The sequence below is a fragment of the Sphingobium boeckii genome (assembly GCF_014199215.1).
Classification (GTDB): domain Bacteria; phylum Pseudomonadota; class Alphaproteobacteria; order Sphingomonadales; family Sphingomonadaceae; genus Sphingobium_A; species Sphingobium_A boeckii.
Genome location: NZ_JACIJC010000002.1, coordinates 337,285 through 452,627, shown reverse-complemented (window position 1 = coordinate 452,627; position 115,343 = coordinate 337,285). Strand labels below are relative to the sequence as shown.

The 115,343-nt window shown below is 62.4% G+C and carries 102 protein-coding genes and 1 tRNA gene (2 of these 103 only partly in view); 51 read left to right on the top strand and 52 right to left on the bottom strand.

Annotated elements, in window-relative coordinates; translation table 11 throughout:
* The 8 genes from FHS49_RS07280 to FHS49_RS07245 form a co-directional block, all read left to right on the top strand.
* On the top strand, positions 1-48 hold the end of the coding sequence (locus FHS49_RS07280; RefSeq protein WP_343052921.1) for a type I secretion system permease/ATPase. It extends 1,710 nt beyond the left edge of the window; the window shows 48 of its 1,758 coding nt (coding positions 1,711-1,758); its start codon lies beyond the left edge, outside the window; its stop codon occupies positions 46-48.
* The gene (locus tag FHS49_RS07275; protein ID WP_184016812.1) at positions 45-1,394 is read left to right on the top strand and encodes an HlyD family type I secretion periplasmic adaptor subunit; all 1,350 of its coding nucleotides are present in this window, start codon (positions 45-47) and stop codon (positions 1,392-1,394) included. Before FHS49_RS07280 ends, FHS49_RS07275 begins: the two co-directional genes overlap by 4 nt.
* A gap of 9 nt (positions 1,395-1,403) precedes the next feature.
* Positions 1,404-2,597 (top strand): helix-turn-helix transcriptional regulator, encoded by a 1,194-nt coding sequence (locus FHS49_RS07270; protein ID WP_184016810.1) that lies wholly within the window; start codon positions 1,404-1,406, stop codon positions 2,595-2,597.
* A 25-nt stretch (positions 2,598-2,622) separates the two neighbouring features.
* Positions 2,623-3,966: a TolC family outer membrane protein gene (locus FHS49_RS07265; RefSeq protein ID WP_184016808.1), complete on the top strand. Its 1,344-nt coding sequence runs from the start codon at positions 2,623-2,625 to the stop codon at positions 3,964-3,966.
* A 28-nt stretch (positions 3,967-3,994) separates the two neighbouring features.
* Positions 3,995-5,230 carry a glycosyltransferase family 4 protein gene (locus FHS49_RS07260; protein ID WP_343052920.1) on the top strand — a complete coding sequence of 412 codons (1,236 nt, stop codon included), beginning with the start codon at positions 3,995-3,997 and terminating at the stop codon, positions 5,228-5,230.
* A 263-nt stretch (positions 5,231-5,493) separates the two neighbouring features.
* Entirely contained in the window at positions 5,494-6,204 is a 711-nt protein-coding gene (locus FHS49_RS07255) for a response regulator (protein WP_184016806.1), read from the top strand.
* A gap of 62 nt (positions 6,205-6,266) precedes the next feature.
* Positions 6,267-7,523 carry an ATP-binding protein gene (locus tag FHS49_RS07250; protein ID WP_184017405.1) on the top strand — a complete coding sequence of 419 codons (1,257 nt, stop codon included), beginning with the start codon at positions 6,267-6,269 and terminating at the stop codon, positions 7,521-7,523.
* 99 nt (positions 7,524-7,622) lie between these two features.
* The gene (locus FHS49_RS07245) at positions 7,623-8,330 is read left to right on the top strand and encodes a carbonic anhydrase (protein WP_184016804.1); all 708 of its coding nucleotides are present in this window, start codon (positions 7,623-7,625) and stop codon (positions 8,328-8,330) included.
* Between the two features lie 169 nt (positions 8,331-8,499).
* Here FHS49_RS07245 and FHS49_RS07240 read toward each other — a convergent pair whose 3' ends face one another.
* From FHS49_RS07240 to FHS49_RS07230, 3 genes are all read right to left on the bottom strand, one after another.
* Positions 8,500-9,309 carry a TorF family putative porin gene (locus tag FHS49_RS07240; protein ID WP_184016802.1) on the bottom strand — a complete coding sequence of 270 codons (810 nt, stop codon included), beginning with the start codon at positions 9,307-9,309 and terminating at the stop codon, positions 8,500-8,502.
* A 251-nt stretch (positions 9,310-9,560) separates the two neighbouring features.
* On the bottom strand, positions 9,561-10,202 hold the full coding sequence (locus FHS49_RS07235; RefSeq protein WP_184016801.1) for a glutathione S-transferase: 642 nt from the start codon (positions 10,200-10,202) through the stop codon (positions 9,561-9,563).
* A 136-nt stretch (positions 10,203-10,338) separates the two neighbouring features.
* Positions 10,339-10,662, bottom strand: coding sequence for an HU family DNA-binding protein (locus FHS49_RS07230; RefSeq protein WP_343052939.1), 324 nt, complete (start codon positions 10,660-10,662; stop codon positions 10,339-10,341).
* Positions 10,663-10,851: 189 nt separating this feature from the next.
* Between FHS49_RS07230 and FHS49_RS07225 the strand changes: the two genes are divergently transcribed.
* Positions 10,852-11,010 carry a hypothetical protein gene (locus FHS49_RS07225; protein ID WP_184016797.1) on the top strand — a complete coding sequence of 53 codons (159 nt, stop codon included), beginning with the start codon at positions 10,852-10,854 and terminating at the stop codon, positions 11,008-11,010.
* The gene (locus FHS49_RS07220; protein ID WP_184016795.1) at positions 11,003-12,211 is read left to right on the top strand and encodes a CaiB/BaiF CoA transferase family protein; all 1,209 of its coding nucleotides are present in this window, start codon (positions 11,003-11,005) and stop codon (positions 12,209-12,211) included. Before FHS49_RS07225 ends, FHS49_RS07220 begins: the two co-directional genes overlap by 8 nt.
* Here FHS49_RS07220 and FHS49_RS07215 read toward each other — a convergent pair whose 3' ends face one another.
* On the bottom strand, positions 12,212-12,868 hold the full coding sequence (locus FHS49_RS07215; RefSeq protein WP_184016793.1) for a GntR family transcriptional regulator: 657 nt from the start codon (positions 12,866-12,868) through the stop codon (positions 12,212-12,214). It lies immediately after the preceding gene.
* 208 nt (positions 12,869-13,076) lie between these two features.
* On the opposite strand from FHS49_RS07215, the gene FHS49_RS07210 reads away from it, so the two are divergent.
* Entirely contained in the window at positions 13,077-15,599 is a 2,523-nt protein-coding gene (locus tag FHS49_RS07210) for a TonB-dependent receptor (protein WP_246350423.1), read from the top strand.
* A gap of 15 nt (positions 15,600-15,614) precedes the next feature.
* Here FHS49_RS07210 and FHS49_RS07205 read toward each other — a convergent pair whose 3' ends face one another.
* The 5 genes from FHS49_RS07205 to FHS49_RS07185 form a co-directional block, all read right to left on the bottom strand.
* Positions 15,615-18,677, bottom strand: coding sequence for a CHAT domain-containing protein (locus FHS49_RS07205; RefSeq protein ID WP_184016791.1), 3,063 nt, complete (start codon positions 18,675-18,677; stop codon positions 15,615-15,617).
* Positions 18,674-23,524, bottom strand: coding sequence for a beta strand repeat-containing protein (locus FHS49_RS07200; protein WP_184016789.1), 4,851 nt, complete (start codon positions 23,522-23,524; stop codon positions 18,674-18,676). The genes FHS49_RS07205 and FHS49_RS07200 overlap by 4 nt, the downstream gene beginning before the upstream one ends.
* Positions 23,524-25,272, bottom strand: coding sequence for a ShlB/FhaC/HecB family hemolysin secretion/activation protein (locus tag FHS49_RS07195; RefSeq protein ID WP_184016787.1), 1,749 nt, complete (start codon positions 25,270-25,272; stop codon positions 23,524-23,526). The genes FHS49_RS07200 and FHS49_RS07195 overlap by 1 nt, the downstream gene beginning before the upstream one ends.
* A 170-nt stretch (positions 25,273-25,442) precedes the next feature.
* A complete protein-coding gene (gene rnk, locus FHS49_RS07190) occupies positions 25,443-25,931 on the bottom strand; it encodes a nucleoside diphosphate kinase regulator (RefSeq protein WP_343052919.1) in 489 nt (162 codons plus the stop codon).
* Positions 25,932-26,107: 176 nt separating this feature from the next.
* Positions 26,108-26,773: a TetR/AcrR family transcriptional regulator gene (locus FHS49_RS07185; protein ID WP_184016785.1), complete on the bottom strand. Its 666-nt coding sequence runs from the start codon at positions 26,771-26,773 to the stop codon at positions 26,108-26,110.
* An 82-nt stretch (positions 26,774-26,855) separates the two neighbouring features.
* On the opposite strand from FHS49_RS07185, the gene FHS49_RS07180 reads away from it, so the two are divergent.
* The 3 genes from FHS49_RS07180 to FHS49_RS07170 are packed head-to-tail and all read left to right on the top strand — an operon-like array spanning position 26,856 to position 31,003.
* A complete protein-coding gene (locus FHS49_RS07180) occupies positions 26,856-28,316 on the top strand; it encodes an efflux transporter outer membrane subunit (RefSeq protein ID WP_184016783.1) in 1,461 nt (486 codons plus the stop codon).
* Positions 28,309-29,463, top strand: a complete 1,155-nt coding sequence (locus FHS49_RS07175; RefSeq protein WP_184016781.1) for an EmrA/EmrK family multidrug efflux transporter periplasmic adaptor subunit — start codon at positions 28,309-28,311, stop codon at positions 29,461-29,463. The genes FHS49_RS07180 and FHS49_RS07175 overlap by 8 nt, the downstream gene beginning before the upstream one ends.
* Positions 29,464-29,473: 10 nt before the next feature.
* The gene (locus tag FHS49_RS07170) at positions 29,474-31,003 is read left to right on the top strand and encodes a DHA2 family efflux MFS transporter permease subunit (RefSeq protein ID WP_184016779.1); all 1,530 of its coding nucleotides are present in this window, start codon (positions 29,474-29,476) and stop codon (positions 31,001-31,003) included.
* Positions 31,004-31,028: 25 nt separating this feature from the next.
* On the opposite strand, the gene FHS49_RS07165 is transcribed toward FHS49_RS07170, so the two are convergent.
* From FHS49_RS07165 to FHS49_RS07150, 4 genes are all read right to left on the bottom strand, one after another.
* The gene (locus FHS49_RS07165; RefSeq protein WP_246350422.1) at positions 31,029-31,802 is read right to left on the bottom strand and encodes a hypothetical protein; all 774 of its coding nucleotides are present in this window, start codon (positions 31,800-31,802) and stop codon (positions 31,029-31,031) included.
* A 94-nt stretch (positions 31,803-31,896) separates the two neighbouring features.
* Complete coding sequence (locus FHS49_RS07160; protein ID WP_184016777.1) at positions 31,897-32,907, bottom strand: L-lactate dehydrogenase; 1,011 nt, start codon at positions 32,905-32,907, stop codon at positions 31,897-31,899.
* A 5-nt stretch (positions 32,908-32,912) separates the two neighbouring features.
* Complete coding sequence (locus FHS49_RS07155; RefSeq protein WP_184016775.1) at positions 32,913-33,986, bottom strand: histidine kinase dimerization/phosphoacceptor domain -containing protein; 1,074 nt, start codon at positions 33,984-33,986, stop codon at positions 32,913-32,915.
* Positions 33,983-34,207 (bottom strand): YozE family protein, encoded by a 225-nt coding sequence (locus tag FHS49_RS07150; protein ID WP_184016773.1) that lies wholly within the window; start codon positions 34,205-34,207, stop codon positions 33,983-33,985. The genes FHS49_RS07155 and FHS49_RS07150 overlap by 4 nt, the downstream gene beginning before the upstream one ends.
* A gap of 489 nt (positions 34,208-34,696) precedes the next feature.
* On the opposite strand from FHS49_RS07150, the gene FHS49_RS07145 reads away from it, so the two are divergent.
* The 3 genes from FHS49_RS07145 to FHS49_RS07135 are packed head-to-tail and all read left to right on the top strand — an operon-like array spanning position 34,697 to position 40,359.
* Positions 34,697-37,177, top strand: a complete 2,481-nt coding sequence (locus FHS49_RS07145) for a TonB-dependent receptor (RefSeq protein WP_184017397.1) — start codon at positions 34,697-34,699, stop codon at positions 37,175-37,177.
* Between the two features lie 9 nt (positions 37,178-37,186).
* The gene (locus FHS49_RS07140) at positions 37,187-38,440 is read left to right on the top strand and encodes a YdcF family protein (protein ID WP_184016771.1); all 1,254 of its coding nucleotides are present in this window, start codon (positions 37,187-37,189) and stop codon (positions 38,438-38,440) included.
* The gene (locus tag FHS49_RS07135) at positions 38,437-40,359 is read left to right on the top strand and encodes a glycoside hydrolase domain-containing protein (RefSeq protein ID WP_184016769.1); all 1,923 of its coding nucleotides are present in this window, start codon (positions 38,437-38,439) and stop codon (positions 40,357-40,359) included. The genes FHS49_RS07140 and FHS49_RS07135 overlap by 4 nt, the downstream gene beginning before the upstream one ends.
* 116 nt (positions 40,360-40,475) lie before the next feature.
* Here FHS49_RS07135 and FHS49_RS07130 read toward each other — a convergent pair.
* Positions 40,476-40,552 (bottom strand) — tRNA-Arg (locus tag FHS49_RS07130).
* A 119-nt stretch (positions 40,553-40,671) separates the two neighbouring features.
* Between FHS49_RS07130 and FHS49_RS07125 the strand changes: the two genes are divergently transcribed.
* Complete coding sequence (locus FHS49_RS07125; RefSeq protein WP_246350481.1) at positions 40,672-41,352, top strand: queuosine precursor transporter; 681 nt, start codon at positions 40,672-40,674, stop codon at positions 41,350-41,352.
* Here the strand turns inward: FHS49_RS07125 and FHS49_RS07120 are convergent.
* The 7 genes from FHS49_RS07120 to FHS49_RS07090 form a co-directional block, all read right to left on the bottom strand.
* On the bottom strand, positions 41,336-41,785 hold the full coding sequence (locus FHS49_RS07120) for a PIN domain-containing protein (protein WP_184016765.1): 450 nt from the start codon (positions 41,783-41,785) through the stop codon (positions 41,336-41,338). The genes FHS49_RS07125 and FHS49_RS07120 overlap by 17 nt on opposite strands.
* Complete coding sequence (locus FHS49_RS07115; protein WP_184016763.1) at positions 41,782-42,021, bottom strand: type II toxin-antitoxin system Phd/YefM family antitoxin; 240 nt, start codon at positions 42,019-42,021, stop codon at positions 41,782-41,784. Before FHS49_RS07115 ends, FHS49_RS07120 begins: the two co-directional genes overlap by 4 nt.
* A gap of 55 nt (positions 42,022-42,076) precedes the next feature.
* A complete protein-coding gene (gene purQ / locus FHS49_RS07110; RefSeq protein ID WP_184016761.1) occupies positions 42,077-42,742 on the bottom strand; it encodes a phosphoribosylformylglycinamidine synthase subunit PurQ in 666 nt (221 codons plus the stop codon).
* 4 nt (positions 42,743-42,746) lie between these two features.
* Positions 42,747-42,980, bottom strand: coding sequence for a phosphoribosylformylglycinamidine synthase subunit PurS (purS, locus tag FHS49_RS07105; RefSeq protein ID WP_184016759.1), 234 nt, complete (start codon positions 42,978-42,980; stop codon positions 42,747-42,749).
* Between the two features lie 171 nt (positions 42,981-43,151).
* On the bottom strand, positions 43,152-45,974 hold the full coding sequence (locus tag FHS49_RS07100; protein ID WP_184016757.1) for a M16 family metallopeptidase: 2,823 nt from the start codon (positions 45,972-45,974) through the stop codon (positions 43,152-43,154).
* A gap of 160 nt (positions 45,975-46,134) precedes the next feature.
* Entirely contained in the window at positions 46,135-46,914 is a 780-nt protein-coding gene (gene purC / locus FHS49_RS07095) for a phosphoribosylaminoimidazolesuccinocarboxamide synthase (RefSeq protein ID WP_184017395.1), read from the bottom strand.
* Positions 46,915-47,038: 124 nt separating this feature from the next.
* Positions 47,039-47,893: a DUF4349 domain-containing protein gene (locus FHS49_RS07090; RefSeq protein WP_184016755.1), complete on the bottom strand. Its 855-nt coding sequence runs from the start codon at positions 47,891-47,893 to the stop codon at positions 47,039-47,041.
* Positions 47,894-48,043: 150 nt separating this feature from the next.
* Between FHS49_RS07090 and FHS49_RS07085 the strand changes: the two genes are divergently transcribed.
* Positions 48,044-48,979 carry a glutaminase gene (locus FHS49_RS07085; protein ID WP_184016753.1) on the top strand — a complete coding sequence of 312 codons (936 nt, stop codon included), beginning with the start codon at positions 48,044-48,046 and terminating at the stop codon, positions 48,977-48,979.
* On the opposite strand, the gene FHS49_RS07080 is transcribed toward FHS49_RS07085, so the two are convergent.
* Both FHS49_RS07080 and FHS49_RS07075 read right to left on the bottom strand, forming a co-directional pair.
* On the bottom strand, positions 48,980-49,498 hold the full coding sequence (locus tag FHS49_RS07080) for a CAP domain-containing protein (protein ID WP_184016751.1): 519 nt from the start codon (positions 49,496-49,498) through the stop codon (positions 48,980-48,982).
* 120 nt (positions 49,499-49,618) lie between these two features.
* A complete protein-coding gene (locus tag FHS49_RS07075) occupies positions 49,619-49,786 on the bottom strand; it encodes a hypothetical protein (RefSeq protein ID WP_184016749.1) in 168 nt (55 codons plus the stop codon).
* A 77-nt stretch (positions 49,787-49,863) separates the two neighbouring features.
* On the opposite strand from FHS49_RS07075, the gene FHS49_RS07070 reads away from it, so the two are divergent.
* The 6 genes from FHS49_RS07070 (at position 49,864) to xth (ending at position 56,077) form a co-directional block, all read left to right on the top strand.
* Positions 49,864-52,569 (top strand): bifunctional [glutamine synthetase] adenylyltransferase/[glutamine synthetase]-adenylyl-L-tyrosine phosphorylase, encoded by a 2,706-nt coding sequence (locus FHS49_RS07070; protein ID WP_184016747.1) that lies wholly within the window; start codon positions 49,864-49,866, stop codon positions 52,567-52,569.
* A complete protein-coding gene (locus FHS49_RS07065; protein ID WP_184017394.1) occupies positions 52,569-53,030 on the top strand; it encodes a peroxiredoxin in 462 nt (153 codons plus the stop codon). Before FHS49_RS07070 ends, FHS49_RS07065 begins: the two co-directional genes overlap by 1 nt.
* Before the next feature lie 170 nt (positions 53,031-53,200).
* Complete coding sequence (locus FHS49_RS07060) at positions 53,201-53,980, top strand: ferritin-like domain-containing protein (protein ID WP_184016745.1); 780 nt, start codon at positions 53,201-53,203, stop codon at positions 53,978-53,980.
* 126 nt (positions 53,981-54,106) lie between these two features.
* Positions 54,107-54,871, top strand: coding sequence for a M23 family metallopeptidase (locus FHS49_RS07055; RefSeq protein WP_184016743.1), 765 nt, complete (start codon positions 54,107-54,109; stop codon positions 54,869-54,871).
* Positions 54,872-54,928: 57 nt separating this feature from the next.
* Complete coding sequence (gene erpA, locus FHS49_RS07050; RefSeq protein ID WP_184016741.1) at positions 54,929-55,264, top strand: iron-sulfur cluster insertion protein ErpA; 336 nt, start codon at positions 54,929-54,931, stop codon at positions 55,262-55,264.
* Between the two features lie 39 nt (positions 55,265-55,303).
* Positions 55,304-56,077, top strand: a complete 774-nt coding sequence (xth, locus tag FHS49_RS07045) for an exodeoxyribonuclease III (RefSeq protein ID WP_184016739.1) — start codon at positions 55,304-55,306, stop codon at positions 56,075-56,077.
* Between the two features lie 296 nt (positions 56,078-56,373).
* On the opposite strand, the gene FHS49_RS07040 is transcribed toward xth, so the two are convergent.
* The 3 genes from FHS49_RS07040 to FHS49_RS07030 form a co-directional block, all read right to left on the bottom strand.
* On the bottom strand, positions 56,374-56,643 hold the full coding sequence (locus FHS49_RS07040; RefSeq protein WP_184016737.1) for a hypothetical protein: 270 nt from the start codon (positions 56,641-56,643) through the stop codon (positions 56,374-56,376).
* Positions 56,644-56,690: 47 nt separating this feature from the next.
* Positions 56,691-56,960 (bottom strand): hypothetical protein, encoded by a 270-nt coding sequence (locus FHS49_RS07035; protein WP_246350420.1) that lies wholly within the window; start codon positions 56,958-56,960, stop codon positions 56,691-56,693.
* Positions 56,961-57,192: 232 nt separating this feature from the next.
* Positions 57,193-58,389 carry a GNAT family N-acetyltransferase gene (locus tag FHS49_RS07030; protein ID WP_184016733.1) on the bottom strand — a complete coding sequence of 399 codons (1,197 nt, stop codon included), beginning with the start codon at positions 58,387-58,389 and terminating at the stop codon, positions 57,193-57,195.
* 101 nt (positions 58,390-58,490) lie between these two features.
* On the opposite strand from FHS49_RS07030, the gene FHS49_RS07025 reads away from it, so the two are divergent.
* The gene (locus FHS49_RS07025) at positions 58,491-59,618 is read left to right on the top strand and encodes a fatty acid desaturase family protein (protein ID WP_246350418.1); all 1,128 of its coding nucleotides are present in this window, start codon (positions 58,491-58,493) and stop codon (positions 59,616-59,618) included.
* Between the two features lie 86 nt (positions 59,619-59,704).
* On the opposite strand, the gene lptG is transcribed toward FHS49_RS07025, so the two are convergent.
* A complete protein-coding gene (lptG, locus tag FHS49_RS07020; RefSeq protein WP_184016731.1) occupies positions 59,705-60,799 on the bottom strand; it encodes an LPS export ABC transporter permease LptG in 1,095 nt (364 codons plus the stop codon).
* Positions 60,799-61,995 carry an LPS export ABC transporter permease LptF gene (gene lptF / locus FHS49_RS07015; RefSeq protein ID WP_184016729.1) on the bottom strand — a complete coding sequence of 399 codons (1,197 nt, stop codon included), beginning with the start codon at positions 61,993-61,995 and terminating at the stop codon, positions 60,799-60,801. The genes lptG and lptF overlap by 1 nt, the downstream gene beginning before the upstream one ends.
* 132 nt (positions 61,996-62,127) lie before the next feature.
* Between lptF and FHS49_RS07010 the strand changes: the two genes are divergently transcribed.
* The 3 genes from FHS49_RS07010 to FHS49_RS07000 are packed head-to-tail and all read left to right on the top strand — an operon-like array spanning position 62,128 to position 64,485.
* Positions 62,128-62,625, top strand: coding sequence for a DUF2141 domain-containing protein (locus tag FHS49_RS07010; RefSeq protein ID WP_184016727.1), 498 nt, complete (start codon positions 62,128-62,130; stop codon positions 62,623-62,625).
* 37 nt (positions 62,626-62,662) lie between these two features.
* Entirely contained in the window at positions 62,663-63,631 is a 969-nt protein-coding gene (locus FHS49_RS07005; protein WP_184016725.1) for a diacylglycerol kinase family protein, read from the top strand.
* Positions 63,628-64,485, top strand: a complete 858-nt coding sequence (locus FHS49_RS07000; protein ID WP_184016723.1) for a hypothetical protein — start codon at positions 63,628-63,630, stop codon at positions 64,483-64,485. Before FHS49_RS07005 ends, FHS49_RS07000 begins: the two co-directional genes overlap by 4 nt.
* Here the strand turns inward: FHS49_RS07000 and FHS49_RS06995 are convergent.
* The 3 genes from FHS49_RS06995 to FHS49_RS06985 form a co-directional block, all read right to left on the bottom strand.
* Positions 64,442-66,451, bottom strand: coding sequence for an ATP-binding protein (locus tag FHS49_RS06995; protein ID WP_184016721.1), 2,010 nt, complete (start codon positions 66,449-66,451; stop codon positions 64,442-64,444). The genes FHS49_RS07000 and FHS49_RS06995 overlap by 44 nt on opposite strands.
* Positions 66,452-66,492: 41 nt before the next feature.
* Positions 66,493-67,695: a serine palmitoyltransferase gene (gene spt, locus FHS49_RS06990; protein WP_184016719.1), complete on the bottom strand. Its 1,203-nt coding sequence runs from the start codon at positions 67,693-67,695 to the stop codon at positions 66,493-66,495.
* A gap of 120 nt (positions 67,696-67,815) precedes the next feature.
* A complete protein-coding gene (locus tag FHS49_RS06985; RefSeq protein WP_184016717.1) occupies positions 67,816-68,058 on the bottom strand; it encodes an acyl carrier protein in 243 nt (80 codons plus the stop codon).
* 105 nt (positions 68,059-68,163) lie between these two features.
* Between FHS49_RS06985 and FHS49_RS06980 the strand changes: the two genes are divergently transcribed.
* The gene (locus FHS49_RS06980) at positions 68,164-68,703 is read left to right on the top strand and encodes a Pycsar system effector family protein (RefSeq protein WP_184016715.1); all 540 of its coding nucleotides are present in this window, start codon (positions 68,164-68,166) and stop codon (positions 68,701-68,703) included.
* Positions 68,704-68,710: 7 nt separating this feature from the next.
* On the opposite strand, the gene FHS49_RS06975 is transcribed toward FHS49_RS06980, so the two are convergent.
* From FHS49_RS06975 to FHS49_RS06940, 8 genes are all read right to left on the bottom strand, one after another.
* Entirely contained in the window at positions 68,711-69,049 is a 339-nt protein-coding gene (locus FHS49_RS06975; RefSeq protein WP_184016713.1) for a hypothetical protein, read from the bottom strand.
* A gap of 60 nt (positions 69,050-69,109) precedes the next feature.
* Positions 69,110-70,021, bottom strand: a complete 912-nt coding sequence (locus FHS49_RS06970) for an NAD-dependent epimerase/dehydratase family protein (protein ID WP_343052918.1) — start codon at positions 70,019-70,021, stop codon at positions 69,110-69,112.
* The gene (gene proB / locus FHS49_RS06965; RefSeq protein WP_184016711.1) at positions 70,018-71,148 is read right to left on the bottom strand and encodes a glutamate 5-kinase; all 1,131 of its coding nucleotides are present in this window, start codon (positions 71,146-71,148) and stop codon (positions 70,018-70,020) included. The genes FHS49_RS06970 and proB overlap by 4 nt, the downstream gene beginning before the upstream one ends.
* Complete coding sequence (obgE, locus tag FHS49_RS06960; RefSeq protein ID WP_184016709.1) at positions 71,133-72,170, bottom strand: GTPase ObgE; 1,038 nt, start codon at positions 72,168-72,170, stop codon at positions 71,133-71,135. The genes proB and obgE overlap by 16 nt, the downstream gene beginning before the upstream one ends.
* Before the next feature lie 86 nt (positions 72,171-72,256).
* The gene (locus FHS49_RS06955; RefSeq protein WP_184016707.1) at positions 72,257-72,745 is read right to left on the bottom strand and encodes a hypothetical protein; all 489 of its coding nucleotides are present in this window, start codon (positions 72,743-72,745) and stop codon (positions 72,257-72,259) included.
* 89 nt (positions 72,746-72,834) lie between these two features.
* On the bottom strand, positions 72,835-73,008 hold the full coding sequence (locus FHS49_RS06950; protein WP_184016705.1) for a hypothetical protein: 174 nt from the start codon (positions 73,006-73,008) through the stop codon (positions 72,835-72,837).
* Positions 73,009-73,203: 195 nt separating this feature from the next.
* Complete coding sequence (locus tag FHS49_RS06945; protein ID WP_184016703.1) at positions 73,204-73,917, bottom strand: PEPxxWA-CTERM sorting domain-containing protein; 714 nt, start codon at positions 73,915-73,917, stop codon at positions 73,204-73,206.
* Between the two features lie 155 nt (positions 73,918-74,072).
* Positions 74,073-74,687: a TetR/AcrR family transcriptional regulator gene (locus FHS49_RS06940; RefSeq protein WP_184016701.1), complete on the bottom strand. Its 615-nt coding sequence runs from the start codon at positions 74,685-74,687 to the stop codon at positions 74,073-74,075.
* Between the two features lie 42 nt (positions 74,688-74,729).
* Between FHS49_RS06940 and FHS49_RS06935 the strand changes: the two genes are divergently transcribed.
* Entirely contained in the window at positions 74,730-75,587 is an 858-nt protein-coding gene (locus FHS49_RS06935; protein ID WP_184016699.1) for a metal-dependent hydrolase, read from the top strand.
* A gap of 59 nt (positions 75,588-75,646) precedes the next feature.
* Positions 75,647-76,189: a GNAT family N-acetyltransferase gene (locus tag FHS49_RS06930; protein WP_184016697.1), complete on the top strand. Its 543-nt coding sequence runs from the start codon at positions 75,647-75,649 to the stop codon at positions 76,187-76,189.
* A 49-nt stretch (positions 76,190-76,238) separates the two neighbouring features.
* On the opposite strand, the gene FHS49_RS06925 is transcribed toward FHS49_RS06930, so the two are convergent.
* From FHS49_RS06925 to FHS49_RS06885, 9 genes are all read right to left on the bottom strand, one after another.
* Positions 76,239-76,562, bottom strand: a complete 324-nt coding sequence (locus FHS49_RS06925) for a hypothetical protein (protein ID WP_184016695.1) — start codon at positions 76,560-76,562, stop codon at positions 76,239-76,241.
* Positions 76,563-76,660: 98 nt separating this feature from the next.
* Positions 76,661-77,209, bottom strand: a complete 549-nt coding sequence (locus FHS49_RS06920) for a GNAT family N-acetyltransferase (RefSeq protein WP_184016694.1) — start codon at positions 77,207-77,209, stop codon at positions 76,661-76,663.
* 175 nt (positions 77,210-77,384) lie between these two features.
* Positions 77,385-77,654 (bottom strand): 50S ribosomal protein L27, encoded by a 270-nt coding sequence (rpmA, locus tag FHS49_RS06915; RefSeq protein WP_184016692.1) that lies wholly within the window; start codon positions 77,652-77,654, stop codon positions 77,385-77,387.
* 31 nt (positions 77,655-77,685) lie between these two features.
* Entirely contained in the window at positions 77,686-78,093 is a 408-nt protein-coding gene (gene rplU, locus FHS49_RS06910; RefSeq protein ID WP_184016689.1) for a 50S ribosomal protein L21, read from the bottom strand.
* A 128-nt stretch (positions 78,094-78,221) separates the two neighbouring features.
* A complete protein-coding gene (locus tag FHS49_RS06905) occupies positions 78,222-78,971 on the bottom strand; it encodes a 3'(2'),5'-bisphosphate nucleotidase CysQ (protein ID WP_343052916.1) in 750 nt (249 codons plus the stop codon).
* Positions 78,968-80,887 (bottom strand): sulfate adenylyltransferase subunit CysN, encoded by a 1,920-nt coding sequence (cysN, locus tag FHS49_RS06900; RefSeq protein WP_184016688.1) that lies wholly within the window; start codon positions 80,885-80,887, stop codon positions 78,968-78,970. The genes FHS49_RS06905 and cysN overlap by 4 nt, the downstream gene beginning before the upstream one ends.
* 109 nt (positions 80,888-80,996) lie before the next feature.
* Complete coding sequence (cysD, locus tag FHS49_RS06895) at positions 80,997-81,914, bottom strand: sulfate adenylyltransferase subunit CysD (RefSeq protein WP_184016686.1); 918 nt, start codon at positions 81,912-81,914, stop codon at positions 80,997-80,999.
* 64 nt (positions 81,915-81,978) lie between these two features.
* Positions 81,979-83,985, bottom strand: coding sequence for a TonB-dependent receptor (locus FHS49_RS06890; protein ID WP_184016684.1), 2,007 nt, complete (start codon positions 83,983-83,985; stop codon positions 81,979-81,981).
* Positions 83,986-83,990: 5 nt separating this feature from the next.
* Positions 83,991-85,925 (bottom strand): S9 family peptidase, encoded by a 1,935-nt coding sequence (locus FHS49_RS06885; protein ID WP_184016682.1) that lies wholly within the window; start codon positions 85,923-85,925, stop codon positions 83,991-83,993.
* Positions 85,926-86,012: 87 nt separating this feature from the next.
* On the opposite strand from FHS49_RS06885, the gene FHS49_RS06880 reads away from it, so the two are divergent.
* The 15 genes from FHS49_RS06880 (at position 86,013) to FHS49_RS06810 (ending at position 106,699) form a co-directional block, all read left to right on the top strand.
* Positions 86,013-86,657, top strand: coding sequence for a hypothetical protein (locus FHS49_RS06880; RefSeq protein WP_184016680.1), 645 nt, complete (start codon positions 86,013-86,015; stop codon positions 86,655-86,657).
* A gap of 38 nt (positions 86,658-86,695) precedes the next feature.
* Positions 86,696-87,493: a hypothetical protein gene (locus FHS49_RS06875; protein ID WP_184016678.1), complete on the top strand. Its 798-nt coding sequence runs from the start codon at positions 86,696-86,698 to the stop codon at positions 87,491-87,493.
* 86 nt (positions 87,494-87,579) lie between these two features.
* A complete protein-coding gene (locus FHS49_RS06870; protein WP_184017386.1) occupies positions 87,580-88,161 on the top strand; it encodes an ANTAR domain-containing response regulator in 582 nt (193 codons plus the stop codon).
* The gene (locus FHS49_RS06865) at positions 88,158-89,348 is read left to right on the top strand and encodes an ABC transporter substrate-binding protein (protein ID WP_184016676.1); all 1,191 of its coding nucleotides are present in this window, start codon (positions 88,158-88,160) and stop codon (positions 89,346-89,348) included. The genes FHS49_RS06870 and FHS49_RS06865 overlap by 4 nt, the downstream gene beginning before the upstream one ends.
* A gap of 268 nt (positions 89,349-89,616) precedes the next feature.
* Positions 89,617-90,825 carry a nitrate/nitrite transporter gene (locus tag FHS49_RS06860; RefSeq protein WP_184016674.1) on the top strand — a complete coding sequence of 403 codons (1,209 nt, stop codon included), beginning with the start codon at positions 89,617-89,619 and terminating at the stop codon, positions 90,823-90,825.
* A complete protein-coding gene (locus FHS49_RS06855) occupies positions 90,822-92,000 on the top strand; it encodes a porin (RefSeq protein WP_184016672.1) in 1,179 nt (392 codons plus the stop codon). The genes FHS49_RS06860 and FHS49_RS06855 overlap by 4 nt, the downstream gene beginning before the upstream one ends.
* An 11-nt stretch (positions 92,001-92,011) precedes the next feature.
* The gene (gene nirB / locus FHS49_RS06850; RefSeq protein ID WP_184016670.1) at positions 92,012-94,483 is read left to right on the top strand and encodes a nitrite reductase large subunit NirB; all 2,472 of its coding nucleotides are present in this window, start codon (positions 92,012-92,014) and stop codon (positions 94,481-94,483) included.
* Positions 94,483-94,833: a nitrite reductase small subunit NirD gene (nirD, locus tag FHS49_RS06845; protein ID WP_184017384.1), complete on the top strand. Its 351-nt coding sequence runs from the start codon at positions 94,483-94,485 to the stop codon at positions 94,831-94,833. Before nirB ends, nirD begins: the two co-directional genes overlap by 1 nt.
* A gap of 103 nt (positions 94,834-94,936) precedes the next feature.
* Complete coding sequence (locus FHS49_RS06840; RefSeq protein WP_184016668.1) at positions 94,937-97,558, top strand: molybdopterin-dependent oxidoreductase; 2,622 nt, start codon at positions 94,937-94,939, stop codon at positions 97,556-97,558.
* The gene (gene cobA, locus FHS49_RS06835) at positions 97,551-98,360 is read left to right on the top strand and encodes a uroporphyrinogen-III C-methyltransferase (protein ID WP_184016666.1); all 810 of its coding nucleotides are present in this window, start codon (positions 97,551-97,553) and stop codon (positions 98,358-98,360) included. Before FHS49_RS06840 ends, cobA begins: the two co-directional genes overlap by 8 nt.
* 58 nt (positions 98,361-98,418) lie before the next feature.
* Complete coding sequence (locus FHS49_RS06830; RefSeq protein ID WP_184016664.1) at positions 98,419-98,676, top strand: hypothetical protein; 258 nt, start codon at positions 98,419-98,421, stop codon at positions 98,674-98,676.
* A gap of 377 nt (positions 98,677-99,053) precedes the next feature.
* Positions 99,054-101,543 carry a TonB-dependent receptor domain-containing protein gene (locus FHS49_RS06825; protein ID WP_184016662.1) on the top strand — a complete coding sequence of 830 codons (2,490 nt, stop codon included), beginning with the start codon at positions 99,054-99,056 and terminating at the stop codon, positions 101,541-101,543.
* Between the two features lie 81 nt (positions 101,544-101,624).
* Entirely contained in the window at positions 101,625-103,472 is a 1,848-nt protein-coding gene (locus FHS49_RS06820) for a methyl-accepting chemotaxis protein (RefSeq protein ID WP_184017382.1), read from the top strand.
* Between the two features lie 86 nt (positions 103,473-103,558).
* Positions 103,559-104,599, top strand: a complete 1,041-nt coding sequence (locus tag FHS49_RS06815; protein WP_184016660.1) for a DUF2332 domain-containing protein — start codon at positions 103,559-103,561, stop codon at positions 104,597-104,599.
* Positions 104,600-104,692: 93 nt separating this feature from the next.
* Positions 104,693-106,699: a S9 family peptidase gene (locus FHS49_RS06810; RefSeq protein WP_184016658.1), complete on the top strand. Its 2,007-nt coding sequence runs from the start codon at positions 104,693-104,695 to the stop codon at positions 106,697-106,699.
* On the opposite strand, the gene FHS49_RS06805 is transcribed toward FHS49_RS06810, so the two are convergent.
* From FHS49_RS06805 to FHS49_RS06790, 4 genes are read right to left on the bottom strand one after another with little or no spacing between them, the layout of a single operon-like run.
* Complete coding sequence (locus FHS49_RS06805; protein ID WP_343052914.1) at positions 106,696-107,346, bottom strand: 2-dehydro-3-deoxy-6-phosphogalactonate aldolase; 651 nt, start codon at positions 107,344-107,346, stop codon at positions 106,696-106,698. The genes FHS49_RS06810 and FHS49_RS06805 overlap by 4 nt on opposite strands.
* A complete protein-coding gene (locus FHS49_RS06800; protein ID WP_184016654.1) occupies positions 107,343-108,212 on the bottom strand; it encodes a 2-dehydro-3-deoxygalactonokinase in 870 nt (289 codons plus the stop codon). The genes FHS49_RS06805 and FHS49_RS06800 overlap by 4 nt, the downstream gene beginning before the upstream one ends.
* On the bottom strand, positions 108,209-109,066 hold the full coding sequence (locus FHS49_RS06795) for an SMP-30/gluconolactonase/LRE family protein (RefSeq protein ID WP_221240413.1): 858 nt from the start codon (positions 109,064-109,066) through the stop codon (positions 108,209-108,211). The genes FHS49_RS06800 and FHS49_RS06795 overlap by 4 nt, the downstream gene beginning before the upstream one ends.
* Positions 109,066-110,862: an IlvD/Edd family dehydratase gene (locus tag FHS49_RS06790; RefSeq protein WP_184016650.1), complete on the bottom strand. Its 1,797-nt coding sequence runs from the start codon at positions 110,860-110,862 to the stop codon at positions 109,066-109,068. Before FHS49_RS06790 ends, FHS49_RS06795 begins: the two co-directional genes overlap by 1 nt.
* Positions 110,863-110,994: 132 nt before the next feature.
* Here FHS49_RS06790 and FHS49_RS06785 point away from each other — a divergent pair, with 132 nt between their 5' ends.
* The 4 genes from FHS49_RS06785 to FHS49_RS06770 form a co-directional block, all read left to right on the top strand.
* Positions 110,995-112,314, top strand: a complete 1,320-nt coding sequence (locus FHS49_RS06785) for a sugar MFS transporter (protein WP_184016648.1) — start codon at positions 110,995-110,997, stop codon at positions 112,312-112,314.
* A 34-nt stretch (positions 112,315-112,348) separates the two neighbouring features.
* The gene (locus FHS49_RS06780) at positions 112,349-113,281 is read left to right on the top strand and encodes a Gfo/Idh/MocA family protein (protein WP_184016646.1); all 933 of its coding nucleotides are present in this window, start codon (positions 112,349-112,351) and stop codon (positions 113,279-113,281) included.
* Positions 113,282-113,447: 166 nt separating this feature from the next.
* Positions 113,448-114,065: a TetR family transcriptional regulator gene (locus tag FHS49_RS06775; protein ID WP_184016644.1), complete on the top strand. Its 618-nt coding sequence runs from the start codon at positions 113,448-113,450 to the stop codon at positions 114,063-114,065.
* Positions 114,058-115,343 carry the 5' portion of an efflux transporter outer membrane subunit gene (locus FHS49_RS06770; RefSeq protein WP_184016642.1) on the top strand. It continues 133 nt past the right edge of the window, so only the first 1,286 of its 1,419 coding nucleotides appear in the window; its start codon is at positions 114,058-114,060; its stop codon lies beyond the right edge, outside the window. Before FHS49_RS06775 ends, FHS49_RS06770 begins: the two co-directional genes overlap by 8 nt.

Below are 115,343 nucleotides of genomic sequence, written 5' to 3'. Positions count from 1 at the left end.
GAAAGCGCCGATGCCGGCGACGATGACAATGAGAAGGAAGTCGCATGAGCCAGCTTCTTCTCACCCAGGAGGTTCAGCCTTATGACGCGGCGGACCTGCTTGACGACGGCCCCGTGCCCGGCATCGCCCGTCCGCTGCGCATCGCGGGTTATGCGCTGCTGGCCTTCATCCTCGTGTTCGTCATCTGGGGGCTGATCGCGCCGCTCAGCAAGGCCGCGATCGCATCGGGCGTCGTGCAAGTGGAGGGACGCCGGCGCACCGTGCAGCATCTGGAGGGCGGCATCGTCCAGGAGATTCTGGTCAGCGAGAACGATAAGGTGCGCAAAGGCCAGCCGCTGGTCAGGCTGGATACGATCCAGTCGGGCGCGGCGGCGGTGTCTTCCCGCTCCGAATATCTGACGCTGCTGGCCGAAGAACGTCGTCTGCAATCCGAATTGAGCGGTTCGGCCTTTGTCGAATTTCCCGAAGAATTGCGCAAGGAAGCCGGCGGGCGGGCAACGGAGATCATCTCCAGCCAGCGCGCGATTCTTGAAAGCCGGCGCATGGCGCTGGGCAGCCAGATGCAGATATTGCGTGAAACATCATCGCAGGCGCAATCGTCGATCGGCGGCCTGCAGGCGCAAATTGCTGCGCAGCAATCCCAGCTCGCGCTGTTGCGCGGTGAAGTGGAAACGGTCCGTCAGCTTGTGGATGAGCAGCTTGAGCGCCGTTCGCGGCTGCTCGAATTGCAGCGCAATGTGAATGCGGTGGAGGGGCAGATCGGCAGCCTGACTGCGCAGGTGCTGACCGCGCGCCGGGCGATGTCCGAAGCCAATGCCCGCATGGGCGCGCTTGGCAGCGAACGGCGTGACGAAGTGACCCAGAAGCTGCGCGATGTGCAATTGCAGCTCACGGCGGTGCGCGAGAAGATGAAGGCGACGACGGATGTCGCCGATCGCCGCACGATTTCCTCGCCCGCCGATGGGCAGGTGGTGGGTCTGCGCTTTACCACCATCGGCGGCGTCGTCGCGCCGGGCCAGCCGATCCTCGATGTTGTGCCGAACCGGCAGCAGTTCATCATCGTGGCGCGGGTGCGACCGATCGATATCGAGAATGTGACGACGGGCCTGACCACCGAGGTCCGCCTTTTGCCCTATAGCGGGCGCACCGTGCCAATGCTCCAAGGCAAGGTGATCGCGGTGTCCGGCGATGCGATCACGCCGGAGAATGGCGATCCGCCTTATTATGCGATCGAAGTGGAGATTGACGATCCCGCGCTGTTGAAAAAGCTGGATGTGACGCTGCTCTCCGGAATGCCGGCCGAGGTCTATGTCGTGCTCGGGAAGCGATCGCTCTTCAGTTATTTGTTCCAGCCGCTCGTCGACAGTTTCCGTCGATCCTTCCGCGAATTTTAAGGACGATCGATGAGCGAGAATCCACCAGTCGACGCCACAATTGTTTCCGGCGAACGCCGCCATGCGGTGAGGCAACAGCCCCCCGGCGCGGGCGCGCGCGATAATTGGCAGGTGCGCGTCGAAGCCAGCCCGCTATCCGATTCCTGGAAGGCGGCGGTCGATCTTTCCGGCGGCGATAGCTGTATCGGGGTGCTCACCGTATCGGGCGCGGTGCGCCGCGGCACCGTGCTATCGTCAGGGTGCAGCCAGTCCGATCTGACCTTCATCGATATCGAAGCGTTGCGCGGCTGGCTCGATAATCTGGTGGAGATGGATCGCGATGGCGGCGATCTCATCATGGTCGATCCGACCGAAGTGGCCGAAGTCGCCAATCTGCCATGGCTCAAGCATCTGTCCGCGCTCGCCGCCGGGCGGATCGACGTGCCCAATGAGGGCGTTTTCTGGATGCTGATCGGCTGGCGCAAGACCACCGAGAAGGATGCGATCGACCGGCGGCGGTTGCGGCTGGCGCTCCGCGTGCTGGCCCAATGCGCGGGGAGCCATGTCGCGACCATCCGCCGGGAACGCCGGATGCGGATCCTTGAAGGCATGATGGACGAACTGGCGCCGGCGTTCATCCTGGTGAATAACGAGGCACGGGTGTTCTGGACGAATTACCGCGCTGAACTCGTGCTGGCGCAGCGTAATTTCCTGGTCCGCAACGGCGGCAATATGCTGGCATCGTCCACCCAGACGAAAACACAGATGCTGCGTGAGGAGATCGCCAAGGTCAGCCGCACCGATCCGGAAGTGACGGGCAATGCGGATTCATTCCTGCTACTCCCGCGATCGGGAGAGGATGATGATCTGGTCGTGCTACGCGCGGTCGCGGGGCGGCACGGGCTTGAGGGCAATCGCGCGGTGCTCGTGATCGTGCCGCAGCATGATACGTCCGAAATGGCGAGCAAGCTGATCTCCGCCTTCGGGCTGATCCCTTCGGAGGCACGGCTGGTGGGGGCGCTGATCGCGGACGGATCGTCCGCCGCCGCGGCCGCGCGCGTGGGCATTACCGAGCAGAGCGCCAAGACCTATCTCAAGCGCATCTATGCGAAACTGGGCATCAGCAGCCAGCTCGAACTCGGCATGTTGGTCGCGTCCATGATGCCGCCGCTCAGAGGCGGTATGCCGCGACCAACCGACGCGCATCAAATGACGAATTTCTGAAAATCAGGCCTTTGGAGGGGAAAGCATGATGGACCGGACCTTGGGTGCCCTTGGCTGCGCGATGGCATTGACATGGCTGTGCGTGTCATCGGCATGGGCGCAGACTTCCCTGAAAGACGCGATGGTGCTGGCTTATGAAACCAACCCGACCTTGCAGGCGGATCGGGAAGGCCTGAAGGTGCTTGATGAGGACGTGTCTTCCGCGCGGTCCGCCGGACGACCAAGCCTGATCGGCGAGGCCAGCCTCACCCGGAGCGATATCGATGTGCGCGGCACCGGCGGGATCGTCGGGCTGCGGCTGACGCAACCCCTGTTCCGCGGTTTTCGCGTGCAGAACAACATCCGCGCGGCCGATGCCAATGTGGACGCCGGGCGTGAGTCGCTGGTCCAGAGCGAGATCGATATCTTCTCCGGCGTCACCGAGGCCTATTCGGCGGTGCGGCGCGATCGCGAAATCTTGACGCTGAACACCGCGATGATCGATATCCTGCAGACCATCCGCAATGGCGAGCAGAGACGGCTCGATTTGGGAGAGCGGACGAAGACCGATGTGTCCCAGGCTGATGCCCGGCTCTCCGGCATTCTCGCGACCATCACGACCTCCGATCAGCGGCTGGCCGAAGCGCGCGCGCGTTATCGCAATCTGGTGGGGCAAGAGGCGGATGATCTGGCCAGCCTGCCGCCGCTGCCCGCCTTGCCGGCCTCGCGCGACGATGCGATCCTGATCGCTTGGAAAAACAGTCCCCGCGTCCGTCAGGCGGAGTTTGCGGCCAAGGCGGCGGGGTTTCAGGTGAAAGTGGCCAAGGGCGCGCTGCTGCCGTCGCTTGACGCCAGCGCCAGCGTCAATCACCGCGACGAGATCGTCCAGATCCTCAATCGCAAGATCAATCAGGATCTGGCGACCTTCCAGCTTGTGCTGACCGTGCCGCTCTATCAGGGCGGGGCCGAACATGCCGCCGTGCGCCGTGCGAAGCATGTGCGCGAATTGCGTCAGCGGGAGATTGAGGAGGCCACCCGCGCGGTGAGCGCCGATGTCAGCGTGGCATGGGATCGTCTGGTTTCCGCGCGGAAGGCGCAGGCGGCATATCTGGATGTGATCAAGGCCAATGAGGTGGCGGTGGCCGGGGTGCGCCGTGAAGCGCTCGTCGGTTCGCGCACCACGCTTGAAGTGCTGGATGCGGAGCGCGAATTGAAGGATGCACGGATCGAATATGTGAATGCGCAGCACCGCGAATATCTCGCCAATTTCGATGTCCTTGCGGTGACGGGCATGGCAACGGCGAAGGATCTCGGCTTGGCTGTGAAAACCTATGATCCCAAGGCGCATTACGAAGACGTGTCGGATCGCTGGTTCGGGTTCAGCCCTTGAACCGCCATTCTGACGCGGCCCCCTCCGCGTGAACATCCTCTTCATCCACCAGAATATGCCAGCGCAGTTCAAACATCTGGCGCCGATGCTGGCGGCCGATCCGGGCAATCGCGTGATGTTCCTTACCCAGAATGTGCGGCGCGCGCTGCCGGGGGTGGAGACCTTCACCTATGCCAAGCCCAAGCCGCCGGGCGGCGGCGGGCATCATTATCTGCGCCGGCTTGAAGATGCGGTGCGCCATGGGCAGCAGACGGCGCGCGCGATCCAGCAGCTTCGCAAGACCGGTTTCACCCCCGATCTGATCATCGCCCATCCCGGCTGGGGCGAGGCGCTGTTCATCAAGGATATCCTGCCGGATGCTCCGCTGATCCTGTTTTCCGAATTCTTCTATCGCAGTCACGGGCTGGACGTCGGCTTTGATCTGGAAGAGCCCAATACGCTGGACACGATCTGCCGCACGCGCATCCGCAACAGCCATCTGCTGACAAGCATCGAAAGCTGTGATGCGGCCGTCAGCCCGACCCGCTGGCAAAAGGATACGCACAGCGCGGTGTTTCACGACAAGATCGACGTCATTTTCGATGGTATCGACCTGGATATCGTAAAGCCGCGGCCGCACGCCCGATTTACACTGCCGGACGGGCGCATTCTCAAGCGCGGTGATCCTGTGCTCACCTATGTGGCGCGCAATCTGGAGCCATATCGCGGCTTTCGCACGATGATGCGGGCAATCCCGCATATCCAGCGTGAGCGACCGGATGCGGATGTCGTGATCGTGGGGGGTGACGATGTCAGTTATGGGGCCAAGCCGGCCGATTTCCCCCATTGGCGGGCCGCGATGCTGGCCGAAGTGACCATCGATCCGGCGCGCGTGCACTTCGTGGGAAAGCTGCCCTATGACCGCTATCTCGATCTGCTGAGCGTCTCCGCCGCGCATGTCTATCTCACCTATCCCTTCGTCCTGAGCTGGTCCTGCGTCGAGGCGATGGCGATGGGGGCTATCGTGATCGGTTCGGATACCGGGCCGGTGCGCGAGTTCATCACCCACGGCGAGAACGGGTTTCTGGTGGATTTCTTCGATGCCAAGGCGGTGGCGGATAAAGCGGTGGCGGTTCTGGGCGGCGAGGGGCTTACGGATATCCGCGCGGCGGCAATCCAGACGATCGTGGCAGGCTATGGCCTTGAAAAGTGCCTGGGCCAGTGGAAGTTATTGATAAATAAATTCTATCCCGTTGGAAATGAAATAGGGCGATCGTCCGCATGATGCTGCGAAACCATAATATTGTTTGATTTTTTTCCGTTTTCCGCAATGGATCCCAAGTAACGGACAAATTGCCATATCACGCCATTTTGCCTAATCTCTCATATTGTTTTGTATGCGTAACATTTCCGAATTGTATCTTAATATGTCTGCCTCATGTTTCCGCTGTTCTATCCGTCGATCGGTCATTGCATGTTGACATTTTGCCGTAGAAAATTAGTTAGCGGGCGCAGCATGATCATTCATCCAAGCTGTATCCCGATTTCGTGAGCGCTCCCTCCATTCTTCTGGTCGAGGACGATCCACCGCTGCGCACCCTCACCACGCGCGCCTTGCAGGAAAATGGATATTCCGTCCGTCCCGCGGCGACAGCCGCCGAAATGTGGGCGACGTTCGATGCCGGCCCGGTGGACCTCATCCTGCTCGATATCATGTTGCCCGGCACCAGCGGCATCGATCTGTGCCGTTTGATCCGGCGCAAAAGCGATGTGCCGATCATCTTCATTAGCGCCAAGGCGAGCGAGACGGACCGCGTGGTCGGCCTCGAACTCGGCGCGGACGATTATCTGGCCAAGCCTTTCAGCAGCCGCGAATTGATCGCCCGCATCCGCGCCGTGTTGCGTCGGGGCGGCCTGGAAGCGCGCAGCGGCGGCACACCCGTGCAGCAGGCGCGCTTCGATGGCTGGACGGTCAATTATTCGCGGCGGGAATTGCTCTCGCCCAGCGGCGGCGTCGTCACGCTGACCGGCGCTGAATTCGATCTTCTGGCCAGTTTCCTCAGCCATCCGCAGCGCGTGATCGCGCGTGAACGCCTGATCGAACTCTCCCGCGCGCGCATCGGCGATTCTTCCGATCGCAGCATCGATGTGCTCGTCAGCCGCCTGCGTCGCAAGCTGGCCTGGGAGGGCCGGGACGCTCCGATCATCACGGTGCGCGGCATCGGCTATATGCTCAACGTCGAGGTTGTTCAGGGTTGAGCTGGGCGCGGCCGTCGCTTGGCCTGGTCGGGCGCATCATCGGCATCGTGCTTCTGGCCGTCATGGTCGAATTCGCCGCGAGCGCGCTGTTATACGAGCGCGCCAGCGGCTTTTCCGTGCGCGAAGAAGAAGCGCACCGGCTCGCTGAACATCTCGTCATCGCACGGCGGCTGGTGGGCGAACAGGCGTGGCGCGATCGCGGCGGCATGGCGGAATATGTGTCGACAGACCGCTATGTGATCCGCTGGAAGCAAACGCTGCCGCCACCACCGCCGCTATCCGCCGAACTTCATGCCATGCAGCAGCAGATCACAAGCTGGGAGCCCAGCCTGGCGAAAACGGATCTGCGGCTGCATCTGAATGCACCGGGCAAGCATGACGTCGTGGGGGGCGGGCTTTTGTTGCCCGATGGCACATGGCTTCATTTCAAGATGGTCGGCCTGTCCACGGGATGGGGGTTGCGCCTCAACTGGATCGTGCTGGCGCTGGTCCCCGCCATAGCCTTGGTCGCAGTCGGCGGGTTGCTGGTCCGCCTGACCCTGCGCCCGCTGGAAGCGCTCGCCGCTGCGGTTCAGCGCATCGGGCGCGGCGACACCACAGTGCTGAAGGAATCGGGCGCAAAGGAGGTGCGCGGCTTGATCCGCGCCTTCAACAAGATGCAGGAGCAGATTCGGGCGATGATCGCCGATCGCACCGAGGCGCTGGCCGCAGTAGGGCATGATCTGCGCACGCCGCTGGCGCGGCTCCAACTCAGGACGGAGGCGATCGCCGACCCCGTGGTGCGGCGGCAGGCCGCTGCCGATATAGACGAGATGGGCACGATGATCGCCTCGGTGCTCGCCTATCTCTCGGGCGAAGATGATCCCGAAACACCCGTCAGCGTCGATATAGCCGTGATTGCGGCCACGATCATAGACGACATCGCCGATCGGGGCCGGGATGGGCGCTATATCGGCCCGGATCATCTGGAAATGATCGTCCGCCCCAATGGCTTCAAGCGCGCCCTGTCCAATCTGGTCGAAAACGCGCTGCATTATGGACAGACGGTCACGGTATCGCTCGAAGCCCTGGCAGAGACCGTGGTTCTTAACGTGGACGACGACGGCCCGGGCATTCCAGAGGATGCGATCGAACGCGCGCTGCGGCCTTTCACCCGGCTTGATGCTGCGCGTAGCCGCAATACCGGCGGGCTCGGGCTGGGTCTGGCGATCGTGTCGCAAATGGTGAAACGCGAGGGCGGGGCGCTTCATCTCGCCAATCGTGCAGAGGGCGGATTGCGCGCTCGGATCACATTGCCGCGCCCCGAAATCCAGCAATAATTTTTTACAGGGCCGCTGCATCGCAGCAAATGCGGTCTCCTAAATCACGGCACAGGGGATGACCTTTAATCCCAGTCCATGGGCAAGGAGTGCTGTAACATGAACGAGCTTATTGGCCGCGTATTCGATTTCGAAAAGCAGGTTTTTCCAAACCAGAGCGCTCTTTACGAAAAACTCACCACCGATGGCCAGCAGCCCAAGGCGCTGATGATATCGTGCGCCGACTCCCGCATCGTCCCCGAACAGATCATGCAGGCGGCACCCGGCGATCTGTTCGTCTGCCGCAATGCGGGGAATATCGTGCCACCTTTTTCTACTGCGAATGGCGGGGTTTCTTCGACGGTGGAATATGCCGTCGCGGCGCTGGGCGTGCGGGACATCATCGTGTGCGGCCATTCCGATTGCGGCGCGATGAACGCGCTGATGCACCCGGAGACGCTGGAAAACATGCCCAATGTATCCGCCTGGCTGAGGCATTCGCACGCGGCCTATCGGGTGGTCAGCGAAAGCTATCCTGAATCGCATGAGGGCGAGCGCGTGCGCATGATGGCGATGGAGAACATCGTCGCCCAGCTCGCGCATCTGCGGACTCATCCTTCAGTGGCGGCTGGCGTCGCACGCGGCGAAATCGCGTTGCACGGCTGGTTCGTCGATATTCACGCAGGGACGATCCTGGTTCTCGATGGTGAAGCGGGACGCTTCGTGCAGTTGAACCCGGATATGCCATTGCCGGTAGCCTTGCCCGCCGCGAAGCGCCTGGCGGCCGATATCAAGCTGGCCCCGCTCGCTCTTGAGGCGGCAGAATAAATGCCGCTGAAGCACAGGAGCATGAGCGCGATATTGGGCAGGCGTCTGCAGCGCATGGTGACTGCGGCGTAATGCAAAAAAGAGGAAAGACGGTGTGTTTGCACAGGCCGTCTTTCCCGGGAGAGCGTGCGGGCCGGGCCGTGGATCACATCCACGGCCCGGCTTTTTATCAGAATGCGGCCGAGACGGAGAACACGACCTGGCTGCCGGCAATGGTTGACCCATCCTTGGTGGATGAGAAGTTCGGCTGGAGATAAGCCGATTCAGACTTGCTGATGTCCGTATCGGTATAGGCGACGCCGACCACCAGCGGGCCGACGGCAACGTCTGCACCCAGCATCCAATCCATATACTCGCCGGTCGGCGCCAGGCTGGTGCCATTGGGGCCAAGACCGGGATTGCCTTCCGAATAGCCGATATGGGCCTTCAGCGTGAGCGGAGTATTGGGAATGCCGGTGGAGGCATCGCCCCAGAGATAGAGGTTATCCTCGCTCTGTCCGGCGCTCTGCGGCGTGTTGGAGAAATTGCCGAGCGCTTCTTGCTTGGGCGCATAAGCGACGCCGGCGAGCAGGGAAACCGGCCCCATGGTGCCGCTGAGCTTGGCATAAGGCTCTGCGAAATCGGTGTTGGAGAAGCCGCCCGGATACATATACCAGGTCAGGCCGACATCGAGCGCGCCGCCGCCGACGGGAATTTTGAAACCGCCATAGATGTCCAGTTCCATATTGGCACCGCCGAAGGTGCCCCAGCCCGAAAGGTTGGAACCCCAGGTGCCGACATAGAAGCCGCTTTCATGATTGACGGTGAATCCGCCCTGGATCGCCATTTCCTCGTCCGTCTGCGAGACGCCACGGAAACGGTAGTCCGAGACGAGCGCGACGCTGCCGGATACGGTGATGGGGCCGGCTGGTTCGTCCTGAGCCGCTGCAGCGCTCGATATGGACGCTGCAATGAGTGCACATAGAGTGTGGTAACGCATGAATTCGCCCCTTTTGGCTGATTTTCAAACGTTCCCCTGCATCCAGACCGTCACGCCTCTCGATCGTTAAACAACGACCGGTGCGACAATCAGTCTCGATCCGTTGCGGATATGGGCGGATTTCAAAGGTGAACAGCGCTGAATCGGCTGTAGTGCCAATATGCGCCGGCATAGTGCTGTCAGAGATACAGTTCTGGTCTGAATGGTTTCCTGATTGTATTTTTGTATTTCTCAAATGTGTCTTTACATGTCTACGACGTCGCTTCGCAGACGAGCCACGTCTCTGCATCTCCATGCTGCCACGGAGTCAGACGGCGCATGGTTTGCTGAAAGAGCGGCGAATCCGTGTGCCGCGTCAGCCAGTCACGTAGCCGCGGGATGCTTTGGGCATCGAACCAGCCCTTGTCGGTGGCGGCGAATTGGCGGACGAAGGGCATGATCGCGAGATCGGCCAGGGAGCGGTTTTCGCCGCAAAGATGAGCGCTTTTGGCCAGCCGCATTTCGAGGTTGCTCAGGATCGCCAACCCTGCGTCGCGGTGCGCGACCGGATCGCTGGCGTGGCGCTCGGGATATTTATAGCGGTCCAGATGATATTTGAACGCGCCATCATTCTCGGCGATCAGGTCATCGCCACCCTGGCCCAGCCATGCCTCCGGATCGTGGCGACCGAGCGCCCAGCGCATGATGTCGAGGCTTTGGTCGATGACAGTGCCGTCTGGCAGACACAGGACCGGCACGGTGGCCTTGGCTGAGGCTGCGATCATTTCTGCAGGTTTGTCGCGCAGGACGATCTCGCGGACAATGCAGGGCTGGCCGCTGACGATCAGTGCCATCCGTGCGCGCATGGCATAGGGGCAGCGCCTGAAACTGTAGAGCAGGGCGGGATCGCTCATCGGCAGATCCTAGTGCAGCGCAGGCGTCTGGAGAAAGGCGCAGCCGCAATCATGGCGCGACGCCGGATAAAGGGTCGATCGGGATCCGGTCATGGATGGCGCAACCGGAGCCGCGCCATCCATGGGCCGTAGAGGATTAGCCGTTCAGCTTGTCCTTGAGCGTCTTGGCGGCTGCGAAGCCCAGCTTGCGCGATGCCGCGATCTGGATTGTCGCACCGGTCGAAGGATTGCGGCCTTCGCGAGCGGGGCTGTCCTTGACCTTGAACTTGCCGAAACCAGGCAGCGAGATTTCTTCGCCGGACGCTGCAGCATCGCCGATTGCGGCGAAGACGGAGTCCACGACCTTCTTGGCATCAGCCTTGGTCAGGCCATGGGCGGTCGAAATCTTGTCGGCGAGGTCAGTCGTGTTCATGTGATTCTCCGTGTCAGCGCCCGAAAAACGGGCAGGCCGGGCATTTATGAGAGCGTTTGGCCGGGGTCAATCGTCAAGCGTCATTCCGGATTAGGTTTCAGCCGCTTCGTTTGGGCATTTTACCGGCAGGTCGCGGCCTGACCGCTCTCTTTCGCCTATTTATGTATACAAATTTGACTTGAGCTTCCGGCAGTTCGGAATTAGCAAGGTGTTCAACGATAGGATCGCGGAGTGAAGATGCAGCGCGTCGATGTAAAGGCGGAGGCTTCCAGCCAGCCCAAGGGCATATTTTGGCACGAGCAGGCCGGCGATGTATACATTGGGGCTCTGCGCCACCGGATCGCCGTCGTATTTGCGCTGACCGCCCTGACGGCATCGGATTTGGCGTATGACTGATCGGGCTGCCGTGGAGAATAAGGGCGCGCTCAAGGGCTTACGCGTGGTGGAGATGGGGCAGCTTATCGCCGGACCGTTCTGCGGGCAGCTTCTCGGGGACATGGGCGCGGACGTGATCAAGATCGAGGCACCCGGCAAAGGTGACCCGATGCGCGACTGGGGCCGGGGCGATTATCATCTGTGGTGGGAGGTGGTTTCACGCAACAAGCGCTGCGTCTCCGCCAATCTGCGCGTAGCCGAGGGGCAGGATCTGGCACGCAGGCTGATCGCCAAGGCGGATATCCTGATCGAGAATTTCCGGCCGGGCACGCTGGAGAAATGGGGGCTTTCCCCCGCGGCACTGCACGCCGAAAATCCGGGACTGATCATCGTGCGGGTGTCGGGCTATGGGCAGACCGGCCCTTATTCCGGCCGCGCCGGTTTCGGCGGCATTGGCGAAGCGATGGGCGGATGGCGCCATATCGTGGGCGATCCCGATCGCGCACCGAGCCGGATGGGCGTTTCCATCGGCGACAGCCTGGCCGCCACCTATGGCTGCATGGGGGCATTGGCGGCGTTGCGGCACCGCGATCTGACCGGCGAGGGGCAGGTTGTGGATAGTTCGCTTTATGAAAGCGTGCTCCAGGTGATGGAAAGCCTGGTCCCCGAATATGTGATGTCCGGTTATGTGCGCGAGCGATCGGGCTCGGTATTGCCGGGGATCGCACCGTCCAACGTCTATCGCTGTGCTGACGGCGATTATCTGATCGGTGCCAATCAGGATACGGTGTTCGGGCGTCTGTGCGAGGCGATGGACTGTCCTGAACTGGCCGCGGACGAGCGCTATGCGACGCATGTGGCGCGGGGCGCGAACCAGAAGGCGCTGGACGATCTGATCGGGCGCTGGACCGCAGCGCTGAGCGTGGAAGAGGTGGAGGCCAAGATGCTGGCACACGGCATTCCGGCGGGCCGCATCTACCGTGCGCAAGATATGCTCGACGATCCCCATTTCGCGGCGCGCGAAGCGCTGGTCGATGTGCCGCACCCGCGCTGGGAGGGGCTGAAGATGCAGGATGTGTTTCCAAAGCTCTCCAAAACGCCGGGCGCGATCCGGTCCATTGCGCCGCAATCCGTGGGGCAGGACAATGCAGCGGTCTATGGCGAAATGCTGGGCCTTGGACCCGACGATCTCGCGGCGCTCGCCGCGCGGCAAGTGATCTGATCAGAAGCCTTCGGGCGTGATCCCGTTCTGATTCATGTAGACATGATAGGCGCGGCGGATGTGCGAGGTCATCACCGCGCCCGCCCAATCGGGATCGCGCCGCGCGATGGCGGCCACGATTTCCTCATGCTCCGCCAGGCTGCGTTCAAGCTGCGCGCGATCATAGCGCAGCGCCGTGCGGTGAACGATCGGCTGCAGCACGAGCCGGTTGAGCATCATCGCCAGCCGATCGGACGCCGCCGCTTCCAGGATCATGGCATGATAGAGGCGATTGAGCTGTAGAAAGGCGTCTACATCGGGCACTGGCTGGCGAATGGCCTCTGCGATTGCCGCATTGTTCGCCCGCAGATTAGCGATCATCGCCTCGCTGGCGCGCTCCGCCGCGCGGCTGGAGGCGTGACGCTCGAGCATGGTGCGCAGCGTGAAAATTTCCTCCACGTCACCGCCGGACCATTCGCTCACGAACGAGCGCTGGCTCTCCGTGCGATAGATGAACATCTCATTTTCGAGCCGGGACATCGCATCGCGAACCGGGGTGCGTGAAACGCCGCAGATTTCCGCGACTTCCTCTTCCTTCAATTGGCTGCCGGGACTGAATTCCCCGCTGAGGATTTTGGCCCTGATCTGCTCATAGGCGCGGTCGCTGGCTTTGGACATGGTTCGGGGTTAGCCCGGCCGGGGCGAAGTTGGAACAAAAATGTATGCGATATGATGATTTGCGATCGCGCTATCGGCTTTGAGACGACGCTTGACGTGATCGCTGTATACAATAAGCTGCTCATAGTGACGATGCCGGGGCGCCAAATGATCCGGGCGGATTGCAATGCGTGGGGCAGGTCCGCGCATCCATATAAAGGGGACTTATATGACCTACGGAATGTCCGGCATTCTTCTCGGCAGCGTTGCGGCGCTCGCGCTTGCTTCGGGGCCGGCGGCGGCACAGGCCGACGGCGCGTCCACCGACGCGGAGGATAATGGCGAGATCGTCATCACCGCCCGTCGCGTGAATGAAAGCGTCTCCAGCGTGCCTGCCTCGATCACGGCGTTCTCGGCAGACATGATCGACAAGGCCAGCATCAATCGCGCCGAGGATTTCGTGAAGCTCACTCCCGGCGTCACGATGGTGACCGGCACCGCGGAAGCCGGCGACACGCAGATCAACATCCGCGGCATCAATGGCGCGCGCGATGCGGAAAGCTCCGTGGCGCTGGTGGTGGACGGCATCTTGAAGACCAACACGGCCGCGCTCAATCAGGATCAGGGCACGATCCGACAGATCGAAGTGCTCAAAGGCCCGCAAGGCGCGATCTATGGGCGCAACGCCGCGGCGGGCGCGATCGTGGTGCAGACGGCCAAACCGGGCGATGTGCTCGAAGGCGGGATGAAGGCGAGCTATGCCAATGTGGATACGATCGCGGCCAGCGGATTCATCTCCGGCCCGATCGCGCCGGGCATCGGCTTTGTGCTTTCCGGCGATTACCGGACGACCGACGGCTTTTTCCGCAACAGCTTTCTCGACAGCAAGACGGTCGATGATCAGGAGGTCTGGAATATCGACGGCCGGATCATGGCCGAATTGGGGACCGGTACCGGGATCGATATCAAGGGGCGCTATGGCGAGCTGAGCGGTGCGTCGATCAATTTCAACTCGGCGTTCCAATTGCCGAGCTTCGGCCTGGTCAACCCCGCCTTTAACGAGGATGTGAACGCGCATCCCTTTGGCTATTATTCCAATATCCGGCCGACCAATTCGCAAAAGACGATCGAGGGCTCGATCAAGCTGGATCAGGATCTGGGGGCGGCGGCGCTGACGGCTTATGTGCTTTACAGCAACATCAAGAACAATCTGACGGCGGACGGCACCTCGGCGGACTTTGCGCGCTACATCTCCACGGTCGATCCGCGCGGTCAGGCGACGGTGAACGCCTGTTTCGCATCGACAGCGGCGTTGACGGGCTATCCGGTCAACCCGCCCGCGGGCATCGGCCAGATTCCGGTGCCTTTCCTGTTCGCGCCGGCCAATGGCTCGACCTTTGGCGCGTATTCGCCCACCACCTGCGACGGCACCCAGTTCCAGCAGCGGAATCAGGAGGATATCAGCGCTGAAGTCCGCCTGGTGTCGCAAGGCGAGGGTCCGTTTTCCTGGCAATTCGGCGGCTATTACCTGCACATCAACCGCACCGTGGGCGTCAGCCTGGGCGGGGACACGGGCAATGGCGTGATCAAGCAGCTTTATAATGGGCCGGATTCGACCAACCCGACATCGCAATTGTTTGCCGATCGCTTCCGCACCAATGTCTATGCGGCTTTCGGCTCGGCCCAGTGGAAGCCGACCTCCGCCTTCGAAGCAGGGCTGGCTTTGCGCTATGACATAGAGGCGCGCGAGGCGCACAGTCTCGTCCCGGTCGCGACCGATCCCTTCACCGGCGGCCCGATCAATCCGGGCCAGGCGTTCGGTCCGATTTCTGACAAGAAGCGCACGTTCAAGCAGCTTCAGCCCAAGGTGACGATGCGGCTGGAAGTGGCACCGCGCACCAATCTCTTCGCCAATTGGGGCGTCGGATTCAAATCGGGCGGATTCAATAATCAGGGATCGGCGGCGATCGTCGACGCCAATTTCAACAATCCGGTCATTCCCGCGATCGACGCCGACGTGGCGATCAGCGACCAATTCCGCAAGGAGCGTTCGAGCGCGTTCGAAGCGGGCATCAAGGGACGGGCAGGGCCGATCACCTATAATCTGGCAGGCTATTATACGCGCGTCACGGATATGCAGTTCTTCGAATTCTTCGTTGGCAGCTTCGGCCTGCTCCGCGTGGTATCCAATATCGACCGGGTCGATCTGAAGGGGGCCGAGCTGAATGTGGATGCGAAGATCATCGATGGCTGGTCCATCTATGGCGCGTTCAATTATACCGATTCAGAGATCAAGAAGAACAGTTCACGCACCTATACGGTGGGCAATGAATCGCCTTACACCGCGAAATACACGATCAACCTGGGCACGCAGATCGATGCGCCGATTAGGGATGGTCTGAACGTGCTGTTCCGCGCGGACTATCGGATCACCGGACCGACATGGTTTCACACGGTGCAGGATCAGGACCGGCCCACCTTGTTCAGCGGGCTGATCCCGATTTCGGCCCTGAACACGCTGCCGGCATCCTTTGGCGACGCCAATTATTCGCGCGCGAAGCGCGCAGCGTTCGGTGTGCTCGATCTGCGCTTCGGGCTGGAAGGCGAACGCTGGAAGGCCAGTGTGTTCGCCAATAATTTCCTCAACCGCAAATATCTGAACGAAGTGATCCCCGCGATTGAATTTGGCGGATCATTCATCTCGCCGGGTCAGCGCCAGCTTTACGGGGTCGAGATCGGCTATAAATTCTGACGGAAACGAAGCCGCTCAGTCGGTGCGCACGAGCGGCTTCGATCCATCGCCGACGATCGCGAAGGCAGACCAATAATAAGGATGCGAGGTTTCCGGCGCGTCCATAAGCTGCTGCTGCCCGATCCTGAGAGCGGACGCGATCGGCGTGCCCGGCGCGGCCGAAAACATGGCGGAGACGAGCCTTTCGGTCGCCTGGAAATCATCGGGGATCGGCCAGTGACTGGCGACCACCAGGCGCCCGCCCGCGCCGACGAAGGCGCGCACCAGGCCATCCAGGGCAAAGTCGCCGCCTGTGCCGAGCCCGGCTTCGCGCGTGGCATCCATCGACGCTGCGCCCGCCGTATCGCATGCGGACAGGATCACGGCATCGGCATCGAGCCGAAGGCCGTAAATCTCCTTGAAGCTCAACAGACCGTCGGATGCGCCGCCGCCAAAGGAGGTCAGCAACGCGGGCCGGGCCGGGCATTCGGGGCGCGGCGCGGTGACGAGGCCGTGGGTCGCGAAATGCAGCACGCGATAATCCGCCAGATCGCGGCGGGCGATGAGTGCGGTGTCGCTGAAAGCGGTGCCGGTGACCACTTCGCCGCCCGCCTGCCCGAAAAAGCCTTGGGCCTTGCGCAATTCGAGCGCGGAGATCGGCTTGCCCCACTCGGTCAGTGGCCAATCGCAGCCCTCGCCGCCGCTGCTCGTCATCCCGCGCGTAGCGCTGCGTTGCAGGGGGATGCCGGCGGGTGCCGCATTTTCGCCAAGGCCGAGATAGGCCTGCTTGCCGCGCGCCGGGCTGATCGCACGGAGATCGGCAAAGGCGCGGGGCGACACGGCGGTGGAGATATTGCGCCCGCGGCCCAGCCAGGCGATGCCGGTGAAATCGAACTGGTCCGCATCGGGATCCGCGATACGCGCCAGATAGGCGTCGACGCCCGCCTGTTCGGTGGGCAGAAGATTGACGGGGAGCTGGAGCAGCGCGCCATCGGGATCGAAGATCAAATGATCGATCGCACCGATGCCGCCCTCGATCGGATCGAACAGCGCGCGATACAGCGCGCGTGCCGCAGCCAGCTCGAAGGGGTAGGTTATGCGCTGATCGGCTTCGATCATCGTGATGCTGTCCCGCAGCTTGGCCACGGTCTGCGTGAGCGCTGCGGGTGTGATCGCGACCTCGAAGGCCTGAGCGCGTTTCGACGTGACGAAGATGGCATAGGTTCGTGTGCCGACGATGGTCAGCTTGTAATAGGCCTCTCCGTCGCGGAGCAGCCTTTGCATCGCGGAGAGCGAAAGCACCGCGGGATCGATGACGCGGAATCGCGGATAAGCACCAAGCTTGGCCTGCAGCGCCGTCTGACTGGATTCGAGCGCGTTCAATGCGTCTGCCTTGGCCGAGGCCGGTGGTGCGCCTTCCTCCGCGGGCTGACCCGCCGCGCGGGCTATCTCGGTGCGCAGCCGGCTGATCTCACGCGAGAGCGTGACCGATTCCCGGAACAGCCGCGCGCCTTCATCGTCGCCGGCTGACAATTCGCGCGCGAAGACCGCTTGGGTCTGCGCCACGCCGGGGCGAAGCAGCGTCTGGCTGGCGGCGAACATGTCGGCCGCTGCCCCGGCATCGGAGGATGCGCGTCTGGCGAGTAGTTCGAAATAGGGATTGAGCAGGGTTGCCAAAGCCGCCGATGAACCCGGTAGCGTTTCCCCTTGCGCCACCACGTCGCGATAAAGCGCCGCGGACCGGTCGATCGCACCGCGCCGGTATAAGAAGGCTGCAAGCCGCGCCTTGGCGGAAAGCAGCGCCGCGGAATCCGGATATTCGGTGCCGATCGCATTCATCGAATCCGTGAAGCCGGCCTCGGCCTTGCCATAATCGCCCTGCGCCTCGGCAATCGCGGCATATTCGGCACCCACTTCCGAGCGCAGCCAGGCCGTGGACGCCAGGCGGCCCCCGCGGATGCTGCCCAGAATCCGTTGCGCGGCCGCCAATTGGGAGGCCGCTTCATCATAACGGTGTTCGAGGCGAAAGGCGACGCCGCGCAATTCGGTGGCCTGGGCATCGAGCACGATCACGCGCTCGCCGGGCGTGAGCCGGGAGTCGATTCCGGAAAGCGTGGCTGCGGCCCCGGCGTCGCGATTGATCTGCTGCGCCAGCGGGGCACCGATCTCGCCGCGGGCGATCGATACTGCGCCCTGGGTTTCTGTGGCGGCGCGCTCCATCGGCTGATCGAGCAGCTTGAGCGCGCCTTTGATGTCGCGTTGGTTGAGCAGATGGATCGCGCGATAGTTGCGGATCAAGCGCCCGGTCACGGGATCGCCCGCATTGTCTTTCGCGGCCTGATCGAGCAGCGATTCCGCTTCAGCGAAATTGCGCAGATTGGATTGCTGGAGCCCCTGATTGGCCAGATATTCGCCGCGCCGCCCCGTTGCCGCCATGGCTTCCCGTTCGGTCAGGATGTCGAAGAACTCGGCGGCTTCGGCATAGCTGCCACTGTTGTTGCGCCCATAGGCTGCGGCGAGCGCCTCATCGGGATCGAGCGTGCCGGCCTGCACCCGGGCGAAAGCGGCGGGATCGCCTGCGGTGGTGATGGCCACCTGCACCTCACCAAGCGCGGGGCGATCGAGCACGATGGATTTGAGCGCGAGCCTGAGCGCGGAATCATAACCCGCCAGCCCCTCGGCCACGTAGAGCTTGCCGCCGCGCGAGACCGAATAGAGTCGATAGGGCAGTTTGGCCGCGTTCAGCGTGCAGAGGTGAAGGCGGACATGGGAGAGGCCATCCAAGGCTTCGTCGCGCGCGTCCGCGCAAGTGATCGCATCGTTTCGGCCGGGTGCAGTGGCGTCGAGCGCGCTGAGTTTGGCGTCGGCAAACACATAGAGCTTGCCCACGGCCGATGCGGCGTCGCGGCAGACGATCGCATAGCCGCGATCGAACATGGAGCGAAAGGCACCATCGCTCGATTTACCCTGCGCCGTGCAGAGCACGCCGGCATTGCCGATGCGAAACCCCGGTTCGGCGCTGAGCCGCGGGGTGGAGGCAGCGATGCCGGCGCTGGCGACCAGAAGTGCGCCGGTGAGCGCGATGAGGAACCGCTTCATGGCGTCTCTCCCTCAGCGCCTTCATCCTGAGCATCGGGCTCCCAAAGGCTCGAATTGCCGCCGCCGCTCACTGGTTCCTCGATCAAAGTCTCGGTCGAAAAGGCGGCGGTGTCGATCACCGTTCTCACGCGCACATCCGGGATCGAAGTCGCGTCCTCGGAAGTGAGCGCTTCCGCCGCGGCTTCGATCACGCCCTGGATCGCGGGCGAGATCTCGATCGGTTCGGCCAGAATTGGCGCGCAGACGCTGCCATCCAGAGCGCAGCCATTCACCCGGGAAGATGCGGTAAAGCCGGCAGCGCCGCTTGCGGTTTCAAAGCTGACGCCGCTCAGGGTGTTTTCGTTGATCAGCGTGGTGCCATCGGCCGCGATCGCGCGGCCATGGATATTGACATCGACCGGCGTGCCGGTGCCGTTCGAGGGCAGGGTGCTGGTGATGGTCATGCCGGAAGCGCCCACCGTGAAGCCCGCCAAAAGACCGGGCCGCCCCGTGTTCTGGATCATCAGCGACCGGCTCACGCCGAAGCGGATGCCACCGGCCTGGATCACGCCTGCCAAGCGCGGTGATGCCGGAATGGCCAGCGCCGTATCGCGCCCCTGGAAAAAGGGATCCATGGCAAGCTGATCGACCAGCGCCGTCGTGGCGATGGCGATATCGGGAGCGTTGATCGAAAGCATTCCAGAGGGAGCGCCCGCGTCGCCGGCGAGCAGGATCGACCCTGCTTCGCTCGTCATGGAGAAACGCTGACCCGAGGTGAATGTCATCTGGTCATCGGCACCGGCATTGGTGATGCCGACAGTGCCGGTGACCCGGATTTCGCCAGGGGTCTGGATCGAAAGACTGGCATCGGGGCCGATCAGATTGGCGTTGGCACCCGCGCCGGAGCCGGCCAGCGCCAGATCGCGGACAAGCGCTGTGCCGCCGCCGGTGATCGTGATGGCATTGGCATGGAGTCGTGTCGCTTCAGCGCCATCCAGCACATAGCCCGTGCCGCCGGTGCCGCCGAGCGCCATCGCGCCATCCGTGACGAGGTCCAGCGTCTCTGTCGTGGCGATCCCCAGCGCGCCGGATGCCCCGACCGCAAGATCGGCGGATCGCACGATGATCTGTTGAGCGCCGGCAATCCCGTTGAACGTCGCAACCCCGCCGGCATTCACATCGAGTCCGTTTGCGGTGATCGCGGCCTGCGCGGTGAAGCCCGTCTGCGTGACCGCGGCAAATTGTCCGGTGGTGACGGGGCCGCCGATGATGGCCGATCCGCCGCGTGCGTCGATGGTCACGCTATCGCTCGCCGAAAGCGCGCCCGTGATGATTGATCCCGCGGCCCCGATATCCACGATGCCCGCCGCGGTGATATCACCCAGCGTGAGATCACCATTGCCGTCGAAGATGAAATCGCCCGCGGTGATCAGATCGTCGAGCAGAACGGATCCGCCGGTGTCCAGCGCAAAGTCGTTCACGTCGATCAGGCCGAGCGCGCTGAACCCCGTTGTCGCCGCAGCGGTGAAGAGGCTTGCTGTCACCGCGCCGGAAATCGAGATCGCGCCATTCACCGCGACGGGAGCCTGACCGGCAAGCGCGGTGGTATCATAAGCGGATCCCAGCAGGGGCAACATGCTGATATCGGCGATATAGGCCATATTGCCCGCGTTCATGCCGCCAACCGTGACGGCACCGCCGGACAGGATGACGGCATCGCCGCCTGCGTTGATCATGCCGGTGGTGACCGGGCCATTGCCCACCACGAGCACATCGCCACCCGCGTCGAGCGCGCCGAGGGTCACTGCGCCGCCACCGTCGACGATCAGACGTGTGTCGGATGCCAGACGGGAGGCCGTGGCGAATGCACCGCCCGATCGCAGCGTCATCCCGCCCGCGCGCAAAGTGCCGGGCATGGCGGGTGCTATGCCATTGACGCCCGCCAGAAACGCACCGCCTGCCTGCGCGGATAATATACCCCCGATGACGACCGAACCGTTGTCCGCGGCAAGAATGATGTCGCCAGCGGTCTGCAGGGATGCCGTGCCTGCGACCGACATCGCGCCACCGATCGACGACAGCTCGAGCGCCTCGCCCGCAGCTTGATCGCCCGAGGCGCTCGATATGATGCTGTCGAGGTTGAGAAAACTGCCCGCGCCCGCCGAAACGCGGCCGCCGCCCGCCGTGCCTATGCCTGCTGCGCTGCCCGTGCCGCCGCGGCCATCGGCATAAGCCGTGAGCGCCTGCGCATTCAGCGTTCCCCCAGCGCCGGTGATGGCGTGCGGCCCCGCCAGAACCGTAAAGCTGCCGCCGATGCCATTCCCGCCTGCCGCGCCGATCATGCCTTCGCCGCCATTGCCGCCAAGGCCATAGGCATTGATCAGCACATCGCCGATTGTGGCAATGCCGCCGCGTGCGCTTAAAACGGCTTGGCCTCCCGTGCCGAGACCACCGCTGCCATCGAGACCATCGCTGATCGAGCCAAAGCCGCCTGATCCGCCCATGCCGCCCTCGCCCACGACATCGAGGATCAGATCCCCGATCGTCGTGCTGCCCGTCAGAACCGGTGCGCCTGCGCCGCTGATCGTGCCCGCCTGAACCAGGCCGCCCGCGCCCGCGCCGCCGGCTCCGCCATCCTGGCCAGTAACCCCGCTGCCGCCATTGCCGCCGTCGCCGCCCCGGCCATAAGCCGTGAGCGAGACGCTGTCGGCAGTGAAACTGTTATTGGCGGATTCGGCATAAGCAAATGCCTGTCCGCCGATGCCTGCGCCGCCCGTGCCGCCCGCAAAGCTGCTGGCATTCGCACCATCGCCGCCGAGGCCGCGTGCGGATGCCAAGAGCGTCGTCACGCTGAGCGAGCCCGCGGTCGATCCGGTTTCAGCGATGGCGGCCGCTATGCCGCCGGTTCCGGTGGTGCCGATCGTGCCGGAAATCGATTCCGCATTGCCGCCAATACCATCGGAAACGATCTGGGCATCCAGCGCCACCGAGAGCGTGCCGCCGCGCGTGAAGAGACTGCTGCGCGTCCCCGTGCCGTTCCCCGCGATCGATCCGCCGCCGCCGATGCCGCTGCTGTCGATCGCTACGGCGTTACCCAGCAGGACCGTGCCGCCGTTGAGCGCGCCCACTTCGGCAATGCCGCCAATGCCATCTCCGGCAATTGTGAAGCCGCCCGAGCCGCCCCGGCCGATCGCGCTCACATTAGCCAGCCCGCCGATCTGCAGGATGCCGCCATCGCCATAGACGCCCGCGAGGCCGCCCGTGCCATTGCCACCGCCCATCGATCCTTCGCCGGCTGCAGTGGCAAGGGCCGCACCCGTAATCGAGATCTGACCGCCGGAGACGGCAGCGATGCGCGCGGTGCCGCCAAGTCCGCTGCCGGAAGCGCCACCAGTCGCATTATAACCTGCATAGCCACCGGCATCGACCGAAGCATCGCCGCCGATGGACACAAATCCGCCTCCCGTTGCCGAGATCGCGGCTTCTCCGCCGAAGCCGCTGCCCGCGGGATCGGGCAATTCCTGCGCGCCGGAATAGGCAAAGCCCTGCGCCTGCGCCGTGGCATTTCCGGTGATGTCGAGCATTCCGGTTCCCTCGGCATAGATCAGCGCCTGACCGCCGGTGCGGTCCACGCCGTCTGGTGCCGACGAGGATGCGATCGCCCCGACGCTGGCATTGCCCGTGATCGTGATCGTCTGGCCCGCCTGTGCAGCGATATGCGCGCGCACGCCGCCATTGAGTGCGATATCGCCCGTGATATCGAGCGTCCCCGTGGCGAAGATGTCGGTCGTCGCACGGCCATCGACGCGTGACGTGATCGTGCCGCCCGTGATATGCACATTGGCCTGGGTCGTGGTCAGCGGATAGGTTTCGATATTGTCGGCAAAACCGTTGCTCAGGATATTATGCCCTGCGGACAGCACGACCACGCCATTCTCGATCCCCGCCGAAGCCGCCGGTTCGAAGCCCAGAGATCCTCCCGCCGAAATCACCATGGTGATCGCGTCATTCTTGGGAATGGCGACCATGTAGATACGGTGATTGTCGGGAAAGCCGGTGCTGGACGGCCCGGTGGTGGTGCCGCTGTGCTGGAACACCGTGCCGCCGGCTTCGGTGCCGGTGGTGACATTGATGGCGAACAGCCCCTGATCGAAGGTGAAGTCTGCGGCCTCGGCGGCGACATAAGCGGCCGTGCCATTCACGGTCACCGTGCCGGCCTGGGTGATGCGCGGCGCGACCATGGCGATGTAGCTGCCTTCGGACAGCGCCGAAATCTGTGCGCCGTTCGCGATCTCTATCCCGGCCAGGCTGCCCGGTGGGGCGGCGAGGCTGAAACTGCCGCCGGTGACGAAATTGCCATCGCCATCAAGCAGCGGATCGGCCGCCGTCAGCACGAGGCTGCCGACATCGAACACCGCCGTGGAGCCGACCAGAATGCCGCCGGGGCTGTAGAACCACACCGATCCGCCCGGTGATACATTGCCCATACCATCACGCAACCGGCCGACGACATTGCCGTTCAGCGCCACGCGCCGTGCGGGATCGGCCGGGATGATCCGGTTGAGCACGGTATAAGGGGCGGGCGAATCGCTGTTGATGAAGTTGGCCGTGGTGCCTGCTGGCAGAAAATCGATGTCGCCCGCGCCGGCCGTGTCTGTCGGAGTCCAGTCGATCACCGCGCTGGGCGAATTGACGGTGATCGTATCCACCCCCGAAACCGTCCGGTCGATCCCGACTGCGCCGACGATGACGTTGGGCGTGCCTTCGAGAGCCTGGGCCTGGGCCGCGGTGCTGCAGAATGCGAGCGCGAGCGTGCTGACGGAAGCAAAGACCGTGGCACGACGAAGATGGGGAAGGGGCGTGCGCATCAGCGGGTCATCCAGGGCAAGAGCTTTGTGGTAAGCGAGACGAGCAGGCGCGCATCGCCTGATTTCGTCTGCAATCCGGCGCGGTCGGTGGGGATGGCGATGGTCACGTCGAGCCGCATCCGATCGCGCAGGCTCGTGCGCACGCCGCCGCCGACCGAGGTCAGGCGTTGGGCACCGCCGGGCGCATCCTTGATCCATACCCACGCGCTGTCGACAAAGGCAAAGGGCTGAAGCGCGATATCCGATCCTGTCCTGATCGCGCGCATGTTGAGTTCGGCCTGCACTCCCAAGCCGGAATCGCCGATGAGCGTGCCCGGCATATAGCCGCGGCCGATGGTGTAATTGCCCGCCGAATATTGCTCGAAACTGAGCAAGGGATCGAAGGCATATTGCGCGCGCGGGCGCAGCGAAAAGCCAAGCCGCGCGGGCAATTGGATTTCGGCAAGGCCGTCCAGGCGGACCACGGTGGCGGTGGGATCGCCGGTCGGGCGGCTGGGCGCGACCGCGCCGGATTGCGTGCACGCCGCCGGGTTGGCCAGGCAGCCCTGGCTGGCCCCGAATATATCCATGCCCCGGCGCAATTCGATCGACCCCGATGCCCGCCAGGCGGGTATGCCGCCCAGACGCGCGCGCCCATCGGCCCTATCAGCGTCGATCCGCAGCCACGCCACGCGCAATTTGTCTTCGCTGAGGGGAATGCCGGCAAAACCGACTCGCTGATTGACCAGATCCATGCCGATATGGCCACGTATATTGGCAATGGAGGAGCGCAGGAGCGGATAGCTCACTTCACCCGTGGCGAAGAGCGTGCGGGCGCGCACGTCCACGCCCAGATCGGGGCGGGTCCATGCGTAGGTGAAATCACCGCTGACCGTCAGCCCTTCGCTGCCCAGGCGGAATTCATGGCCGAGCTGGAGGATCTTCTGCTCGCTCTCATCGGCAGTGGCATAAAGCGAGACGGTGGTGCGATCACCGAGACCGGTCAGTCCGTTGAACTGCGCGCGAAGCTGTTGACCCCAGGGGCCGGTGTCATGCCCGGCGAAATTCTGGATATTGTGATCGAGCATCACGGGCGTGCGGCGAACAGTCACTTCGCCGATCAGCGCGCCAGCGCCCGTGCCGGCGGGCTTGAGCGAGAGTTTCACGTCATAGCCGGGAAGATCGCGCGCCAGCAGCAGATAGCGTTCGGCGATGTTACGGTTGAACACCGTGTCTCGGGTGAGGTGTCTCAGATAGCCCGCCAGCAAGCGCTCGGTCCGCCCCGCATCGCCGAGCACGCGGATCTGCGCCACGCGCGCGAACAGGATTTCGAAGCGGATCGCGCCATCCTCGATGCGCTGGGCGGGCACCTGCACCGCCGCCATATAGCCGGCATCGCGCAAGAGGGTCGCCGCGCGGTCCCTGATGTCGCACAGCGCGGACACTGGATAGCGCCCGCCAAGATAGGCGGCAAAAGCGGGGCTGAGATCGACATCGGGCGCGAGTTCGGCGTGATTGAAGCTGATCGCGGCGATATCGATCCGAATATCGCTATAAGCGCGTTCGTCCAGCGTGCAGGGTGCCCGTTCGATGCCGCCTTCGATGGTCAGCCGCGTGGGCGGCGCAGCGTCGGGCGTTTCACCGCGCATGAGATCGTCGCGGGTGGGCGGCGAGACCTTGGCGCTGGTCTGGGCGACGGCGGCGGGGCCGCCGGCACCTGTGAAAACCATGCCGCACGCCAGCAAGGCGTGCGATTTACGACGCAACATCAATCCATCCCCGAATGCCTGGGCGCGCCAATGCAACGCCCTGTCAGTCACCCGCCCCACGCCGGATGCGCCAACCATGATCCCCGCAAATGGGGTGACAGCGAATGTTTAAGACTTGGTATCGCCCGGAAGGAATTGGGTGATTATTCAGGCGGAAAGCCGATGCTCGCTCATCCTGTCTTCACCGGTCTGGGGCGGACATCGACGATCTTGAGCCATCGGCTTCTCCCTTCCCGATCCGGCCACATGATCGAGGTTCCGGCCGCCATGCCGATCAGCGCAGCACCCACCAGCGTCAGGATCGAAATCTTGCCCGCTTCAATATCCGCCTCCTGTGGATAAACCAGCTCCACCGTCCGGTGTGCGCCTCTGCCCTTGTCGAAAAATTCGACCATGGAGTGCATGGCCACCGTGTGCGGCGGGAGATCGGCATGGCTATGGACCTCGGCGCGGGCGAGTTCGGCAAGCAGCAATGCGGCGACCTCCGGCTGCGCCTGTTCGGCCTGGATGGCGAGCGCCGCAATGGCGTCATAATCGGTGTCGAGAACGTGGATGGATGGCGTGTCCGGCACGCGCGACGATGCTTTTTCGGGCATGATGATCTTTCTGTTCGGTATGGCGCGCAGCACGACGTCGTCCCCAGTGCGAGAACGGTCCATGTGCTGAATTGAAATGCCCGAGCCTGACGCCAGCCTATTGGCCGTGCCGAACCCGGGCTAAGGGCGCGCGGGAAGTTGCCCCGAATGATGGCGGGCTTGCCGCTGACGTGCCGAAGAGATCATGGGATGGTGATGGGCTGGAGGGGTAGCAAAGTCAAATCACGGAGGCTCGCCACTTATCCGTCCAAGCGCGCTGCATCCGCTGCGAAAGTGTTCATGAACACGGCAATGGCGCGATCGATGTCGCGTTCGACGGCTTCGGGCGGTGCGCTTTGTATCATTCCCATCAGCAATTGCTGGTGGCAGTCGGCCATGCACAGGCTGACCAGAAAGCGGGCCGCGTCCAGTGGATCGGCGCGCCTGATGATGCCGTCATTCATCGCGCTTGAAAGAAATTCGGCGAGCAATTCCCAGGTCCGCCTTGGCCCCCGATTGTAGAAGATCCTACCCATTTCGGGAAAGCGACCGGCTTCCGCGACGACAAGACGATAGAGCGACACGGCTTCGGGCGACAGGATCTTCTCCATGATTCCAGCGCACACCCGTTTGAGCGTGGTGCTGAAATCGCCGCGGGTATCCAGAATTTCGGACAGCTTGGCGCGATAGGCCGCCGTCGCGCGATCGATTACCGCTTCGAACAAAGCCTCTTTCGAAGGGAAATGGCTCCACAGTGTGCCCTTGGATCCGCCGAGCGCGGCGGCGATGGATGACATGGTGGTGCTGGCATAGCCCTGCTCCAGAAAAGACTGTGCGGCGACGTTCAGGATGATCTCGCGGCGGTCCAGCCTGCGGCTCTCGCGGCGGCTGACCGGAGCGCATGAAATCTCTTTTATCATATCCATACCATATGGTACGCTTTTCTTGTTGACAAGGGTGCGGGGTGCGGCGCATTGGCGCTCGATACTGCTTGGTACGGTTTTTTATATGCCCTTGAGTCGCACCCCTTTTCTTGCCGCCAGCACGCTGGCTCTTTCCCTGATGGCGTCTGGCTGCGCGTCAGTGCCCGATCTGGGATCGCCAGCGGCGCTTCGCACAGCCGAAACGATCGCCGCCAGCGAGAGCTTGCCCGGCGCGGGCTCGGCATGGCCGGGCGAAGACTGGTGGGTGGGTTATGATGATCCCCAGCTTGCAGGCTTGATCGAGGAAGGTCTGCGGAACGCGCCGGATGTCGCCGCCGCGGCTGCGCGCCTGCGCCGTGCGGCCGGACTGGCGCAGCAAGCCGGTGGTGCGCTGCTGCCCTCCGTGGATGTTCGGGGACAGGGCGGTCTGAACAAGCAGAGCTATAACAATGGCTTGCCCAAGGAATTCGTGCCCAAGGGCTGGCTCGATACGGGGCAGGTGGTGCTCGATCTCAATTTCGATCTTGATCTATGGGGCAAGAACCGCGCCGCGCTCGCCGCTGCGACATCCGAGGTGCGCGCAGCGGAAATCGATGCGCAGCAGGCCCGCCTGATGCTCACCACCAGCATTGCCGATGCCTATGCGGATCTCGCTCGTCTTCATGCCGAGCGCGCTATCCAGCAGCGCACGCTCGAACTGCGGATTGCGACGCAGACGCTGGTGGCCCAGCGCGAACAAAATGGTCTCGAAACACGCAGCAGTGTGCGTCAGGCGGATGCCACCGCCTCGTCCGCGCGGGCGAATGTCGCCGCCGCTGATGAGGCGATTGCGCTGCGCCAGAATCAGATCGCCGCGCTGATCGGCGCGGGACCGGATCGGGGGCTGGCGATGACTGCGCCGCGGCTTGGCGCGCTGGTGGCCCAGGGTTTGCCGAGCGATGTGACGACCGACCTGATCGGTCGCCGGCCCGATATCGCGGCGGCGCGCGCGCGCGCTGAAGCCGCCGCCAGTCGGATCAAGGTTGCGCGGGCGGATTTCTTTCCGGCGCTGCGGCTGAGCGGCTTGATCGGCTTTCAGGCACTCGGCCTGGATCAGTTGCTCGAAAAGGATGCGCTATACGGCAATGTCGGTCCCGCGATCAGCCTGCCCATCTTCCATGGCGGATCGATCAAGGGGCAGTATCGCGGCGCTAGGGCGACCTATGACGAGGCTGTCGCGAATTACGATGCGATCGTTCTGGATGCCTATCGGGACGTGGCGGACGCCGTCGCGAGCCGCCGTATTCTGACCCAGAGGCTGGTCGATGTGCGCGCTGCGCTGGCGGCGTCTGAAGATGCTTATGCGATTGCCCGTCAGCGCTATGACGGCGGGCTTTCCACCTATCTCGATGTGTTGAATATCGAGGATCGCTTGCTCGCGGTTCGCCAGGCTTCGGCAGATCTCGATGCCCGCGCCTTCGTGCTCGATGTCGCCCTCATCCGTGCACTCGGCGGCGGTTTCACGATCACGGACGCCCATTTCGCCAAGGACAATTCGCATGGCTGACGCCGCACCTTCTTCCATGGAAGCCACACAGGATGATTCGGCCCGGAAGGATGCGCGCCTCGCGACGCGCAGGACGTGGTTGAAACGTCTCGCCATCGCGGTCGTCGTGATCGCCATAGTGTGGACGCTGTATTACGTGTTGATCGGGCGCAACCATGTCAGCACGGACAATGCTTATGTGAATGCGGAGATGGCGCAGGTGACGCCGCTGATTTCGGCGCAGGCGATCGAGGTGAACGTCAGCGACACCGATCGGGTGAAGCGCGGCGACATTCTGGTGAAGCTCGATCCTTCCAATGCGCGGATCGCCATCGCCCAGGCTGAAGCGGAACTGGCCGAAGCACGCCGTAAGTTTCGCCAGACATCGGCCAGCAGCACGGCCTTGTCTTCGCAAATCCAGGCGCGTGGCGCAGACATTGATCAGGCGCGGGCACGGCTCCTCGCGGCACGCGCCGATTATGGCAAGGCGAGTCTGGATTTGCAGCGTCGTGAGCGGCTGCGCAGCAGCGGCGCAGTGTCGGGCGAAGAACTGACCATCGCCCAGAATGCTTTCAGCGGCGCCAAGGCGGCGCTCGCTCAGGCGCAGGCGTCCATCGCTCAGGCGCAATCGACCCGCAGCGCCGCAGTGGGCGAACTGGCCGCGAATGATGCGCTGGTGCGTGGATCGACCGAAGATACCGATCCTGGCGTGATGACGGCGAAGGCCCGACTGGAGGCGGCCAAGCTCGATCTGGACCGGATGACGATCCGCGCCCCGATCGACGGCGTGGTGAGCAAGCGGCAGGTTCAGATCGGTCAGCGCGTGACCCAGGGCGCACCGATCATGACGATCGTGCCGCTGGGCAAGGTCTATATCGATGCGAATTTCAAGGAGCGTCAGCTTCGTCGGGTGAGGATCGGGATGCCGGCCACGGTCACCGCCGATATCTATGGCAGCGGCGTGGTCTATCACGGCAAGGTCGCTGGCTTTTCCGGCGGCACCGGATCCTCCATGTCGCTGATTCCCGCGCAGAATGCCACCGGCAACTGGATCAAGGTGGTCCAGCGCCTGCCCGTGCGTATTGCGCTCGATCCCAGGGAACTGGCCGAACATCCGCTTCAGGTGGGTCTTTCCACCGAGGTTGAGATAGACCTCTCCGGCCAGTGAGGCATCGGGCATGAGCGATCCGGCCAAAAGCCAATTCATGATCAAGCCATCGCACCGGCTTATGGCGGGTCTGGTGCTGGCGCTCAGCAATTTCATGGTGGTGCTCGATCTGACCATCGCCAATGTCTCCGTGCCGCACATTGCCGGCAATCTGGGGATAACGCCCGATCAGGGGACCTGGGTGATCACCTCCTATGCGGTGGCCGAGGCGATTACGGTTCCGCTGACGGGCTGGCTCGTGCTGCGCTTCGGCACGGTCAAGATGTTCCTGTTCAGCGTTGCGGGGTTCGGCCTGTTTTCAATCCTGTGCGGACTGTCTCCCACGCTGGGCATGTTGGTGGTCTGCCGCATCGGGCAGGGACTGTGCGGCGGCCCGATCATGCCGATCACGCAGACGCTGCTGATCCGCGTTTTTCCGCCCGAGATGCGGGGACGGGCGATGGGGCTCTGGGCGATGACGACCTTGCTCGGCCCAGCGCTGGGGCCGATCATCGGCGGCACGATCAGCGACAATTGGAGCTGGCACTGGATTTTCTTCATCAATCTGCCGATCTGCATTCTATGTATTCTGGCGGGAGCGAAACTCCTGAAGCCGGTTGAAACGCAGACGCAGATTCTGCCGATCGACAAGATCGGCCTCGGCCTTTTGATCTTCTGGATCGGCTGCCTGCAACTCATGCTCGATCTGGGGCGTGACCGGGATTGGTTTGGCGATCCTATGATCGTGACGCTCGCGATCCTCGCTGCGATCGGATTCCTCATATTCATCATATGGGAGCTGACCGAGGACCATCCCATCGTCGATCTCCGGATATTCCGGCATCGCGGATTCACTTTCGGGGTGATCGCGCTGGCGCTGTGCTTCGGTGCCTATTTCGCCAGCATCGTGATCATTCCGCAATGGCTCCAGACGCCCATGGGTTACACTGCGACCTCAGCCGGACTCGTTACCGCCTTCACCGCCATGACGGCGATCACGGCGGCACCTTTCGTGCCGCGGCTGATGGGGCGGGTGGATGCGCGCATCATGGTTTCAGGTGCCGTCGCCTGGCTTGGCCTGATGGCCGTCTGGCGCGCGCAATGGACCAGCGGCATTGATTTCTGGTCGCTGGCCGCACCGCAGATCGTTCAGGGCTTTGCGATGGGCTTCTTTATGATCCCGCTCACATCGATCACGCTGGGGGCCGTGCGGCCCGAGGAAACCGCGTCGGCGGCCGGGCTCCAGAATTTTCTCAGGACCATGGCGATCGCCGTCTCGACATCGCTCGCTTTATCCGTTTGGGGTGATGCGCAGCGCGTCTCGCGCAACGAACTGGCGGCGAAGCTGCAGCCGGACGATGTTCAACGCACACTGACGAATGCGGGCATGAGCATGGATCAGAGCCGGCAGGTCATTTCGAATCTGGTCGAGCAGGAAGCCATCATGCTGGCGGTCAACCACACGTTCCTGATCGCCGCGCTTGTGCTCTTCGTGGCAGCCGCCATCGTGTGGCTATCGCCGCGCGCCAGACCCAATGTGGATATTTCCGCAGCGCATTGAGACGGACGCTGATCGGCCCCGACTTTTACGGCATCAGCGGCGGTGGCGGAAAGGCCAGTGGCGGCACATGCTCGCCGGCCGTGGATTGGGTGACCGTGCGATAAACGGCCAGGCCAGGCTGGCTGAACGCGACGAGTCCGATCGCGATCTGGATCGCCACTATCGTTGCGACACCCCAGACATAAGCTGGATGCACCCGCCCTGACCGCCGCAGATCGCGAAGGATGCCAAGCGCGGGAAAGATCATCACGGCGACGAATACTGCCCAGCCGGCCCAGGGGATGAGCAGGGGCAGGGGCAGCAGCCGCCCAAAGGCGGGGCCGGTAAGAATGGCCATTGCGCACAAGAGCAGACGGCGATGCCAATCGGTGCGCCGGCGCATGAGGATCGCCGCTGCGGTCAGTCCGCCGAAACCCGATACGGTGAGCGAATTCATGAACAGAAAATAATTCGGCTGGAAGAAAAAGGGCGTGGCACCCCGTCGCACCATCATCACGGTGGTATAGATGCCCAGCAGCACGACCGCGATGGCCCAGACCGCCCCCAGCCAGCCGAGACGCCGGTGCAGTGCGACCGATCCGGTCGCGATCAGCGCATTCTGCAGGACATAAAAAGCGGTCCAGCCGAAAAACACGAGAGCGTGAACATGAACCAGGAAAGGCGCGTTGAAGCTCGATCGTCCCATCGCCAGTTGAACGGAGAACCCGAGCGCGATGGTCGCCGCCATTCCGATGGCCATGGTCAGGAAAAAACGATGTTCAGCAGACATGGGCATCCGCTGTCCGGTTAGTGTCGCCATCTTAGCCCCCCAGCTCAATCGCCCGCCGCGATTGCGACCAGCTTCGTAATGAGCGCGTCGCGACATGTATTGGATCAATACGACATTTTTAATGTCAATGCGATCGGATGGTGTCCGTCACGGGGGCTGTATCGCCGGCGGTCAACGACGCGAGTGCCTTGCGGACGATGGCCGCCGACGCGTGCAACGCGCATATTTCCGCCTCGTCGAGATCCGGCTCCAGGATTCGCACGATGCCGGACGCCCCGAGGATGCAGGGCAGGCTGAGGCAGATGCCGGAAATGCCGGATTCGCCATTGAGCTGTGTGGAGGCCGGCAGGATCGCGCCCTCGTTGCGCACGACCGCCTCGCAAATCCTCACGATCGCCGTCGCCACGCCAAAGGAGGTGTAACCTTTGCCTTCGATGATCCGGTACGCGCCATTGCGCACATCGGTCGCAATCTGCGCCTCGTCCGCTACGCTCCAGTCTGGCTGGAACCGGCTCAGCGGTAATCCCCCGATCCTGACGTTGGAAAAAGCGGCGACCGCGCTGTCGCCATGTTCGCCGATGACCATGGCGTGGACAGCATTGGGCGCGACACCGAGCCTGTGCGCCAGGGCGTGCTGCAGGCGCAGGGAATCGAGCAGCGTCCCGGTGCCGATCACGCGCGCAGGCTCCAGGCCGGATGCCGCGATAGCCACCGCGGTCATCAGATCGACCGGATTGGCCGCAATGATCATGATGCCGCTAAAGCCTTCGGCCATTAGTCTGGTCACGCATTGCCGAACGATCTCCGCACTGCGCGTCGCGATCGACAGCCGGCTTTGCGCGCCCTGGGTCGCCGCGCCTGCGGTGATGATGACGATGTCTGCCCGGGCGGCATCGGGATAGTCGCCGGCCCACACATGCGCCGGCCGCGCCAGCGCATTGGCGTCGGACACGTCACGCGCTTCGGCGCGCGCCAGCCCTGCATCATTGTCGATAAGCACGATTTCGCGGAACAGCGCGCGCAGCATCAGGGCATAGGCAGTGGTGGAGCCGACATGGCCCGCGCCGATGATGGCGACCCGACCGCTGTCGACCTCCCTTATATCAGAAGCGTCGGATGCGGGATCGGGCACCATCGAATTTACGCGGCCTTGGGCATACGTGATGTGAAGGTGGCGCGGGTGATGGATACCGTAAGGCCGTCATTGCCGGCCGACATCTCCACACTCGCGCTGAGTTGCTTGGCCAGCGCCTTGATGATCGTCGTTCCCAAGCCACCATCCTTTGCGCCAATGTCGCTATCGCCCTTGCCGATGCCGTTATCGGATACGACCAGCTTCCAGTCCGACTCGTCGATCTCGTAAGTCACCAGAATTTTAGCGCCGGGCTTGGATTGCGGAAACGCATATTTGATGGCGTTGATCACCAATTCGGTCACGATCAGGCCAAGGCTGACCGCTTCCGATGAATCGACCATGCCTTTCTCCGCCATCACGTCGATCATGATAGGCTGGACATCGCCGATCATCGAACTGGCGAGGCCAGCGCACAGCTTTTCGAAATAGGCACCGACGTCGATCTGGTCCACGCCGTCCGTGGCATGAAGATATTGCTGGACCGCCGCGACCGACATCACGCGCTGATGCGCATCCTGCAGATGAAAGCGCGTTTCTTCCGATGAAACAGCGCGGGCCTTGAGCAGCAATATGCTCGCGATGATCTGAAGGCTGTTGGCCACGCGATGCTGCATCTCCTGCAGCAGAACCTGCTTTTGACGCACCAGTTCTTCGGCCTGCTGGAGCAGCGCGGCCTTTTCCTGCTCGATCGCGCGCGTGGCCGTCACATCCCTGAAGGCCAGCAGGATCGTGATGTTCGCGCTTTCCTGATAGATCACCTTGCGTGCGTTCAGCAGCATGTTGCGCCAGCCGACCCCGGGGAAATCATGTTTGACCTCGAAGCCGTCCATGGCGACGCGGTCGGGAATGATCGTCTCCAGCAGCGTGCGCAGTGCAGGAATGTCCCATTGTCCGTCGCCGAGTGCGTAAAGCAGGTTCCCCTCGGTCTCATCCGGTGTCACCTTAAAGGTTTCGCAAAAGGACCGGCTCGCCGTGAGAACGCGAAACCGCTCGTCCAGCACCAGGAAAGGCTCGGGGATCGTATTGACGATCGCCTGGGCGAGGATCTGCGCCTCTTCCAATGTGCGTGCGGGAATCACCGATTGATCCAGAGGTTTTCGGCGTCATCGACGGCCTCGAACATGTCGCCTTCGGCCTGCGCTTCGCTCAGATGCTTGCGCACCGCATCGGGATCGCCGGCGCGTGGAAAGCGGCGATCCGATTTGGCGGCTTTCGCCAGCGCGCCGATCCAGCCTTCATGATCCTGCTGCGACAAAAGCCACGTCCCGAAGGAATCCCCATTGTCGTTTTCAGGCTGCATGAGGCGATCCCGGCATAAGGCGCTGAAGCGAAGAAAAACGCGGCTGATCCAAAATGCACCTCGGCCTACAGGCGAGAGCAGCACTGTCTCCCGGTCACAAGATGCCTGATCGGATATCGGGTGATGGCTGCCTGTAGCATAGTTTTATGCAAACCCACGCTTCAAAATCGACGGTTCTCCAAGCAATAACGCCCACCGCTCTTGCCCCCCCCCATATCGCGGCTCCTGATCGATGGCGGGCGGAACCGGGCGTCTTTCCGGCACCAATCTGATCTGCGCTCTCGCATCGGCAGGCGTGCGGATGAAGTCCGGATGATACAAAGCCTAAGATACGAACAACTTTGCGCCGTTTGTCACATTCCCCACATCGGCATGTCACGGCATTGTCCTTGAGCCCCCCTATCCGGCCGTCATCCACAAGGGGACTCGGACATGAAATTCGCACGTAATAAAGCCTATACTCTCACGCTGCTTTCGACCTTGAGCGCCATGGCCTGGTCGGTGCCGGCCTATGCAGCGGATCAGGATGCCAGCCAGGCCGTCGCGCCAGCGCCGGAAACTGAAGCCGACGAAGGACAATCGGATATCATCGTGACGGGTGCCGCTCGCGCCCAGCGTCGCTTTGATGTGTCCTATGCGGTCAACTCCCTCAGCCAGGAAGACGTGCAGAGGATCGCTCCGAAGAATTTCGCAGACCTGCTGAGCACGGTTCCGGGCATTCAGGTGGAGGCGACCGGCGGCGAGGTGCAGAATATCACGCGCGTGCGCGGCATTCCGACCGATCGCGGCTATCTGATCTTCCAGCAGGATGGCCTGCCGCTTTATCACGAAATCGACGGCCAGTTCTTCAACTCGGGCGAAGGCATGAATCGCTTCGATCTCATGACGGAGCGCGTCGAGATCGTCCGCGGCGGCCCGGCCCCAATCTATGCCAGCAGCGCGGCTGCGATCGCCAATAACATCACGGTGACCGGTGGCCCGGAATCGCGCGGCAAGGCACAGATCACGCTGGGCGATACCGGCCTGTACCGGCTCGACGCCATGCAGTCCGGCCCGATCGGCGAGAACACCTATTACGCCATCGGCGGCTTTCTGCGCCAGCATGACGGTTATCGCGACAGCGGGTTTCCCAGCGACAGAGGGGGCCAGATCCGCGCCAATCTGAAGCGCGATCTGGACAATGGTTTCCTCAAGGTCTCGGTGCAATATACCAACGACCATAACCTGTTCTATCTGCCGATCCCGGTCGCCGATCCGCGCAATCCTTCCGTCTCGCTGGACCCTTTCATCGACTATCACACGGGCACGATGAACTCCCCGTCGCTCCGCGGAGTGAACATCAAATATCGCGATGGTGCGGGCGTGACGCAGGGTTTGAACCGCGATCTGGCCGATGGCCGGCACATGCGCTTCTTCAACGCCGGCATCCAATATGAAGGCGATTTCGATGGCTGGCTGGTCTCTGCCAAGGGTGGTTACACACAGGGCAAGAGCAGCTTCGACGCCTTTTATTCTACCACCAATCCGGCCAGTGCGACCACGTTCGCCGCCAGCTATCTGAACGCTTCGCGGACGGCCTTCGGCGCTGACGTGACCCGCTTGGGCTATGCGCTCGCCGGGACCAATGGCGCGACCGTCTATGATCCCTCTGCCGCTTCGGGCCTGGTCATGTCCGGCCAGTATCGCGCTTCTGAATCCGAATTCTATTCAGGTCAGGCCGATCTGAGCATCACCCGCAAATTCGAGACGGGCTTTGGCACGCATGATGTGCGGGCCGGCGTTTATGGTTCGATTTACGGCAACACGCAGTTCATTGCCTATCAGGACATGCTGATCGAGGTCAGTGGCCAGCCGCGCACGCTTGATCTCCTTGCCTATTCAGCCACGGGCGCTGTGCTCGGCTCGGTCACGCAAAATGGCGTGCTGCGCTACACGACCACGCTCAACCAGGGTGATGGCGATGCCAAGATGGTCGCGCTCTATGCCAATGATACCTGGGACATCACCGAGGGTCTGCGCGTCGATGGCGGCTTTCGGAAGGAATGGTATGACTATGATGGCTATGCGCTCCTCTCGACGGCGGCGAATCTGGGTGATGCCACCACGCTTGCGGACGACGCGACCCGCGCCTTTACCGGGGGCAAGGTTATCAACACGCTGAAGCCGACGGCAACCAACTGGACGATCGGTGCCAATTACGACTTCAATGGCAATCTCGGTGTTTATGGCCGCATCTCGAACCTCGAGGTGCCACCGCAGCTTGGCTCGACCATCAATACAACCCCGGTTCGCACCAACGCATCCGTCGTCAAGACCAAGGCGCGGCAGTTTGAAGTTGGCGTGAAAGCCAGTTTCGGCCCCGCTTATCTCTATGTCACCGGCTTCTATACCAAGTTCGATCCGTTCAATGCTTCGTTCATTGCGTTCAATCCCGATACCGGCCGCAACGATCAGGCCATACCGTTCATCGGCGAAGCCACCGCAAAGGGGGTCGAAATCGACGGCCGGATCAAGCCGGTCCGCTGGTTCGAATTGGCCGGCTCGGTGACCTGGGCGGACCCGCAATATCGCAACCTTGCGAACACGTCGGGCGCTGATCCAAGCGCGGTCAATGGCAATCAGATCATCCGCGAGCCGAAATTCTTCGGCAATGTCCGCCCGTCGGTGCGCTTTCCTGTCGGGGATGGCGAGCTTGAGATCGCAGGTCGTTACGAATGGACCGGACGCCGTTATGTCGATCTGTTCAACCTGACGTCGCTGCCCGCCTATCAGACGTTCGGCGCAAGCGCGTCGATGACGTATGGCGATTGGCGCGTCCAGGTGGTCGGTGACAATCTGACCAACGCCAAGGGACTGACGGAGGGCAACCCCCGGACCGATCAGCTCGCCGGTCAGGGTGCGAGCGATGCGATCTACGGTCGCCCGCTGTTTGGCCGCAATTTCCGCTTCATCCTCAGCCGGAGCTGGTAATTGCAAAGGATGCGCGTCTCAGCGGTCAGCGCCTGCCTCGCCGTCGCTTTGTCCCTGGTTTCAGGGACGGTGGCGGCGCAGGAGCCGGCGGGCTATGAATCTCCCTTTGCCGATACGCTGACGACGCGCATCTTTCCCCTGTTCGCGATGATCAGGGCCGCGCCGGGCTGGGACCAGGCGCTGCGGGGCGATAGCATTTTGCAAAAGCTCTCAGCGGATCGCGGATCGCGCGTGCCACAGGGGGAATGCGCCCCTTCACCGCAATGCCTGGCCGATGCCTGGATCTGGACCGATGCGGACATCGCCCTGGTCCAGGCGCGGCTTCGGGTGGTAATGGCCAACCAGAAGCACGCCGAGGCGCTCGTCACGCGCCAGATGCGTCCCTCCGGGCGCTTTGCGCGTTACGCGGCACTGTCCGATGCTGACCTGGTCGCGGCCGCATGGGCCGAGACCGCGGCAGCGGTGAATAGCGTGATCGCGGTATATGCCAAGGGCATTCCGCCGCGTTATCCGGTGATCGACTCGATGATTTTCAATATTGCGGCGCCTCAGATAGTGGAGGTTTTGAGTGCTCATGACGCGGCCACCGCGGCGCAGGCGAAGGCCGACGACCTGTTTTTCGATCCGGCATCGCGCTATGCGACCGGGCTGCTGCAAATGAACGAACGTATCGACGCGGGGAGCTATCGGCCGTTATTGGGTGGCGAGAATGCTGAAGCGACCGGCGCAGTCGCAAAAACCGACTGGCGCGCCAAACCCTATACGGCACTGCTGGTATTCGGCCATGGGCCAGAGGATGCGCAGTCACGCACCGGCGTGATGGGCCACATCCGCCTGGCGCTGGCAGCCGATCTGTTCGCGCGCGGCCTTGCGCCGTTCATCATCGTTTCGGGCGGCAATGTTCATCCCAATCGCACGCCGTTCAACGAGGCGGTCGAGATGAAGCGTCTGTTGATCACGCAATATGGCATACCCGCAGACCGCATCCTGATGGAGCCGCACGCGCGCCACACCACCACCAATTTGCGCAATTGCGCGCGCCTCCTGCTCGCCGCCGGCTTTCCGGCCGATCGAGCCGCGCTGATCGTCTCGGATCATCGCACGATCCAATATATCGGTGGTGACGAACTGGCCCAGCGCAACCTGCGCGAAATGGGCGTGCAGCCCGGTCGGCTGGCACCGGGGCCGGATCGTTTCACGCTGGCCTTTTCGCCGGATCCCGTGGCCTTCCACGCCGAACCCGCCGATCCGCTCGATCCATGATTTTTGTCGCAAGAACACTGCTGGCGATCGCGCTTTGCGCTGCCCCCCTGAGCGCATATGCCCGCGAGCCCGGCCTTTTGGTGGATCCCTTCGTAGGCACTTTGGGCGATTTCGGACAGCTCAGCCCCGCAGCGGTCGCCCCTTATGGCATGGTGCAGCTCGGGCCGGACACGACGCCGGCCAACCATGCGGGCTATGACTATGCCGCAACACAACTGACCGGATTTTCGCATACGCGCGGGGTTGGCGTCGGATGCGGCGGGGCGGGCGGCGACGTCAGGATCTCGCTGGCCTATGCCGATGTCGACACCGCCACATCCGCAACGATCGACAAGCGGCAAGAGCGCGCCCATGCGGGCTATTATCGCACATCCTATGGTCAGGGCATTGTGGCGGAAATGGCGGCCACCCGCGGTGCCGGCAACCTGCGTTTCACGCTGCCCCGGTCGGGCCGCGTCAACGTCACCATCGCCTTTGATCGCGGCTATTCCAAGCGCCATGCAGCGCGCTGGCGGGTGCAGGATGATGGCGACCTGCGGGCGAGCTTTTCGGCCGGGACAGTGTGCGATGCGGGCACTTACCACCTTCATTCCGCGACACGCCTGTCACACAATGGCCGGTCAGCACAGGCGCACTGGCAGGGTGATGCCGCGAAACAGGCACATTTGTCGCTGGCCGTGCAATCCGGCGATGTGATCGAATTTCGCACCGGTCTTTCCTCGGTCGATCAGGCGGCTGCAGCCGCGGTGCGCGACGGCGAATCGGGCGATCGGCCGTTCGATGCCATCGCGGCGCAAACGCTGGCGGCCTGGAATCGGGAATTGTCCCGCATCACCATCAAAGGTCCGAAGGATCAGCAGGCGCTTTTTTACACGTCCCTGTTTCGCGTCATGCAGACGCCGGTGGCCATAGCCGATCCCGATGGCCGTTTCCGGGGCAGCGACGGCGTCGTCACGCGGCTCCCGTCGGGCGAGCAGCATTATACGAGCTGGGCATTGTGGGACAATTATCGCACCCAGATGCCGCTATTGGCCCTGGTCGATCCGGAGCGCGCGGGCCAGATTGCGCGATCGCTGGTGCGGCTATACCAAAGCGGCAAGGAACGCTGGGCCACGCAGACCGAACCTTTCCTCACCGTCCGGACGGAACATGCCGGCATCGTTTTACTCGATTTCCGGCGCAAGGGGATCGTGGATTTCGACGTGCGCGCCGCGCTGGCCGGGATGATCGCCGAAAGCGACACGCTCGCCCGCAAAACGCCGGATGAACAGATTGAGGCGGCCTATGACGATTGGGCCATCGCCGAACTCGCGTCCGATCTGGGCGAGACGACCATCGCACAGCATTTCCGCGCCAAAGCGCTCTCGTATCGCCCGATGTGGCTCGCCACCTTTCGCACGCTTGGCGCGGATGCCGATGTGGTCCATGCGCGCGGCCTGTATCAGGGCACCTTGGCGCAATATCGCTGGGCACCCGTGTTCGATCTGCCGTGGCTGGCGGAGACGCTGGGATCACACTTCCGGCCGGAGCTGGACCGATTCTTCGCCGATAATCTGTTCAACATGACGAACCAGCCGGATATTCACGTTCCCTATCTGCTCGCCTGGGCCGGCGACCGGAAAGCGACCGATCGGCTGGTGAGGCGCTACGTCGAGAAGGCCGTCCCCCACCGTTACGTCAATTCAGGGGTGCGACCGCAACCCTGGGTCGGGCGCAGTTTCGCGCTGGCACCACAGGGCTTTGCCGATGGGATGGATGACGACGCGGGTACGATGTCGGCCTGGTATATCTGGGCTTCGCTCGGCCTCTATCCGATCACGCCCGGCAAGCCGCATTTCGTCAGGACGACGCCGCTGGCGCAACGCGTGAGGATCAACGGCAAGGCCATGGCCGACATGCCGTTGCAGTGGGTTCGATAGCCCGTTGGCCCTAATAGGCCTTTTGCTGACAGGCGGCTCGCGCCGAAGGCGCTTTCAAACTCCCGGGCCACCTCATCGTGCAAGGTGCGGGGCGGCGCCACGAAGTTGAAAGGCAATGGTGCGCCCGACAGGAGTCGAACCTGTGGCCTCAAGATTAGAAGTCTCGTGCTCTATCCAGCTGAGCTACGGGCGCATTGAAAAATGCCTCTAGCGCGGTTTGCTTTGTCGGGAAACCACGATAGTCACGTTTGCATGAACACAGGGGCAGCGGGCATTCCGAAAGCAGTTTCGGCAAAGATTGTGGCGGGGGCCATGGCGGGCCGGCATTTTCGCTATTTCGATTTCGTGATGGCGGGGTTCGTGACGATCCTGCTGCTCTCGAACCTGATCGGTGCCGCGAAACTCTCGACCGTGGCGGGCTTCACCTTCGGCGCGGGTATCCTGTTTTTCCCGCTGGGCTATGTCATCGGCGACGTGCTGACCGAGGTTTACGGCTATGCGCGGGCCAGGCGCTGCGTCTGGGCGGGGTTCTTCGCGATGCTGTTCATGGCGGTGATGAGCTATATCGTCGTCCATCTGCCGGCGGCAGACGGCTGGGGCGATCAAAAGGCCTATGAATCCGTATTCGGCAACACTTGGCGGATCGTCTTCGCCTCGCTCTTCGCTTTCTGGGCGGGGGAGTTCGTGAACAGCTTCGTGATGGCGAAGATGAAGATCTGGACGCAGGGCAGGCATCTGTGGAGCCGCACGATCGGGTCGACGATCGTGGGGCAGGGCGTGGACAGCCTGATCTTCTATCCGCTCGCCTTTCTGGGCGCGTGGTCGACCGCGCAGGTTCTGACCGTGATGGTCACCAATTGGGCGATGAAAGTGGCCTGGGAGGCGCTGTTGACCCCGGTGACCTATGCGGTGGTCAACCGCCTGAAACGCGCCGAGGGCGTGGACGTGTATGACGAGGACACCAATTTCACACCGTTCAGCGCAAAGGTTTGATCAGTGCATCCAGCCGATCCTGATTGGTCGGATTGAATGGGTTCAGGATCGTCAGTGTCCCGATGACCATGCCATCCTGGATATCTTCAGACAGCAGGTGACGCGCTCCTGACCTGCCGGCGATGGTGCAGATCAACGCATCGAAAAACTGGATCTTGCTTGATCGCGAGACTCGAGCCGCCTCCAGCAAATCGGCCGCATCGGTGACCGCTGTGTCGAACAGAGGCAACCATTCCTCCACCCGCTGCCGCGCGATATCAGAATCGATTATTGTCTTGCGCTGCGCGACATTGAGGAATTCGCCAAGCACTTGAAGCGGAATGATCGCAGAGACGAGAAACAGACGCTCCATAATTGCCGCGGCTTGCGCGTGGCGCGGATCGCCGCCGGGCGAAACCGCATAGACAAGGATATTGGTGTCGAGCGCGATCAACCCTCCGTGCGCTCCTCATAGGTCGCCGGGCCGGTCATTCCGGGGACGCCCTTTTTGAGTCCTGCCACTGCACGCTCATAAGACGCGCGAAACTCGGGATCATCGAGCTTATTGGCCGTTTTGGGTCGCAGTTCCGCGATCACCTTTCCATCTTTCGTGATGTCCAGCGTTTCACCGGCCTCGACCAGCGCGAGCGCCTTGGACGCATTGGCGTTGAATTCGCGTACCGACATCACGCCCATCGCGCACCTCATTTGTTGCAACGCTGGCAATCTATGCCAGCGTGCAAGGTCAGGCAACTGCCTCCAGCAATCCTTCGAATAGACGGCGGCCGTCATCGCCGCCGTGCGCGGCTTCGATCATGCGCTCGGGATGCGGCATCATGCCGAGCACATTGCCACCGTCGCTGATCACGCCCGCGATGTTCCGCGCCGAGCCGTTGACGGCCTCGGCATAGCGAAAAGCCACGCGGCCTTCGCCTTCGATCCGGTCCAGCGTCGCATCGTCGGCGAAATAATTACCATCGTGATGCGCGACTGGAATGGTGATCGCCTCGCCCGCATCATAGCGGCTGGTGAAGATGGACTGGCTGTTGTCCACCGTGAGCGCGACATCGCGGCAGACGAAATTGATCCCCGCGTTGCGCATCAAAGCCCCGGGGAGCAGACCCGCTTCGGTGAGCACCTGAAAGCCGTTGCATATGCCGAGCACCGGCACGCCGCGGCCGGCCGCATCCACCACCGCGCGCATGATGCTGCTGCGGGCGGACATCGCGCCGGAGCGGAGATAGTCACCATAAGAGAAGCCGCCGGGCAGGGCGATCAGGCCAAGGCCCGCGGGCAGTTCGGTCTCGCCATGCCAGAGCATGACGGGGGCAGTGCCCGTGATCGTTTCGATCGCCACGGCCAGATCACGGTCGCAATTGGAGCCGGGAAAGACGATGACCGCGGTCTTCATGCGCTTACGCTCCCTTTTCGATCTTGTAATTTTCGATCACGGTGTTCGCGAGCAGCTTGCGGCACATATCCTCGATCTGCGCATCGCTCACATCGTCAGCCAGATCGAGTTCGATCAGCTTTCCCGCGCGCACATCGTTCACACCCTGGAAGCCCAGGCCATCGAGCGCGTGATGGATCGCCTTGCCCTGTGGATCGAGGACGCCGCCCTTCAGGGTGACGAAAATGCGGGTTTTCATGGGTCCATGCTCGCAAGACTAGAGGGATTTGCGCGACCCTATGGCCTTGTGGGGCGCTGGGTTCAATGTGAATCTTTCACTTTTGCCGTCATCCTCGCGAACGCGGGGATCCCGCTTCTTTGCCGACATTCTAAGAAGAAGCGGGATTCCCGCGTTCGCGGGAATGACGGGTTAGGGGGTGGCCTTCACGATCCTGATCTTCAGCGCGCCCTCCGCCGTCAGATAGCGCTGCGCCAGAGCCTGAAGCCGGGCGGCATTGATGGCTTCATAGGTAGCGCGGGCGGTCCGGAAGCGATCGAGCCAGCGCGGCTGGGTCTGCGCATCGTCGGCTAGGGCGAGCCAAGTGCCGTTCTCCCGCTTGCTCTTTTCGATCCGCTCGAGGATCGGCGCGCGCGCGCGCCTGATCAAATCCTCGGTCACCGGCGTCTCGCGCAGTTTGGCCGCGATCTCGTCCACCGCCGCCTCCACCTTGCCGATGTCCTTGGGATCAAGATTGCTCGACGTGACGAGCTGGCCGAATCCGGGATAGAGCGATGAGGTGCGTGATGACGCGCCGGGCGAATAGGTCGCGCCCAATGTTTCGCGGATTTCCTCCGTCAGCATGAGTTGCATGACGCCAGCGAGCAAACCGAGACCGGCATCGGTGGCCTCATCGCTGTCATCGGTGGTGGGCCAGTAAGCCAGCACCATCGCTTCGTCCTTTTTACCCGCATGTTCCAGAGTGACCGGCTTGCGGTCCCGCGCGAAGATCACCTGGCGGGCGGCGGTGAAGGGCAGGGGATCGGCTTCGCGTTCCGGCAGCGCGCCGAAGGTTTTCGCGACGAGATCAATTGCGGCCTGCTCGTCCACATCACCGACCACGCCGATCTCGATCGCGCCGTGCGCAAAAGCGCGCGCGGTTGCCGTTTTCAGCGCGGCCATGTTGCGGGCCTTCAGCGTTTCGAGCGGAGGAATGCCGAAGCGGGGATCACCATCGGCAATGATGCGGCCGACATCGCGGCTGGCGATGCCGCCGGGGGAGGCGTCGAGCGTGTCATAATAGACGGGGATGAAATTCTGCCACTGCATGTCGCCCTCGGCGCGGAAGCCCGGTGCCGTGAGATAGGCGGCCAGAATTTCGAGCTGCAATGCCAGATCCCGCGGCGTGGTCGCCACCATGGTCCCGAACGCATCCGGCCCGGCGGAAAAGCCGAGGCTCACGGATCGGCCTGCAGTGATCGACTGCAACTCATCCAGACTATGGGCCTGTGTGCCGCCCGAAGCGAAGCTGCTGCCCATGAAGCTGAGCAGGCCGGGCGTGTCGACGAATTCCAATCCGCCGCAACAGATGCGCAGCGAGATGCGGATTCGGTCCTTCTCGAACGCGGTCTTCTTGATGTTGAGCCTGACATTGTTGGCGAAGCGCAATGTGCGGATATCGAGATCGGCAATGCGGCTATCCGCCACGATCCTGCCCGCGGCTCCGAAATCGCTATGGGCAAAAGGAGCCGTGGTGGCCTGCTGCCCGGCCTCCAGCGCGATGGTTTTGGACGCGGCAAAAGCATCGAGAATGGCTTTTTCGGGATCAACGATCGGTAATTTTCCCGAGACGTGGATCAGCGGACTGGCGGCGGACCAAATCCGCTTGAGCGCAGCGCGCACGCTATCCGGTGTAATCCGCGGGGCAAAGTCGTCGAAGAATTGCAGCCGCCACGCGGGCGTGGTCACGATCTTGTCGGTTTCTTCTGCGCGCCCGATGGCATCCGCCAGCGCATCGCTGCGCCGGGTATCCGCGCTGCGCGCGGCATCCTCGAACGCCGTCCGATAATTGGCGAGCTGCTCGTCGATTTCGGCCTGCGTCACACCCAAGAGCAAGGCGCGACGCAATTCCTGTTCCGCCACAGAGAGCGCACCGCGCCAGTCATCGCCCTTGGCCGTCACATTGATCGCGGCCATATCGGCAGTGGAAAAGACAGCATCATAGCTGGCAGAGCCGCTTAGGATCGGGGCGTCCGCCTGGCGCGCGATCCGGGTGAAACGGCGGCTGAGTACGGCATTGGCGATAGAGTCCACCAGATCGCGTTGCCGCGCTTCGATCGTGTCCGCGCTCTTGTCGATCGGCGTGATCGCCATGATCGAGATCGCGGTGGGCACGTTCCTGTCCTGAAAATAGGCGGCGGCGATCGGGCGTGCGGGATCGACCGTTCCCATCACCGGATCGCCTTCTTTGGCACTATTGCCTTTCCAGTCGGCGAAACGTCCCTTGATTTTGGCTTCGATCGCTTGGGCATCGATATCCCCCGTGACCACGAGAAGGGCGCGATCCGGCGTGTAGAAGCGATCATAGAGATCGCGCAATCGCGCGGCGGGCGCATTCTGGATCACCTCGGCGGTGCCGATCGGTAGGCGTTTCGCAACCGGCGTGCCGGGTAGCGCGAAACGGATCTGGTCCACCAATTGCCGCAGGCCGAATTGGTCCCGCGCGCGGCGTTCGGAGAGGATGATGCCGCGTTCGCGATTGACCGCATCGGGCGCGATGCTGAGTTCGCTCGCGATCTCACGCATCAGCATCAGCCCGGTGTCGATGATCGCGTCGTTGGTTTCGGGCAGGTCGAGCTTGTAGACGGTCTGGGTGAAATCGGTGCTGGCATTGGTATCCGCGCCGAACGCCAGGCCGTAGCGCTCGAGGATTTTCACCATCTCGCCTTCGGGAACGCCTTTGGAGCCGTTGAACGCCATATGTTCGAGGAAATGGGCGAGACCCTGCTGGTCATCGGCCTCGGCGGTGGAACCCATATCGATGCGCAGGCGGATCGAGGCGGATTGCTGCGGCGTGGTGTTGCGCAGGATCGCATAGCGCATACCATTGGGCAGGGTGCCGTAATGGATGGCGGGATCGGCGGGGACGAGTTGCTCCGCCGCAATCATGCTCGGCGGCGGCGACGTCTTGGCGTTGGCGGCGGAAAGGGCGAGGGCGCTCGCGGCGCAAGCGAGCAGGATACGCATGACGGTCATGGGCGGGACAAGAGCATGGGGGTTGGCGGGGTGCAAGATGCTATGCGCCATACCCGAAACCGTGCCGGCTGAGCCAGTCGACGCCTTTTCCTTCTCCCGATCCGAAAGAAGAAAAAGGCTTCGACAGGCTCAGCCCGAACGGAGTTTAATCTTTCAGCGTCTACTTCCCGCGCTTTTTCCGGTGGGTCTCCAGATCGAGCACGGCATTGTCCGGGCCTTCGGGCAGCAGGCCCAGGCGGCGCGCGACCTCCTGATAGGCCTCCACTTCGCCGCCCAGATCCTGGCGGAAGCGATCCTTGTCGAGCTTTTCGTTCGAAACCATGTCCCACAGGCGGCAGCCATCGGGGCTGATCTCATCGGCCAGGATCACGCGGGCATATTCATTTTCCCACAGACGCCCGAATTCCAGCTTGAAATCGACCAGCCGGATGCCGATCCCGGCGAAGAGGCCGGAGAGGAAATCGTTCACGCGGATCGCCATGTCGGCGATGTCGTGCATCTCTTCCTGGCTGGCCCAGCCGAAGCAGGCGATATGCTCGTCCGCGATCAGCGGATCGCCCAGCGCATCGTCCTTGTAATAATATTCGATGATCGTGCGGGGAAGCTGCGTTCCCTCTTCGATCCCGAGCCGTTTGGTGAGCGAACCGGCGGCCACGTTGCGGATCACCACCTCGATCGGGATGATCTCGACCTGACGGATGAGCTGTTCGCGCATGTTGAGGCGGCGGATGAAGTGCGTGGGAATGCCGATATTGCCGAGCAGCGTAAACACATGCTCGGAAATCCGGTTGTTCAACACGCCCTTGCCGCTGATCGTGCCCTTTTTCTGGGCGTTGAACGCGGTGGCATCGTCCTTGAAATACTGGATGAGCGTGCCCGGTTCCGGGCCTTCATACAGGATCTTGGCCTTGCCCTCGTAAATCTGGCGGCGGCGAGCCATCGGCATTTACCCCTGAAAAGCAGTGATCCCGGCCCGCGCAAAAAGGGTGCACAGGCCGGGGCGTGAAGGGCGCGCCTATAGCGGATGCGATGGCATGGCGCAATTGTGTGCCATGGCCAGTTGGCTAGCTATTTGCGTCCTTTTCCGGTTTTTCCTGCCATTTCCGGATCGTCGGGCGGATCGCGCGCCACGCGAACCCGATCGCCCCGCCCAGAATGGCGAAGGGAATCAGTCCACCCAGCACCACGATTAGGAAGGCGACGACGCCGACGATCGTTGCCCCCGCCGTGCCGAAAGCCTCACGCAGCGGTGAACGCGCATCGAAGCCGGGGATCAGTTCGCCCGATCCATAGTTGAATACCATCGGCGTGGTAGCGAGCGATTCCTGCTTTTCCTCGCGGCCTGCCGTGCTGGCCTCGGTCGAGCGCGCGAGATCGGCCAGTTCGGCATCAAGGCGCGCGCGTTCGGCCGCGGGCAGATTGGGTGCTTTCAGGCGCGCTTCGATCCGCGCGCGCTCGGATCGTAATCGGGCCTCCGCCTTTTGCGCGACCGTGATGGCGGTCCCCACATCCTCACCGCTGATCTCGCTATCGACCAGCATACCTTTTGCTTGGGTGATCGCGGCGATGCCATCCTTGCCGAATTGCCGTGCCAGCGTGGGCTCCAGCTTGAATGCCAGCATCGCATCGACATCGTGATTGTTGACCAAACGATAGCGCATTCCGGTGATCCGGCAGCGGTCGATGCCCAGTTTCTCGCACGCCTGGGCATGGCGCTCCTGCACCTCGCCGATTCTCGTGGCGGGCAGGCGGAAGGCATAACGGTAATTAAATGCGACGCCGGGTGCTGCGGTTGGGCCGATGTTCGGAGCGGACAAGGCTTCCTCCGCGACATCGGCGTTCGGTTGATCCGATCTTTCCTGGGGTTTGCTGCATCCAGCGAGCGCGACGAGCATGAGCAGCGTATAAGACTTGCGCATTTGACTCTCTCCATTATGTTCTATGTTATATTACTACATCAGTAGAGTTTGAGGTCAAGCGTGCAATTTTATCGATGAAATGAGAGGTTAGCGCGCTGCGCCCGGCTGCGCTAAAGCCCAGAAATCAATTATTTCGGGGGGCTTTCGCAAATGGATATTCAGCGAATCATCGATGCCATTACTGCCGAGATGACGGCTGCGCAGCATCGCGGGAAGGCGGCGGACTATATCCCGGCGCTGGCCCGCGTCGATCCGGCGCAATTCGGGATCGCCGTCGTCATGGCGGACGGCCGGGTTTTCACCGCGGGCGATGCGAGGACATGCTTTTCCATCCAGAGCATCTCCAAGGTGTTTGCGCTGAGCATGGCGCTGGGCAAGGTGGGTGCAGACCTTTGGACGCGCGTGGGGCGCGAGCCCTCAGGATCGGCCTTCAATTCGGTGGTCCAGCTTGAACATGAGGGCGGGATTCCGCGCAATCCGTTCATTAATGCTGGTGCGATCGTGGTGAGCGATGTCGTGCTGGGCGGTGGCGAACCGCGCGAGACGATCGGCGATATCCTGCGCTTCCTGCGCTATCTGGCGGACGATGACGAGGTGCAGATCGATCAGGAAGTCGCCAGTTCGGAGGCCGAGACCGGGTTTCGCAACATCGCGCTTGCCAATTACATGAAGTCATTCGGCAATATGCACAATGTGGAAAGCGCGCTGAAGGTGTATTTCCATCAATGCGCACTCTCCATGACCTGCCTGCAACTCGCCATGGCGGGGCGCTATCTGGTGCATGATGGCAAGCATCCCGGCACCGGACGGCAGGTGGTGACCGCGATCCGCGCACGCAGGATCAATGCACTGATGCTCACCTGCGGCCATTATGACGGCTCGGGCGAATTCGCCTTTCGCGTGGGCATTCCTGGAAAATCGGGTGTGGGCGGCGGGATCATTGCGATCGTGCCGGGGGAGGCGAGCATTGCGGTCTGGTCGCCGGGGCTGAACGATCGCGGCAATTCGCTGCTGGGTTCGCTCGCGCTCGAACGGCTGTCCGAAGCGACCGGCTGGTCCGTCTTCAACCCGCCGGGCGCGCGCTGATCAGAAAGGGCGTTCGCCGATCACGTTGCCGCCTTCGGCATAACGGCAGACGAGAAATTCATCCTCGCCATCTTCGGCAATGGCGCAACCGACCCGACCGGTGGCGCGCCAGACGATCTGGGTATAATGGCCCACATCCTCCATATCGCCCGTCCGGCTGTTCTGCGGGAACACGCCGGGGACGAAATCCTTCTTTTCCTCGATCCAGTGGCTCACCATCGTTTCGACGCCGAATGCACCCTTGGTGCCCATCCACAGGTTTTCGCCCTGCGCATCGGGATCGGTGGAGACTTCCTCATAATGTTCGAACTGGCCGGTGGCGGCCATGTGATCTGCCCATTTCTGAGCCTCCACCGTCAATGCGGCATCCCAGTGCATTGCGGGGAGATCGATGCTTGCGCGTTCGCGATTATGCGCACCGAGGATCAAAGTGTCACGGGCGGGCGCGGCAGCGCCTATCAGAAGAGGTGCCGCCAAAATGGCGAGCCCGATCTGCTTGATTCCTGATGCAGCGTGCATGGCGCAATCTTTCCGAACCGTGTCCAACGGCCGGGTTTTGCGACGATTTACATTCCTGAATCGTGATCGGAAGTGGTGAAGGAATTATTAGGGCTGAAGAGCGGCAGAAACGGCCAAAGTTTAATTGTCCAGTTTCGACAATAATGCGGCCATATCCGGCGGCAGGTTCTTCAGGCGACCACGAAAGGCCGAGCGAAGGGCATTGCCCACGCCATCGGAAGGGGAGGGATTTGTGACGAGCACCTGTGCATTTTCCATTGCGCGATGATGATGAAGTCTTTCAGACATACAGGCACAACGCTGCGATCACGGGAGAGTTGCGTGCGCAATTGTCAAACATTGCTTCACCCGCCTAAAGCTGTGGCATGAATACCACCATCGCGATTGCCGGCGCGCTTGACCGCGCCGAGCGCCATTCCCCTTTTCTCCGGCATCTGATCGATCGCAATCGCGATCTGGTGGACATATTGGCGTCGGGCGATTGTCAGGGCGCGCTCACCCATGCGCGCGCGCGCGCCGCGGAGGAAGGCAATGTGGCGCGCGCGATGCGGATCGAGCGCAATGGCTATGCGCTGGCGCTGGCCATCGGGGATCTGGCGGGCGTGTTTCCGCTGGAGACGGTGGTCTCCGAATTGTCTGCACTGGCCGACCGCACGCTGGACCGCGCCATCCGCACCGCGATTGCCGAACGCACGCCGGGGGCGGGGCCGGATGGGTTTGCGGCCTTGGCGCTGGGCAAACATGGCAGCAGCGAACTCAATTATTCCTCGGATATCGATCCGATCCTGATCTTCGATCCCGAGACTCTGCCGCATAGCAGCCGCGAAGAGCCGGTGGAGGCGGCGGCCCGGATCGCGCGGCGCGTGGTGCAACTGATGCAGGAGCGCGATGCGGATGGTTATGTCTTTCGCGTCGATCTGCGGCTGCGGCCGTCTTCCGAAGTCACGCCGCCCGCTCTGCCTGTGGAAGCCGCGCTATCCTATTATGAATCGAGCGCGCTGCCATGGGAGCGCGCGGCGTTCATCCGCTCCCGCGCCGCGGCGGGGGACAAGGCGCTGGGGCAGTATTTTCTCGATGCGATCCGGCCTTTCGTGTGGCGGCGCGGGCTGGATTATGGCGCGATTGCCGAAATCCGCGGGATATCGCGTCGTATCCGCGATCATCATGCGCAGGGCCAGAAATTGGGGCCGGGCTATGATCTGAAGCGGGGGCGTGGCGGCATTCGCGAGGTGGAGTTTTACGCGCAGATCCATCAGATGATCTATGGCGGCCGCGAAACGCCACTCCGTACCCCCGCAACGCTCGATGCGCTGGCGGCGCTGGCCGATGCGGGGCGGATCGATCCGCAGGACGCCAGCGATCTGGCCGAGGCTTACCGCCTGTATCGCACGATCGAACACCGGCTGCAGATGGTGGATGATCAGCAGACGCACAGCCTGCCCAAGGATGCAGCGGCGCTGGACGGCGTGGCGAAGCTGCACGGGCTTGAGAGCGGCGCGGCGCTGATCAATCTGCTCGATGGTCCGATTGCGCGGGTCGGACGGATTTATGACGGGCTGGATGACGAGGCGGAGACCCAAGAACGGAATGTGTCCCACGATTCCGCGCGTCTCGAAACGTGGCTGGCCGAGGCGGGCTTTCCCGATCCGGCCACCGCACAGGTGCGGATAACGAAATGGCGCGACGGATCGGTCCGCGCGGTGCGCACCGACGCGGCCAGAGAGGCGCTGGAGCGCGTGTTGCCGAGCCTGCTCACCGCCATCGGCCAGTCACCCGATCCGCAGCAGGCGCTCAATCGGCTGGATGATGTGATCATCCGCCTGCCCAGCGCGCTCAACCTGTTTCGCCTGCTCGATGCGCGGCCCGCGCTGGCGCGGTTGCTGGGCGATATCCTGAGCCACGCACCCGTGCTCGCCGAATTGCTGGGCCGTCGCCCGGATCTGCTCGACGGGCTGATCGACCAGACCGCGCTGGAACTGCCACCTGCGCTCGACGTGCTGATCGCCGAATGCGGGCGGACCGAGCGCGGCGCGGATTATCAGCAATTGCTCGATTCGGTGCGCGTCACCGTGAACGAGCGCCGCTTTGCGCTGGGCGTGCAGATCGTGGAGGGTGCGCAGGATCCGCTCGACGTGGCCAATGGCTATGCCCGCGTGGCCGAGGCAGCGATCGAAATCCTCGCCAGCCGCACCGTGGCCGAATTCGAAGAAGCGCATGGCCGCGTGCCCGATAGCGAATTGCTGATCATCGGGCTGGGGCGGCTGGGGGGCGGGGCGCTTACCAATGCCTCCGATCTCGACGTGATCTATGTGTTTACCGGCGATTATGCGGCGGAATCGGACGGGAAGAAGCCGCTCGGCGCGGTCCATTATTATAACCGTCTGGCACAACGGATCACCGGCGCGCTTTCCGTGCCGACCGCGGCGGGGCCGCTTTATGAGGTCGATACGCGGCTGCGGCCATCGGGTGCGCAGGGGCCGCTCACGGTTTCGCTCGATGCTTTCGAGCGCTATCAGCGCGAAGATGCGTGGACATGGGAGCATATGGCGCTCACCCGCGCGCGGCTTGTTTTCGGATCGAAGGCCGGACGGGCGCAGGTGATGAAAGTGGTCGCCAATGTGCTTTCCGCGCCGCGCGATGCCGATGTCTTGCTTGCGGATGCCATCAAGATGCGGGCGGATATGGCGATGCACAAGCCGCCCTGTGGGCCGCTGGACGTGAAGTTGATCCCCGGCGGTCTGGTCGATCTGGAATTCTGCGTCCACGTCGCGCAATTGCGTTACGGGGAAGGCCTGAACCCGGCGCTGCGCCAGGCGATCGGCGCGCTGGCGGACAAGGGGCGTCTGCCAAAGGGGCTGGATGCAGCCCATGCGCTGCTGGTGCGGATGCTGGTGACGCTCAGGCTGGTCTCGCCTTCCTGTGATTATCCCGATGATGCCACCAAAGCGCTGGTGGCGCGTGCCTGCCGCACGGAGAATTGGGATGCGCTGCTGGACGCCTATGCCGCCGCACGGCAGAGCGTGCTCGATTGCTGGCACCATGTTTTCGGCGAACCAAGGGAGAGTGAATGATGGTGAACGAAGGCGACAAGGCTCCGGATGTCATGCTCGTTCTGACGGATGGGAGCACGAAAAAGCTCTCCGCTTTTCAGGGCAAGGCGCTGGTGCTGTATTTCTATCCCAAGGACGATACGCCGGGTTGTACCACCGAAGCCAAGGATTTCTCGGCATTGCGGGGTGACTTCGCCGCAGCGGGTGCGGAAATCGTGGGCTTATCCAAGGATACGACGGCCAAGCATGACAAGTTCATCGCCAAGCATGATCTGGCGATTGCGCTCGCCAGCGATGCGGATGGCGCGGTGTGCGAGGCCTTCGGCACCTGGATCGAAAAGAGCCTCTATGGCCGGCAATATATGGGCATCGACCGCGCGACCTTCCTGATCGACCAGACGGGTGCGATCCGCCGCATCTGGCGCAAGGTGAAGGTTAAGGGCCATGCCGAGGCCGTGCTGGAGGCGGTGAAGGGGCTTTGAATTCCGATATCCCCGCGTCTCATCGCCTGGCATTTTTGCCCCTCACCCGTCATCCTCGCGAACGCGGGGATCCCGCTTCTTCTTCTTCTTCTTCTTCTTTCGGATGCTTCACGGAAAAGCGGGATTCCCGCCTTCGCGGGAATGACGGACAAAAGGGAATGACAGGCTAAATGACCACCATCTCCCAGGCCATTGCTGCGGCCCTCCACGCCCAAGACCCGTTCGAAAAAATCAGCCTCACCCGCGCGGCTGCCCGAAACTGGCGCTTGGGCCGGCTCGCTCATGCCTTCGAAACCCCGATGCCCGATCGCCCCGGCCGGCCCGCAGCGCCCGCATTGCTCCCGCCAAACCGGATGCCCAAGCGCGGCAAGGGCGGATCGGAACGCGGCCGGATCGCGCTGATCCATGCGCTGGCGCATATCGAATTCGTCGCTATGGATTTGGCGCTGGACCTGCCGGGCCGGTTCGGCGGCGCATTTCCGCGGGGGTTCATGGATGATTGGATGAAGGTGGCAGCGGATGAGGCGATGCACTTCGCCTTGCTCGACCGCCGACTGCGTCAGCTCGGTAGTTTCTATGGCGCGTTGCCCGCGCATGACGGGCTTTGGGAGGCCGCGGAAGAGACCGCGCATGATGCGCAGGCGCGTCTGGCCGTGGTGCCGATGGTGCTCGAAGCGCGCGGCCTGGACGTGACGCCGATGACGATCGCGCGATTCGAACAGGCGGGAGATCAGCCTACGGCCCGCATCCTGACGCGCATCATGGAGGACGAAATCATCCATGTTTCGGCGGGGACGAAATGGTTCAACTGGACGTGCGTTAACGATGATTCGGAACCCGCGTCCACATGGAAAATGCTGATAAAGCGCCATTTTCGTGGTGCACTGAAGCCACCATTCAACGACTCGGCGCGGTCTGCAGCCGGTTTAACGCAGGAATATTATCTGTGACTTGTGCATCGCGGAATGCCCCCGCAGACAGACTGGGCATCGTAAAAGGGGCGGGGGAAGTCCTGATGTATTCGAAGACGCCGATTGCACATTGCATTCGGTTCGCCATCGGGGGTCGCAAAGAGCATGGGTATTCAGTTGAAAAACATCGCAACGGTCGCCGGGTTCCGTCCCTCGAAAATAATCTCCAAATCTTTTTTCATTGCAGCGGTCTTCGCTTTCGCCCCCGCGGCCCATGCTGCCGATAGTGACGTCGCGCTGACCGCAGCCGCCGTGGCCGCACCGGCTGCAGAGCAAGCCGCCCAGGGCGGCCTCTTCCAGAGCGCCAAGAAGCAGGACGAGACCGATCCCCAGTTCCGTTCGCTCTTCCTGTCCTGGAAAAAGCTCGATGAAGTGGGCCGTGGTCGCATTCAGCAGACCACCGTCTCGATCCCCTCGCAGCGTCCCGTTGATCTCAGCAGCTTCAGCAGCAATTTCGGCTTCCGCTCCGATCCGTTCAAAGGCACGCGCGCCATGCACGCCGGCGTCGACATCCCCGGCCCGATCGGCACGCCGGTCTACGCCACGGCTGACGGCCTTGTCGGTCGCGCCCAGCGCGCCGGCGGCTATGGCAATCTGGTCGAACTGGAACATGGCCAGGGCATCCAGACGCGCTACGGTCATCTCTCGTCGATCATCGCTTTGCCGGGCACCCGCGTGAAGCGCGGCGATCTGATCGGCCTGATGGGCTCCACCGGCCGTTCCACCGGCAGCCATCTGCATTATGAAGTCCGCCTCGACGGCCGCGCCGTCAATCCCGTGCCGTTCCTCGAATCGGCCGATTATGTGCTCGCAGCCCAGGCCAAGAGCAATGAGACCAAGCTGGCGCTTGGCGGCCCTGCAGACAAATAAGACGCGCTTCGGGGCGCAGCGGTTGCCGTTGCCCCCGCGAAGGCCTATTTCGGTTCCATGAATGAACCGCTTCCCATCGAACTCACCGCATCCGCCGCCGCGCGCGTCGCCGTGATCGCCACCAAGCTCGGCAAGCCCGCCATCCTGCGGCTGGCCGTGGAAGGCGGCGGTTGTTCGGGCTTCCAATATCGCTTCGGCCTGGCCGATGATGTGGAGGCGGATGATATCCAGGTTTCCAACGATGGCGTGAAGCTGGTCGTCGATCCCATGAGCCTCGATCTGGTGCGCGGCGCCGCCGTCGACTTCGTTGAATCGCTGGGCGGCGCGGCGTTCAAGGTCACCAATCCCAATGCGGCCTCGGGCTGCGGCTGTGGATCGAGCTTTTCGGTCTGACCCTTTCGCTTGGGTCATGGGTGCGTTAGGCACTGTCCCATGAAAATCGCGACCTATAATGTCAACGGGATCAAGGCCCGTCTGCCCCGCCTGATCGAATGGCTGGAAGAGACCCAGCCCGATGTGGCCTGCCTGCAGGAACTCAAAAGCTCCGACGAAACCTTCCCTGAGGCCGATATACGCGCGGCGGGCTATGGCGCGATCTGGCATGGGCAAAAGGGCTTCAACGGCGTGGCGATCCTCGCGCGCGGCCAAGATCCAATCGAGGTCCAGCGCGGGCTGGAGGGCGAGCCGGAGGATGTGCTCAGCCGTTATCTCGAAGCCGATGTGATGGGCGTCCGCGTCGCTTCCATCTATCTCCCCAACGGCAATCCGCAGCCCGGCCCGAAATTCGATTACAAGCTGCGCTGGATGAAGCGCCTGCAGGATCGGGCGCGCGCGATCCTCGCCGAAGAAGTGCCCGCGATATTGGCGGGGGATTATAATGTGATCCCGACCGACGAGGACGTCTATTCGGTGCGCGCGATGCAGGATGATGCGCTGATGCAGCCCGAAAGCCGTGCCGCATTCCGCACGCTCTGCTTCCAGGGCTGGACCGACGCGATCCGGTCACGCCATCCGCAGGGGCCGATGTGGACCTTCTGGGACTATCAGGCCGGTGCCTGGCAGCGCGATGCGGGCTTCCGGATCGATCATCTGATGCTGAGCGCCGGGGCTGCGGACCGATTGGTCGATGCGGGCGTGGACAAGGCCTATCGCGGCCGGGAAAAGGCAAGTGACCATGCGCCGACCTGGGCGGTGATCCGGGATTGAGGCCATTGATGTAATCGCACGGCGCGAAGGGCGGGAACGCTGGAACCATCTCAATCCGCTACCGATCAAGCATATCCACGATCGCTGGATCGGCCCCTACGCAGCAAGCGCGGTGGAAATGCTGGACCGGCTCAAGGATGATCTGGAAGGTTAGGGCGCGGACTGATCTTGGCGAGACTGGACCCTGCACGAATGCGCTTTATCGCTGTCCTACAGCGTCCTGATCTGCTTCAGTCAGCGCGGCTTTTTGACATGGTCGAACAAGGGAACGCCCCGCATTGCGGGTTGATCGGTCGTCATTGCGAGCGCAGCGAAGCAATCCGTTGCGGGCACCATCGCTGGATTGCTTCGCTGCGCTCGCAATGACGATGCAGGGCAAAATCATCGAGCGCCAGGGTGCCATCGAAAGTTGTTTCCAAGTGTGACCTTCGTGTGACCTTTCGCGGATTTGCCAGATTCCAGGTTTCCGGTGAAAGCCTGATTTTGGTGGTTTCGCGACCGTCGGCTTTTGGAAAGACGACCGGCGATAGCTGACGCTGCGCGGTAAAAAAATCATTTGGCAGCAATCGCCCAAAAGCTGACGTTAGACACGGAGCCGGGAGGGGCCATTATCTCAAGTAGGGAAGTTGGTGTCTACAAACTCTCGGGCGAATTGCTCGGGATCAACCGAATATCCCGCTGCGTCCGCCTTAGCCTTCCCATTTTCCCATATTTGCTTGATCTTCAGGGGCAGATTTGGGGGAAATTCCATCTGCGTCGCGACCATGTCAAACCATGAGCCGTTGATACCAAGCGCTGATGAAAGCTTAGGGGCCATCATATTTAAGGCGTATTCCTGCTGCTCATCCAGCTCACCTATCGAGCTGAGGACATAACAATCCATCAGCTTGAGGAGAGGCTTCCCTTCGTACCTCGACATGCTCGATTACCCTCGATTTAGCGGCACGCCGTGTTGCGATCTGCATATAGCGTTTGTACCAATGCCAACGCCCGCTTTCCACCATAATCGGTCGTGCAGCGTTCGTCTTGCCATCTGAATGAGCGACGGGTTTCAGGCGTAATGATGACATGACCGAGTGTCCCAAACTGGTCGTTTGTTACCATTTGCAGACCGTTCAAACCGCCTCAATCGCCTTCTCATAAATCATATACTGCTTATTCACCCGGCTCTCGATTGCATCGGCAATCGCGTTCATCCCCTGATTGTCGTCCAGGATCCAGCCGATCTCGCCGCGCGTGGAGCCGTAATGCAGCACGGCTTCGCGACGGATATATTCGATCATCATGAAGGCCAATTGGCTGGCGAGGCGGGTGGATTGGAGGCGCTTGACCACGCCCATCAGCGGCACGCGCATCGTGCGCGCCTTGGGTTTGCGCAGCCAGAGCAGTAGCTTGGCCCAGCCGAAGGGCAGGAGCGACCCGTTCAGGTCTCTCAGTCTCTCGTTGAGATCAGGCAGCGTGATCATGAAGGCCACCGGCTCGCCCTCCACCTCCGCGATCATGATCAGATCCTCAAAGACGATCGGCTTCAATTTCTTGCCGACATAGGCGATTTCGGCATCGGTCAGCGGCACGAAGCCCCAGTTTTCGCACCAGGCTTCGTTGAGGATCGAGAGGATCAGCGAGGCTTCCTCGGCAAAGCGCTTCTTGTTGACGCGGCGGATCGCGATGCGCGCATTGCGTTCGCCACTGGCGATCACGCGCTCAACGATGCCGGGGAAGGGCTTGGTGATATCCACTTCATAGGTGTTGAGCGTCTTGGCGTGGGTATAGCCGGCGCGCTCCACCCAGGCCTCATAGGCCGGGCTGTTATGCCCCATCATCACCGTGGGCGGATGATCATGGCCCTTCACAAGCAGACCCGGCTCATCCCAGATGGAAATGCTCAACGGCCCGAGCGATCGGTGCATCTTCCTCTCACGCAGCCACGCTTCGGCGCGGGCGATCAGCGCCTTAAAGACGGTTTCGTCCTCGGCCTCCATCATGCCCCAATTGCCCGTGCCCGGACCCATCCCCTGCTCGACCGGCTGTTCGAGCGCGAGATGATCGATCTGGGCGGAAATGCGGCCGACGACCTTGCCCCCGCGTTCGGCCAGGAAGAATTGCGCCTCGCCATGACCGAACCACGGATTTTTCTTAGGGTTTATAAGGCCATGGACTTCATCCTTCAGCGGCGGAATCCAATTGGGATCGCTGGCATACAGGCGATAGGGCAGGTCGACAAAGGCCTTGCGGTCCGCGCTGGTTTCGACGGGACGGATGATGATATTGGCTTGCGTCAAGGCCGCGCTCCTGATGTTTGAAGCGCCCATACGCCATTCGTCGCAGCGGTCCAATGCCTTGAGATGGATCAAGGAACGCCATGATGCTGCCTTATATTCTGGCGATAGAGTCCCTATAAATTGATATTGGTATGAACGATATGAACTCAGCCACGCTCAGCCCCGGTGCCGCCGCGACCCTTCGGGAGGCCGTGCCCGCCGCAGGTGCGACCAAGCCGCACACGGTCAACGACAATGCGATGATCCGCGCTGTCGCAGAATTGACGCGCGATCTGAATGCCGCCAATCCGCGCCTTTATTGGGCGGATTTCCTGGCGTCTGCGGCCATCGGCTATGCGGGCCTGTTTCTCACGATCGGCGCGGGCAGCACGCTGGCGGCGCTTGGTTGGGCGGCGATGGCGGTCCTAGGCCTGTATCGCGCGGCGAGCTTCATTCACGAACTCACCCACATTCGTCATGCCTCGGTGCCTGGCTTCCGGCTCGCGTGGAATCTGATCGCAGGCATCCCGCTGTTCGTGCCGTCCTTCATGTATGAAGGCGTGCACAACCTCCATCACGCGCGCACGCGCTATGGCACGGCGGAAGATCCTGAATATCTGCCGCTCGCGCTGATGAAGCCGTGGACCTTGCCGCTGTTCGTGGTCACCTCGCTATTAGGGCCGATCGCTTTGATGTTCCGCTATGCGATCTTGACGCCGCTCTCGCTGCTGATCCCGCCGCTGCGCACGCTGGTGCTGGAGCGTTATTCGGGGCTGGTGATCAATCCAGCCTTCCGCCGCCGTCCGCCGGAGGGGGCGGCCAGGCGCGACTGGCTGTGGCTTGAAGGTGCGACGAGCGTCTGGGCATTCGGTTTGCTGGTCGCCGTGATCACGGGTGTCGTGCCCTTGCGCGGCTTCCTGATCTTCATCGGCATCGCATCCGCCGTGATGCTGCTCAACCAGATCCGCACATTGACCGCGCATCTGTGGGAGAATGAGGGCGAGGTGATGACCGTCACCGCGCAATTCCTCGACAGCGTCAACGTGCCGCCGCCGGGTCCGCTGGCGGAGTTATGGGCACCGGTGGGCCTGCGCTATCACGCGCTGCATCATCTGATCCCCGGCGTTCCCTATCATAATCTGGCGGAAGCACATCGCCGCCTGACCGCGGCGCTGGCAGCGGAATCGTCCTATCACCGGGCGAATTACGATGGCTTGCCGGGTCTGGTCGCGCGGCTGGCGCGGAGCAGTTTCAGGGGCGCGGGTGAAATAGGGAATTAAACCCGTTTGTCCCGAGCGCAGTCGAGGGACGTGGTGCAGGTGACAGACGTGTCTCGACTGCGCTCGACACAAACGGTTTTAGATTGTCATTCCTCGGTCCGGATCAGCACGGTCTCGCCAATGAGCAGGAACAGAGCGAATGGCCCCCAGGCGGCGAGCCAGGGGGGATAGGCACCCAGATTGCCCATCGCGATCCCGAAATTATCGGCCACGAAATAGGCGAAGCCAAGCCCCATGCCGAGCACCGCACGCAGGAAGAGGCGGCCGGAGCGCGCCAGCCCGAAGGCGGCGACCGCGCCCAGCAGCGGCATCAGCACGGATGACAGCGGCCCGGAAATCTTGTGCCACAGATTGGCCTGCAGCGCCGCCACCGGCCGGCCGGCGGCCTGCAGGTCGCTGATCGCCGCCTCCAGCCCCATGAAGGACAATCCATCGGGATCGACCTGCGCCAGGGTGAACTGATCGGGCCGGATTTCCTGGCCGACCTCGGTCACCGGGAGCGGCGTCTGAATGCCGGTCGCGACATCGAAGCGCGTGGCGTTGGACAGCAGCCAGCCCTTGCCGGTATATTTGACCGTGGGTGCCTTCACCACTTCGAGCAGCGTATCATTGGCGCGGTTGTAGACCGTCACGTCGGAGAGGACGATGTTGTTCGACCGCCCGCGCACGGCGGCGGCATGAACCAGATTATTGCCGTCGCGTACCCAGACATTGGTCTGCACCGCCATATCCTTGGGCAGGGGGCCGTAATCCACCTTCTGCCAGCGATCGAGCGTCGACGTCGCGCGGGCCACGATCCGATCGTTGAAACTGAACGAGACGATGGCGATGGCCAGGCTGGCCAGGATCAGCGGCGCCAGCACCTGATGCGCAGACAGGCCCGCCGCCTTCATCGAGATCACTTCGCTATTCTGGTTCAGCGTCGCCAGTGTGATCAATGTGCCGAGCAGCACCGAAAACGGTAGGAATCGCTGGATGATCTGGGGCACGCGCAGGCCGATATAGGTCATGATCTGCGCATTGCCATTGCCGGGATAGGCCAGGATATTGCCCGATTCTCCGAGCAGATCGAGCGCCTGAAGCACCAGCACGAGCGCCGCCAGAACAGCGAGGCTGCGCAGGATGAATGCTTTGGCCATGTAGAAGGACATGGTGCGCGACGGAAAAAACTGGGTCTGCATCAGCCGCGGGCCTTTTCACGTCCAAAGGGATTGATCCGCTTGATCAGCTTGCCGATGCCGGCTGCGCCGCGCTCCAGCGCACCGATCGGTTGCCCGCCGGGCACGAAGGCGAGCGTATGGAACATCCACAGGATCAGCGCGGCAAACAGCAGGAAGGGCAGCCACAGCGCCAGGATCGGATCGATCTTGCCAAGACCACCCAGCGCTTCGCCATATTCGTTGATCTTGTGATAAGTGACCACCATTACGATCGACAGAAATACTCCGAGCGCGGAGGATGAGCGCTTGGGCGGCACCGCCAGCGCCACCGCCAGCAGCGGCAAAAGCAGCATCATCGCCACTTCGGTCAGCCGGAAATGGAAATTGGAGCGGCTTTCGTTGCGCAGCTTTGCCGGCACCTTCTGATCCTTGCCGACCCGCGCCAGTTCCGGGATCGTCATCTCACGATCACCATCACGCCCGCGAAACGCCTCGATCTTGGGCAGGTCGATCGGCAGATCATGGCTGGTGAAGCTCAGCACGCGCGGCGTGTTGAATTTGGGCGAATCGTGGATGAGCACGCCGTTGGTCAGACGGAAGATGATCGTGTCGGGATCGTCTGTGGCGAGGAACTGGCCCGATTTCGCGGTGGCGGCGACGGATTGGCCGTCCTTATTTTCGGCGCGCACGAAGATACCCGTCAGGCTGGTGCCTTCATTGCGGCTTTCTTCGATGCGCAGCGCCAATTTGCTGCCGAGCCGCGTGAACTCGCCGACCTTGATCGATGCGCCCAGTGCGCCGGAACGCAATTCGAATCGCAGGCCTTCATAGGCATAGCGTGCATAAGGCTGGACGAAGCCGACGATGGCGAGGTTCACCAGCGCCAGCGCGATCGCGAACATATAGGGCACGCGCAGCAACCGGGTGTAGCTCTGCCCCAGCGCGCGAAACACGTCGAGCTCGGAGGACAGCGCCAGCTTGCGAAAGGCGAGCAAAATGCCCAGCAACAGGCCGATCGGGATGCCGAGCGAGAGATATTCGGGGATGAGATTGGCCAGCATCCGCCAAACGACGCTCACCGGCCCGCCTTCCGCCGCGACGAAGTCGAACAGGCGCAGCATCTTGTCCAGCACAAGCAGCATCGCGGCGATCACCAGCGTGCCGAACAGGGGCAGCGCGATCAGGCGGGCGAGATATCGGTCGGTCGCAGTCAGCATTTTCAGAATTCAGACGCCCCATGACCATGATTTGGCCGCAAACGCAGCCGATTTAGAAAGGCAAGAAGGGGCTGATACGCCATTTTCGCCAAAACATCAGGCGAGGATATAGCTTCTAGGAGATTAGAGGTCATGTTGAAATTTCGCGGTAGTGCCGCACTTGCCCTTATGGCGGTGGCAATGCCCTTCGCAACGCCGATGCAGGCCGCCCGGGCGGCCACGCTCGGCCCCTATGCCGCGCGCTGCGATAGCGGTGGCATGTCTGTGATCGCGCGGATCGACGGATTGAAGGCGCGCGGCGGTGTCCTGCGCGTGCAGCTTTATGCCAATAATGCGGCAACCTTTCTGGAAAAGAAGCAATATCTGCAGCGCGTGGAAGTCGCCGTGCCCCGTTCGGGCGCAGTGGATATCTGCGTGCCTGTGCCGCGGCCAGGCGCCTATGCGATCTCGGTGCGCCATGATGCCAATTCCAATGGCAAGTCCGATCGCAAGGATGGCGGCGGGTTTTCCGGCAATCCCAAGGTCTCGCTGCTGGACATGGTGTTCAAGCGCAAGCCTGCGCTCGCCAAATCGCTGTTCACGGTGAGCAGCGGCCCGAAGGTGGTGCCGGTCACGGTCAATTATTTCTGAAGCCAGCCTCCCCTTATGATCGGATGATCTTGAACCCATGACCTGCGTCGCGCTTCTCTCCAATCCTCGCTCAACGGGCAACCGCTCGCTATTGCCGCGAGTGCGGAGCTTTTGCGCGGGGCGGCCCGATATCTTTCATTACGAGGTGGAGGAAGTCAGCCAGATCGGCGAAGCGCTGCGGACCATCGCGCGTGTGAAGCCCAAGGTGCTGGTGATCAACGGCGGCGATGGCACCGTCCAGGCGACGCTGACCGAGCTTTATCACGGCGGCCATTTCGGCGATAATCCGCCGCCGGTGGCGGTGCTGCCCAATGGCAAGACCAATATGATCGCGCTCGATCTGGGTTCTGTCGGCGATCCGCTGGCTGCGCTTGAGCGCGTCGTGGAATTGAGCAAATCGGATATGTCCCAGCATATCGTGTCGCGCGAACTGATCTCGCTTTCGGATGGCACGGTCGGCAGCCGGCCGACGCTGGGCATGTTTCTGGGCGGGGCGGGGCTGGCCGATTCTATGCTGTATTGCCGCACCAAAATCTATCCGCTGGGGCTTCCCAACGGGTTGAGCCATGTTCTGACGGCCTTTGCCGTGCTGTTCACGATGCTGTTTGGCGTACATTCGAAATTCCTGCCGCAGCGCTCCAATCCCGTGCGGATCTCGCTGGTGCGCGATAATCAGCTTCAGGGCATTTTCTCGATCCTGATCGTGACGACGCTGGAAAAGATGCTGCTGGCGGGGCGGACCGAAGGCGGCGTGCCGGGGCGGATGAAATTCATGGCGGTGGAGCAGAGCGTGCCATCGCTGCTCCGCGCGATCGTCGGTGCGATCCGGGGCAAGATCGGCCGTGAAGCGATGACCGGCATTCATTTCGAGCGCGGCGACATGGTGCGGATCGAAAGCAACGGATCGAGCGTGATCCTGGATGGCGAGACGTTCCGCGCGGAAACCAACCGGCCGATCGTGCTGACCTCCACCGCGCCCGTACCCTTCCTTCGCCTCGCGGCGTGACCCCCGTCCAGGATCTGATCGCGGCGGGCCTCTCGGCTCCGGTCGATCCGCGCGTCACCGCCATGGCGGCGGCGCTCGCGGCCCAATATGGCGCGGCGTCACGCACGGTGCTGTTCTACGGTTCCTGTCTGCGGACGGCTGAACTCGACGGGCTGATGCTCGATTTCTACCTGATCGTGTCCGACTATGGCGCGGCCTATGGCAAAAGCTGGCTGGCCACCGCCAACCGGCTGGTACCACCCAATGTTTTTCCTTTTGAATATAAGGGGTTGGTCGCCAAATATGCGGTGCTGAGCGAAGCGGATTTCCGCTCGCTGTGCGGACCCGACGCCAGCACGGTCTCCGTCTGGGCACGATTTGCGCAACCGTCCCGGCTGGTGTGGGCAGCCGATCACGCCGCGCGAAGCCATGCCGCCGAGGCGATCGCGCTGGCACCGACCACGTTGCTAGCGCTGACCCCGGCGCAGGCGGATTCCGATCCTCTCGATCGCTGGCGGCGCGGCTTTACGCTCACTTATGGTGCCGAATTGCGGGCGGAACGCGGCGGGCGTCCGGAATCGATCGTGGACTTCGATCCGGAACATTATCGCCGCCTGGGCGCATTGATCCCTGATGCGCAAGCACCGGGACTCGATCGCAAATGGCGCGCACTGCGCCGCAATGGCAAATGGCTTACGCTGGTGCGTCTGGCCAAGGCGAGCCTGACCTTTGCTGGCGGGATCGATTATCTAGCGTGGAAGATCAATCGCCATGCGGGCACGCAGATCGCGATCCGCCCGTGGCAGCGGCGGTTTCCGATCCTGGGCGCGCTTACTCTGCTGCCAAGGCTGCTGGCGCGCGGGGCCGTGCGCTGAGGGCGGCGTGCATCGCGGTTTCGAGGATCGCGATGGTGAAGGGCTTGCGCAGCACGCCATGCCCACGAAATGCCTGCGCATCGTCAACCTCGGCCGCGTAGCCGGTCACGAACAGCACCGCGATCTCCGGATGGTCATCGCTGATCTGCGCGATCATCTCCGGCCCCGTCATCCCGGACATCAACACGTCGGTGACGATGATATCGACGCTATGGCCTTCACCCAGCAGTGCGATGGCAGCGTCGGCGGAGTCCGCGGTCAGCGCTGTAAACCCCAATTCCGTCACTGCAGCCGCCGTTGACGCGCGCACGCGGGGATCATCCTCCACGATCAATGCGACCAGACCCGCCACATCGACACCGGGGGCGTGGCCCGAGGCTTCCGGCGATTTTCCCCCGGCATTCTCGGCATGTTCGGCCTTATGCCGCGGGAGAAATAGCGAGACGGTGGTGCCTTCGCCCTCGACCGACGCGATCGCGATTTCGCCGCCCGATTGGCGCACGAAGCCGAAAATCTGGCTGAGGCCCAGGCCAGTGCCCTTGCCGATCGGCTTGGTGGTGAAAAACGGCTCGAACACGCGCTCCAGCACATCCTGAGACATGCCGGCACCGGTGTCGCTCACGTCGATACGAACATAATCGCCCGCCACGGATTCGCCGATCTCGTCGGCGGCGAGGGTGGCGTTGCCCGTCCGGATCGTCAAAACCCCGTCATTCTCCATCGCGTCACGCGCGTTGACCGCCAGGTTGAGAATCGCATTTTCAAGCTGATGCCGATCAACCCATATCTGCCAGGGATCGGTGGGGCTGATGATCTCCACCTTGATGCGTTCGCCCAATGTGCGGTCCATCAGATCGGTCATGCCGCGCACCAGCGCATCCGGGCACATGCCCTGCGGCAACAAAGGTTCGGCGCGGGCAAAGGCGAGCAACCGCCGGGTGAGCGCTGCCGCGCGGTTCGCGCCCTCCATGGCATTGTCGATATGGCGCTCCACATCGCCCGATTTCGCAGCGATCTTGCGTTTCGCCAACTCAAGTCCGCCGACAACAACCGCCAGCATATTATTGAAATCATGCGCTATGCCACCAGTGAGCTGGCCCACGGCTTCCATCTTCTGGATCTGGCGAAGCTGAGCCTCGGCATGTTCGCGCTCAGCAGCTTCGGCGAGCAGGCTGGCGTTGGCATCGCGCAATTCGGAAGTGCGCTCCGCCACCGCGGCTTCCAGAAATTCGGCCCGCAGCGTTTCCTGGTCGGCTGTGGCGCGCGCGCGCCGGCGCTGGGCCTGCGCCTCGATCGCAGCCCATCCAAGCCCGATGGCACCGATGACCACCAGCAGTCCGAGAACCGCCAATGTGGTCGTCAGCGTATTGGCCTGATCCATCAGCCCCTGCGCCTTGCCTGAGCGCTCGGTGAGCGTGGCCTGTTCGTTGGCGACCATCTCACGAAAAATCGCCTTGATGCGGGCGACGTGATTTTCCAGGCCCGCGGCATGAAGCGCAGAGAGGGCGTTCACATTCTGCCCGTAGTTCAGGTAAAGCGCGGCATTGTTTAGCGCCTTGCCGCGTTCGTCAAACACGCGGCGGAGATCGCCGACGAGCGCGGCTTGCTCGGCATCCGCGGCGGTCAGTCTTTGCAGGCCGCTGATCATGGCGTCAGCGCGGCGCCATTCATCATAAAAGGAACGCGCGGTTTTCTTTTCGGATGAAATGACCGCCCGACCGAGCGTCGCTTCGGACAGCGCCATCTGCCCTTCGATCGAGCGCACAGCGACCATCACTTCGAAACTGTGCCGCTGCCATTTGAGCGCATCATCGCGCTGCTGACTCGAAAATCCCAGCATGGCGATCAGCGCGATCAGGGCCACCAGAACGCAGGCCGCAGCGATCCAGCCCAGCCCGCGTTGCCAGCCAGACGTCAGACCGTCTTCGGCCTCGTCATCAGGATCCACCACCGCCATCTGGCCCATCTTTATTAAAAGCGATGAATCGGCGAAAGTGCCACGTCGACCTAGCTGATGCACCCCACGGCGCGGCCGGCCGCTGCGAACATGCCAAGGATCTGCTCCACCTGCGCGGCGCTATGCTCGGCGCAGAGCGAGCAGCGCAGCAGCGTCATATTCGCCGGCGTTGCGGGCGGCCGAGCCAGATTGACGTAAAGCCCCTCGCTCAGCAGCGCTTCCCACATCGCGGCGCCCTTTTCCAGATCGGGCATGATCACCGCGATGATCGCCGATTGCGGGGTTTCAGTGCCCAGCGTGAAACCCAGATCCTTCAGCCCCTTGTGCAGGCGCTTCGAATTTTCCCAGAGATGCGCGCGCTTATCGCCGCCGTGCATCAGCTTGCGGATCGATGTGGCCGCCGTGGCGACCACGCTGGGCGGCAGCGACGCGGTGAACACATAGGGGCGACACACCAGCCTCAGAATCTCGAATTTGGGATGGTTGGATACGCAGAAGCCGCCGACCGTGCCCACGCTCTTGGAAAAAGTGCCGATGACGAAATCCACATCGTCCAGCACGCCCTGATCCTCTGCCACACCGCGGCCGTTCGGCCCCATGAAACCCATGGAATGCGCCTCGTCCACCAGCACCATCGCGCCGGCTTCCTTGGAAACGCGGATCATTTCCTTTAGCGGCGCGATATCGCCAAGCATGGAATAGACGCCCTCCAGCACAACCAGCTTGCCGGCTTCGGACGGCAGGCGCTTCAGCCGCTTTTCGAGCGCTTCGACATCATTGTGGCGGAAAGCAACGATCTGCGCATTGCCGAGCGCGCAGCCGTCATAGATGCTGGCGTGACTGTCTATATCGAGGATGACATAATCATCCTTGCCGGCGATGGTGGAGATGATGCCGAGATTGGCCTGATATCCCGTAGAAAAGACCATGGCGTGATCCATGCCATAGAATTCCTTCAGCGCCTCTTCGCAATCCCTATGGCCCTGGTAGGTGCCATTCAGAACACGGCTGCCCGTGGTGCCGGCGCCGAACCTGTCCAGCGCATCCTTGCCCGCGGCGATCACGTCGGGATCGAAAGTCATCCCCATATAATTATAGGTGCCGAGCAGGATCGTCTCCTTGCCGTTGCACACAGCCACCGTGGGGGACTTCACTTCCTCCATCACCAGACTGAAAGGATCCTTCACCCCAGTGGCGAGCAGATCCTCGCGCTGCTGGATCAGGGGATCGAATTTGGAGAAAAGATCGGTCATTGGTCGGTTCCTAAAACCCTTATCCGTCATTCCCGCGCACGCGGGAAGCCCGCTTTTGCATGAGATATCCGGGAGAAGAAGAAGCTGGGTTCCCGCTTTCGCGGGAATGACAAACGAGTGTCAGCCTTTCAATTTGCCCACGGCATCGACAAGCTGGCCGACGCTTTCGATCTCGGCCTGCATATTCATGGTGATGATGATGTCGAATTCATCCTCGATCGCGGCGACGAAATCCATCACGGTGAGGCTGTCCCATTCGAGATCGCCCGCGAAGGTGGTGGTTTCGGTCAGCGCGACGCCCTTTTTGTTGAAGGGTTCGATCTGCGCCGCGATGATGTCGTAAATGGATTGTCTGTCTGTCATGTCCGGTCCTTAGCCGCTGGCATCGGGGATTGCCAAAGGATTGCGGCACAAAGGCGGCATCACCCGTGCTTGTAAAGGGCAGGCGGGTCGTGGCATATCCGCCGGATGGCGGAAGAACCGAACAAAATCAGCGAGAACCCGGCAGCGCTGTCGTTTTCACCGCACGCGATCCATCTGGTGCGGACCGCCCAGCAGATCAATGTTTCGCTCAGCCAGATGGCAGATCAGAAGGCGAGCATCCTGATGGGCGCGACATTTGTTGTCTTTAGTATTTCGGTGGGGCAGGCGCGCAGCGGGGGATTTTCGCTGCCACTATCCGTCCTGGCCCTTTTTTCGTTTCTGTCGGCCATGCTCGCGGTGTTCGCCGTGCTGCCATCAATCAAGGGCAAAGCACCCGGCAATCCCAACCTGCTGTTCTTCGGCGTCTTCACGCAAATGGCCGAAGAGGAATTTGCAGAGAGCGTGCTGGAGCGTCTCCATGCCGACGAAACCGTGTTTCGCACGATGCTGCGCGACATCTATCAAAATGGTCAGGTGCTTCAGAACAAGAAATACAAATATCTCGGCCTCGCCTATCGGACGTTCCTGATCGGGCTGGTGCTGACCTTCCTGAGCTTCGTAGCCCAGCAAAGTCGCATCATCTGATCGGAGCTCACTTGTTTCTGTCGAGCACCCGGTCGCATGTCTTGTCGGTCGCGCTGCCGCCGCCGATCTGATTTCCGGCCAGTGCGCCAACGCCTGCTGCCAGTGCTGTTTCGCCAAGATTTCCGCCTGCAACAAGACCAACGCCCGCGCCGCCGGCCGCGCCGATGATCGTGCCCTTCTTGCTGCCTTTCTTGCGCTCCAGCAGGCAATAGCGGACGTCATCGCGGTCGCGCGGTTCGGCGCGCGCAACCCGCGCTTTTTCCTTGCTGCTCAGCTTGGCGGCCATAGCCGGTTGCAGGATGAGCCCAAGGGACAACAACGCTGCGGCGGGTTTTGCGAATTTCATCTCTCTCGCTCCCATCAATGTTCAAGCTGATTGAACCGCTATAGGAACGAATTGTTCCCTTCAGCCCATCCAGCCTTTGCGGCGATACCATGCGGCTGTCGCTTTCAGGCCTGCGCGCGTATTGATCTGCGGCTGCCACACATCGGCGGGTGGGCGCTTGGCGGAATCGACCACCCAATCGGGATGGCAGAAATAGTCCACTCGATCCGCCGTCAACTTCGCTTTCGAACGACGCGCGAGACGATCCAGGCGGGATGCGAATTTCAGCAGGGCCTTGGGCGTGGCGAAGGTCGCGACGCGCTTGCCGACCGCCGCGCCCAGCGCTTGCGCAAAGCCCCGATGACTCCAGCCATTTTCAGTGCCGTCGTCGGCTTCGTAAATCCGCCCGATCGTGCTGCGATCCGGCACCAGAGCGAGCAGCAGACGCGCGAGATCGCTGACTTCGATGACAGACAGCCGGCCGGGCGGGGGGAGCAGCACCAGGCCGCGCCGCGCCATGCGGAACATATCCAGCATCTCGGTATCGGCAGGGCCGTAAATCGCAGGCGGGCGCACCATCGTCCATTCCAGCGCGCTGGCGATCACGGCCGCTTCGGCACCCGCCTTGGACCAGCCATAGGTGGATAGCGCTGGTTCGCGCGCTGAAAGCGATGAGACATGGATAAAGCGGTGGATGCCCGCCGCTTCCGCGGCTTCGGTGACCGCTGTCGTACCGTCGATATTGCCTGCTGCGAAACCGGCGCGATCGGGCGCATTCACAACACCCGCTATGTGGATCACCGCCTGGCTGCCACGCACGAGTTCATCGAGCGCCTCTGGATTGTCGAGCGCGCCCTCCACCCAAACGACACCGGCGCGGGCCTCCTGCGGGCGGCGTGTGAGCGCGCGGATCGAAAATCCCTTGTCGAGCGCGATCCGCATCACCGTCTTGCCGACGAAGCCCGTCGCGCCGGTGATCGCGAGCACGGTCACAATATGACCAGATGATCGCGGTGAATGAGCGCCGAACGCGGGGCGTATCCAAGCACTTCTGCCAGAGCATCACTGCGCTTGCCCGCGATCAGCGCCGATTCCGCGCTGTCATATTCGGCCAGGCCACGCGCAATCACGGTGCCGTCCGCGCCGAGCACGTTGATCACGTCGCCGCGTTGAAACGTGCCTGACACGCCTGTCGCGCCCGCCGGCAGCAGGCTTTTGCCGTCGGCAAGTGCCTTGGCCGCGCCGGAATCGATTTGCACCGTGCCTTTTACGCTCAACCGTCCTGCCAGCCAGGCCTTGCGCGCGCGCGCCGCCTTTTCGGGCACGAACACCGTCCCCCGGCCGGTCGTAATGAAGCGGGAGAGCGGATTTTCGTGCAGGCCGGAGACGATGGCAAGCGTGCTCCCTGCCGCATTGGCGATGCGCGCGGCTTCCAGCTTTGACGTCATGCCGCCGGATCCCATGCCGGATGCCGTGCCGCCATCGGCCATCGCCATGATGGCGGCGTCCACCTTGTCGACGCGCTCGATAAGCTGCGCATCAGGGTTGCGGCCGGGATTGTCGGTGTAAAGGCCGTCCACATCGGAGAGCAGGATCACGCCCTGCGCGCCTGCGGCCTGGGCCACGCGCGCGGCGAGCCGGTCATTATCGCCAAAGCGGATTTCGGCGGTGGCCACGCTGTCATTCTCGTTGATCACCGGAATGACCTTGAGGCCCATCAACCGGTCCAGCGTGGCGCTGGCGTTCAGATAGCGACGGCGATCCTCCAGATCGTCCAGCGTCACCAATATCTGTGCGGCGATCACACCATGCGCGGCGAGCAGGTCCGCCCAGATCTGCGATAGCGCAATTTGCCCGGTGGCAGCGGCGGCCTGCGCATCTTCAAGGCAGGCGCGTCCGCCCTTGGGCAGTTTCAGGCGGCGGGCACCCAGCGCAATCGCGCCGGAGGAGACGATGGCGATCTGCTGGCCCGCGCGGTGCGCCGTGGCGATATCCTCGACCAGCGTGACCAGCCAGTTGCGCTTGATCGCACCTTCTTCGTTCACAAGCAGCGAGGAGCCGACCTTGACGACAAGGCGCGGGCAATGCGCAGGGGAGAAGGGGCTCAGATCGGCGACCATTCAGCGCCCCCATCATCCTCCTTCTTCTTCACTTCGGGCGGCACGATCGCATTGATCAGGCGATCCAGCACGGCTTCCAGGCCTTCACCCGTCGCACCGGAGAGCGGGAGCACTTCAGCGCCGCTTTCTTCGGCCAATTCGGCCATAAGCGCTTCCTTCAACTCCGCATCGAGCAGATCGACCTTGTTGAGCGCGATGATTTCGATCTTGTCGGTCAGGCCCGCGCCATAATTCTCCAATTCGCCGCGCACGATGCGATAGGCCTCGGCAGGATCATCGCCATTGGCATCGACCAGATGGAGGAGCACCTGGCAGCGTTCGATATGGCCGAGAAAGCGGTCGCCAATGCCAGCGCCCTCGGCCGCGCCTTCGATCAGGCCGGGGATGTCGGCAACCACGAATTCGCGTTCCTTGTGGCTGACCACGCCCAATTGCGGGCGCGTGGTGGTGAACGGATAATCGCCCACCTTGGCCTTCGCATTGGTCACCGCATTGATGAAGGTGGACTTGCCGGCATTGGGCAAGCCGACCAAGCCGGCGTCTGCGAGCAGCTTCAGCCGCAGCCAGACCCACATTTCCTCGCCGGGCCAGCCGGTGCCATGCTGGCGCGGGGCACGATTGGTGGACGTCTTGTAGCTCGCATTGCCCCGGCCGCCATCGCCACCGCGCATGAAAACCACCTGTTCACCAGCCTCGGTGAAATCCGCTAGGATTTCTTCCTTATCTTCCGACAGAACCTGCGTGCCGATCGGCACGCGGATCACAAGATCGTTGCCGCCAGCACCTGTGCGGTTGGATCCTGCGCCGCCCTTGCCGCGCGGTGCCTTGAAATGCTGGGTGTAGCGGAAATCGATGAGCGTGTTCAGCCCCGGAATGGCTTCGAACACGATATCGCCGCCCTTGCCGCCGTTGCCGCCATTGGGTCCGCCATATTCTTCATATTTCTCACGGCGGAAGCTGACGGCACCGGGGCCGCCCGATCCGGATTTGAGAAAGACTTTAGCTTGATCGAGAAAATGCATGGGGAGCGCCTAGCGCAAACGCGCGCAAAAGGGGACTCGTTAGCGACGCTTTTGTTTCATCGGGCGTGGATAGCGTGGGAATACGCTCAAAACCGCCGCTGACCGGGGTCCAGCCTGTCGCAGCGACCGTGAAAATCCTGCCCGAAGCCCTTGATCGTGATCTCGCCTGTCGTCCTGTCGATCTTGAGCTTGGGATGATTGAGGCCGTTCAGCTTGTAGCTGGCGCTAATCTGGTTCGCCGACATCTGGATATTGTTGAGCTGCCACCAATGCTGATCATCGCCCCCCGAGGCGATCGGCGGTACCAAAGCCTTGGGCAGGCGGATCCTGCCATCGCCTTTGTCGATCTGGACGGTGACCGCAGTATCCATCTGCTTCATGCCGGTCGTTATGCCGTCGCGGGACCGATATTTGTGATCATATTTATCCCAGACGAGATCGGTCTTATATTCGCTCGTCATTTTCTCGCCGACGCCGAAACAGACGAGATTGAGGCCATCGCTGGATTGCGCATGGGCCGATCCGCCAGCCGTGGGGATCAAGGCCAGTATCAAGACAAATTTCGCCGCAGTCATGGAAACCTCCCGATGACAGGCGTCATCCGACTCGTGTTGACGATCGGAGGTTAGGCCTTTCACGCTCAGTTTCGAAGCCGAAAATCGGTTTAATCTTCTGGAAGATACGTTGCCTTCACAACCATGCGCTTGAGCAGGATTGGCTGATCCGATCCGATGATTATCGGCGTTCGCGCGGCGCTGGCTGGCATCGTGTCGTTCAACGCCAGCAACGGTACTGTCGTCGTGGCGATCGCGGCCAATGCGATGAGAATGCGTGTCATGTCCTGGTCCGTCCCGGCATCGTCTATGCACGAGCAATAGGGACAAGATGTCACTCAAATGTGCCGTCTGGTGCCTGAATTGTCGGAAAATGTAACAGGAGAGCATAAGGGCGGCACCCTGCGGCGGACGACCCATAAAAAAACGCCGCCGGCCTCGCGATCGGCGGCGTTTTTGATCGTGACGCGGTGGGAGCGTCAGACGAAAGAGGCGATTCTCCGCCGGCTGCGCGAACGCATGGCACCGCCCACGGCCCCAAAGCCAACGAGCATCATCGCCCAGGTCGTGGGCTCAGGAATCGCGGCCGTCAGATATACGCGATCGACCACGAAATCCTTGGCAGGAATGCCGCCGCTGTTGAAAGTGAATTGGAAATTGCCAGCGCCATTCACCGTGCTGACGCCGGTGGTCGAATAATGGAACCAGTTTTGCGCGGCCAGCGCGCCCGCGTTGAACGGGCCGAAGTTGATGCCGCCTACGCTGGCGCTCAGATCCGCCGGATTGGCGTTGTTCTGTCCATTTTGCGGAATATAGACGTCAAAACCGAATTGATAGGTCTGTCCAAGGACCAGTCCAGCCACGGCCTGGCTCAATGTCTGCGGTCCGGCCCGGTCAGCCACGAAATAAACAGCTTGCCTGCCGACCGCATCGAAGGCCGGATTCCCGACGGCATTATCCGTCGGGATCGACTCGCCAAAAGCGCCCGTCGGATAGCTATTCGTGTTGTTGTAACCGATGACAACGGGTGGAAAGCCATCAAGCGATGATCCACCAAGAGTCCAATCGTCAAATCCATCCGCTCCATCCTCAAAACTGCCGTTTGACAGCAGATTTGCGGCGATGGCGGATGATGATGCAAATGCCATAAATGCGCAGGCGCCGACAAGCGCGCCCTTTATAAGGGTTTTCATCTCGAATCCTCTCCCGAGTTATCGTTTATGCGACTCGATCATTTTATTATTAAGGATTTCGATACCATATTTTGGTGGGGGTCGTGAGACCCAAAGCCAGTAAACACAGCGATTTTGCAATTCGTATCATGCTGACACACACCGGTGCCCGCCCGTTAAGACGCGGGCGCGGCTTGCCCCGAACCCGTCTGGCCATGCGCTGCCATTGACTGGCGCAATTGCGCCGCCGCGATTTCCCGCGCTTTTTCGCGGGGCAGGCCGAGGGCATTTGCCATCGGGCCGCCGAGCAGCGCGTCGCCCAGCGCAGTCAGCACCAATGACAGCGTCTGTTCCTGCAACGGCACATCATCGTGATGATCCTCGCCCAGTTCGTCGACCAGATTGTGGATCGCCTCCAGGATCGGATCCAGCGCATCCTCATTGCCCGTGAGAATCATCCAACTCGCCATCGCGCCCGCACCGCCTTCGTCAAATGCGTCGAAGGTGAGATCCACCACCTCGCGCGGATCGCCTTGTTCAGCGCGGATCTTCAGCACGGCGGTGGCGATGCGGGCGGTCACGCTTTCAGCGAGGGATGCGATCAGCGCCTTCTGCAGCCCGGCCGCAGAGCCGAAATGGTGGAGCAGATTGGCGTGGGTGCGCTCGATGCGCGTGGCCACGGCCTTGAGCGTCACAGCCTGTGGCCCGGCCTCGATCAGGAGGTCGCGCGCCGCCTCGAGCGCGGCGGCGCGACTATGTTCGGGGCTGAGACGTCTCTTCACTATTGACATGCGTGTCAGTAACGATCAGTTAGAGGGCAAGGAGCTTTGGCCATGACTCGCAAGAAGACCCCTCAGGATTTGACCATCACCCCGCGCGACCGCCGCTTTGGCAGGGGCAGCACGCAGCAGCGGTGGTGGCTTGGCGGCGATCCGATTGCAACGGCTTTCTACAATGCGCTTTCGATCACCTTTCCCAAGGGCGAGGCGTTTTTCATCGATAGCGTGCGGTCTTTCCGCGAAGGCGTGCCGCCCAAGCTGGAGCAGGAGATCAACGCTTTCATCAAGCAGGAGGTGATGCACAGCCGCGAACATGTGTCGTTCAACCGGCGTGTTTCCGATGCGGGCTATGAGATCGCGGCGCTTGAGGATGTGGTCACCAAATCGCTAGAATTGACCAAGGATCGCCCGGCGATTCTCAATCTGGCGGTGACGATGGCGCTGGAGCATTATACGGCGATCATGGCACAGCGGATGCTGTCCGATCGGTCCACCTTTGCCGGCGCGGAGCCGGAACTGGCCAATATGTGGAAATGGCACGCGATCGAGGAGATCGAGCATAAGGGCGTCGCGTATGACACCTGGCTCCATGCCACCAAAGACTGGAGCCGGTTCAAGCGCTGGAAGGTGAAGACGATCATGATGCTGATCGTCACCCGCGAATTCTGGCGCAAGCGGTTTCAGGGGATGCTCTATCTGCTCAGGCAGGATGGGATCGAGGGGCCGAAAGCCTGGGCGCGGATCCTGTGGTTTTGGTTCGGCAAGCCCGGCGTGATCCGCAAGCTCATTCCGGCCTGGTCGGCCTTTTTCCTGCCGCGATTTCACCCTTGGAATCATGATGACCGCACGCTGATCGCTTTGGCCGAAAGCGAATATCAGGCGGCCGTGATGCCCCATGCGGCGATGGCCTAGAAAGCGCTATATCCGTCATTCCGGCTTTCGCAGGCAGGGCGGGTGTGTTTTGTAGCGTCATGAGCATTTCACAGACCATCATCCCCGTCATCCATACCGAACGGGCAATCCTGCGCGCGCATATACGTGCCGATTTCGAGGCATTCGCGCACATCTGGGCGGATCCGGGGGTGACGCGCTTCATCGGCGGCACGCCGTTTTCCTATGCGGAAAGCTGGAGCCGCTTCCTGCGCAATGCCGGATTATGGTCGATTGTGGGTTATGGCTATTGGGCGATCGAGGAACGGGCCGGGGGCGCTTATCTGGGCCTTGCCGGGCTGGCCGATTTCGAGCGCGGCATTGCGGCGATCAAGGGCATCCCCGAAGCGGGTTGGGTGCTGGCCCCACAAGCGGACGGCCGTGGTCTGGCGAGCGAGGTGGTTGCCGCTATCCTGTGCTGGGCCGATGAGGGACTCAAGGCACCCGAAACCTGCTGCATCATTGATCCCGGTCATGGCGCATCGAAACGTGTGGCCGAAAAGAACGGTTTCGCGAGCGCGGGGCTGGCCGATTATGGCGAGACGCAGATCGAGGTGTTCAAGCGTCCACGTTGCGCGTCGTAGCGCAGCCTTCGGTCATCCTAGCCCCGAACGCGCCGGGGCCAGAGCATTTTCAGTTCATCGGGCGTGAAGCGCCGTTGGCCAAAGCCGCAAGCCGGACCTGTTTTGCCGCGTCGGCCTTGATCGCGCTGGTCATTTCCGCGCAACCGCCGGCCCGCCAACCGTTCGCAGCCCCACCCGTGGGCAGCGCGCTCGACCATGTGCAGCGGGCGGTATCGGCCCGATTGGGGGCGGTAAAGCCCGTCTGGTGCATGGCGATGGTGATCGTGCCGCTCTCGGCGGTATCCAGCGTCGCGATGCGATCCGCGTTGATAGAGGGCATCGGCGCGATCAGCACCGGATTGGCACCCAGCAGGGCCATCGCGAGAAAGGTCATTCGGTATCTCCTGCATCCGGCGAATTGCCGGTTGCAGTCTGCCTAGCCAGTCTGTCGTTCGGTCGAGTTTCCTGATCGTATCGTAATGTTTCCGGTGATCAGGCCGCCATGGAGACGATATCGTCATCCATGGCGACTTCATCGACCAGCGCATACAGCGCGCAGGCCGCCTCATCGCCGCGACCAAGGCTGGTGCGGTTGACGATCTTGCCCGTCGGGCCGAAACCCAGCTTGCGCAGAACGTGGCCCGAGGCCGGATTGTCCGTGAAATGACTCGCAGTGATCCGGCGCAGCCCGAGCGCGTGGCCGATCTCCAGCACCGCGCGGCCCGCCTCCGTGGCATAGCCAAGCCCCCAATGCGGACGGCTGATCCAATAGCCCAGCGCCACCTCACCCTCCGGCGTGCGCGAGAGGCCGCAGCCGCCGATCAGGCGGGGCGGGCCGTTGGTGCGTGCAAAGGCCAGCAAGGCGGGAAGGTGATCGTCCTGCGCCCTGGCGAGAAATGCCTGCGCCTGCGTCAGATCATAGGGCCAGGGGACGGTTGCCAGATTGCGGACGATCGCTTCGTCGCCGATCGCATGAGCGAGGGCAGGGGCGTCTTCGAGCCAGCCGGGCCGGAGCAAAAGCCGGGGTGTGCGTGCGAACATGGGTCTCTCTCCATTTTATGCGCCGCCCATGCCGCATTTCGATGACGGCATGGAGACAGGGGATAAATGAGGGAGACAATAAAAAAGGGAGTGGGGGTGGCCCCTCTCCCTCTTCATCTGCCGGAGCAGATATGAGGGCCACCCTTGAAGGGCGGCCCATATCAGGTTCGCCCGATTATTCGGCTGCTTGCGCCACGGCGTCGACCGAGCAGAATTTGCGGCCGAGCTTGCCATCGTGGAATACCACGCGGCCTTCGATCAGCGAGAACAGCGTGTGATCCTTGCCCATGCCGACATTGCGGCCAGGGTAGAATTTGGTGCCGCGCTGACGCACGAGAATGTTGCCCGGAATCGCTTCCTGGCCACCGAACTTCTTAACACCGAGGCGGCGACCGGCTGAGTCGCGACCGTTGCGGGATGAACCGCCTGCTTTCTTATGTGCCATTTCTCAAAACTCCTTGGCGCTCTCGGGCGTCTTATTCTGCGGTCTTCGCGGCGGCTGCCTTTTTGGGCGCTGCCTTTGCGGGGGCTTCGTCGGTGGTGGCGGCCTCGTCAGCCTTGGGGGCTGCGGCCTTCTTTGCCTTTTCCGAACCGATGGCCATGATGCGCAACAGCGTGAGCTGCTGACGATGGCCGTTCTTGCGGCGATAATTGTGACGGCGACGCTTTTTGAAGACGATGACCTTCTCGCCCTTGGCCTGCGCGATGATCTCGGCAGAGACGAGCAGACCGGCGGTGTCCTTCAGTTCGCTGCCTTCGCCAGCCAGCAGGATATCGCCAAGCGATATGGTGTCACCGGCATTGCCAGCAATTTTCTCGACGGCGATTTTGTCTCCAGCGGCAACGCGATACTGCTTGCCACCAGTGCGCACGATAGCGAACATGGTTTGTCTCTTCATCTCAAAAGCTGCGCACAAGGCATCGACTACGGCCGAGACCCCCGCGCGGGAAAGTGGGGCTGTTAACTTCGCAATCCGGCTCTGTCAACGCGATTCGGCCCGATTGCGGCCCTTCAACCGGGATTCTGCGCCGGGGTCAAGGCGCGAACGAGGTCTAACACCTGGGGGGCGCGTGCCTTGTGACAGATCAGCAGATCGGGAAGCCAGGGATTCGCGCAATTATAGACGAGCGGACTGCCATCCACGCGCGAAACATGAAGCCCGGCGGCGATGGCGACGGCGGCGGGTGCGCAATTGTCCCACTCATATTGGCCGCCGGTATGGAGATAGATATCCGCCTCGCCGCGCACCACGGCCATCGCCTTGGCACCGGCGGAACCCATCGGCAAAAGCGTGGCACCCAGTGTCTCGGCCACCGAAAGCGCCTCTGCTGCCGGCCGCGTGCGGCTGACGAGCATCCGCAGGGGATTGGCTTCGGAGGACAGGGGCGGAGGGGCATCGGAGGACAGTACCAGGCCCAGAGCGGGCAGGGCGACAGCGCCAACGCTGGGTACACCATCGATCGCCAGCGCCACATGCACCGCCCAATCGTCACGCCCTTCGGTATATTCGCGGGTGCCATCAAGCGGATCGATCACCCAGATGCGCGCAAAGGCGCAGCGCGACGCATCGTCCTTTTCCTCTTCGGACAGGATCGCATCGTCCGGCCGCTCGGCGCGCAAGCGATCAAGGATCAGAGCATTGGCCAGCCGATCGCCCTCATTCCCCAGCGCCTTGCCCGCCTCAGGCATCCGCGCGCGAAGTCGGAGCAGCAATTGGCCAGCCTGTTCGGCCAGCGTGTGGGCAAGCGCCGCATCGTTCACAGATCAGGGCTCCAGATGCCGATGATCCGCTCCACGATGATCTCCGCAGCCTGTTCGGGCGTGGTCCGGGTCGTATCGATCCGGATTTCGGGCACGTCAGGCGCTTCATAGGGCGAATCGATCCCGGTGAAGTTCTTGAGCTGGCCCGCGCGCGCCTTTTTATAAAGACCCTTCACATCGCGGGCTTCGGCTTCGGCCAGCGGGGTATCGACATGGATTTCGATGAATTCGCCTTCGGACAACATGGCCCGCACCAGATCGCGCTCCGCCCGGAAGGGGGAGATGAAGGCGGTGAGCACGATCAGCCCGGCATCGGTCATCAATTTGGCGACCTCGCCCACCCGGCGGATATTCTCCACCCGGTCTGCATCGGTAAAGCCCAGATCCCGATTGAGCCCGTGGCGGACATTGTCGCCGTCCAGCAGGAAGCTGTGCTTGCCCAATGCGAACAGCTTTTTCTCGACGAGGTTGGCGATGGTCGATTTGCCCGAACCCGAAAGCCCGGTGAACCACAGCAATTTGGGCTGCTGCCCCTTTTGCGTGGCATGAGCCTCCTTGGTGATGTCGATGGCCTGCCAATGGACATTGTCCGCACGACGCAGCGAGAAATGGAGCATCCCTGCGGCCACGGTGGTATTGGTGATCTTGTCGATCAGGATGAACCCGCCGAGATCGTGACTGGTCTCATAGGGTTCGAACACGATGGGCTTGTCGGTGGAGAGATTGGCGACACCGATGGCGTTCAGATCGAGCGTCTTGGCGGCCAGATGTTCCATCGTATTGACGTTGACGGTATATTTGGGTGCCTGGACCGATGCCGAGACCATCTGCGTGCCGAGTTTGAGCCAATAGGGGCGGCCGGCCAGCATGTCTTCCTCGGCCATCCAGACGATGGTGGCTTCGAACTGATCGGCCACCTGCGGCGGGTTTTCGGCAATCGCGATGACATCGCCGCGCGAGCAATCCACTTCGTCGGCAAAGCAGAGGGTGACCGACTGGCCGGCGATTGCTGCGTCCAGTTCGCCGTCCATGGTGACGATCTTGCTGACGGTCGATGTCTTGCCCGAGGGCAGCACGCGCACGGCGTCGCCGGGCTTGATGGTGCCGCTGGCAATCAGGCCGGAAAAGCCGCGGAAGTCGAGATTGGGGCGGTTGACCCATTGGACGGGCATCCGGAAGGGCTTGGCCTGATCGGCGGTGACATCCACCTCGACCGTCTCGAGATGCGCCATCAGCGTGGGGCCGCTATACCAGGGCGTGTTGGCGCTGGGCGCGGTGATATTGTCGCCCTTGAAGCCCGAGATCGGCAGCGGCGTGAAGGCGGTGATCCCGATGCTGGCGGCGAAAGCGGTATAATCGGCGACGATCTGGTCGAACACGGACTGGCTGTAATCCACCAGATCCATCTTGTTGACCGCGAGCACGATGTTCCTGATGCCGATCAGGTGCGCGAGATAGGAGTGGCGCCGCGTCTGGGTGAGGATGCCCTTGCGCGCATCGATCAATATCACCGCGAGATCGGCGGTGGAGGCACCCGTCACCATATTGCGGGTATATTGCTCATGCCCCGGCGTATCGGCGACGATGAACTTGCGCTTCTCGGTCGAGAAAAAGCGGTAGGCGACGTCGATCGTGATGCCCTGTTCGCGCTCTGCGGCGAGACCATCGACCAGCAGCGCGAAATCGATCTCGCCGCCCTGCGTGCCGACGCGCTTGCTGTCCGCCTCGAGCGCGGCAAGCTGATCTTCGAAGATCATCTTGCTGTCATAGAGCAGCCGCCCGATCAGCGTGGACTTGCCATCGTCGACCGAGCCGCAGGTGATGAAGCGCAACAGGCTCTTGTGCTGATGCTGGATGAGATAGGCGTCGATATCCTCGGCGATCAGGGCGTCGGTCTTGTAAATCGGATCGGTCATATCAAACCCCGTTTGTCCCGAGCGAAGTCGAGGGACGTTGGAGAAACGACAAGCGTGTCTCGACTGCGCTCGACACAAACGGAGTGGGGGCATGATTGGTGGACACCCATCAGAAATACCCCTCCTGTTTCTTCTTCTCCATGCCCGCGCCACCCGCATCCTTGTCGATCGCGCGGCCCTGGCGTTCCGACGTGGTGGTGAGCAGCATCTCCTGGATCACTTGCGGAAGGGTGGCGGCGGTGCTTTCCACCGCGCCGGTCAGCGGATAGCAGCCGAGCGTGCGGAAGCGGATCGAGCGCTCCACCGGCACTTCGCCGGGGGCCAGCGGAAAGCGGTCGTCATCGACCATCAGCAGCATCCCGTCGCGCTCCACCGTGGGGCGCGGCGCGCTGAAATAGAGCGGGACGATCGGAATGTCGTTCAGATGGATATATTGCCAGATATCGAGCTCGGTCCAGTTGGAGATCGGGAAGATGCGGATGCTTTCGCCTTTGGCCTTTTTGGCATTGTAGAGATGCCACAGTTCGGGCCGCTGGTTCTTGGGATCCCAGCCGTGCGACGCGGTGCGGAAGGAGAAGATGCGTTCCTTGGCGCGGCTCTTTTCCTCGTCGCGCCGCGCGCCGCCAAAGGCCGCATCGAAGCCATAGAGATCCAGCGCCTGCTTCAGGCCCTCGGTCTTCCACATGTCGGTGTGCAGCGCGCCATGATCGAACGGATTGATCCCGCGCGCCTCGGCATCCGGATTCTTGTAGACCAGCAACTCCATCCCGCTCTCGCGCGCCATCCGGTCCCGCAGATCGTACATCGCGCGGAATTTCCAGGTGGTGTCCACATGCAGCAAGGGAAAGGGCGGCGGCGAGGGATAAAAGGCCTTGCGCGCCAGATGCAGCATCACCGCCGAATCCTTGCCCACAGAATACAGCATCACAGGCCGATCCGCCTCCGCCACAACCTCCCGCAAAATATGAATGCTCTCCGCCTCTAGGCGCTCAAGATGGGTGAGATTGTGTTTTGATCGGTCGGTCATGCGCACCCGATAGGCGGGGCGGCCGCCGATCAGAACACAGGATTAGTTGCGCTGCGCAAAGACGCTATTGTCCGAAGCGGATTCCGATCCACAATGTGCGCGGCGTGCCGAGGTCGATCGAGCCGCCTGCGTTGCGGGTCACCACTGCCTTGTCGAACAGGTTTTCAGCCCGCCCTACCACGGACATGCCTTTGCCCAGCGGCAGGTTGGCCACCGCATCCACCGTCAGCGCATCGGGCAGCACGTCGTTTTCCAGATCATCCTCATATTGCTTGCTGACATAGCGCAACGTGGTGGAGAGCGACGGGCCGGTGCGCGGTGCCCAGGCGGCGGTCACGCTGGCGGCATGACGCGGGCTTTGCGAGGGCACGAAGCCGTCGAACGCCGCGCCGGGCGCATCGACTGCGCTATGGCTATAAGCATAGGATGCCGTGACGCTGACATCGGAAACCCGCGCGCTGGCGGTCAATTCCACGCCCTTGGCGACGATGGCGCTGACATTTTGTCGCTGCCGCACATTGGTGGCGATGGTCACATTGGCGATCGCATTGTCGAGCTTGTTATAAAAAATCGTCGCGCCCAGCGTTACGCCGTCCAGCGGCATCAGATCGAAACCGGCTTCCATGCCTTTCAGCTTTTCCGGAGCCAGCGCGGCATTGGCCTGGGTGGTGATCGGAAAGACCACGAAGGGCCGGTAAAGTTCATTCAGCGTCGGCAGACGGAAGCCGGTATAGGCCGCAGCGCGCAGGGCGATCGTGTTGTTCATATGAAGCAGCGCACCCGCACGGCCATTCACCTCCCAATCACTGCGATCGGCGAAGTGGCTATCCTGCGTCAGCGCGCCCGCAGGACTTTGGGATCGATAAAAGCCATCCGTGATCGTCCAGCGATCGGCGCGGATGCCGCCGGTGAGCACCAAAGATCCGAGCGTCCAGTCATCTTCGGCAAAAAATCCGGTCGTGACCTGCTGCCCGCCTGCATGACGCCGCGCGGTGACCGCGCCGCTCATGGCGTTATAGGCATCCTCGAACATGTCGCCGGTGGCGAGGCGACTGTCCACGCCCAGCCGCAATATATGATCCGCGCCGATGGGCGGACGGACCTCGATCTTGCCGCCGATCCCGGTGGAGGGCGTGTTGCGCTGGTCGAGTGATTTGCGGAACGTGGCCGAACTGATGACGACATTGCTGAAATTGCGCGCCTGGATATAGGCCAGCGCGTCGACCTGCCACAAGCCGCGCGCAATGAGGCGGATGCTCGCATCCTGCCCCTGGCTCATGCTGTCGGCACCCGCAAAGCGCAAAGTACGATCATCCTGAAAGATCAGGCCGCGCATCTGCAATTCCATATCCGCCGAAAGCGGTGCCACCGCACGCAGGCCGACGTTCCAGCCCTCATATGCGGCGGGTACGTCGGCGATCGTCCGCTGCCCCTTGGGTGTGGTATAAAAACCGTCGCCCCTGTCCCAGCGGCCGGAGAGCGAGACATAGCCGCTGCCCACATCTGGATTGATGCTGGCGGAAAGCTCGCTGGAATCGCGGCTGCCATAGAATGCGCTGCCGGAAACGCCGGGCAGATCGGCCCGCAGCGCGCTCGCCAGTTCGATGGTGCCAGCCACCGCGCCCGCGCCGAATGCGCCCGATCCGCCACCGCGGGTCACGCGGATCAGCGACAGGCGTTCGGGCACGAGCGCGCTGAACGGGATATAACCGAAGAATGGATCCGCCATCGGCACGCCGTCCAGCACCACCAAGGCGCGGCTGGAGGCATTGCCGCCGAGCGCCCGCAGCGTCGCCCCTTGCGCGGACGGATTGGCCGAGCGGCTGTCCGAACGGCGGAATTGCTGAAAGCCTGCGACATCGGCCAGCACGGACTCGATCCGGTTCGAGGCGCTGCCCAGAAGCCGATCCCGATCTATCATGGTGGAGCCATAAGCCGGCGTACCCGGCGGAAGAGGCAGGCCGCCACCCGTTACGACGATAGCGCGACCCTCGTCAGGGACGCTATCCTGAGCGATGGCCGGGGTGCAAAAGGGAGACGCGACGAACAAAAGCAGCAGAGACTTACGCATCGAGATCAATCGGCCTTTGGTTCGAACAGGCGCTGGAGGAAAACGGTTTCCACCTCGCGGCGCAGATCATTATTGGGCTTTTTCAGGAAGCCATGGCCTTCATCCGCGAAGACCACATACCAGGCCTCTACGCCATTTGCGCGGATCTTTGCCACCACCTGATCGGATTCGGATTTCGGCACGCGCGGATCGTTCGTGCCCTGCATCACCAATATCGGCTTGGTGATCTTCGCCACATTGCCGAGCGGCGATATGCGCGCAAAGGCTTTCAGCATCGCGGGATCGCGCTCGTCGCCATATTCGGCGCGACGATTGTCGCGGCGATAGGCTTCGGTGTTGTTCAGGAAGGATACGAAATCGCTGATCCCGTAGCGCTCCACCCCGCCGACCAGCCGTCCCGAATAATGCGTCATCACCGCAAGCGCCATATAGCCGCCGTAGGATTGGCCGTAGACCGCGACACGCTGCGCATCCAGATCGGGCTGGGTGGAGATCCAGTCCAGCAGCGCGCCAATGTCCTTCACGCTGTCTTCGCGCTTTTCCGCATTGTCGAGGTTGAGATATTTTTTGCCATAGCCATCACTGCCGCGGACATTGGGCAGGATGACGGTCGCGCCCAGCACATCGGCGAAATATTGCGCGCCATAGTTCCAGATCGGCCGGGTCTGCGCCTCGGGGCCACCGTGGATATCCATGATGACTGGGGTTTTCTGCCCCGGCTTTGCATTGCGCGGGCGATAGACGAAGGCGGGGACGGACAGGCCGTCAAAAGATTTGAAGCGGATCAGCGAAGGCTCGGCGAGCGCCGCAGGATCGAGATCGCCCAGTTCCGATGTCGTCCAGCGCGTGAGTTCACCGCCGTTCACATCCCAACTCCATACATCGCCCGCCGAGGTCGCGTTGGTCAGGCCGAGCGCCAGTTTGCTGCCATCGGGGGAGAATTTGAGCGCGGTCAGCACGCCCTTGGGTAATGTGGGCTGGGGCAGGGCACGCCGGGTGATCCGGTCCTGCACCACAACACGCGAAAAGCCGTCCTCATTGATGGCATAGGCAAGCACGCGGCCACCCGCGCTTAGATCATAGCTTTCCACGTCCCATTGCAGGTCGGGGGTGAGCACGGTCTCCTTGCCGGTCGCGATATCGATTTCGACCAGCCGCCGCGTGTCGCTGTCGCGATCGGAAATGGCGATGATCGATTGGCCGCCGGGCAGGAACCGCGCGGCTTCATAGCGCGCCATCGCGGCCTTGGGCGCAATGCGAACCGCGTCTCCGGAGGCGAGATCGAGCCTAAACATCTGGCTCTCGCGATTGGAGATGCCGCGCGTGAAGAGCAGGCCTTTCTTCTCGTCGGAGATATCATCGGGCGAGATTGCGCCGTCGGACTGAAAGACCGTGCGCGGTGCAGCATTGGCTGCAGGATCGGTTGCCAGCAATGCGTAGCTGGCCGATCCTTTGGTTGCCTGGGACCAGATCAGCAATCGGCCGTCCTTGCTGAAGACGGGGGAGCCGTTGCGCGTGCCGGTCTGGGTCAATTGCGTTGCCGGGCCGGTCAGCCCCTTGGTGAAAAGCTGAAACCATTCATCACCCCCGGCGTCGCGAGTCAGCAGGAAGCGGTCCGTCCCCGGAATGGTCGCCGCATCGGCCACGGGCTCAGCATAGAAAGTGATCTGCGTGCGGTCCGCGCCCGGTGCTTTCACATGATGCAATTGCTGGGTCGCGCCAAAGCGGGTGGCGATCAACATGCTGCCATCCGGCAGCCAGTCCTGGAAGCTTGCTGCGCGGCTGTTTTGATAGCGCTGCACCGCGATCGAAACCTCAGCAGGGATGGGCGGCACATTCTCAAGCGTCGCCGATCCGATGTGGCGGACATCCTGCGCAAAAGCGGCTGAAGGAAGCGAGATCGCGGCAAGCGCCACGGTGCACAATAAAGTTCGCAACATCGGTGAATTCCTTCGCGGGGGACCGCCGCATTTATGGTGTGATCGCGATCATTGGCAAGCGCGGCCGCAATGCGCCATGATCGCGGCATGAAGATCAAAACATGGCTTGCCATCCTCTGCGCCTGGGCGTGCATTCAGCCCGTTATCGCCCAGAGCGAACCCGCCGGGCGATATCGCCTGTCTGACGGGCCGGATGTAGCGTCCGAGCTGATCCTGACGCCAGACGGGCATTTTCGCTATTTTCTTGCCGCTGGCGCGCTTGACGAGCAAGCCGAGGGAGAATGGACGAGCGATGGGAGCATTATCCGGCTCACCACCGTACCGACGCCGGTGCCGCCCGCATTTGCGCAGGGCGCGGCGATCGACGCCGAAGACCCCTATTTCATCCTGGTCACCTGGCCCAACGGGCGCGGGATTGCCGGGATCGATCTGCGCATCGGCTTCGACAGCGGCGATCCGATCGAGGCTTATACGCAAAGCTATGGCTGGAATCTGCCCGACGAAGAGACCCGAAACCCCCGCTGGATCGAGCTTTCCGAACCGATGCACGGGCTGGCTTCTCCGCGCTTCCCTGTTGATGACGCCAAACGGTTCCGTTTCATTCTCACGCCGAATGATCTGGGCATCGTAGACTTTCGCAACGCGATCGGCAGGCTGGATGGAGACACGCTTCAGTTGGAGCGAGCGGGCGGGACGATGAAATTCGTGCGCACGGACAAGAGCCACCGATAGGCTGGCGCACAATCACACGCTATATTGCTTGTTCCTGGATGAATGTTTTTGGGGAGCCGACCATTCACACCGTCTTTCAGCTCGCGCCGGAGATGTTCACTCTTGAGCTGGAAGGGCAAGCTGCGCCCGTGGACAGTTTGCTGCAATGGACCGCCCATGCGCGGCTGGGCGTGGTGATGATTCAGCCCTTTGGCGCGCTTGGGGCATCGCTCGCGATCCAGCTTGCGATTGCAAGCTACGGCGCGGTCGAAGAGGCACGGCGGATGCGCGATCCGCATTATGCCGAAATCTATCTGTTTCATGTCGGCGGACGCTGGGGCGATTTCAGCCTGTTCGATTTCTGGCCGGCGCGGCGGGAAATCTTCCTGCCAGATGATCCCTGCGTCACATTGGCCAGCCTGAACAGTCACGGGATCACGCACCTGCTGGTGCCCGATGGCGCACCTACCGATATTGCGCATGATTTCAAGGAGCCCGAAGCCGCCATGGACCGGCTGGCGCTCTGCCTGGCTTATGATCCGTCCGGCGCGGTCCGGGGTGCGGATGTGGTCTTGTCCAGCAGCGATCCCGCAGTTCTGGAGAATTTGCGCGATACGCTCTGGCCCGGTTACATGCTGGAAGAGCCGGTTGATCCGGCGCGTCGGGCCGATCCTGCGCGCTTGGCAGATCACATGCGCTGGCGCGCCGCGTTGCGCGCGCGGCTGGATGAGGTGGGGTCGGCGGAGAGAGAACCGGCCGAGACGCGCGCCAATGCGCTGCTGGAATCGGGCAAGATCTCCGAGCAGTATCGACGGGTATCGCCGGCCTGGGCGTTGCAGCGATTGGGGCGGCGCTGAAGCGACCGGTCTGGCCGCCGTGAGGCACCACTGTTGACTCGATCCGCGCCGCTTCTAGTTATGCTGCATCGCAAAAGGAGGTTGGGCTGCGCATCGCGATCATTGACGAAAGCCCTGCGCGCGCTGCCGTGATCGAGGAAGGACTGCGGGAGACCGGCTTTTCCGACGTGGTGACGCTGGTCGGGCGGGTGGGCCTCGTGGCGCGCATTGCCGCGCTGGCACCCGATGTGGTGCTCATCAATCTCGAAAATCCCGGGCGCGATGTGCTGGAGGAAAGCTTTGCCATCTCGCGCGCGCTGGCGCGGCCGATCGCCATGTTCGTGGATCAATCCGATGAGGCGGCGATCGCCGAGGCCGTGGATGCCGGCATTTCAGCCTATATCGTGGACGGGATGCGCAAGGAGCGGATCAAGCCGATCCTCGAGCTTGCGGTAAAGCGGTTCAACGCCTTTTCGCGGCTGCAGACCGAATTGGCCGAAGCGAAATCGGCGCTGGCGGAGCGCAAGTCGGTCGATCGCGCCAAGGCGCTGCTGATGAAACGCCGGAACATTGACGAGCCCGCCGCTTATGCGCTGCTGCGCAAGCAGGCGATGGATAGCGGACGGCGCATCGCCGAAGTCGCGGAAGCCCTGGTGACGGCCAGCGCATTGCTGGGGGACGATCTATGAGCCTGTTCCGCATCGGTTTTCTGCCGCTGGTGGACGCCGCCTTGCCGATTATCGCGCATGAATTCGGGCTCGCGAAAGCCGAGGGCGTCGCCATCGAGATGGTGCGCGATCCAAGCTGGGCGACGGTGCGCGACCGGCTGATCTATCGCCAGACCGACGCGGCGCATCTGCTGGCCCCGCTCGCCATCGCCACCTCCATGGGGCTCGATCGGCCTGCGGTGCCGCTGGGCGCGCCCTTCATGCTGGGGCTGAACGGCAATGCGGTTACGCTTTCCACCCGGATTGCGGCGCAGCTTGAACATCGGGAGATTACGCTGCTGGGGCGCGCGTTCGCCGCATTGGCGAAATCGGAGGCCCAGGCCGGCCGCAAGCTGCGGCTGGCGGTGGTGCATCGTTATTCCAGCCACAATTACATGTTGCGCTATTGGCTGGCGGGATGCGGATGCGATCCTGATGCCGATGTGGAGATCGTCGTCGTGCCGCCGCCCTTCATCGCGGACGCGCTGGAATCCGGGGAGATTGACGGCTCGTGCGTCGGCGAGCCATGGAACAGCGTTGCGGTCGAGCGCGGCGTTGGCGTGATGATCGCGCCGACTACGCAGATCTGGAGCCGGGGCGTCGAAAAGGTGCTCGCCTTTCGCCAGGAAACGCTGACCGAACGGAGCGAGGATGTCGCCGCCTTGATCCGGGCGCTGCACGCCGCCGGCACCATCGCTGCAGACCCGGCGCAGCGCGGCGCGGTGGCGGCGATGCTGGCACGACCGGGCTATATCGATCAGCCCGCCGCGCTGATCGAGCGCGCATTGGGCAATCGCATGGTCTTGTCCGCGGGCGCATCGCCCACCGCGATCCCCGACTTCCTGGTGCTCCACCGCGAAACCGCGAATTTCCCGTGGCGCAGCCAGGCGATGTGGCTCTATTCGCAGATGGTGCGCTGGGGCCATGCCACGCTCGCGCCGGATGGTTTCGAAGTGGCAGCCGGCGTATTTCGTCCCGATATCTATCGCGCCGCCCTGGCCAGCACGGGGGCCATCCTGCCGGGTGCCAGCGCCAAGGTGGAAGGCGGCATCGCGCAGCCGATCGGCGTGAGTTCGGTCAGCGGGCGGCTGATCATGGGGCCGGACCGCTTCTTCGATGGCCGGCTGTTCGATCCCGATCGCGCGGCCGCCTATCTCAGCGAAAATTGAAAATGGTGCACTGCGCAAAAATCATCTTGCGCTGCACCCGAATCCATGACAGCTTCATGACTGTCGGGCGATGAAGCCCGAACAGTATTTAAGATAGCGCGCAGGCGCTGTCATACAGCTTCCAACGACGGAAGCCCGCAATCAGGCAACGATGCCGCCCCGAACCGGACCCGATAGCGGCCGTGATTCGAGGCGGCTTTTTTCATGCCCGAAGCGCCGACCCGCATCAGAAAATCCGGGCAGCGTCGAGGGCGAAAGGGAGCATTCGATGAACAAGGGTTTCTGGGACGCGGGCCATCGCCCGACGCTATTCGCCGCCTTCCTCTATTTCGATCTCGCCTTCATGGTCTGGGTGTTGCTCGGCCCGCTGGCGCCGAGCATCTCGGCCGATCTCGGCCTGAACGCCGCGCAAAAGGGTTTGATGGTCGCCATTCCCACGCTGGCGGGCGCTATCTTGCGCCTGGTCAACGGCGTGCTGGTTGACAAGATCGGCCCCAAGCGGACCGGCGCGATCGGCCAGCTTATCGTGATCTTCGGGTTGCTCAGCGCCTGGGGACTGGGCGTTCACAGTTTTGGCGGCACCATCGCGGTGGGCGTCATCCTGGGGTTTGCGGGCGCGAGTTTTGCGGTCGCCCTGCCACTGGCCTCGCGCTGGTATCCGGCTGAACATCAAGGCACAGCATTGGGCATTGCCGGCATGGGCAATTCGGGCACCGTCTTCGCCGCGCTATTTGCACCGGGGCTTGCCAAGCTGTTCGGCTGGAACGCCGTGCTTGGCCTGGCGGTCATCCCGCTCGTCATCGTGTTCGTCATCTATATGGCGATAGCCAAGGATGCGCCCAATCCGCCTGCGGCCAAGTCCTTCACCAGCTATCTCGAACCCCTGAAAAACCCCGACGCATGGTGGTTCATGCTGTTCTATGGCGTCACCTTCGGCGGCTTCGTCGGCCTGGCGGCGTCACTCAGCATCTATTTCACCGATCAGTTCAGCCTCACCCCGGTGGCGGCGGGCTATTGCACCGCGGCCTGCGTGTTCGCCGGATCTCTGGTGCGGCCGATGGGCGGCGCTCTGGCGGATCGGATCGGTGGCATCAAGACCTTGAGCCTTGTCTATATCCTGGCGGCGGTCACCTTGGCCACGATCAGCACCGGCCCCGCCACCGTGGCGATGGCACTCGGTCTGTTCGTGATCGCCATGCTGGCGCTGGGCGCGGGCAATGGCGCAGTGTTCCAGCTCGTGCCGCAGCGCTTCCGCGAGGAAATGGGTGTGATGACTGGATTGGTCGGCTTTGCCGGCGGCGTGGGCGGCTTTTATCTGGCCTCGTCGCTCGGCTTCGCCAAGCAATTGACCGGCAGCCCGCAACTCGGCTTCCTGATCTTTGCGGCGCTCTGCATCGTGGCGCTCGGCGGGCTGACGATGGTCAAGGGCCGCTGGCGCAACACCTGGGGTGCCGCGCTTCAGGGCGTGCGGATATGAGCCGCCCCCTCGCGCTCTTCATGGCTGCCGGGTGCTTCGCCGCCCCGGCCGCCGCCCAGACCGGGCCTGATTTCAAGCCGATCATGGATGCCCGCCTGCGTTATGAGACGGTGGATCAGGCCGGCTTCGCCCGCAACGCTGATGCGGTTACGGCGCGAATGCGCGCGGGGTTCGAGCTGAAGCAGGGCGATTTCGCTTTCCTCGCCGAAGCCGAAGCGTTGCTGGCAATCGAGAACCATTACAACAGCACGGTCAATGGCCCCACCGGCTTTCCTGTGGTCGCGGACCCCCAGACGATCGGGTTGAACCGGCTTCAGGCGCAATATCGCGGCTTGCCCAAGACGGTCGTGACGCTCGGCCGCCAGCGGATCAATCTGGACGATCAGCGCTTTGTGGGCAGCGTCAATTGGCGGCAGGATGAACAGACGTTCGATGCCGTGCGCGTCGAGACCATGGTGCCCGGCGGCCTGGCGATCGACGCCACCTATGCGTGGTCGGATCGTACCATCTACGGGATCGACAGCCCGTTTCAGTCGATCGGCGGCGATAATGTATTCGCCAGCGTGGCCAAGATGATCGGCCCCGTCACCTTCAAGGGCTTCGCCTATCTGGTTGATCAGGATGAACCGGGCCGCAGGCAATTTTCCAGTCAGACCTACGGCCTGCGCGCGGTGGGAGGCTTCAAGCTGGGCAGTGCCGCGAAACTCAATCTGATTGCGAGCTATGCCCGCCAGTCCGATTGGCAGGACAATCCGAACGCCTATCGCGCGGATTACTGGCTGGGCGAGGCCGCGATCGCTGCGCACGGCTTCACGCTCACCGGCGGCTATGAAGTGCTGGGCGCAGGCTTTCAGACCCCGCTTGCCACGCTGCACAAATTCCAGGGCTGGGCCGACAAGTTTCTCGTCACCCCCGCCAATGGCATCCGCGATCTCTATGCCAGCGCGGGCTATGCGCTGCCGGTGAAACCGATCGGGCCGGTCTCTATGCTGGTGGCCTATCACCAGTTCGACAGCGATCGGCTGGGCGTGGACTATGGCAGCGAATGGGATGCGCAGATCGGCTTCAAGCCCTCGAAGCGCACCAGCCTGCTGCTGAAATATGCCGATTACAATGCCCGCAGCTTTGCCACCGATACCAGCAAGCTCTGGCTCCAGCTCGATTATATCCTGTGAAGGACAGCGCGATGACCCATCCCATCCAGCGTGAACATCTCGTCGTGATCGGCAATGGCATGGCCGGGTGCCGTGCGGTCGAGGAAATACTGGCGCGTGATCCCGCGCAATATCGGGTCACCATCTTCGGCGCGGAGCCGCGGGTGAATTACAATCGCATCATGCTTTCTCCCCTGCTCGCCGGCGAGAAGAGCTTCGACGATATCGTGATCAACGACCAGGCCTGGTATGACGACAATGCGATCGATCTGGTTGCGGGCGATGCCGTTGTGTCGATCGACCGCGCGGCCAAGACGGTCACGGCGCGCTCGGGGCGGGTGACGCTCTATGATAAATTGCTGATCGCCACTGGCTCCGATCCCTTCATCATTCCAGTGCCGGGGAAGGATCTGCCCGGCGTCGTCACCTTCCGCGACATGGACGATGTGGATGCGATGCTGAAGGCGGCGGACGGCGGCGGCGATGCCGTGGTGATCGGGGGCGGTCTGCTCGGGCTTGAAGCGGCACACGGCCTGTCACTGCGCGGCATGAAGGTCACCGTGATCCATCTGATGCCCACGCTGATGGAGCGGCAATTGGATGAAGCCGCGGGCTGGCTGCTCAAATCGGCGCTGGAAGGGCGCGGGCAGACCATACTCACCGGCGCTGATACCGCCGAAATCTTTGGAGAGGGGAAGGTCGAAGGAATCAGGCTGAAAGACGGGCGGGAGATCCCGGCCAGCCTGGTGGTGATGGCGGTGGGCATTCGCCCCAGCACGGGGCTTGGCCGCGAGGCCGGACTCGCTGCTGGACGCGGGCTGCATGTGGACGATCACATGGTCACCTCCGATCCCGACATCCTCGCAGTCGGCGAGTGCGTGGAGCATCAGGGCCAGGTTTACGGTCTGGTCGCCCCCTTGTGGGAGATGTGCCGCGCGCTCGCCGATGGGCTTACCCAGCGGCATACGGGCTATACCGGATCGGTGACTTCCACCAAGCTCAAGGTTTCCGGCATCGACGTGTTTTCCGCCGGCGATTTTTCGGGTGGGGAGGGGGCCGAGGATATCGTGCTCCGCGATGCGTCGCGCGGGATATACAAGCGTGTGATCGTGAAGGACGATCGTATCGTCGGTGCGGTGCTTTATGGCGATACGGCGGACGGCAATTGGTATTTCGACCTGCTCAAGAAGCAGGAGGATATCGCGGATCTGCGCGACTCCCTGATATTCGGCCAAGCCTTCGCCCAGGGAGGGGGCGCTCTGGACCCTAATTCCGCCGTTGCAGCCTTATCGGCAGATGCCGAAATTTGCGGCTGCAACGGCGTGACCAAGGGCAAGGTGGTTTCCACGATCGAGGCCGGTGCGTGCACGCTGGATGCGGTCCGCGCCACCTGCAAGGCATCGGCCTCGTGCGGATCATGCACCGGTCTGGTCGAGACCTTGCTCGCGATCACGCTGGGTGATGATTATGCCGGCGAACGCGAGACGAAGACAATGTGCAAATGCACCAGCTTCAGCCATGAAGATGTGCGCGCATTGATCCTCGAAAAGCAGCTCAAGGCGATCCCCCAGGTGATGCAGGAATTGCACTGGACGACGCCCGATGGCTGCTCCTCCTGCCGCCCCGCGCTCAATTATTATCTGCTCTGCGCCTGGCCCGGAGAGCATGAGGAGGATCCGCAGAGCCGCTTCGTCAATGAGCGGATGCACGCCAACATCCAGAAGGACGGCACCTATTCGGTGGTCCCGCGCATGTGGGGCGGCGTCACCAACCCGCGTGAATTGCGCGCCATCGCCGATGTGGTGGAGAAATATGAAGCGCCGCTGGTGAAGGTCACGGGCGGGCAGCGGCTCGATATCTTTGGCATCAAAAAGGAGGATCTGCCCGCGGTCTGGGCCGATCTCAATGCCGCCGGGATGGTCTCGGGTCATGCCTATGGCAAGGCCTTACGCACCGTGAAAACCTGCGTCGGGTCTGATTGGTGCCGCTTCGGCACGCAGGATTCCACGGGCCTTGGCATCCAGGCCGAGCGGATGACCTGGGGAAGCTGGATGCCGCACAAGTTCAAGATCGCGGTCAGCGGCTGCCCCCGCAATTGCGCCGAAGCGACGATCAAGGATTTCGGCGTGATCTGCGTCGACAGCGGCTATGAATTGCACATTGGCGGCAATGGCGGGATTAAACTGCGCGGCACCGATCTGCTCTGCAAGGTGGAGACCGAGCAGGAGGCGCTCGATTATTGCGCGGCCTTCATCCAGCTTTATCGCGAAGAGGCGCGCTATCTCGATCGCACGGCACCCTGGATCGAGCGCGTCGGGCTGGATTATGTGAAGGCGCGGATCGTGGACGATGCCACGGGCCGCGAGGCGCTGCGCCAGCGCTTCCTCTTTTCGCAGAGCTTCTCGCAAATCGATCCCTGGGCCGAGCGCGCGGCGGGCGCGGAGAAGGAATTGCACCAGCATATTGCCGAAATTCGCCCCTTTGCCGTGATGGAGACCGCGTGATGGAACCCGAATGGCTCGATATCGGCCCCGTTTCCCAGCTTCCGACGCTGGGTGCCCGCACGCTCCCCGTGCGCGGCGGCGCGGAGATCGCAATATTCCGCACGGCGCACGGATCGGTGCACGCGCTGGTGAATAGCTGCCCGCACAAGCAGGGGCCGCTCAGCCAGGGGATTGTGCATGATACCAGCGTCACCTGCCCGTTGCACAATTGGCGCATTTCGCTTTTGACGGGGCAGGCACTGGGCGAGGACAAGGGCTGTGTTCCCGTGATCCCGGTGAAGATCGACAGCGGCCGCATCCTGATCGGGCGAGCAGAAGCGCTGGCGGGTCTGGGAGCGGTGGCGGCGTGAGACGGACTTTCAAAACTCCGTTTGTCCCGAGCGCAGTCGAGGGACGTGGGGACACATCCGATGCGTGTCTCGACTGTGCTCGACACAAACGGAATTTTTAGACGTGAGCCCCGAACTCGCCGTCGCCCCCATCCGCACCACCTGTGCTTATTGCGGCGTGGGCTGCGGGATTACCGCCACGACGACGGGGGATCGGAGGGTCACGATCAAGGGCGATCCCGATCATCCCGCCAATGCCGGCAAGCTCTGTTCCAAGGGCACACATCTGGGCGAGACTGTCAGCTTAGAAGGCCGGCTTCTGCATCCCATGATCGGCGACAAGCGCGCAGGCTGGGGCAAGGCGCTCGATCTGGTCGCCAAGCGCTTTGCCGACACCGTGGCAAAATATGGTCCCGACAGCGTGGCTTTCTACGTCTCCGGCCAATTGCTGACCGAGGATTATTATGTCGCCAACAAGCTGATGAAAGGCTTCATCGGATCGGCGAATATCGATACCAATTCAAGGCTTTGCATGTCGAGCGCTGTGGCGGGGCACATGCGCGCGTTTGGCGAAGACGTGGTGCCCGCCAGCTATGAAGATCTGGACGAGGCCGATTTGTTCGTGCTGGTCGGCTCCAACACCGCCTGGTGCCACCCGATCGTTTATCAGCGAATGCTCGCCGCCCGCGAGAGGCGTGGCGCAAAGCTGGTCGTGATCGATCCGCGCCGCACGGAAACGTGCGAGACCGCCGATCTCCATCTGCCGATCCGTCCCGGCAGCGATGTTGCGCTGATGAACGGCCTGCTCGCGCATTGCCGCCGTGAAGGACTGATCGACGAAGCCTATCTCGCCGCCAGCGTTTCGGTTCCCGAAGGTTTCTGGGACACGCTGGACGAGGGCAATGATCTCTGGTCGGTCGCGCGCGCCTGCGATGTGCCCGCCGCTGATCTCAAGCGCTTCTTCGATCTGTTTGCCGCCACGCCGCGCACGGTGACGATGTTCAGCCAGGGGATCAACCAGTCGATCCGCGGCACCGATCAGGTGAATGCCATCCTCAACGTGCATCTCGCGACGGGCCGGATCGGCAAGCCCGGCGCTGCGCCCTTTTCCATCACCGGCCAACCCAATGCGATGGGCGGCCGGGAGGTGGGGGGGCTGGCCTCGACATTGGCTGCGCATATGGATTTCGCTCCCGAAAACGTGGCGCGCGTCGGCCGTTTCTGGGGGACGGACAAGGTTGCGGCAAAGCCAGGCCTGAAAGCCGTCGATCTGTTCCGGAGATTGGGCGAAGGCAAGATCAAGGCGATCTGGATCATGGCGACCAACCCCGCGGTGAGTATGCCCGATGCCAACGCCGTGCGCGCGGCGCTCGCCGCCTGTCCCTTCGTCGTCGTCTCCGATTGCATCGCGGAGACCGACACCGGAGCATTCGCGCATGTCCGCCTGCCCGCCGCGGGCTGGGGTGAGAAAGACGGAACGGTCACCAATTCAGATCGCACGATCAGCCGCCAGCGCGCACTCTTTGCTTGCCCCGATGAGGTGAAGCCCGATTGGTGGATCATCTCCGAAATCGGTCGACGGATGGGCTGGCGCACCGCCTTCACCTATGCGCGTCCTGCAGATGTCTACCGCGAACATGCGCGTCTTTCGACCTATCAGAATGGAGGCGCGCGGCTGTTCGATATCGGCCGGCACGCCGCGATCGGCAATGAAGCTTATGATGCGATGGCGCCGTGGCGCTGGGGCGGGACGCCCTTTGCGGATGGCCGCTTCCCCACCCCGGATGGCAAGGCACGGCTTGTCTCCGTGAGCCAGGCGAAAATCGCGCCGGCGCTGCCCGCATGGCCGATGACGCTCAACACCGGCCGTTACCGCGATCAATGGCACACGATGACTCGCACCGGCCTGTCACCCAAACTCTCCCGCCATCGGCAGGAGCCGTTAATCGAAATCCATCCGGACGACGCTGCGGCACTGGGCATAGCAGACGGCGATCTGGCCCGCGTCGCGACGGCGCAGGGCGGGAGCGTCTATCGTGCGCTGATCCATGAAGGCCAGCGCATCGGCGAGGTTTTCGCGCCGATCCACTGGACCGATCGCACATCGTCGGGCGGCCGCACCGGCCTGCTGCCGCGTCCGTTGGTCGATCCGCATTCGGGGCAGCCCGGCTTCAAGGCCACACCGGTTCGCGTGGAAAAGCTGGCGGTCGCCTGGCGCGGGTTTCTGATCGCGCGTGATGCGCCCGCGATGATTGAAACGGCTTATGCCACGCGCGTGCGGGTGCCACAGGGCTGGCTGATCGAACTGGCGGGCGATGGCGATCCACTCGTCTTCGCGAATGCGATCTTGCCCAAGGGCGACCGGATCGAGGCGAGCGACGCCGCCCGCGGCAAGATCCGCGCTGCCGTGCTGCGGCAGGGCCGGCTGATCGCCTCGCTGCACATCATGCGGGATGGCGGCCTACCTTCGCGCGACTGGCTGATCGAACAGCTTCAGGCCGCCGAAGATGCGTCCCCCATGGCGCTGCTGGCAGGCCGCCCAGCCAAGCCGCAGCCCGATCGCGGCGCGATCGTCTGCGTCTGCTTCGATGTGGGGATGAACACATTGATTCGTGCCATTTCGGATCAGGCGCTCACCAGCGTCGAGGCGGTCGGCGCGGCGCTGTCTGCGGGCACGAATTGCGGATCATGCCGCCCCGCCATCCAGAAACTCATCACCGTGAAGGAGGACGCCGCCCATGGCTGAAGAGGCTCTTATCCCCTGCGGCACGGTCTGGCTCGTCGGCGCGGGTCCGGGCGATCCCGATCTCCTCACGCGCAAAGCGGAAAAACTGATCCGCGCGGCCAGCGTGATCTTTTACGATGCGCTGGTGGGTCCGGGCATCCTCGCGCTGGTGCCCGATCATATCCGGCGAGTCCCGGTGGGCAAGCGGTCTGGCCGGCATTCCAAGGATCAGCGGACGATCAATGATCTGCTGGTGGAAGCTGCGCTGGCCGGAGAGCGCGTGGTACGGCTCAAAGGCGGCGATCCTTCCATCTTCGGTCGCTCTGCGGAGGAAATCACCAGCCTGAAAGCCTATGGCGTCCCGGTTCACATCTGCCCCGGCATCACCACCGCCAGCGCCCTATCTGCCAGCGCCGGCATGTCGCTCACCTTACGCGGCCTGTCGCGCAAGGTCCAGTTCGTGACCGCGCATGTCCGCGCGGGCGAGACGCTGACGCTGGATTGGCGTGCGCTGGCCGATCCGCAAGCCACGCTGGCGATCTACATGGGCCGCGCCACCGCGCCGGAGATCACCCGGCAACTCCTTGGCCATGGCCTGGCCCCGGACACCCCCGTGCTCATCGCGTCCAATGTCAGTCTCGTCGACGAGAAGCGCGTCACGACGCGGCTCGATCTCCTGCCGCTGGCCGTCATGGCGACGCCGAAGGACGAACCCTTGCTGATCCTGATCGGGGAGGCGGTGAGGCAGGACAAGGATCGTTCGACCCGCGAGATTCGCTCCGCAGCTTTCCCGCAATATGAGAAGGCCCGCTCGCTGGATTGACAAGCGGGCCGCCGCCTTGCTTGATCGCCGGGGCGAATGCGGTCGATCAAGGGCGAGTATGGCGAAGAAGCACTATCTCACCGCCACCCTGCCGGATGGCTATGTGAAGACGATCGGTCCCACCGCGGCGGATTATACGCATTATTGGCGCATCGTCGCGCGGCTGGATAATGGCAAGACAGAGGTATTCTGGGGCCACACCAAATCGCTTCCCGAAGCCAAGAAGAAGCGCAACGCCGCGGTCGATGCGTCCCGGAACCGCGGCTGGATATCTCATGAATTCGACATCGTGGCATTGGTGAAGACCGCCGGATAGCCGGGCCAATAGTCGCAAGCGCCGTGCGCGACACCTGATGGCAGTTGCCTGAAACGGGGCTATGCGGATCGCCCAAACACCTGTCTCGTAGCGGGCTTCGCATCCTCATCTGCAAAATAATGGGCGCGATACACCGCCCACTCCCAAACCACTCTATATTACTCCTGAGCCATTAGACGTAATCAATCAGGGGGAGTGAGTAATATGGATGTCGCGTACGGATAGATTTTCCGAATAAGCCCTAAGCGGCGCTCGTAAATTCACGAAATTTTCATATTTTTCGCAATTGCGCGAGGCATTTTGCTTTGTGCAGTCGGTATTATTTGATGGTGTTCGAATATCAACGATATTGATCATTATCCAAGTGGATGGATATAATGAAGAAATTCAATTTGCTCTTTACTGTTGCATCATTTGCACTTGTTTCGCCTGCGATGGCCGAAATGTCTCCCGAGGCGATGGGCGAAGCCATGGGTGAAGCCAGCGCTGACGCGGCGTCTTCCAAGGAAGTGTTTTCGACGGGCGTGGCCAAGGGCCGCGATCGCCTGGATAGCGCAATTTCCACCAGCTCGCTCAAGGAATCCGAGATCGAGAAACTGGGCGCGCGTTCCCTGGCCGAAGTGTTCCGGAACATTCCGGGCATTCGCGCGGAAAGCGGGAATGGTGAAGGCAATAACAGCTATTCCATCCGCGGCCTGCCGCTCGCATCCTCCGGTGCCAAATATCTTCAGTTTCAGGAAGATGGCCTGCCGGTGCTTGAATTCGGCGACATGACCGTGTCGGCCGATACCCTTATGCGCTACGATCTCAATCTGGCGCAGGTGGAAGCCATTCGCGGCGGATCGGCATCCACGTTTGCATCCAACTCGCCCGGCGGCGTGATCAACCTGATTTCCAAGACCGGCGAAGTCGAAGGCGGGGCCATCCAGGCCAGTACCGGGGTGGATTATGATGAAAAACGCCTCGATTTCGATTATGGCGGCAGGATCAACAGCACGATGCGCTTTCACGTCGGCGGTTTCTACCGGACGGGGGAAGGCCCGCGCGAGACTGGTTATGAGGCGTATAAGGGTGGTCAGCTCAAGCTGAACATAACCAAGGAGTTCGACACCGGATATATTCGCCTGACCGGCAAATGGCTGGATGACCACGCGCCCGCCTATGTGCCCGTTCCGATGCACGCGACCGGCACAAACAGCAATCCGAAATACGAGAGCCTGCCGAATTTCGACATCAGCAGCGGAACATTCTATTCTCCTTATGTCGCCAATTTCGTCACGCTGGATGGCAATAACAATCTGGCCCAGAAAAACCTTCGCGACGGGATGCACCCGATCGTAAAGTCTATCGGCCTTGAATCGCAATTCGATGTGGCCGGCTGGACGATCACCGAGAAGTTCCGTTACGCTGACATCTCCGGCGAAATCATGCAGTTTCAGCCGGTGCAGATCGGTGCGGCCTCGTCCCTTGCCGCGGCTTTCGGCGGCGCTGGTGCGACGCTGAGCTATGCAACCGGCCCCAATGCCGGCCAGGCGATCACCAATCCCGCAGGACTGAACGGCAACGGCCTGTTGGCAATGGCGTTGTTGCAGAACACCAAGCTGAACGCGCTGGACAATATGACGAACGATCTTCGCGCCACCCGCCAGTGGGATTTGGGCGCTGGCACGCTGACGACCACGGCTGGCTATTACAAATCGAAACAGTCGCTGAACACCGAATGGCTTTACATCCTGGCGGTCTCGGATGTGCGCGGTGACGGCACGTCCGCACTGGTCGATATCACGAATGCCGGGGGCGTATTGCAGACTCAGGACGGCGTGCTGAACTATGCGCCCGCGCGCCGCAAATATGATGTCGATTTCGACGTTAGCGCGCCTTATGCCTCGCTCAACTACCATATCGGCAAGATCGCCGTCGGCGGCAGCATCCGTTATGATTTCGGCAAGGCGCAGGGCGCGCTCTACGGTTCGGAGCTTGGTGGCGGCCGCGTGGGCATCACCTCCTATGATATGAACAATGACGGTGTCATTTCGATCGCTGAAACCCAAGTTGGGGTCATCCCGCTCAGCCGTCCGGCACCGGTCAATTTCGAATATGAGTATCTGAGCTATTCGGCGGGCGTCAATTATCGCATCGCCGAACCATTGGCTGCGTTCGCCCGCTATAGCCGCGGTGGCCGCGGCGCTGCCGATCGGGTGCTCTTCACGCAAATCGTGAGCCCCACCGATGGCAAGCTCGTTGATTCCAGAGCTGGCCGTGACACCATCAAACAGGCCGAATTCGGTCTGAAATTCCGCAAGTCGGAAGTAACGCTCAACCTGACCGGCTTCTGGGCCGAGACGAGCGAGATCAATCAGCAGACGGTGGCCGATCCCAACGGGGTTCTCTCGCTCCACATCATCGCGCGTACCTATAGCGCCAAGGGTCTGGAATTCGAGGGTGGCATTCGTCGCGGGCCGTTCAGCCTGACCGCCGGGGCGACCTACACCGATGCCAAGATATTGGCCGATCCGCTCAACACCGCGGTCGTGGGCAATACACCGCGTCATCAGGCCAATTTCATCTTCCAGGCAACGCCGCAGGTGGAGTTGGATATGTTCACGGTCGGTGCGAATTTCGTGGGTACGACCAGCAGCTACACGCAGGATACAAACCAGCTCAAGCTGCCTGGCTACACGGTTGTGAACGCCTTCCTTCAATTCCGTCCGGCTGAACGGATCGAATTGTCGCTGAACGCCAACAATCTGTTCAGTGCGCAGGGCTTTACCGAAATCTCGCAGCCGGCGCTCCCCGCCAGCGGCATGGTATCGGGACGTGCGATCAATGGCAGGACCATTTCCACGTCGCTGCGTCTCTCCTTCTGAGTTGGCGATGGGCAGCCGGGATGTCTCCGCATCCCGGCTGCCCGGACCCGCCCCTGGGACATTCAACCGAGAGTTGTGAATATGCTTAAGTCGATGAAAATCCCGAGAAAGCTCGGGCTATCGTTCCTGATGATCTGCGCATCCGCCGCCGCGATGATGATGGTGTTCTTCACCAACATCTCGATGATCGGGACATCGACGGAGCAGAATAATCTCAGTCAGTCCATCCATGCCAAGGCATTGACCCTGGAGACCGCGCTCTTGCGGCAAAACAGCCAGTTGCGCGGCTTTCTCGTGACGGCCGACACCTCGTATCTCAAATCCTATGATGAAGCGCGGGATGAATATGACCGCACCTCCGCTGAACTGGAAACGATGCTGACCGATCCAGCGCAAAATCAGGCTGTTTTGAAATCGCGCGAGGAAACTTTGTCGTGGCGCGAGAAATGGGGTGACCGTCTGATCGCACAGGTCAAATCCGGTCAGCGCGATGCGGCGCAGGCCGACACGCGAGCGGCCGGCAAGGCCGTGCTGGTGAGCAACGCCGTGCTGCCGCTGCGCACCATCCGTGATGCGCAAAGCGCGCTGATCGAAAAGAATTCGGCGCTTCAGGAAGGCGCGATCGGCACCGCGATCAGCGCGTTGACGATCGGCGGCATCGCCCTGATCGGCATCGCCATCACGCTCGCCGTGCTGCTGACCGGCCTGATCGCGCGTCCCATCACGGCGCTTACCAAGACGATGGCGAGCCTGGCCGCGGGCAAGAACGATATCGAAATCCCCGCCGTGGACCGCGGCGACGAATTGGGTGACATGGCCCGCGCCGTGCTGATCTTCCGCGACTCAGCCATCGCCAAGCAGGCAGCGGATGAAACCAATGCCAAGGCCGAAGTGACGCAGAAGCTGGTCGTCGAAACGGTCTCGGCGCATCTGTCCGAACTCGCCAACGGCAATCTTACCGCAGAGATCACCCGCGATTTCCCGGGCGATTATGAAGCGGTGAAGATCAATTTCAACAATGCTGTAGTGGCATTGCGCGGCCTGATCGCATCGGTGATGGAATCGACCGCGGCGATCCGCACCGGCTCCGACGAGATCGCCCAAGCCTCGGAAGATCTGTCCCGCCGCACTGAATCGAACGCCGCCAGCCTGGAAGAAACATCCGCAGCCGTTACGCAGATGGACGGTCGCCTGAAGGCCACCGTGGATGCCGCGCATCGCACCGTCGATCGGGCCGATGGCACGATGACGGCCGTGAATGACGGCCGGGTCACTGCCGATCAGGCGGTGCAGGCGATGACCCGCGTCGCCGATAGCGCCAAGGGTATCGACAGCGTGATCGAAGGGCTCGACAAGATCGCGTTCCAGACGCGCGTTCTGGCCATGAATGCCGCGGTGGAAGCCGGACGCGCCGGCGCTGCGGGGCGCGGCTTCGCCGTGGTCGCGGATCTGGTCTCGGCTCTGGCGATGCGCGCCGAAGAAGAAGCGGGCCGTGCGCGAGATCAATTGACGGCCACGCAGACCGATATCGTCACCGCTGTGGAGGCTGTGCAGAAGGTGGATGGCGCGCTGGCCGATATCACCGCCGGCGTGGGCGAGGTGCACCAGTTGCTCGGCAATATGGCGAATGACAATCAGGCGCAGTCGACCGCGATCACCGAGATCAGTTGCGCGATCAGCAGCATGGATCAGTCGACCCAGCAAAATGCGGCCATGGTCGAGCAGACATCGGCGGCAGCCCGCAATTTGGCCAATGAAGTCACGGCGCTGTCCGATCAGGCGCGTCAGTTCAATGTCGGCCACACCCAGAGCGCCGTGGCGCGGACGGCGTCTCGCTTTGCCGCAGCCACCAAACCATTGCCGCCGGCTGCGGTGTCTGCCCTCGTGCGCGGGCGTTCCGAGACCACTGAAGATTGGCAATCCTTCTAGCCGATCGCGGCAACCGTGCTGCACCGCTCCTCGCAAGACAAGATCGCTACTCCATCCGGCCGTGGCCATCGGCAAGGGTATCCAGAATGAATGAGATCGCGGATTGCGGGGGACGCGGTGAGCTTCGGCGACAGGCGCGGGTCGCGCTTGGTCTCGGCTCCCCATTCGTCGCCGCATTACTGGAGGCGGGGGAACGTCAAATCGACCATGCGCCGCTGACGGCGCGAATGATCGCATCCTGGCCGCACGATCCATCGGCATCCGCCCTCGCGATGCGCTTCAACGCAGCGCTTCATGCGCTGGCCCGGCGGGACTCGCTGCCGGCGCTCACCGCGCTATATCGGGGGGAGCATCAGGATTTCGATGGCGCGATTGCTGCGGCATTGGCGAGCGAAGACGATTTCATTGCGCAGTGGATGCTCGACACACCGCAGACAAATGAAGTCGGCCGCGCCGCCGCGATCGGCGCAGCGCTGATGGTGGTCCGGCAGGAAACGGATTTGCCATGTGCGCTTCTGGAACTCGGCTCCAGTTGCGGACTCAATCTTAATCTGGCGCGCTATGCCTATGATCTTGGGGGCATTGCTGCCGGTGCCGCGCAATCCCCGGTCCGCATCGCGCCCGCCTGGCGCGGCGCAGCGCCGGTTCATGCGCCGATCGAGATTGTGGCAGCGCGGGGCATAGATCTGAACCCCCTGGATGCTGGCAATGAAGCTACGCGTGAGCGCTTGCTCGCCTATATATGGGCGGATCAGCCCGGCCGCGCCGCGCGGCTCGAACAGGCGCTGGCGCTGGCCAGGCTGCATCCCCCGCAGGTGGACGAAGGCCATGCCGCCCCCTGGCTTGCCGCCCAACTGGAAACGCCGCAGCCGGCCGGCCTGTGCCGCGTGGTGTTTCATTCGATGGTGCTGCAATATCTGAGCGCGCAGGAGCGCGAGTCCATATCGGACACCGTCCAGCGGGCAGGCCGCCATGCCACGGCACAGCGCCCTTTTGCCTGGATCAGATTCGAATGGACCCCGATGCGCAGTGAGGTGCAACTCTCGCTGACCTGCTGGCCGGGCGGCGAGAAAAGGCTCCTCGCCACCTGCCATGCTTATGGCGATTGGATCGATTGGCGGCGTTGATTGCCTGGTTCAAAGGCCTGTGGGGAATTGGACAATTGACTAGCCCTGAAAGGGGAAACATCCTGGGCACCGGATGTCGGCCGGGGAGTTTAGATGAAATTTATCGTTGCGGGCCTGGCCCTTGTCATGCTGCCGAATGCGCTCGCGGCACAGGTGACGCCCGTGGTGTTGGAGGATTTCAACCGGATCGCCGATGTGGCGGGTCCGGCCTTTTCGCCTGATGGCACCCGGATCGCCTATAGCGTGTCGCTGAAAGACGCGAAGCGCGATGCCGAAAAGAGCGATCTTTGGACGGTTCCCTGGCAAGGCGGCACGCCGGTCCAGATCACCAAAACCCCCGAGGCATCCGAGTGGAATCCGCGCTACAGCCCGGACGGCACAGCGATCTTCTTCCTGAGCGATGCTGCGTCCAAAACGAAAATCGGCACTGATGCCGCAAAGGCGCAGGCCGAAGACGAAACCCAATTATGGTCGATGCCGGCCAAGGGCGGTGTCGGCCGTCAGATTACCCGTCTGCCCGGCGGGATCAGCGAATTTTCTCTGTCACCCGATGGGAAGCGCGCCGTCGTTCTCGCCGAAACCGGCGGCAGTGTGGGCAGCAAGGCCAAGACCCCACCGCCGATCGAGACCGAGCGCTTCTTCTTCAAACAGGATGGCCGCGGGTATCTGGATGATCGCACCCAGCAGCTCTTCGTCATCGATCTCGCTACGGGCCAGGCCAGCCAGATCACGCACGGAGCGCGCGATCACTGGCATCCCGCCTGGTCGCCCGATGGCAGCGCGATCGCCTATGTCGCCAAGGATCAGGGCGCTGATGACAGGACGCTCAATTACGATATCTATATCGTCTCGCCCGATGGCGGAGTGCCGCGCAGGATCAGCACATCACCCAATGCCGAAAGCGATCCGGACTGGGGTTCGGGTCCGGCCTGGTCGCCGGATTCGCGCAAGCTCGTCTGGCTGGAGGGAGATGCGGATAAATGGATTTATTATGGTTCGGCCCAGCTCATCGTTGGCGATGTGACGACCGGTGCGATCACGCGGCCCGCCCGGATCGATCGCTGGTTTTATCAGCCGCGCTGGACGCCCGATGGCAGACTGATCGCGCTGATCGAGCAGGATCGCGACACCTGGCTGGCCCGCATTGATCCCGCGGACGGCGCGATCACCTATCTCACCCAGGGCAAGCGCTTCGGGTCCGATTATGCAATTGCGCCGAATGGGGCCATCGCGTTGCTAGAGACCGACAATAGCAAGCCGGCGGAGCTTTACGCGCTGGAGGGCCATCGCGAGCTGACGCATCACAATAACTGGCTGGCGGGTCGCGCGCTGGGCGAGGTGCGCGACATTTCATTCCACAGCGGGAATGCGGAAATTCACGGATTTCTGACGCTGCCGCCGGATTACGATCCGGCGAAGCGTTATCCACTGATCGCGGATCTGCACGGTGGACCGGTCTATCAGCATAGCCATGAATTCGATCTTGATGCCCGGCTCTATGCGGCGGCGGGCTATGTGGTGCTCAAGGTCAATCCGCGCGGGTCATCGGGCCGGGGCATGGATTTTTCGCGCGCGATCTATGCCGATTGGGGCCATCTCGACGTCAAGGATATCAGCGCTGGGATTACAAAGGCGATCGATATGGGCGTCGCTGATCCCGATCGGATCGGCGTGGGCGGCTGGAGCTATGGCGGCATCCTGACCGATTACATGATCGCCAGCGACCCGCGGATCAAGGCGGCGGTGTCCGGCGCGGGCGTTGCCAACGTGCTCGCGACCTTTGGCGTGGACATGTATGCGCGCGAATATCTGCTGGAACTGGGCGCGCCGTGGGACAATTTCGAGACTTACCGGAAGCTGGGCTATCCCTTCTTTCACCCCGAACGCATCACCGCGCCGACCTTGTTTCAATGCGCCGATGCCGACGATAATGTCCCGTGCGCAGGCGCGCAGCAAATGTATCTCGCGCTGAAGACACGCGGAGTACCAACCCGGCTAATCGTCTATCCCGGCGAAAATCACGGCCTCGTCGTGCCGAGCTATCTGGTTCACCGGATGCGCAGCAACATCGCCTGGTATGATCGCTGGCTGAAGCGTTAGGGCCGATCGACAGTCGGGAGGTGATGAGCGTGCTGGAGGAATGCGGCGATCAGTGCGGAACCGCGCCGCGCCACGTCGGCCGGATCACGACCGGGCGCATAAAGCGATGAGCCGATTCCAAAGCCTGATGCGCCCGCCGCCAGATAATCAGCGATCGTGTCCGCATCGACGCCGCCCACCGGGAGCACTGGGCATTGCGGTGGCAAAACCGCCCGCATGGCCTTGAGCGCGACCGGCCCGGCGACTTCCGCCGGGAACAGCTTCAAGCCGTCCGCGCCGGCCGCGAGGGCGCTGAATGCTTCGGTGGGCGTGAAAAAGGCGGGCAGCGAAAATAGACCCGCCGCCTTGGTTGCTGCGATCACATCGACATTGCAATTGGGCGAGATGATGATGCGGCCCCCGGCCTTCGCGACCCGCGCCACATCATCGACCCGAAGCACAGTGCCGGCCCCGATCAACGCGCGATCCCCCAGATGCGCGCTGATCGCGGCGATGCTCTCGAGCGGATCGGGTGAATTCAATGGAACTTCGATGCAGCGAAATCCGATGTCATAAAGCGCGATGGAGACCGGCACCGCCTCTGCCGGCGTGATGCCGCGCAGGATCGCGACAAGCGGCAATGCGACCAGCACTTCGTTCAACGTCACAAATGTTCTCCGATCATCCATAGCCCGCGCGCGACGGCGCAGTCTCCGTCCACCACAAGCGACTGCGGCGCGCCCGCCAGGTGCAGCGCGAGTTGATAGCGTTCCACTAGGGCCGTATTGCCGATCAGCGTGACGGGCTGCGCGCCAAAGGCCGCGATCTCGCCGCCGATCAACAGACCCGATAAATAGCTTTCGACCGCAGTGCCTTGCATGTCGCCGAGCAAGACGTCGGCGCGCGCGGAAAAGAGCAATGGCACGATCGTGCGCGCATCCAGCGCGCGCCTCGTCCCCCGTTTGAAAGCCTCAGGTTCGAAGTCGGCCGCTGCAACCGCAAGCTGGCCCAGCAGCGAATGCTTGCACAAAAGCGCATAGAGTTCGCCGGTCATCGCGGTGCTGAACCCCATGATCCGGCCATCCTGCATCGTGGCCCATTTGCTGTGCGTACCGGGGAGAACGACCGAACCGTTGCCGACGCCCGCGCCCAGCAACTGCGTTTCCTCGCCCCGCATCACGTCCGCCATGCCGTCGGCATTGCGGGATGACAGCCCCGGCACGAGCCAGGCCCGGCCCAGTGATGTCTCCAATGGCAAAGCGGATGCCGCAAGCTGGCCCGGGTCTGCGGGGCAGGGGAGGTAGGGCGCTTCCTGCCAGCCAACACGCCCGCCGACCATGCCCGCCATCACAATTCGCGTGCCGCCGTCACACCAGTCGCCGATCACCTCCGCAAGGACGCGCGGGAAATCCTCTTTCGCGAGGCCCGCCGCGCCATGCGCGCTGGAGCGGCGGTCTTTCACTGTGCCTTGATCGTCAAAGCGAAAGGCCCGCAAATTGCTGCTGCCCCAATCGACGCCGATCACGCCGCTCATCCGCCGAACGCGCGCGGCATCACACCGGTCACGCCGGGATCGACCTCGAACAATGCGCCTGCGGCGGGTTCATGTTCCTGTCCGTCGGCGGAGGATGTCACGAACATGCGATCGAGCTTCGGCCCCGCAAAGGCGATGCTGGTGATGTTGGAGGCTGGCAGTTCGATCGACCGCAACAGTGCGCCATCCGGGGAAAAGCGGCTGATGCGACCGCCGCCCCAATGGGCCACCCACAAGCAGTTTTCCGAATCGGTGGTCATCCCGTCGGGAAACCCCCAATCATCTTCGAAGCGCAGGAAAACCTTTTTCCCCGACAGCGTGCCATCGGCGGCGAGATCAAAGGCATAGATGCAGCGCGCGCCGCTATCGGTGTGGTACATCAGGCGGCCATCAAGGCTGAAGGCCGGGCCGTTGGTCACCGCATAACCATCATCATGCTGCGACCAGGTCAGATCCGTGTCGAGGCGGTAGAGCGCGCCGCTCTTCTCCTGATCCCGATCGTCTTTCGTCCCAGCCCAGATCCGTCCATGGCCGTCCACCTTGGCATCGTTCAGCCGATTGTGGGGACGATCAGGCTCGGGATCCCCGATCAGCGTCAAGGCCTTGGATTCGAAATCGAAGACATGAAAGCCGCTCTTCATCCCGACAATAAAATCGGTCCTTCCAGCGCGGGGCATGATCCAGCCGATCGGCTCATTGAAGACATGGCTGCCGTAAGCGCCGGTTTTCAGGTCCAGCCAGCGCACCGCATGGCCGATGATATCGACCCAGAATAATCGACCAAGCGCAGGCACCCAGACCGGACCTTCGCCCAGTGCGTCCCGATCGGGTCTGGCGATAGGCTTCACGGGCATCAATGATTATCGCGCGGCAGCCCCATGGTCTGGGCGATCCTTTGATATTTCTCGGCTCCTTCGAGAATGGCGCCGGTATCCATCTGTCCGACCACGGCCCGCTGAATTTCCTGCCACGGCGTCTGCGATGCGGGATAGGCATAGCCGCCCTTGGCAACCAAAGCAGTGCGGCGTGCGGCCAGCTCTTCGGTGGAAATCAACACATCGACCGTGGCCTTGTTGAGATCGATACGAACCCGGTCCCCTGTGTTGAGCAACGCCAGTCCCCCCATGGCGGCCGCTTCCGGCGACGCATTGAGAATGGAGGGGGATCCGCTGGTGCCCGATTGACGCCCGTCGCCGATGCACGGCAGCGCATGAATGCCTTCGGTGATCAGATAGGATGGCGGCCGCATATTGACGACTTCGGCCGCGCCCGGATAACCGATCGGCCCGGCACCGCGCATGAACATCAGCGTTTCCGGCGTGATGCCGAATGCGGGATCATCGATCCGCGCGTGATAATCCTCCGGCCCGTCGAACACGATCGCCGGCCCTTCGAAGGCCTCGGGATCGTCTGGATTGCTCAGATAACGCTCGCGAAATTCGGGGCCGATGACGCTCGTTTTCATGATTGCGGCATCGAACAGATTGCCCGACAAAACGAGGAAGCCGGCGTCGGCAAGCAGGGGGGTATCGAAGGGACGGATGACCTTCTCGTCCTCGATGGCGACACCCCGGCAATTGTCGCCGATCGTGCGGCCATTGGCGTTCATCGCGCTTTCGCGGATGAGCCCTTGTGTCATAAGCTGGTTGACCACGGCGGGGACGCCGCCGGCGCGGTAATAATCCTCACCCAGATATTCGCCCGCCGGCTGCATATTGACCAGCAGGGGGACGTGATGGCCTTCGGTTTCCCAATCCTTCAGCGGCAGTTCCACCCCGATATGCCGCGCGATGGCACACAGGTGGATCGGCGCATTGGTGGAGCCGCCGATGGCGGAATTGACCACGATGGCGTTGTGAAACGCATCCTTGGTCAGGATATCGGAAGGCTTCATGTCTTCAGCGACCATCTCGACGATCCGTCGGCCGGTGCGATATGCGCATTCCTGACGATCGCGATAGGGTGCCGGGATCGCCGCCGATGCCGGAAGCGACATTCCCAGCGCCTCCGCCAGGCTGTTCATGGTGGTGGCGGTGCCCATGGTGTTGCAATAGCCGGTGGACGGCGCGGATGACGCCACCATGCGGATGAATTCGCTATCGTCGATTTCGCCGGCGGCGAGCAATTGCCGCGCCTTCCAGACGATCGTGCCCGATCCCGTGCGTTCGCCCTTGTGCCAGCCGTTCAGCATCGGGCCGACCGACAAGGCGATCGCGGGTATATTCACCGTCGCCGCTGCCATCAGAGCGGCCGGCGTCGTCTTGTCACATCCGATCGTCAGGACGACGCCATCGAGCGGGTAGCCGTAAAGCACTTCGACAAGGCCAAGATAGGCCAGGTTGCGGTCCAGCCCCGCGGTCGGGCGTTTGCCGGTCTCCTGAATGGGATGCACCGGAAATTCGAGCGCGATTCCGCCGGCTTCGCGAATGCCCTCGCGCAGCCTTTCGGCCAGAACAAGATGGTGCCGGTTGCAGGGCGAAAGATCGCTGCCCGTCTGCGCGATGCCGATGATCGGCCTGCCGGATCGCAATTCATCCAGGCTGAGGCCGAAATTCAGATAGCGCTCCAGATAAAGCGCCGTCATATCGATATTGTCGGCGTTATCGAACCACGCACGTGAACGCAGCTTACCCGTGGCCTTGGCGGACATGATCCTCCCCTTCATTGATCGGGTCGATCGGTCGATCCGATGGCCACGCTGGCCAGTTGACGGCGGTCTATACTCCGACAATAAAGCGGTCAAGTAACGCACGGAGTCGCGTTGTGTTTGGGGAGAGAAAGAATGGCCGGTCCTTCAGGGCAGTCGTCGGTGGTTGGGGGCGGTGATCGGCCGTCGTCGGAATACGCGCCGGCGCTGACGCTCCTCGCCAGCCTGTTCTTCACCTGGGGCTTCATCAGCGTCATCAACAATACGCTGCTTCCGCATCTGCGCAGCGTGTTCGATCTCAGCTACACACAGACCACGCTGATTGAATCCGTGTGGTTCATCGCCTATTTCTTCGCCTCCATTCCCTCTGCCAAGCTCATCGAGCGGGTGGGATATAAGCGCTCGATCGTCGTCGGGCTGCTGATCATGGCAGGAGGATCCGTGCTGATGGCGCCGGCGGCGATGTTGCCGTCCTACGGCGTCGTGCTGACGGCGCTGTTCATTATCGCCAGCGGGATCACGCTGCTGCAGGTCGCCGCAAACCCTTATGTGACGGTGATCGGACCGCCTGAAACCGGCTCCGCGCGCCTCAACCTCGTGCAGGCGTTCAATTCGCTGGGCACCACGCTCGCGCCGCTCTTTGCCGGCTATCTGATTCTGGGCCGTTCGAAGGGCGGGACATCGGCACCCGATGTCGTGCTGACGCAAGCGGAAAAGCTGGCTGACGCGCAATCGGTCGTTTTGCCTTATATGATCGTGGCGGTCGTGCTCGTGATTTTGGCGGTGGTAATCGCGCGCTTTCCCTTGCCCGCAATCGGCCAGTCGTCTCAGCGCGTTTCGCGTGAGGATCGCGCGGGTCTTTCTCTGTGGAAACATCGCAATCTGGTGTTCGGCATTCCCGCGATCTTCATCTATCTCATCGCCGAGATCGGCGTCGCCAATCTATTCATCAGCTTCGTTTCCCAGCCCGATATTGCAGCGGTCACGCACGAAGAAGCGTCGCGTTATCTGGCCATGCTATGGGGCGGCATGATGATCGGCCGTTTTGCAGGCAGCTTTCTGATGCGCCGCATCTCACCAGAAAATGTTCTGGCCGGATTCAGCATCGCGGCGTTTGTCGTGATGATCATCACCACCTTCGCGCATGGCCCGCTTGCCATGTGGTCGCTCATCCTGGTGGGGCTGTGCCATTCGATCATGTTTCCGACGATCTTCTCGCTCGGCATCCGCGGCCTCGGTCCGCTCACCGAGGAAGGCTCGGGCTTGCTGATCATGGCGATCGCGGGCGGCGCGCTCGTCGTCGTCCAGGGCTGGCTGGCCGATCGATATGGCCTGCAATGGTCCTTCCTGCTGACGGCGGCGTGCGAGCTTTACGTTCTTTTCTACGCTTTATGGGGCGCCAGGGTGACCCATCCGCTGCCTGAATTAAAGCCGATCGCGGCTGAACATGGGTAAGCGGACCCGCCGCACATTATGGAAATGAGAAGCTATGAGTGAGGCTCCAATCCGGATCGCATTGGTCGGCATGGGCAAGATCGCGCGCGATCAGCATCTGCCCGCGATCGCGGGCAATCCGCAGCTTGTGCTGGCCGCCACGATGAGCCCGCACAGCCCCGGAGTGGATGGTGTTGCGGCGTTCAAATCGATGGAAGCGCTGCTCGCGGCGGGCGATACATTCGATGCCGTGGCGCTGTGTTCGCCGCCCCAGGTGCGTTACGGGCTTGCCGCGGCAGCCCTGGCGGCGGGCAAGCATGTGTTCCTGGAAAAGCCGCCGGGCGCGACTTTGAGCGAAGTGGCGGTGCTGAAGGAAAAGGCGGAGGCCGCGGGCGTCACGCTTTTCGCAAGCTGGCATTCGCGCTACGCCGCCGGGGTCGAGCCCGCGCGCGCCTGGCTGGCCGACAAACGCATAGACCGCGCGCATATCATCTGGCGTGAGGATGTGCGGGTTTGGCACCCGGGGCAGGCCTGGATCTGGGAAGCCGGTGGCCTGGGCGTGTTCGATCCCGGCATCAACGCGCTTTCGATCGTCACCCGCATATTGCCACGGCGCATCATGCTTGAGGCCGCAACCTTGTCGTTTCCCGCCAATCGCGAAGCGCCGATCGCTGCCGATCTGAAACTGCGCGATACCGATGGCGCGCCGGTGACATTCGATCTGGATTGGCGGCAGACCGGGCCGCAGAGCTGGGACATCGCAGTCGAGACGAACGCCGGAACCCTCACGCTCTCGCAAGGCGGCGCGGTGCTCGAAGTCGATGGCCATATTCATCGCGATGAAGACCGGGAATATGCCGGGCTCTATCAGCAGTTTGAAGCGCTCATTCGTGCCGGTGTGAGCGATGCGGATGTGACTCCGCTGGAGTTGGTAAGCGATGTCTTCCTGACCGGACGCCGACATACGGTAGAAACTTTCGAAGACTGAAAGCGCACCCGACGCAGGTCTTTGGTCCCCGCACGGCATTTTTTGAACGCGCACAGCCGCGAATCCTGTCTCTTTAGTCCTACTATTTTTGTGGCGTGCGCCGCGCCGCGGCCTATGGACATGTGTTCGTCTTAAGCGTACTCGCGGGTTCGGAAAAGGAATATGCGTGCGCGTCAAAACGGAATCGAAGCGACAGGATATCCTCGATGCCGCGGCGGCTGAGTTCAGTCTGCGCGGCTTTCATGAGACGACGCTGGCGCATGTGGCTGAACGCATGAGCAGTTCCAAAGCCACGATCTACAATTATTTTCGATCGAAAGACGAGCTTCTCGGGGCGGTTCTGGCGGCAGCGGCCGTGCCCGCCACGGCGGCGCTGCTGAAAACCTGGGACGCGGCGTTGCCGCTGGCGGCGCGGCTCAACGCATTTGCCGAGGGTTATCTGAGAATGCAGACCGGTGCTGCCGCCGTGGCGCTGCAGCGGCTTCTGATCACGAAAGGCGCCAAATCCCGCGCGATATTGGGGCCGTTCGAGGATGATCCGGACACGCACGCCCTTCCCCAACTCGTCCTGCTGTTTAGGGATGAACAGGAAAAGGGCGTTTTGGTCGCCGGCGATTGCCTGGAAATGGCGCGAAATCTGTGTGCGCTCCTGCACGGCGATCTGCCCTTGCGGCTGATGTTCGGCGGGATGGATCAGGCGACCGAGGCGCAAGTTCTCGAGTCGGCTCACGCTGCCGTCAGGATGTTCATTGCCGCTTATGGGGAGGGGGCGGATCGTGCGTAAAAGCCTGACGCTTGCTGGAATTCTGCTATTGACCGGCTGTGTTTCCAATCGCCTGCCCGCGCCCGAAATCACCGTGCCGGGCCAGTTCGAGGCCCAGGTTGAGGCGTCGCAATCGAACGCCGTTTCCGCGCAGTCGATCGAGCAATGGTGGCTGTTGTTCGATGATGCGCAATTGTCGTCGCTGGTCGATCAGGCACTGTCGGACGCGCCCGATGCGCGGACGGCGCTGGCGCGCCTTCGTGAGGCGCAGGCAATCAGGCGCGGTGCGCTGACGCCTTACGATCCGCAGGGCAATCCCGGCTTTTCGGTCAGCCGGAGCGATACAAGCGTCAACGGCGCGCCGGCGGGCCAGGATCAATTGCTGGGGGCAGGGACTTCGGTTGCGCTCGGCGGCAGCTTTAACGTCAGTTGGGAAGCCGATCTGTTTGGTCGACGCAGCGCGGCGCGCGGCGCAGCGGAGGCTGACCTCGCGGCGGCGCGCTTTGTATTCGAGGCGACGCGTCTGAGCCTCGCCGCCAATGTCGCCACCCAATTGTTCGCCGCGCGCGGCCTGGCAGGGCAGATCGTAGAAGCGCAGGAGACGTTGCGGATCGCGCAGGAATTGGCGCGTATCGGGCGGCTGCGCGTTACAAGCGGTCTTGGATCGGGATCAGACGCCGCGCGGCTCGATACCCAGCTTGCTAATGCGCAATCCGATCTGGTCAATCTGCGGTCGCAATTCTCGATCGCGCGGCGCACGCTGCTGGTATTGCTCGGGCGTGGCACCGATGGGCTCGATACGCTGCCGATCGCCGCCGTCCTGCCGATGCCGCCGCGTCCGCCGGCGCTGACCCCGGCGGATGTGATGATGCGGCGCCCGGATGTGCGCGAGGCCGAGCAGCGGCTGCGCGCAGCGGCGGGCAATTTGAAGCTCGATCAGCTTGCCCTGTTTCCACGCTTGACGCTGCAGCCCGGCGCGTCGTTCACCCGCGTGCTCGATCCTGCGGCTTATGCGACGAGCGTATGGACGCTGGCTGCTGGTCTGTTTGTCCCGATCCTCGATCGCCCGCGTCTGCTCTCCCAGATCGGGGCGCAGACCGCGCGGGGCGAGCAAGCGGTGATCGCTTATGAACAGGCCGTCCAGGCGGCCTATGGCGATGCGGAAAACAGTCTGACGGCCTTGAGCGCCGATCTCGATCGACTGGACTATCTGATTTTGGCCGAGCAGCGCGCGCAATTCGCATTCTCCGCGCAACAGCAAGGCTATAAGGCCGGGATCGTGGATCTCGATACGCTGCT

Bases quoted from the DNA above. Each gene is read 5' to 3' on its own strand.
- FHS49_RS07275 (WP_184016812.1), top strand. From the start codon at position 45: ATGAGCCAGCTTCTTCTCACCCAGGAGGTTCAGCCTTATGACGCGGCG.
- FHS49_RS07270 (WP_184016810.1), top strand. From the start codon at position 1,404: ATGAGCGAGAATCCACCAGTCGACGCCACAATTGTTTCCGGCGAACGC.
- FHS49_RS07265 (WP_184016808.1), top strand. From the start codon at position 2,623: ATGATGGACCGGACCTTGGGTGCCCTTGGCTGCGCGATGGCATTGACA.
- FHS49_RS07250 (WP_184017405.1), top strand. From the start codon at position 6,267: ATGGTCGAATTCGCCGCGAGCGCGCTGTTATACGAGCGCGCCAGCGGC.
- FHS49_RS07245 (WP_184016804.1), top strand. From the start codon at position 7,623: ATGAACGAGCTTATTGGCCGCGTATTCGATTTCGAAAAGCAGGTTTTT.
- FHS49_RS07240 (WP_184016802.1), bottom strand. From the start codon at position 9,309: ATGCGTTACCACACTCTATGTGCACTCATTGCAGCGTCCATATCGAGC.
- FHS49_RS07235 (WP_184016801.1), bottom strand. From the start codon at position 10,202: ATGAGCGATCCCGCCCTGCTCTACAGTTTCAGGCGCTGCCCCTATGCC.
- FHS49_RS07225 (WP_184016797.1), top strand. From the start codon at position 10,852: ATGCAGCGCGTCGATGTAAAGGCGGAGGCTTCCAGCCAGCCCAAGGGC.
- FHS49_RS07220 (WP_184016795.1), top strand. From the start codon at position 11,003: ATGACTGATCGGGCTGCCGTGGAGAATAAGGGCGCGCTCAAGGGCTTA.
- FHS49_RS07215 (WP_184016793.1), bottom strand. From the start codon at position 12,868: ATGTCCAAAGCCAGCGACCGCGCCTATGAGCAGATCAGGGCCAAAATC.
- FHS49_RS07210 (WP_246350423.1), top strand. From the start codon at position 13,077: ATGACCTACGGAATGTCCGGCATTCTTCTCGGCAGCGTTGCGGCGCTC.
- FHS49_RS07205 (WP_184016791.1), bottom strand. From the start codon at position 18,677: ATGAAGCGGTTCCTCATCGCGCTCACCGGCGCACTTCTGGTCGCCAGC.
- FHS49_RS07200 (WP_184016789.1), bottom strand. From the start codon at position 23,524: ATGCGCACGCCCCTTCCCCATCTTCGTCGTGCCACGGTCTTTGCTTCC.
- FHS49_RS07195 (WP_184016787.1), bottom strand. From the start codon at position 25,272: ATGTTGCGTCGTAAATCGCACGCCTTGCTGGCGTGCGGCATGGTTTTC.
- rnk (WP_343052919.1), bottom strand. From the start codon at position 25,931: ATGGACCGTTCTCGCACTGGGGACGACGTCGTGCTGCGCGCCATACCG.
- FHS49_RS07185 (WP_184016785.1), bottom strand. From the start codon at position 26,773: ATGGATATGATAAAAGAGATTTCATGCGCTCCGGTCAGCCGCCGCGAG.
- FHS49_RS07180 (WP_184016783.1), top strand. From the start codon at position 26,856: ATGCCCTTGAGTCGCACCCCTTTTCTTGCCGCCAGCACGCTGGCTCTT.
- FHS49_RS07175 (WP_184016781.1), top strand. From the start codon at position 28,309: ATGGCTGACGCCGCACCTTCTTCCATGGAAGCCACACAGGATGATTCG.
- FHS49_RS07170 (WP_184016779.1), top strand. From the start codon at position 29,474: ATGAGCGATCCGGCCAAAAGCCAATTCATGATCAAGCCATCGCACCGG.
- FHS49_RS07165 (WP_246350422.1), bottom strand. From the start codon at position 31,802: ATGGCGACACTAACCGGACAGCGGATGCCCATGTCTGCTGAACATCGT.
- FHS49_RS07160 (WP_184016777.1), bottom strand. From the start codon at position 32,907: ATGGTGCCCGATCCCGCATCCGACGCTTCTGATATAAGGGAGGTCGAC.
- FHS49_RS07150 (WP_184016773.1), bottom strand. From the start codon at position 34,207: ATGCAGCCTGAAAACGACAATGGGGATTCCTTCGGGACGTGGCTTTTG.
- FHS49_RS07145 (WP_184017397.1), top strand. From the start codon at position 34,697: ATGGCCTGGTCGGTGCCGGCCTATGCAGCGGATCAGGATGCCAGCCAG.
- FHS49_RS07140 (WP_184016771.1), top strand. From the start codon at position 37,187: ATGCGCGTCTCAGCGGTCAGCGCCTGCCTCGCCGTCGCTTTGTCCCTG.
- FHS49_RS07135 (WP_184016769.1), top strand. From the start codon at position 38,437: ATGATTTTTGTCGCAAGAACACTGCTGGCGATCGCGCTTTGCGCTGCC.
- FHS49_RS07125 (WP_246350481.1), top strand. From the start codon at position 40,672: ATGGCGGGCCGGCATTTTCGCTATTTCGATTTCGTGATGGCGGGGTTC.
- purQ (WP_184016761.1), bottom strand. From the start codon at position 42,742: ATGAAGACCGCGGTCATCGTCTTTCCCGGCTCCAATTGCGACCGTGAT.
- purS (WP_184016759.1), bottom strand. From the start codon at position 42,980: ATGAAAACCCGCATTTTCGTCACCCTGAAGGGCGGCGTCCTCGATCCA.
- FHS49_RS07100 (WP_184016757.1), bottom strand. From the start codon at position 45,974: ATGACCGTCATGCGTATCCTGCTCGCTTGCGCCGCGAGCGCCCTCGCC.
- purC (WP_184017395.1), bottom strand. From the start codon at position 46,914: ATGGCTCGCCGCCGCCAGATTTACGAGGGCAAGGCCAAGATCCTGTAT.
- FHS49_RS07090 (WP_184016755.1), bottom strand. From the start codon at position 47,893: ATGCGCAAGTCTTATACGCTGCTCATGCTCGTCGCGCTCGCTGGATGC.
- FHS49_RS07085 (WP_184016753.1), top strand. From the start codon at position 48,044: ATGGATATTCAGCGAATCATCGATGCCATTACTGCCGAGATGACGGCT.
- FHS49_RS07080 (WP_184016751.1), bottom strand. From the start codon at position 49,498: ATGCACGCTGCATCAGGAATCAAGCAGATCGGGCTCGCCATTTTGGCG.
- FHS49_RS07075 (WP_184016749.1), bottom strand. From the start codon at position 49,786: ATGTCTGAAAGACTTCATCATCATCGCGCAATGGAAAATGCACAGGTG.
- FHS49_RS07070 (WP_184016747.1), top strand. From the start codon at position 49,864: ATGAATACCACCATCGCGATTGCCGGCGCGCTTGACCGCGCCGAGCGC.
- FHS49_RS07065 (WP_184017394.1), top strand. From the start codon at position 52,569: ATGGTGAACGAAGGCGACAAGGCTCCGGATGTCATGCTCGTTCTGACG.
- FHS49_RS07060 (WP_184016745.1), top strand. From the start codon at position 53,201: ATGACCACCATCTCCCAGGCCATTGCTGCGGCCCTCCACGCCCAAGAC.
- FHS49_RS07055 (WP_184016743.1), top strand. From the start codon at position 54,107: ATGGGTATTCAGTTGAAAAACATCGCAACGGTCGCCGGGTTCCGTCCC.
- erpA (WP_184016741.1), top strand. From the start codon at position 54,929: ATGAATGAACCGCTTCCCATCGAACTCACCGCATCCGCCGCCGCGCGC.
- xth (WP_184016739.1), top strand. From the start codon at position 55,304: ATGAAAATCGCGACCTATAATGTCAACGGGATCAAGGCCCGTCTGCCC.
- FHS49_RS07035 (WP_246350420.1), bottom strand. From the start codon at position 56,960: ATGGATTGTTATGTCCTCAGCTCGATAGGTGAGCTGGATGAGCAGCAG.
- FHS49_RS07030 (WP_184016733.1), bottom strand. From the start codon at position 58,389: ATGGGCGCTTCAAACATCAGGAGCGCGGCCTTGACGCAAGCCAATATC.
- FHS49_RS07025 (WP_246350418.1), top strand. From the start codon at position 58,491: ATGAACGATATGAACTCAGCCACGCTCAGCCCCGGTGCCGCCGCGACC.
- lptG (WP_184016731.1), bottom strand. From the start codon at position 60,799: ATGCAGACCCAGTTTTTTCCGTCGCGCACCATGTCCTTCTACATGGCC.
- lptF (WP_184016729.1), bottom strand. From the start codon at position 61,995: ATGCTGACTGCGACCGACCGATATCTCGCCCGCCTGATCGCGCTGCCC.
- FHS49_RS07010 (WP_184016727.1), top strand. From the start codon at position 62,128: ATGTTGAAATTTCGCGGTAGTGCCGCACTTGCCCTTATGGCGGTGGCA.
- FHS49_RS07005 (WP_184016725.1), top strand. From the start codon at position 62,663: ATGACCTGCGTCGCGCTTCTCTCCAATCCTCGCTCAACGGGCAACCGC.
- FHS49_RS06995 (WP_184016721.1), bottom strand. From the start codon at position 66,451: ATGGGCCAGATGGCGGTGGTGGATCCTGATGACGAGGCCGAAGACGGT.
- spt (WP_184016719.1), bottom strand. From the start codon at position 67,695: ATGACCGATCTTTTCTCCAAATTCGATCCCCTGATCCAGCAGCGCGAG.
- FHS49_RS06985 (WP_184016717.1), bottom strand. From the start codon at position 68,058: ATGACAGACAGACAATCCATTTACGACATCATCGCGGCGCAGATCGAA.
- FHS49_RS06980 (WP_184016715.1), top strand. From the start codon at position 68,164: ATGGCGGAAGAACCGAACAAAATCAGCGAGAACCCGGCAGCGCTGTCG.
- FHS49_RS06975 (WP_184016713.1), bottom strand. From the start codon at position 69,049: ATGAAATTCGCAAAACCCGCCGCAGCGTTGTTGTCCCTTGGGCTCATC.
- proB (WP_184016711.1), bottom strand. From the start codon at position 71,148: ATGGTCGCCGATCTGAGCCCCTTCTCCCCTGCGCATTGCCCGCGCCTT.
- obgE (WP_184016709.1), bottom strand. From the start codon at position 72,170: ATGCATTTTCTCGATCAAGCTAAAGTCTTTCTCAAATCCGGATCGGGC.
- FHS49_RS06955 (WP_184016707.1), bottom strand. From the start codon at position 72,745: ATGACTGCGGCGAAATTTGTCTTGATACTGGCCTTGATCCCCACGGCT.
- FHS49_RS06950 (WP_184016705.1), bottom strand. From the start codon at position 73,008: ATGACACGCATTCTCATCGCATTGGCCGCGATCGCCACGACGACAGTA.
- FHS49_RS06945 (WP_184016703.1), bottom strand. From the start codon at position 73,917: ATGAAAACCCTTATAAAGGGCGCGCTTGTCGGCGCCTGCGCATTTATG.
- FHS49_RS06940 (WP_184016701.1), bottom strand. From the start codon at position 74,687: ATGTCAATAGTGAAGAGACGTCTCAGCCCCGAACATAGTCGCGCCGCC.
- FHS49_RS06935 (WP_184016699.1), top strand. From the start codon at position 74,730: ATGACTCGCAAGAAGACCCCTCAGGATTTGACCATCACCCCGCGCGAC.
- FHS49_RS06930 (WP_184016697.1), top strand. From the start codon at position 75,647: ATGAGCATTTCACAGACCATCATCCCCGTCATCCATACCGAACGGGCA.
- FHS49_RS06925 (WP_184016695.1), bottom strand. From the start codon at position 76,562: ATGACCTTTCTCGCGATGGCCCTGCTGGGTGCCAATCCGGTGCTGATC.
- FHS49_RS06920 (WP_184016694.1), bottom strand. From the start codon at position 77,209: ATGTTCGCACGCACACCCCGGCTTTTGCTCCGGCCCGGCTGGCTCGAA.
- rpmA (WP_184016692.1), bottom strand. From the start codon at position 77,654: ATGGCACATAAGAAAGCAGGCGGTTCATCCCGCAACGGTCGCGACTCA.
- rplU (WP_184016689.1), bottom strand. From the start codon at position 78,093: ATGTTCGCTATCGTGCGCACTGGTGGCAAGCAGTATCGCGTTGCCGCT.
- cysN (WP_184016688.1), bottom strand. From the start codon at position 80,887: ATGACCGATCCGATTTACAAGACCGACGCCCTGATCGCCGAGGATATC.
- cysD (WP_184016686.1), bottom strand. From the start codon at position 81,914: ATGACCGACCGATCAAAACACAATCTCACCCATCTTGAGCGCCTAGAG.
- FHS49_RS06890 (WP_184016684.1), bottom strand. From the start codon at position 83,985: ATGCGTAAGTCTCTGCTGCTTTTGTTCGTCGCGTCTCCCTTTTGCACC.
- FHS49_RS06885 (WP_184016682.1), bottom strand. From the start codon at position 85,925: ATGTTGCGAACTTTATTGTGCACCGTGGCGCTTGCCGCGATCTCGCTT.
- FHS49_RS06880 (WP_184016680.1), top strand. From the start codon at position 86,013: ATGAAGATCAAAACATGGCTTGCCATCCTCTGCGCCTGGGCGTGCATT.
- FHS49_RS06875 (WP_184016678.1), top strand. From the start codon at position 86,696: ATGAATGTTTTTGGGGAGCCGACCATTCACACCGTCTTTCAGCTCGCG.
- FHS49_RS06865 (WP_184016676.1), top strand. From the start codon at position 88,158: ATGAGCCTGTTCCGCATCGGTTTTCTGCCGCTGGTGGACGCCGCCTTG.
- FHS49_RS06860 (WP_184016674.1), top strand. From the start codon at position 89,617: ATGAACAAGGGTTTCTGGGACGCGGGCCATCGCCCGACGCTATTCGCC.
- FHS49_RS06855 (WP_184016672.1), top strand. From the start codon at position 90,822: ATGAGCCGCCCCCTCGCGCTCTTCATGGCTGCCGGGTGCTTCGCCGCC.
- nirB (WP_184016670.1), top strand. From the start codon at position 92,012: ATGACCCATCCCATCCAGCGTGAACATCTCGTCGTGATCGGCAATGGC.
- nirD (WP_184017384.1), top strand. From the start codon at position 94,483: ATGGAACCCGAATGGCTCGATATCGGCCCCGTTTCCCAGCTTCCGACG.
- cobA (WP_184016666.1), top strand. From the start codon at position 97,551: ATGGCTGAAGAGGCTCTTATCCCCTGCGGCACGGTCTGGCTCGTCGGC.
- FHS49_RS06830 (WP_184016664.1), top strand. From the start codon at position 98,419: ATGGCGAAGAAGCACTATCTCACCGCCACCCTGCCGGATGGCTATGTG.
- FHS49_RS06825 (WP_184016662.1), top strand. From the start codon at position 99,054: ATGAAGAAATTCAATTTGCTCTTTACTGTTGCATCATTTGCACTTGTT.
- FHS49_RS06820 (WP_184017382.1), top strand. From the start codon at position 101,625: ATGCTTAAGTCGATGAAAATCCCGAGAAAGCTCGGGCTATCGTTCCTG.
- FHS49_RS06815 (WP_184016660.1), top strand. From the start codon at position 103,559: ATGAATGAGATCGCGGATTGCGGGGGACGCGGTGAGCTTCGGCGACAG.
- FHS49_RS06810 (WP_184016658.1), top strand. From the start codon at position 104,693: ATGAAATTTATCGTTGCGGGCCTGGCCCTTGTCATGCTGCCGAATGCG.
- FHS49_RS06800 (WP_184016654.1), bottom strand. From the start codon at position 108,212: ATGAGCGGCGTGATCGGCGTCGATTGGGGCAGCAGCAATTTGCGGGCC.
- FHS49_RS06795 (WP_221240413.1), bottom strand. From the start codon at position 109,066: ATGCCCGTGAAGCCTATCGCCAGACCCGATCGGGACGCACTGGGCGAA.
- FHS49_RS06790 (WP_184016650.1), bottom strand. From the start codon at position 110,862: ATGTCCGCCAAGGCCACGGGTAAGCTGCGTTCACGTGCGTGGTTCGAT.
- FHS49_RS06785 (WP_184016648.1), top strand. From the start codon at position 110,995: ATGGCCGGTCCTTCAGGGCAGTCGTCGGTGGTTGGGGGCGGTGATCGG.
- FHS49_RS06780 (WP_184016646.1), top strand. From the start codon at position 112,349: ATGAGTGAGGCTCCAATCCGGATCGCATTGGTCGGCATGGGCAAGATC.